Origin of the sequence: Streptomyces sp. NRRL WC-3605 (genome assembly GCF_001509795.1) — a bacterium.
Classification (GTDB): Bacteria; Actinomycetota; Actinomycetes; order Streptomycetales; family Streptomycetaceae; genus Streptomyces; species Streptomyces viridochromogenes.
The window spans coordinates 1-88814 of record NZ_LLZN01000059.1 but is presented as its reverse complement, the minus strand read 5'-3'; the positions used below and the strand labels follow the sequence as shown (position 1 = coordinate 88814).

The window sequence follows — 88814 nt, the reverse complement described above, 5'->3', positions numbered from 1 at the left end:
ATAGCCAATTTGCCTGACACCCCTCGGATACTGTTAAGGCAAGTGCAGAACTACCCCACTTACCTCACGTGCCTGAAGAAACTCAGACACCCAAGATAAACCGGGCCGCGAACAGCATGCGCGAGCGTGCGTCGGCGAGGTCCTTCTTGCCCGCCATGAGGATCTTGGCGTTCGGGAACAGCTTCTTGCCGTCCCGGGAGATCTGCTCCAACAGGTGGTTCGGCACGACGATCATCGGCTTGTTGACCAGGCCGAGCTGTTTGAGCTTGACCGCCGTCATGAACATCGTGGCCGTCTTGCCGGCGCCGACCGGGTACGGGCACAGCGAGCCCTCGTCCGCGCTCAGCACGCGCTGGACGAAGTCCCACTGGTGCTCGTACGGCTTGAACTCCGGGTCCATGCCGTCGACCGTCAGGTGGGAGCCGTCGTGCTTGGGCAGGATCGTGCTGTTGAAGATGCGGTTGTAGTCGGCGGCCAGGCGGTCCGCCCGGTCCGGGTCCTCCCACACCCAGCTCGCGAAGCGGCGCATCAGCGCCGTCATCTTCGACTCCGCGAGCATCGTCTCCTTGTCGTTGCGCACCCTGCGCGAGCCGCCGTCGGGCGTGTGGAAGGTGTCGTAGACCTTCGGTGCCTGCCCGTTCAGCGCGAGGTCGAGCAGCTCGAAGGCGTTGACGCGCGATGTGCCCCACTCGCTGGTCGCGGCCTCCGGGATCGTCATCGGCATGTCGACGTTCCACGTCGCCGTCTTGGCCACGTGGATGATGTCGACCCGGACGCCCAGCATCTCCTCGGCGAAGGCGGTGACGTCCTCCACCGGAATCCACGGAGCGCCCAGCTTGGCCTTGATGTCCTCCGGCGGCAGCGGTTCGGGCTGCACCTCGCGCAGGGCGTCGACGTGCCGCTGGAGATCGTCGCGGCCCTGGGACAGCAGGAACTCGGCGCGCTCCAGCTTGTCCACGACCGGCCCGGACAGGTACGCACCGCGGGTGAGCAGTTCGCCGCTGTCGGGGTCGGGGAAGACCAGGTCCCCGAGCGCACCGGGCACCTGGTCCTCTTCGATCCCCAGGAGCTGCGCGATCGTGGGGACGTCGACCTTGTTCTTGAAGTTCAGGCAGAGCGACAGCGCCTCTTCCGGCGTCTCCGCCGACATCGGCCGCTCGATACGGCGGTTGACCCGGCGCAGCAGCAGCGGCGCCTTGTCCGCCTTCTGTGTCTCGTCGTCAAAGTCCTCCAGGGCGAGGACGGACACGAAGTCCGGGTCGCGTCGGAACCCGCCCAGACGCGGGTAGCGGCGGCTGACCGCCTTCTCGCCCGTCTCCTCGTCGACCGCGCCCTCGGCGAGGGTGAAACGGTTGATCGGGCCGTGCGCCCTGACGTAGGCGTCGTACAGCCGGTTCACCTCGGCGCGCAGCGGATCGAGCTGCACGTCGGGGGTGTCGTGGTCGGTCTCCGCCTCGATCAGTTTCAGCGTGGCGTCGCGCAGCGCGATGAGCTTGGGCAGTTCCTTGCCCGCGCGCGCGACCGCAACCAGCTCCCCGTCGATCACCTCATGCGGCTTGCCGTCCACGAGGTGGAAGGAACCTTCCTTCCGGCCGTCCTCACGGACAGGGAAGGGCAGCGTGTCCTCGGTGAACGGCTGCGCGCCGACCGCGACCCGCCAGTCGCGGCCCTCGGAACGGGCCGCCGCGGTGATGCCGTCGAAGGCCCGGCCCAGGGCAACCGCGAGGTCCTGCCCCTCGGGCGCCTTCACGGCCAGGGTGTGCCCGTACCTCGCCGCCCGCCCCTCCTCGAACGTGCCGAGCACGTTCTCCGGGTGCTCCAGGAAGTAGTTGTTGACGCTCTGGCCAGGGACCTCCGGAACCTCGCTGACCTTCATCCAGCTGTCGTCCAGCGGGCCGTCGGTGTCGCGCCGGCGGACGATGAGGATGTCGGCGAGGACGCCGGTCCCCCCTTCGGCGAGAGCACCGTTGGGCAGCCGGACGGCGCCCAGCAGGTCGGCGTGCTTGGCGATGGCGCGGCGGGCCGTGTCGTCCGCGGAGTCCATCGTGTAGCGGGAGGTCAGCAGGATGGCGACGCCGCCAGGGCGCAGGGCCTGCACCGAGCGCCAGATGAAGTAGTTGTGGATCGAGTCGGTGACCGCTTTCGGCGCGGTCTTGTCGTGGACCTGGAAGTTGCCGTAGGGCACGTTGCCCAGGACGGCGTCCACCGAGTTCGTCTGCAGACCGGCGTCCTGGAGCCGGGCGTTGATGATTTTCGCGTTCGGATGCAGCAGGGCGGCGATGCCCGCAGTGGTCGGGTCGCGCTCGACTCCGTACCACTCGACCGGCATCCGGTCGGGCGTGTGGTTGATGAAGGTGCCGGCGCCGCAGCCGGGTTCGAGGACGCGGCCGCCGCGAAAGCCCAGATCCTGCAGGGCAGTCCAGCAGGCCTCTGCGATCCGGTCGGGGGTGTAGTAGGCGGTCGATGTGCCCTGTTCGGCCTGCCGGTACTCGCGAGGCGACAGCAGGCGTTGCAGTTCCTCGCCGATCTCCGCCCAGGTTCCTTCCCGGTCTCCCGCGAGGGCCGGGGCGAGCGGCCCCCAGCCGGGCCAGTGCCGCAGGGCGGAGAGGTCTTCCTCGGTGGGAGTGGTCTGGTCCTCGCGCAGCCGGAGCAGGGTCTCGATCGCCGTCAGGCTCGCGCGGGCCCGACCGATCGGCCCGAGGCGGCCCTCCGGGGCGGGCTCGGGGGCAGGGGTGGCCGGGGCTTCGACGGGGTTGGGCATGTCGTTCTCCAAGCTGCGGGGCCCGGCGCAGCCTCAGCGTCGACGGCCCGCCGGGCGGTCGGGAGGGCAGCGAGTGCGTCAGGCCGACGCGACGAAGGCCGCCAGGCGCGCCTCGAACGCCTCGTCGTCGCTCTCGGGCAGCCGTTGCGGCCCGCCCTCCTTGCTCGGAGTCAGACCCGGGTTCGCCAGCACCATGTCGGCCCAGCGGGCGACTCGGGCGGGCGCGGGCACCAGGTCCTCGCCCATGAACCAGTCGCTGGCCCCCGCCTGGGCCGGCAGGTAGAGCACCCAGCCGTATGCCTCGTCCCAGACCAGTTCGAGGTCGTCGTCCTCGTCGGCGTACGGACCGCTGTCCGGCGGCGCCAGGGTGATGACGGCTTTGCGCACGGCCGGAGGGCGTGCGGAGACGGCATGCCCCGTCACGGTCAGGCCGATGCCTGCGACTTCCGTGACGACGGCCTGGACGTAGGGCTGGTGATCGGTGCGACTGGTCATAACGTCCTCCCCGTTGACCCAAGAACTCGGGCGGCGCGACCCGAGTCCTGCACGGCCGCACCTGCACGACGGGGGCTCAACCCGCGCGAGGGATCAGCGGCGCGCGTGATCCATGCCCGATGACCATACGGCGCAGAAGTGCTCCCCTGGCTCCTGCAGTCGCAATTCCGCACCCCTTCCGACCAGGCATTTCGCCACACGCAATGAGAGTGAGCTTCGGCTGTAGCACGGCTTCAATGCCGAACTCTGTGAGTCTGCAAGTACGTCAGTTCCGGAGTCGCTGACTCTGGGACTCACGCACTCCGGTACTTCGCGCTGGTGCTCAACCCGAGGGGTGCAGCCGGCGGCGGGTGCGTGAAACGGCGACGTCGGCAGTTCACCGTCGGGTGTCTCAGGGAGAATGCCAGACTGCCGAAGTCACAGACTCCGGATTTGCCGGAGTTGCAGAGTCCCGGATCGAGGAAGGAGAGACTCATGCCGCAGCGCAGAAGCAAGCGTGTCGCAGCCGGCAACAACAAGGGCGGCGTCGGCAAGAGCGGCTGGGTGGCGAACGTCGCGGCCGCGCTCGCCGAAGAGGGGTGCAGGGTCCTGGTGGTCGACGTCGACCCGCAGGCGAACGTCTCGCGCAGGATGGGGCGCCCCTACCGCAAGGAGAAGCCGCTCGTCACCACCGCCGAGGTCATCAAGTCGGGTGAGGTCGGCGCGGCCGCCGACGCGATCGTGCCGTGCGGATGGGACGGGATCTACGCCCAGCGCATCGACATCATCCCCTCGCGGTTCGACCTGGAGAACCGCATCTCCGAGGCCGCCGTGATCGGATCGCGTGGACGTCTGGCCCGGGCCCTGCAGGGCGTCGATGACGACTACGACTTCACGTTGTTCGACTGTCAGCCCTCCCTGGGGCATCTCACCCAGCTCGCCCTGGCCGCCGCCCGCTGGGGCGTCGCCCTGGTGGAACCGGAGTACGACGGCGTCGACGGGGCCGTGCGCTTCCGCGACTTCATCGCGAGCGAGATCAACCGCACCGAGATGGGCAATCCGGATCTGGCTTTCGCGGCCGCCATCCCGTCCATGGTCGACGGCCGTCTCGCCGGTCACGCTCACCACCTCAAGACGCTCCCGGGCATCTTCGGTGAAGACCGGGTCTGGGAACCGATCCCGAGGCGGTCCATCGTGAAGGACGCCGCCGACGAGGCTCTGCCGCTCGCGGACCTCGGCAGCCGGTCCAACGAGATGCGGGACGTCTACAAGCTCGCCGCCCAGCGCATGATCAAGGAGTTCGCGTGACACCGCCGAGGTCGCGGTCCGTTGTCCCCGCCACATCCGAGATAAGCGACAGCGACCGCAAGCCGCTCGTTCCCGAGGTCGAGTCCCTCCTCGGCCGAGAAGGGCTGAGCCTAGAGTCGCAGACTTCCGAAGTTCCGGAGCCTGTGACTCCCGTAGTCCCGGAGTCTCAGAGTTCCGGAGATCCGAAGTGGACGACGCTGGAACGCAAGGAGGCCCGCCTGCGCTCCGACCAGCTCACCGAGCTTGCTGAGCTGCGCCGGCACGTAAGCTCCCGCCGCCGTGACAAGTCGGAGATCATCACCGACAACACGCTGATCCGGGTCGCGGTCGACCTGCTGCTGCAGGGGCATTCCCACCGGCTCCACGGAGACACCGAAGAGGCTCTGCTGCAGTCCGTCCTGCCCCGGCGTCGAGCCGCAGCGGCCCAGGACGGCACCGGCCTGGAGGGGTCTGGAGTGAACGGGGAAGCCCGGTAGTCACGTAGTCCGGCAGTTCCGGAGTCTGTAATTTCAGCCAAACGGGCGCAGTTCACGCCGAACTGCGCCCGTTGGTTGTGTCGGCACAACGCATCCGCACTAGGCTGCCGCTGTTCGTTGTGTCGAAACAACGGAAGGACTCGGGTGGACAACGTCGACATGATGGCCGAGCAGATCGCCGATCTCGTCCGGCAGGCCAACGCCAGCGGGACGGCACCGGCCGACCGTGTGCAGCTGCTCGCCACGGCGGTCGGCCTCGCGGTCGATCCCCTGCTCCAGCTCGAACTGATGATGCTCGTCGCCGACGCCGCCGGCCGCGCCGCGCACGAAACGGCGGGCCGAGCCCTGCGCGGCGAGGGCCGCCCGGAGGGCAAGGCCGCAACCTGGGCGGAGATCGGTGCGGCCGCCCGCCTGGCCAAGGACACCGTCTTCCGGCAGTACCACGGCGGCACCGCGCTCTCGTGGTCCCCGGCGAACCGCGGTGTGCGGCAGGCCGTACGACGGCCCGCCATCGGCGGAAGGGCTCGCTGATGGGCGCCGATCAAAGCCTCACCGGCCCGGACCTGCTGCGCGCGGCCGCCGCAGAGGTGTGTTCGCGCGAAGAGGGCATCTCCGAGTCCCGCGCCCGCCAGGTGCGGTGGGTGGCGGGCGAGTACGGCCGCGCTCTCGCCCACGCCGAGCACCCGCTCGACGCCGGCGCCGAAGCCGGACCGCTGTTCCAGCGCCAAGCCATCGAGGCCTACCTCGCGCTGGCGGGCCGCGGTGACCTGCGAGTGCGACGGTCCGCCTCACCCGCCAGCGGCGACCACTCGCGGCAGGCTCGCATCGAGGTCCTGGCGCTCCTGGCGAAGGCTGCAGGGGTGTGCGCCGACCTGCCACCGCAGCCCGATCCGGTCCGCAAGCAGCCCGTTCCCAAGCGGGCCCGTTCCCTGCTGCGGGCCTCCCTGGAGGAAGCCGCCGACCAGGCCGCCTCGCCGGGGCAGATCCGGATGCTCGCCATCGGCGCGATGGTCGCCGACAGCGGAGCCCGCTCCGGCGAGGCGTGCGCGTGGCGGCTCGACGACCTGGCGCCGTCACTCGAAGAGGTCCGGACGCTGCGCAGGCCCCAGGGCTGGAGCGAGGCGGAGGCCTACGTCGAACTGGCCGTTCTGTCAGGGCTGTCCCGGGCGGCCCTGCGTCGCTGGCTCACCGAGCGGCACGCACTCATGGAGCGCGTGCAGGGCACCACCACGGCACTGTGGGTCTCCCTGCACCCCAACCACCGCGGCGAGCACGCCGTCCCGTCCGGGACTCCTCTGGAGCCGCGCGGCCTCTACCGGGCATGGACCCGGGCTGTCACGCAGACCAACGTGCAGATGGCCGGCGAACCCTCATGGGTTCCCCTGCCCACCCGCATGGAACAGCTGCGCCGTGGCGTCAGCCCGAAGACCTCACCGGCGCCCCGCCAGCCCGACGCCGAACAGGCGGCCGTCCTCCTGGAAGAGGTCACCGAGTGCGGCCGCGTCCTTGCCTCTGTGCGGCGTTCCGGCGAGCCGGACACCACCGAGGAACTCGAAGCGCGAGTGGCCTGCCGCAAAGCTCTGCGGGCGGCGTGGGCTGAGGGCATCGAGCACGCGATGCAGTTGTCCGCGCTGGTCGAGGTCGGTCTTACCGACACCGCCGACCTGACCGCTGCCGGGTGGGAGCCAGCCCTGCTCGATGCGATCGAGAGGGCCGCCGGGTGGGGGCGCCCCTCCAAGGCCCAAGCCGGATGACCTCGGAGGCCACACTCTCCAATCCCGTAGTACGGGAGTTCCGCACTCCGGTACTACGGTAGTCCGGAACTCCGGTACTCCGGTACTACGGAAGAGACGCCACTGCTGCGGCCATGGCCTGCAGCCGTGGAGAAGCCCCCGGCGGCGCTCGGTGCAGGAGCAACCGCCGGGGGCTTCGTCGTCGCCCGGGCCCACGGGGGAAGGCGCCGGGAGAAGGCTCAGGGAGACGCGCGGCCGTCGACGCCTCGCCAGCCGGAGCGGCCGCGGACTGGAGCCGGTCCAAACGCTCGTACAGCGCGCGGACCGCGGACTGGTGCAGGCCCGGGCGCTCGGTGACGACAGGGCGAGTCCGTGAGTACCGGACAGCCGGAGTACGCGGCAGTTCCGAAGTGACGGACTCCGGCACCCCGTTTCTGGCGCGCCTGCCGACAGCCAGGTCAGAAGGGGACTTCGACGGAGAAGGCCTGCGGGCGCCCGCGCCGAGCGGTGACCTCAGCTGCCCTCTTCTTCACGTCGTCGGGGCTTGTCCCGTAGATCTCAGACAGCGCGCGGTCCAGGAACTCGACCCCCTCCAGGACGTCGGGAACCCGGAGAACGTCCTCGTGGCTGCCCACGTTCCCGATCCACTTCACGGCCAGGAGCAGGTCCGCAGCATCCGCGTGCTGCGACAGCGCCTTCTTGAAGATCGCGATACGCCTGTCGAGGTCGAGTCGGACTACCTTGCCCTTGCTGTTGAGCTGCCGGCGGATGACGCCCCTGTCGTCCATCAGGGCTTCGACCGCCGCCCGGATCCTGTTCGCGGCAGCGCTGGGGTCGAGCCAGAGAATCTTGGCTGCGGCGTCCACCCGCACCCCGACCTCCGGTGGGCAGAGCTCGCGGTTTTCGAGCAGCGGCAGCGCCGGGAGGAACAGGGTGGGCGTCCAGTAGATCTCGTACTGCTCGCCGTGCCGACTTGAGTAGTCCACGCTCATCTCCCCGATGACGCGCACGCGATCACAAGTCTCCTTCCGGCACGTGAGAACGCCGTGGAAGCCACCTTGAATCCATTCCGGCTCCCACGCCTCGTGGTTCACCAGGGCCCGGCTGGTGGCCGACTCCTCAGACACAAAGGAGTCGGGGTCCGGGAGCAGGACGCCTCGCGTGCACGTGGGGCACGGGATGGCGGGCCAGTCCTCCAGGTGGTCCCCTGAGAGACCTTTAGAGATGGCCCGAAGATCCCGGTTCAAGATGCTTGTCATGACGTCACATAGTGCCAGCGGCAACAGCCCCTACGAGACGGGGATTTCGACCCTGCGGGTCTGTTGCTCCCAGTCAACCGGGGGCGTTGCCGAGCCTAGGCAGGCGGCTTCACCGGATCGAGGCCGTGAGTGCCGGAGTCCCGATATGCCGAAGTCCCGGAGTCACAGACTCCGGGACTTCCGTTTTCGGTACCCGGCGTCAGTCGAAGTCGTCGACCGGGTGCGGGGTGACGTGCTTGCAGTAGTGGCTGGCCGCGGCGCCGCCGGCGAACCGCCTGAACGACGCCCAACGGGGGAGGGCAGGGTCCGCGTTCCTGCGGAACCGCTCGTCACGCCCGCCACAGAACACCGCCGAGAACACCTCTGCATGGCGCCAGGAGCTCCGTTCCCGGGGTGGAGGCCCGGGAGTGCCGATCAAGCCCTGAGAGCCGTACAGGGGCGCACAGGGACGCACCGCCGTCTCTTTGTGGTCGCCGCCCGTAGGGCGTCCCTTCTATGGGTTGGCCTGAGCGTGCGCACTCAGCCCGGCCACCCACGGCGCGGGCCCGTCATCACCCAAGCCACGAGGGGCCGTCACCCGGGCCCCGGCCTCAGCCCCCACCTGTGACGGGTCCGCGCCACCCTCCTCTTACCCCTAACAGGCCCTTGCGCCCTGGACCGGCGCCAGCCGGTCGCTTCGCCCGCCATCACCCCGCGGCTCTCGTCGGAGTTGCGGTCACGACCTGCGCTTTCAGCGTGAGGGGGTCGCCTCCGGCCACGGCGGTGAGGGTGCCACGATCCCCTGTACCAGGGGAGAGAGGGACAGTGAGGGACGGGCGCAAGGGCCTGTTAGGGAGACGAGAGGGGAAGGTTGCCCGCCCACGCCTGCCTGGTGACGGGCGAGCTGGTGGCCACCGGCCGGCCGATGGATCTCGATGGGGAGGGGGGAACTGTCTGGCGCCGCGGCGCCATCGGTCGCGGCGGAGCCGCCTCGGACGCGCTCGCGCGCTACTACCGGTTACTTAGCCCTCCGGGCGTCACCAGCGGCGCACGCGCCGCAAGGCGCTTTTGTGTTCTCTCTCGTCTTCTAACAACCCCAGTCTTCTAAAGGGACACCGGCCTTCCCCGGGGCCCGGGAAACCCTGTTGTCGGGTCCCACCTGCGGAAACGAACCATTTACGCAGGTCAGACCCGACAACCGAAAAACCGGGTGTCGGGTCTGACCTGGGAAAACGCTTCGATAGAGAGGTTCGAAGGGCGGTTCAGGGGCCGGGATGTGACACCGCGCTGAGATCCGCTGGACGCGGGTCTACGACCGGTACGGCCACCTCGCCCGCAGCGTCGACATCGGCGAACTCGCACACCCGCTGCAGGCCCTGGGCCACGAGTATGGCGTCGGGTAAGACCCGCACGAGCCGTCGAGCAGGCCCTGGCCGCCGTCCGGTCGTGCACGCGTATGGATCGCGCACGGCCAGGGCCGCCGGATTCCGGCACTCCGGCAGTCCGGTACTCGCAGAGTCACGGACTCGGACATGCTGAGGGGCCGCACCCCGGCGGTGGGGTGCGGCCTTCCCTGACCTGCGTCAGGCGGTCTGCGAGTAGGCCAGCAGTTCGGGGTTCTCCCGGGCGATCTGCTCCTGCAGACGGCGCCGCTCCTCGGCGTCCGCCAGCCGCTTCTTTTCCGCCGCCTTCCGACGCTCGCGCTCCTTAGAGGCCTCCTGCTCGCGTTCGGCGTGCTCGCGGTAGGCATCCTCCAGCAGCTCGTTCCACCGCTCGCGCGCCAGCTGCTCGCGCTCAGCCTCCGCCCGCCGCAGGTTCTCCTGCAGCCGGGCCGTCGCCTTGTGCGCCTCTTGCTCCTCCTTGCGGCACGGGCCGCACAGGCCGTCCTCGGGAGCCTCCACGCCGGTCTTGCCCGGCGTGTGGCAGGTGTGGCACTTCCACCGGCGCGGGGCCGGGACTCCGCCGCCCTGGTCCTCGCCGGGCTCGCCGCGCTGCGCGGGCACCGGGCGCTTCCGGTCCTCCTTGCGCTGCTCGCACCCCCGGCACGCCGCCCCGGAGTCGAGGATCACGCCGTCCTCGCACATCGGCTCCGGGCAGTCCGTCGACGGGCGAACCAGTGCGACCGCGACGCCGATCGCCGAGCCGATGCCCTTGCCGCCCGGCATGGCCGCTTCCTCGTAGCCGTGCTTCCACCACCGGCGCTTCACCCGCTCGGCCAGCACGTCCGCCGTACGCGAATCCAGAGCGTCCAGGATCGCGTCCCGCAGCACCGGCGGCCGGTACGACGGAAGCAAGGCACGCAGCTGCTCGGGGAACGCCGTCTCCACGAGCTTCACCGCGGCCGCCTCAGACTGTGTCAGCCGCCTGCCAGGCTCCTTCTTCTTCGTCGGCTTCTTCGGCGCCACCGACTTCCGGGGCGGTTGAGCCGGAGCCGCCGCGCCGGCGGCTCCGCTCCCCCGATCCTCTCCCCTACGGACATTCCGGCCCCGACCGCTTTCGGCAGCCTGGCCCGGCACCTCGAAGTCGAGCTTGCGGCGCTCCCGCTTCTTCTTCCGCTTGGCCTCCACCTTCGCGAGGTGCTTCGCTGCCCGCTCCCGGGCCGACTTCGTCGGCGGCTCCACCTTCACGATCCGCACGTTCGGCTCGCGCGCGATGCTGTCCAGCAGTTCTTGGACTTCGTCGTCCGTGGCGGGCGTGGGATACACGACGACCTCGGTCGACCACTGGTTGTCCCCGGCCCACTGGATCTTCACCTTGATGACGTACCGGGCGACCTGGAGCAGGCCCCAGGCGCCGGCCAGGCCGTCCCGGCCGTAGCCGTACTTCTCGGCGATCTCGTGCAGGGTGATCTCGAAGCCGTCCTGGTGGCGCAGGACTACGGTCAGCAGGCCCAAGGCCTCCAGGTCGAGGCTGTCCGAGTCGTCTACGGTCTCATTGGGGACGGCGGCGAACCGTGGCGGCCGTCCTGAACGCTTCCTCAACGCGCACCCCCTTTCGGGGCGGCGAAGGCCGGCACGGTGTCCGTGCCGGGCGGTCGAGCGATGGTGCTCATCGTGCTGGGGTCTCCCCTGGTATCGGGGAGCCGTACGACGGTGGGTTCATCACCAGATAGGTGACGCGGCGCACGTGTGGCTGTTTGGTGCGGCCGGGTCTGGCTATTCTGATATCGGTACCCGGGCCCGTGTGGTCTGGTGCCCGGCGTTACCGCCGACGTACGACTCGGTAGCTCTGCAAGGTGGCGAGTCGACTCAAGACGGCCGTTCCCTCGTGGCAAAGGGGCGGCCGTCGCGGCGTTTGTGGGGCCTTCTACGGGGGCTGCTGGCGTGTCACGGTCCTCATCTTCCTCTCCCTGCCTTGCTGTCCAACGGGTGGACACACCTTTTGTTGCTGGCCTGTGCCGTCTCCGGCGGGTGAACGTCGGCCGTGGCCGACGACGACGATCTACTTCTTCGGCTTGACCGCAGTGACCGGCCATCGGGCGGACCGGGCCCGCTGCAGCTCGCTGAACAGCTCTACGCGATCCCCGGGGATCACACGGACGGTGACCTCGATGGGGCGCTCAGTCCTGGCGGAGACACCAACGATCGTGGTCTCCAAGATGGGCATAGCCGTTGAGATGGTGAGTAGCTGAGCCTCTTCCCGATCGGGCATGCGGACCCGGACGGTCTCTGACCATGAGATGGGACCGTGCCCTGCCTCTTCCAGCCGGTCCAAGTAGCCCCCTGGCCCCGTCGAAGGTTCGGCGACTTGGGGGGCGTCGGCTACAGCGTCGGGGCTGAGCCAGGTATCGACCAGTTGGAAGGGCGGCTCGCCGGCAGGTGAAGTCACTCGCCGACGGCGAAGCGTCTTCGTCCCAGCCGAGAGGCCGAAGTGCTCGGCCACCTGATCGGGGGCCGGGACGAACGCACGGAATGGGCGTCCGTGAACCTCCCAAGGCTCGTCAGGGCGGGAGACCGCTGGAAACACGTAGCCGCGGGCTGGGTCCCTGGCAACGGTTGTCCCCCGAGTTACGCGTCGTCTACCCGGGGCTTGAAGCACCACGAAGCCGGTGCGCTTGACGCTCCGCACCAGCCCCTCTGACTCCAGAGCCTTGTAGGCGGCGCGCATCGTCTCGTAGGAGACCCCTGCTGTTTCGGCAGCAGGCTTGAGCTGGGGCAGTGCTGCACCCGGCGCGTACGTGCCGTCCTCGATCTGGCGCCGAACTTCGTCGGCGAGCTGTCGCCACTTCGGCGTCTTAGGGCCCGTCATTGGAGTGCTTGTCTCCCCGTCGTAGATGTCCTGGGCGATCACCCTAAGACAGATCTAGGTTTAACGTCGATTCGAGGCCTTGTCTAGCGTGTCGGTGAAGCAGTTGAAATCTAGGTTCTTGACATCCCTCACTGGGTAGTGTGTCATCAGATCAGCCGGAAGAAACCTAGATTTCAACTCAACCGGCGAAAGCCTGAAAGCCCTCTTCCAAGGGCACAGCCATGTCAAAAACGGGCCCTCCGGCCGCGCCTGGAAGCCAAGCCGGAGAGCCCGCGCAAGGGCCGACCGAGTAGAGAGGCACGACCCTATGAAGACCATCGTCGCAGGCCGCATCGTCGGCAGCGAGGGCGAGTACATCGAGGCCGCGATGGGTTTCGGCAGTGACTTCGCCGCCCTCCGCGCCGCGTCCCCCGAGCTGCGGGCCGCCTACGTGGAGTTCCTGGTGGACACCAGCGACCCGGACAACGACATCGACCGCGAGAACATCGAGCACCTGCGCCGAGTGCTGGGCGTCCGCCCGCCGGCGAACGTGGTGCTGATGCCGCGACGCGGCACCGCCGCCCTGAGCGCTGCGAAGGGTGGTCGGGCCGCATGAACTTCACGACCTCCAACCCCCGCCTGGCCGTCCTGTTATCCCTGCTGCCCGTGATGCTGGGCCGGGTGCGGCTGTTCGCCGCGCTGGCCGGCGGCGCCTGGCTGGTCGGGATCGAGTTGGGCGTCATGGCCCGCGTCGGCATGGTGCTGATCGCCCTCGTGGTCATTGCCCTGGACGCCGTCCTCACCCCGCCGGGCGCTCTCGCCTCCCCCGCCTTCCACACGGTGGCGGGCGGCTTCCGGAACAAGGAGGCGGCGTGATGCAGACCGCGACCACCCCGCAGCGCGGCCGCCAGGCCACCACCGTCCCGCAGTCCTCGGACATGACGGACTGGACCGGCGCTGACTTCGACTCCTGGGAGGTCCTGACCTCCCTCCACGTCTCCGACCCGATCGCCCGCGTCACCCGCGCCCGCCAGGGGCACGGCCAGGAAAGGACTCGCTGATGGAGACGACGACCTACGAGGGCCGCCGTCAGATGGACAAGGTCAAGGCCCGCGCGGCGGCCACCCACGCCGAGGCGGAGGGGCGCAAGACCAACGCCCTGACGCAGATCCAGATCGCCGAGGAGCGCGAGAAGGCCGCCGACCGCAAGCGGCTGCGTAAGCAGGCGGCGAAGACGAAGCGGCTGGAGGAGAAGGCCAAGCGCCGAGAGAAGCGGGCCGCTGCCCGCAAGGCCCGCAACGAGCGGCTCGCCGCCGCGATCGGCCAGCCGCTGCCGTGGGTGATGACCGTGGTGGTCACCAGCATCACGTTCGCCTTCCCCGGGCAGTTCTCGGCGGTGGTCGGCCTCGGTGTGATCTGGGTGCTGGCGCTGATGGTGCCCGTCTTCATCGAGGGCGCGACGTGGGCGATGGCGTGGCTGCGCAAGTGGGCGGTCGCCAACAACAAGCCCGCGGGCCTCTACACGGTGATGACCTGGCTGTTCGCCTCGGTCGCGGCCGCGCTGAACGCCTGGCACCACGCGGACGAGCCACAGCTCGCCATCGTGTTCGCCGCCTCCAGCCTCTTCGGCGTGGCGGTCTGGGAGATCTACATGCACTCCCAGAGCCACGCGGCCAGCGGTCGTAACGCGGAGGAGATCCGTCTCGCGCTGCTGCGGAGGATCACCCACCCGCGTGTCACCTGGCGGGCCATGTGGCTGCGCACCGCGACGATCCCGCCCCTGTCGAAGGGGGAGGCGTGGGACCGTGCGTGGCGCCAGGAACACGGCGCCGAGCCGGGCGTGAAGAGGAGCATCCTCAAGCGGTTCGGGAAGCGCGCGGACAAGGTCGCCGGGTTGGTCGAGCAGCACGACGAGCTGAGGCCCACGGCGTCGCTCGCGATGTTCGACGCGCCCGTCGAGCCGGTGCGCGAGGTGCCCGCCGGCAAGGGCTGGATGATCAACCCGGAGGCCATCGGGAAGATCCTCACGGACCCCGCGAACGCTCTGCGCGCGGACCACGCGAAGACCTCTGCCACGAAGATCGAAAAGGGTGCCGGGGTCCCCGCTGGAGAGGCCGCACAAGGCCCGCGCGCGGCCCGCACGCACGCCGCGAAGGAGCAGGTCAAACCCAACAACCCCCCCTCCGTGCGAGGCCGCCAGAAGGCCGTTGACGAGGGCGGTTCGAAGCAGTCCCGCGCGGCCCGCGCGCTGGCTTCGGAGACCGCTCGCGCGGCCACCCCGGAGCAGGCCGAGGCCGAGAAGAACGCGGCCCGCGAGTGGGTCCTCGCGCGGCTGCGTGCGGGCCAGGAGACGGGCTGGCGGGACGTGCAGCGGTACTTCGAGAAGGAGGTGCCGGAGAAGAACATGCGGATGGTGCGCGGGGAGACCTGGTGCCGCGCGCGGATCAAGGAAGCCGACCGCGAGCACAACGGCGACCCGGTCCTGCACCTCGCCGCGACCAGCTGACACACGCCGCGCAAACCAGAGTCTGTAAGTCCGTAACTCCCAGGCTCACAGACTCCCGGACCAACTGAACAGAGCGAGACGGGGCCGGTCCCTCACCGACCAAGACGATGGCCGTCCCCGTCTCGCCACCACCCCAGAAGAGGAGGCGAGACCAGCATGAACGAGACCGACGAGCGCACGGCGAAGAACGGCAACGGCGAGCCGGTCGCGAAGGTGATCCGACTGCCCTTCGCCGACAGCACGCCCGAGGTCTCCGACACCCCGGCGCCACAGACCCCCGCGCCGGCGCCCCGCGTCGACATGACCAAGCCCGAGGCGCCCGCGCCGGTCGAGGGCAAGGTGTTCACCGCCAGGGAGTGGGAGCTGGGGGAGGACCCGGAGGGCGACGCACCGTGGATCAGCCCCGCGCTTCGCACCCCGGAGGGGCGCACGGCCCGCCGCGTGTACGTCCAGCGCCAGGCCCGGCGCCGGATCCGCCGGTGGGTGGCGCGGCAGCGGACGCCGCGCGGCGTGGTGCCCACCACGGTCCGCGGCGGCATGCGCATCCACCGCTGGGTGCGCGGGGTCGAGGGGCAGAACGCCGCCGCCGCCAAGGCCCGTGCCGAGATGCTCGCGAGGGAAGCGGAGCGCGCGGCCCGCCGGGCCCAGTTCGCGCTGCTCCAGCGGGACGCGAAGAAGAAGGCCGCCGACGTCGCGCAGCAGAACTCCTCAATGGCCCTGGTCCAGGCCACGACGGCAGCCTCCACGGCCCGCAGCAAGTTCTTCCAGCGCGCGGCCGCCGCCTACCTGCCGATGGCCGGGATCGACGCCGCCGGGTTCGTTTTCATGGACGGCCTGATCGGCCTGGGCGCGGGCGTGCTGGTCAACCTCGCGGTCCTGGCCCGTGCCGGCCGTCAGCCGGACATGTCGCCGGAGGAGCTGGAGGAGCTGGAGCGCACCGAGGCCGGTCTGCCGGACCGGTTCGAGATGGGCATGACGCCGCGTGCGTTCGAGGCGATGCTCCACGAGGCGCTGACCAAGGACGTCGGCATCGCCGTCCACTCCTTGCAGGTCCGCCTGCACAGCTGGGGCTTCGAGATCGTGATCGTGCTCAAGAACCAGACCCCGGAGAAGCTGTCGGCGAACCTGGACCTGCTGGAAGCCTGCCTGCCGGGCGTGCGCACGAACTCGGCGCTCCTGCAGCAGTCCAAGCAGGCCCGCAACGAATGCGTGCTGCGCATCCCGGGCGCCAACCCGTGGAAGGCTGTCCCGGAACTCCCCTACCGGGCGCCGAAGTCGGTCACCACGCACGAGCTGCACAAGGCGCAGTTCGGCGCCGACATGTCCGGCCGCATCCTGGCCCTTCCGGGCAAGCGGACCAGCGCGGCCTACATCGGCAAGTCCCGCTCCGGAAAGTCGACCATGCTGCGGGCCCGCCTGGACGCGCTCACCGCGACCAGCGACCGCATCATCGTGGGCATCGACCTCGGGTCGTACGGTTCCGGCTTCGGTCCGTACCGCAAGTGCATGTCCGCGGTCGCCCGCACGCCGAAGGAAGCCCGGGTCGTTCTCGAATGGGCCCTCGCAGTCGGAATGGGTCGGCCGAAGCTGTTCGACCGGCTCGGAATGGGCCTGAACTGGGAGGCCAGCCCGAAGCGACCCGGAATCACCATCGTCATCGATGAATTCCCCGCGCTGGTCATGGCGGCCAAAAGCGAGACCTTCCCCGAGACCGAGGAGGGCGAGGAGAAGCCGCTCCGCCTGGATGAGCTGGTCAAGCAGATCATTCTCACCTCGGCGAAGTCCGATGTGTGCCTGGAAATCGCCTCCCAGGGCGTCACCCGTGACCGGGTGGGCGCGAACATGTGGCTGGCCGAGCTCCCGGTCCAGGTGATGTGCGCCTGCGACAAGGACGACATCGTGCAGATCGCCGGCGGCGGCGCGATGGCCCAGGGCTGGCGGCCGGACCGGCTGCTGCCCGCCATGGGCGACGCCGTCAACGACGCGTCCGTGGCGTACGTACTGGCGGGCGGCGACTACAGCGAGCCAATCCCGTACCGGGCCTGCATCCTCAACGAAGAGGAGGCCGACCGCCGGGCCGTTGAACGGGCTGAGGCGGGGTTGTGCGAGCTGGACGCCGAGTCGGCGGCGTTCGCTCCCGGCGTCGTGCTGCCGAACCCCGGCGGCGGCGAGCCGTGGGAGCACGAGGACGGGGAGGAGACACCGCTCCCGGTCCTGCTGCGCACGATCCGCACGATCTACCGGGACCTCGGCAACCCGAGCGGCCTGACGGAGGACGAGCTGTTCGACCAGCTCCACTGCTTCGACCCGACGTCGTGGGACCTGGACCGCTTCGGCCCCGAAGGCGGCGAGCCGATGACCAAGGGCGCCGTCCTGGCCCTGGTGCTCGACAAGGTCCTGGCCCCGCGCGGCCAGAAGTGGGCCAAGGAGTCCTACCGCCCCAAGGGCGCCTCCAAGACCGTCAAGGGCTACCGCCTGCGCGACCTCAAGACGCTCATCGGCGAGACCGACGGGAGCTGACCCGCTTCCGGAACACCCGGAAACATGCAGGTCAGCGAGGGGGAACCGGCCCGGAACAGGGCCGGAACCCCCGCCCCGGGCCGGAACATGTTCCCCCCTCCCGGCCCCTGTTCCAGGCCTGTTCCACAGCTCTGACCTGCACGTTCCTCTCAGTTCCGCCGCTGTTACGCCCGAAAGATCACGATTGTTCCCCCGGAGGAGATCCGATGCCGATCAGCCCGTGGCGAGCCCTCAGCCCCGACGACGGTGATCACTACCTGTTAGTCGAGCGCCGCTTCCGCTATGTCATCGAGGACCCCGAGCACACGTGGCGCCGGGCGTGGATTCCGACCGTGATCGCCTGCCCGGTGTGCGAAGCCGACACCGGCCTGCGGCTGGCCTACAAGAGCGGCGTGGACGCCGTGGTGGAGGCCGCCTGCCCGGTCGGGCACACCTGGGTCGAGGGCCGTGTGGACGTGCTGCAGTGGATGGCCTACTGCCGCTTTCGCGCCGGGCGGCACGAGGCCGACTGGCTGTGGCTGATCGAGGCCGGGTTCGGCGAGGAGCCGCCCCCGCCGATCGACCTCGTCGAAGAGGTCGGCAAGGCCGCAGTCGACGTCGCAAAGTACGGCCGGCGCAAGGCGAGGGCGAAGATCCGCCGCAAGGTCCGCTCGACCAAGAAGAGGGTCGGCAAGCGGGTGCGCAACGAGGCCATGCGCCCGGTCGCCGCCCTGCTGCGGACGGCCTGGATCATGCAGGCCGGAGGCGTCGAACCGATTACGGCCTCCCGCCGCCCGGCGAAGCCGAAAGCCCCGAAGACCCCGCCGGTATCCGCCTACCGCAAGGCCTACGGCGTCCAGGCCCCCAAGAAGGGCCCGAAGTGCCTGGTGTGCCAGGACACCGGCCGGATGACCGCCCCCGGAATCTCCGTCCCCTGCGTCGAGTGCGACGGACCGGCCGCCGCCGCCCTGGCGGCCGCCGAGCGCCGCGCCGAGCGCGCCCGCCAGGGCAAGCACGAACGCCCCACCGAGCGCGCCCGCCAAGGCGACGACGAACGCCGCACCACCAGCAAATGACCCGCCCCGGCGCTCGCGCTGATTCCCGAACTCTGTAACTCCGGCAGTTCCGAAGTGCGGGAGTTGGCGTGAACGCCCGGTCCTCCAGGCCGGATTCCCCGACGACGAAGGAGCCACCGTGAACGTCCCCTCCAAGCTCACCGCCCTGGCCGCCCGCCTCATCGGGAAGAACTGGGCGCACGAGAGCGCCGAGGAACTCGCTGCGGCACTCGACAAGCAGATCGACCAGCTGCGCGAGGCGAACATGCCCGAGCACCTGGCCGGCGCGGCGAGCCTGACCAGCGCCCCCGCCTTCCAGCCCGGCCTGGTCGACCTGCGCGGCGACATCTACGACGCGGCCGTCTACCTGGACGCCCTGACCACCAGTGCCACGGCCACGGGCAACGTCGACCTGGTCGACGCACTGCGGGAGGCGGGCGAGGCCGCGCACGAACTCGTCGCCCGTCTCGCGGCCGCCGCCCACGCCACGATCCCCGCCCCCGCCGTCCCGGTCACCTCCCGGGTCGCCTGACCAGCGGCAACAAAATTGGGCCTATAAAATGTAGGCCTACGCTAGACAGGCCTACAAAAAGTAGGCACTCTAGGGGTGTGGCACTCACCGGAGCCGCACACCGACGGGAAAGGAAACCCCGCTCATGACCGCGATGCACCTCAACTCCGCCGACGGCAACGGCCGCGGCCTGTCGACCCTGCGCCGTACCACCCACGTCCTGCGCCTGATCGGCGATCACGTCCCGACCGCCGCCGCCGGTGTCGTCGTCGCCGGTGTCCTCGCCTGGACGGTCAACGACGTCACCGAGTTCGCCCCGGTCCTGACCATCACCGCCAACATGGCGATGCTGCTGATCCTGGCTACGTGGGGCGCCGCCCTGCTGGTCAAGGGCTTCGCGTACTACATCGCTGACCGCATCGACCCCGACAGCCGCGACGGCGACGACCTGTGGAACGCCACCACGGCTCTCCGGGACGCCGTCGAGGACATCACCAATGGCGCGAACTACGACGACATCCGCCTCAACCTCCAGGCCAGCCAGGTCCTGCCCGCGCTGCACGGGCTGACCGTGAAGCTGCGCAACGCCTACGCCCTGGACGGCGAGAGGGAGGAGGCGGCCGCGCTCAGCGACACCGTCGCCCTGGTCCGTGCCGCCGCCGAGTCGATGGGGCACCGCGACCTCAGCGAGTGACTTCGCCCCGGGGCGGCCGCCATCCCGGCCAAGGTCAGCCGGCCGCCCCGGGCTCCGAACCCGCTCCAGACCGGAGCAGGAGGAGAACCCATCCTCCCCCATCCCGAAGGAGCAGACGCAATGCCCAAGTCCGACGCCGAGAAGGCCGCCGAAGCCCACCGCGTGCAGCAGGTCCAGCAGCGCCTGGCGGCCGCGAAGACCACCCGCGACCAGCGCAAGGCCGACGCCGAGTTCGACTTCTGGGCGGACGTCGCCGCCGCGATCGACAGCGGCGAGGTCAAGCAGGCCGAGGCCTGCGAGGCCATCGGCTACGGGCGCGAATACGTCCGCCGCCAGCTGATCGAGCACCGAGCCCAGGTCGAGGACCGGGCCGCGGCCGCCAACTCCGACACCGCCGACTGACCCACCCGCGAGGAGCCCCGATGCCCGAGCAGACCCCGGCCCCCGGCCAGATGCCCGCCCCGAAGACCCCTGCCGACTTCCTGAGCGAGCACCGCGCCTACGTGGGCACCACCGCCGCCGCCGGCACGCTGCTGGCCCTGGCCAGGATCTGGAACGCCCAGGGCGCTGAGCACTCGCCCGGCGCCGCCGGACTCATGCTCGCCTTCGGTGCCGCCTCCGGCTACTTCGCCACCAAGAACGACGAGGAGACGGCCAGCGCCGTCTTCTCGTCCATGGCGCTGACCTTCGGCGCCCTGTCCGTCGGCGTCTACTCCGACCCGATCGCCCCGGCCCTGATCATCTGGATCGTCGCCGTCATCGCGTCCTGCGTCCTGATCGCCCGTTCCCGCCGCGACGACCGCCGAGTGGCCACCGCGCACGCCAACGAGATGGCCGCGCTCCAGATGGACCGCAGTGCCGACATCACCATCGCCAAGATCGACGCGAACGCGAGGATCGAGGCCGCCCGCGAACAGTCCGCGGCCGCCGCCGCCATCGAGGAGGCCCGCGCGCACCGTGCCGCCCTCGCCGACGGCCCGCTGGACCCGATTTCCATGCTCCGCGCCTCCGGCCAGCTCCCGCCTCTGCACGTCGTCAAGGACGACGACGAGCGCCGCACCGCCTGACCTGCCCTTCCGTCCCCCGCGGCCCGTCCGTGGGGGTGCGGTGGGGCCGGACAGCCCGGCCCGCCCGAGAGGAGCCCGCGTGCGCTACCTGGCCGTTGCCGTGTTGATCGCCGTACCGGCCGCCGTGTCCCTGCGACTCGGCGCCCTCATGGCCTTCATCCTCGCCGCCCTGTACCTGCTGCACCAGCTCAGCGACAACCACACCGACGCCAACGAACGGGACTGACCATGCCGAAGCGCCGTATCCGCAAGCCGAACCCGAACGACGTCGACGAGCTGCAGCTGACCGTCGACCCGTTCACCGGTCTGCCCGCCCTGAACGTCGTGCCCCGCACGACGCCAGTCCCCGAGAAGAAGCCGCGCCGCGGCCGGAAGGCGAAGTAACCCATGGCCCACGGACCCAAATTCTGTGGCTTATCCAGCCGACTGCCCTTCCTGGAGCGCCTGTTGGAGCGCCGCCGCCAGGACCGCCGGTGGAAGACCGCCACCACCCTCGCCGACCTCGGTGACCTCATGGCTCTGTGGTTGGAGGGCGAACTCCCCTCCTGGCCCGGGTACGCGCCGGGCTGCAGCCCCGACGAGGAGACCCGCGCACTCATCCCGACCCTCGCGGCCGCCAACCGCGCCGGGTACGTCACCGTCACCTCCCAGCCCGGCGTGGACCCCGAGGTCGGGTTCGACGGACTGATCTGGCAGCAGAAGGCAGCTGTTGAGGGCTTCGTCCGCGACCCCGGCCTGGTGCGCGACCTGGTCGACGCCGCCTACGAGGCGGGCCTCGACGTCGAGGTCGCCGACACGGTCGACACCGGCGAGCGGGGCATCACCGTCACCCTGCGCGGCGACGAGCCGCACACCGGCTTCGGCGGCTACCTCAACGGCGCCCAGTTGCGCGGCATGTGGCCCGGCATCGGCTCCGGCGCCCTGGACGACGTCTTCCGCTCCGTACGGATCACCCTCGCCGCTCCTGAGTACGGCGCCGCCGCCGGGGTTCGGGTGTGGCAGGTCCTGGAGTCCGTCATCAGCCGGGTGCCCGCCGTCGGCAGCGCGGCCCGGACCAGCGAGGAGGGCTGACGCCGTGGCCACCACTGTCCTGCGCTGACGGCTGCCCGCGCCGCCCGGCCGGGTGCGGGGCGGCAAGGGGAGCCGGGACAGCCCCGGATCTTTCCGAAGGAACGCAGAAAAGGAGGTGAACCTCATGGCGCATTGGGCGGTTGCGATCCCGATCCGCGTCCCGGGCGAGCAGCCCCGGACCGGCGTCCAGTGGTTCACGTATCCGGCATCGACCTTCCCCTGCCACGGCGACGTGGTCGAGAAGGTCCGCGAGGACGTCGACACCGAGACCGCGATCCGGCACCGCGCCGGCGCGGTCGCCGACGTCGGCGCCATAAGGGTCGTCTGGCACGACGACGTCCTGTGAATCCGCCCCGGGGCGGGCGGCACCACGGCCAAGCAATGCGCCCGCCCCGGGCCACCCGAACCCCTACAGAGGAAAGGGCAGTGCCCATCATGGCTCAGAAGACGAACCGAAAGCCGACTCCGGTCGTGCCGATCCCGCTGGCCGACCCGTCGGTGCCGTACCCGGAGATCAGCGGAGACGAGCCGTGCCTCCAGGACCCGGACTTCTGGTTCCCCGAGCAGGGTGTGACCGCCGGTCCCGCCAAGGCTTTCTGCAGCGCCTGCTCCGTTATGGCCGACTGCCTGGCGTGGGCCCTGGCCAATCCGCACCTGGCCGCTGAGGGCGTCTGGGGTGGCAAGACCCGCACCGAGCGCAACGCCCTGCGCCGCAACGCGATGAGGCGGGCGGCATGACGGACCTGGACGTCACCCAGTTCCTCGCGATCCTCGCCCTGGCCGGCGGGTGGGCCCTGCACGCCAGCCGCCTCTACCGGCGCCTGGACCGCTCCGGTCGCGACCCGCTCACCGGACTGTGGGCCCGCGACGGCTGGACGCGCCGCGCGCAGAAGATCATCGCTCGCCGCCCGCACGCAGCGGTCCTCCTCGCGGATCTGGACGGCTTTAAGCCGGTCAACGATGTGCACGGTCATCCGGCCGGTGACGCCGTCCTGGCGGCCACGGGCGTGCGGCTGACCGCTTGGTGCGGCGCCCACGGTGTGGCCGGACGGCTCGGGGGAGACGAGTTCGTCGCGGTGATCGAGGATGACGCCTGCCTAGACGACCGCCTCGCCGACCTCGCCGAGCTGCTGCGCCAGCCCGTCGAGCACCAGGGCGTGACGCTGAGCGTCGGCGCCTCCATCGGCGCCGCCCGGCTCGCCGACCTCCCCGAGCCGACCCTCTCGGCCGCGCTCGGGGCAGCCGACCAGGCCATGTACCGGGTCAAGGGCCGCACCCGCCGCGGCCGCCGCCTGCTGCTGGCCCCGGCGTTCGCCGCCCTGCGCTCCCTCCCGCAGCGCATGCGCCTCGCGGCCTGACCACCGCCAGGCTCCGGCCGCCGCAGGTCTGCGTTGCTCGAGGAACGACGCTCCGCGCCGTGCCTCGTGCAGCCCCTCGCCCCATGCACGGGTGAAGCCGGACGCGGCCGGTGGCCCGCCCTCAGCTTCCATCCCGCCCAATCCATCCCCGCAGCAAGGGAGAACACACAGGTGAACGCCTACGACGCGGTAGTCCGGTCCATGCACCGGGACGGCTACAGCCCCGACCGGATCTCCGCCGAGCTGAACGTCCCCAAGGACGAGATCGCCGAGATCATTGACAGCACGGAGCAGAACGACGACGAGCAGACCACCCCGGCGCCGGAGCCGGTCACCGAGGCCATGCCCGAGGTTGCAGCGCTGCTCGCGTGGGCCGCCGCCCACGACGACACCAAGGTCCGCGCCGACGGCGAACAGGCGGCCGCCGTCCTTACCACGCTGCGCGAGCGGCGCACCGTCGATGCCGAGCTGGAGAAGATTTCCAGCGAGGAGAACCAACTGGAGGAACGCCTCGCCGCACTGCGCGCCCGCAAGAAGACGCTCCGGCCCCAGACCGCCGGCGCCAAGCGCAGGCGGCAGGAACGGGACTACGAGCCCAGCACCGTCCGGGCGTGGGCCCGCACGCATGGCCACGAGGTGCCGGACCGGGGGCAGATCCCGAAGAAGGTGCTGGACGCCTGGCGCCAGAGCCAGCGCGTCCCGGCCGCCGTCAACTGACCCACCCGGCACACCAGGGCACGACTCCCCGGGGCGCGGCCGCCATCCCGGCCAGGAATCCGCCGGCCGCCCCCGGGGCCCTCCGAACCCGACACTCAGGAGAGATCCCCAAGATGAACCCGATCCCCGAACCGTCTGTCGTTGTGATGATCGGCGCGAGCGGCTCCGGCAAGTCCACCCTCACGCGCACGTGGCCCGCCGACTACCGGCTCGAACTCGACTCCTACCGCTGGGCCGTCTCCGGTGACGCGGGCGACCAGGAGGCCACCGCCGACGCCGTGGCCCTGCTGGACGCCGTCCTGCAGCGGCGCCTGGCCCGCGGACTGACCTGCGTCGTTGACGCCACGAACACCCGCTTCGACGTCAGGAAGCAACTGATCGAGGTGGCCCACACCCACCAACTGCCCGCCTCCGCGATCGTGATGACCACGACCCTGGAACAGTGCCTTGCCCGCAACGCCCGCCGCCCGGACAACCGGCGGGTGCCCGATGCCGTGGTGCGCCACCAGTTCCAGCAGATCGCCGCCGCCCGCCCGGGCCTGCGCGCCGAGGGCTTCGACCACGTGGTCACCGACGACCAACTGATGCGTCTGCGGCCCCTGCTCCAGCGCTCCGTCGACCGCATCCACCCTGACCAGCAGGCCGACGGCGACCACACCGAGCACGCCCGCCGGATACTGGCCCGCCGATTCTTCGGCGAGGACCTGGCGGACGCCTTCCACTGGACGAATCTGCGCCCCAACCACGACCCCGTCGGCGCCCTCGCCGTCGGCCGTGACGAGATCACCCTCGTCTACCGCACCTCGGCACCCGACCCGATGGACTGGGGGTTCGAGGCGCAGGTGCCCTGCCTGGGCGGCTGCGCCGGCCCGGCCTGGGTGCCGGTGCGCAGTCCGATGGACCTGCTCGCCGTCTACGACGACGACTTCCCCGAGGACGTCGTCCGGTGCGACCGCTGCATCACCGCCGGCGTCGCCGCCCGGGAGGCGGTGTGAGCACGATGGTCCCCGACCCCGGTAACGGCTTCGACGGCCCGGACCTGCGCCGCGAGATGCGCGCGGTCATGGAGATGGGCGTCTAGCCCGACCGAGGCAGCGCCGGGGCCGCGGGCATCGGCCCCGGCGCCCGCCAGGGAGGAAGCACATTGCACTGGAAGGGCCCGGGGTCGTCGCGACCGTCGGGCCCTTCCTCGGTGCTGTGGCGCCCGGTGGCGCCAGCGGCCGCTCACTGGCGGTTCCGGCCGGTCCTCCTGCGCACCCGGCGGCGTTCCAGGAACCGGATGAGGGCCAGCCAGAGGTCACGCTTGTGCTCGGAATCTTGGGGGACGACGGCCTGGACGAAGAGGATCGTGCCGGGCGTCACGATCGCGAGCACCACGGCGACGGCGACCACCCACCAGGGGGCGCCCACGAAGGTGAGCGCGCTGATCGCGGCGCCTCCGCCGAGCACGGTGGCGCCCGTCACCCGCGTCGCGCCCGGCCGGGGCGTCGGCGGTACGGGGGGCGGCCCCGGCTGCTGCATCGGGGTGCTCATCAGGCCGCCTTCTTCCTGGCTTTGGCCATCGCGCGGGCGCGGGCCCACTCGGCTTCGACGCCCGGCGGGACGTACAGCTCGCCGCTGCGCCTGCGCGTCCTGACCTGGCTGCGCAGGCGGTAGCGGGCGTTCTCGACGTCACCGACCTTGATGCCGAGCACGTCGGCTATCTCGCCCTGACTAAGGCCGTCCACGGTCAGGTTCCACACCGCCCGGTCGCGCGGCTTGAGCCTGTTGATCATGTCGGTGAGGGCGTCGCACAGGTCGCCGACGTCCTCGGGGACCGGCTCGGGGCCCGTCTGCCCGAGCGCGTGAGCGAGGACGCCATCACCCATCCGCACGGCGTGCAGGAGGAAGCGGTCCGTGCGCTCGGCCCGCCAGATGTAGAAGACCCTGGGGAAGACGAGTCCGCACCGGCCGTAGAAGTACGACGTCAGGTTGGAGGCCTTGCCGTCCTTGCCGCGGTTGTGAGCGGGGTCGTACCCGCCCATCTTGAGCCGCTGGGGGAAGGTCTCCATGGCGACGTTGAGCGTCAGGATGGCCAGATGCTCGCGGTCGGGGGCGCTGCGGTACAGCGTGGCGCGGTCCTCGTCCGTCATCGCCAGCGGAGTCCTCGACTTCGCGGTCAGGCGCATGAGCTTGTCCGTCCGGCGCATCGCCGCGCACAGGCGGCCGAAGGAGTAGGCGTACAGCTCCTCGGCCATTTGGTGCCAGACCGGGCCCCGGAAGCCCGCGGCGACCGCGTCGGCGACGCGGTCCACGTCGTTCTGGACGTCCTCGGGCAGGTCCTGCCCGTCGTCCTCGGTGTCGTTGGTGTAGCCCCGGGCGTGGGTGTCCGGGCCCCCCGTGTCGTTGAAGCGCATGTTCTTCCTTGTCTCCGCGTCCGCATGACCCGAGGGTCGAAGCTGGTTCTAACGTGTCTGTCGCCTCGTATATGCAGAGCGGGACCGAGATTCCTTAAAAGTGACGCCGAAAGTCATCGCCGGACGCCCATATCCCTTTTCGGCGGGGGCCAATTACGGGGCGGCAATGTCAACGAAACCGTGTCCGGCGGGTGTCCGGACAGCACTCCGGCACAGTTGCGGCGCTGTCCGGACGGTTCCCGGACAGAGCCGGACAGGGACACCGGACGCCTCTACGCTGGGCGGGCGCAGACGCACCACCGGAGGTTGCTGTGACCGCAGTTGAGGCCTTCGCCCACCAGCTCCGCCAGTTGCACGCCGCGGCGGGCGCCCCCTCGACCCGTCAGATGGCGGCACGGACCGGGTACGGCAAGAGCACGATCAGCGAGGCCTTCGCCGGACGGCGACTGCCCACCTGGCCGCTCGTCGACAAGCTCGCCGCTGCGCTCGGCGCGGACACCGACGACCTTCGTGAGCGATGGGTCGCGGCGCGCGGCCGGCCAGCCGCAGTGCAGCCGGTACCCGACTGGCTCACCTCCGTGCGCCCCGGTGCCGACATCCCCGAGATCACCACCGGCATGAGCCTGGAGGACGCGGTCGCGGTCGCGCCGACGGATCCGAAGCGGGCCATCGCATCGAGCTGGGAGGTCCTGCGCGTGTGCGCCCTACAACTCGCGCACTGCTACTACGGCGACATCCCGGGAAACTGGTCATCGAACGTCGTGCAGACCTACCAGCGCGCCGAGAAGGACGGCCTGCTCCCCGCCGGCGTCACCGCCGTTGCCGACGCGGTCCACTACCACCACGTCCAGTCCCAGTTCCCCGACAAGGAACTGCCGAGCACGGCCGAAATCTTCCAGGTCATCGCCCTCGCCTACCGGCTGGCCTGGCAGGCACGCGACGTTGTCGAGATCTACGAGGACACCGCTAAGTCCCGGCCGTAGCCTCCAACCACCCAGGCGCCGCGCTGGCGCTTTGCCTGATGGTCAGACAGCGCTTAGCCGCGACCCCCGGACTCGCGGTCCTCGGGGCCGTGGCGTTCGTCATCGCGATCGTGCTGCTGCTGATGGGCGAGTTCGGCGCGGCCAAGGACGTGCTCACCTTCGCCGGCGTCGCCTGGGGTGGCGCGGCCGCGATGCGGACGCGCCGCAAGTAGCGGCACACCCTTCGAGTTGATTTGGTGGCCTTCGCCGGTTTTCGGCGGGGGCCTTCTCCATGCCTAAGGCTCCGAGTCCTCCGCTCGTACGCCACTTCGGCGTACGGTGCTGATCACCTTGCCCGCGAGAACGAGGAGAGTGTCCCGCCGTGACCACGCACGCGGTGACCGGCGCTGAGCGACGACCGCCGATACCCGCCAGCAGCACCGCCGCCGACGGCGACGCCCTGGTCCCCATCCGAGGAGGCCTGCTGGCCTCCGCCGCCGTCGTCGCGGTCAACGCCCTCGCTCTTGCGGTCATCGGCTTCACCGGTAGCTACCGCTCCGTTCGCGACCTGGCGCTCGGCTGGGGGTGGGGCTGGTTCTCGTACGTCTTCCCTGTCGGCATCGATGTCGGGATCATCGGGCTGATCGCCGCGGATCTGTTCCTGTGCGCGATCCGCACCCCGGCCCCGATCCTGCGGTGGTTCGCCTGGGTGCTGACCGTGGCCACCGTCGTGTTCAACGCCTCCAGCGGGTGGCCGCCGGACGGCTCCGCCGGATGGATGGACTACGTCGAGGCCGCCGCCCACGCCACGATGCCCGGACTGGTCGTGGTCATCACCGAGGCCCTGCGCCGGGCCATCGCCCGCCGTGCCCGCATCGCCGACGGCCGCCAGTTCGAGCCGCTCGGCATCGCCCGCTGGGTCCTCGCACCCCTGCCGACGTTCGGCGTGTGGCGGCGCATGAGGCTGTGGGATGTCTACACCCGCGCCGAAGCGCTCGACCTGGAGCGCGACCGGCTCACCTTGCGCGACGAGCTGCGCGAGAAGTACGGCAGGAAGTGGAAGCAGAAGGCCCGCCCCGTCGAGCTGCGCGCCATGCGCGACGCCGGCCGAGGTCTCCCGATCCCCGCCCAGCTGATCGCGAACGCCGAGCTGTTCCCCGCGAACGCCGATCGCGCGAACACCGATCGCGCGAACGCCGCGAACACCGACCGCGCGAACGCGACCCCGCTCGACGGCGCCGCGAACACCGTGAACGCCGCGAACGGCGTCGAGGTGCCGAGCGTGAACGCCGGGCCGGTGGGACCGGCCGCCGCGAACAGTCACCTCACCGGCATGGAGACCGTGCGAACGCCCGGAGGACCGGCAAGCGAACACCCGGCGTTCGCGGTCACCGACGCGACCCCTCCAATTGGCGCTGACCTGCGCGAATCGCACCGCGAACGCGCATCGGTCCCTGCGGCCGCCCCCGCGCGATCGGTCGTCAGGAGCACCGTGCCCGCCCCGTACAGCCCGGCCGGACCCGTCGCGAACGGCGACCGCGAACTGGTGGGCGCGAACGCCGCGTCGCTCGCCGCGAATGCTTTCGCGTACGCGGGCAGCTCCACCGTGAACGGTGCGAACGGCTACCGCGAAGGAGCCGTCGGCTTCGCGGTCGGGGAGGGACGCGAACACCCGGGCGAGCGCTACACCGAGGACCGGGCCGGACGCCGGCGTCTGGCCGAGGACTTCCTCCGGGCCAAGGAGACCGAGCAGCCGCCGCCCTCCCAGGCGAAGTTCGCCGAGCGGATCGGTGTCGCGCCGGCCACGGTGTCCAAGGCGATGAAGGAATGGCGCGAGGACCACATCACCTGACCGCGCCCTGTTGTGTCGACCCAACAACAGCCCCCTTCGCGCCCGCATCGCGTTGTTCCGGCACAACAGGGCGGGGGTGCGGCGTTCTTGCCGTACTCCCGCCGTCTGCCGTGATGCAGGGGGCTCCGCCCCCCACACCCCCCGGCCCTCCACAGAGGGGGCGGGGGCCGGGAGTGATCTTGAGGTGAGCGGGTGGGCTCGGGGGTGGGTGGCCGGGGTGCTCCCTCCGCGGCCGGGCACCCGAGGGGACCACAGCCCGCACCGGGCCGCCAGGCCAAGCCGCCTGCGGCGGTCGCGCAAGCGCGAGCCCGGCACCCCGGAACGGCCCGCGGTCGGCTGACGCCTGCCCGGCCGCGGAGGGAGCACCCCGACCGGCGGGCCGTGTGGCGTCTGGACGCCGGATCGAGCTGCAAAAGGGCCGTCTGAGCTGGGCTTTTAGCTTGACCCACACCCCAAAACCTGATTGAATTAGCAGTGTCGGAACGGGGCGGGAATCCCGGCCCGGCGCCGGGCTCGCGGAGCCCACACCGAGCAACCTCAGCGAAAGGCGTACAGATGACCGACGTTAGGGCCGGGTGGCCCGCGGAATGGAAGGCCTCGAAGCACTTGGGGCAGTGGCGCCCGATGGGCGCGGAGTGGATCACCGCAGCCGAGGGCGACTGGACGACCGAGCCCCAGGACGTGGCGGGCTGCCTGTGGTTCCAGCTGGAGAGGGCTGGCTTCCAGGACGGCGAGATTCCCGCGCGCGTGGCCGAGCTCGCCCGTGGTGTGGTCCTGATCGGCGGCAACGGCACCGCGTTCCGTGTGATCACCAACCCGGCCCACCGGGCCTGACATCTGATCCCGCCGGGTGGGCGGGGGCGGGAATCCCCGCCCACCCGGCGGCTCGCCGAGCAACCTCAACAACGAAGGGCCCACTTTTCATGACCATCAACCAGGTGCCCGCCCACTGGGTGAAGCGTCCGGACGTGTACCTCGTCATCGCCGACGACCGCGATCCGTTCACCACCTGGGCCGAGCACATGCGCGAGGACCGGATCCCCGAGCGGCGCGTGGTGCACGTCGAGCGCCAGGCCGACCACCCGGTCGAGCGCGAGCTGCAGTGGGACGAGCTGATGGGCTCCGTCCTGGACGCCGGGTCGGAGTCGCTGAGCCTGCTGGCCCTCCGGGCCGTCAGCCACGCGCACGCCGCCGGCATCGCCCGTCTCGACTACGCCCTGTTCAACGCCGCCGCCCGGATGGTCGAGGTCATCGACAGGCACCTGGAAGGCGGCGGCCACGGGTGGGTCGCCATCCGCATCGCGGACGGCGGCAGTGACGGCGAGCTGTACGACGGCGACGAGGCCGCCCGGGCCGCCCAGCAAGACCCCGACGGCTGCACCTACTTCCCGATCTCCACGCCGTGGACGCCCCGCATGTGCCGGGACCACCTGGAGTTCATGACCCACAAGCGGCACGGCTGCCTGGTCTACGGCAGCCCCACCTGCCGCTGACCCACAGACGCCGGTGACGCGGGCGGGGGCGGGAATCCCCGCCCGCGCCACCGGCCCCCACACCGAACAACCTCAGCGAAAGGCAGCACAGATGACCACCACCACCGCCCTGGCCTACCGGCTCGGCACCCCGGACTGGGAGCGCCGCTACCCGGTCCTGATCGGCGAGACCACCGTGATCGGCGCCGTGTTCCGCTGGCACCGCGACTGGCTCACCCTCACCAGCGAGGGCGAGCGCAACCTCGGCCGCCCCGAGCAGGGCCGTCGCGGCGTCCCTCAGGCCGCCGCCCGCGCGGCCGCCGAGCAGGTGGCCGCCCAGTACGCCGCCGGTCGCATCACCGCCCTGGCGCTGGAGGACGTGACCGCCGCCGTGCCGGTGCTCGACGGCCCGGTGCCCCTGCTGCACCCGCGGATGCCGCACACCCCCCGGAACGTCGAGGCGGCGACCAAGGTGATGGCCGCCCTGGCCCTGCACCGCTGGACGCCGTACACGGGCTTCCCCGGCAGCGACAACCCGTGGTGGCAGAAGTGCGAGCTGTGCGGCTGGCAGGGTCCGCGCTACTGGTCCCACCAGCGTGGCCGCAACGGCGAACTGCCCAGCACCCACCGGCACCCGGCCTCCGCGGAATTCGGAGCGCCCGCCGGGTGCGTCGGAGACGAGAAGGTCCGTGAGCTGATCACCGCCTACCAGCAGTAGCCCACACCCGCCCGGGCGGGCGGAGACGGGAATACCCGCCCGCCCGGGCCCCACCGACAACCTCAACAGGAGAACTCTGTGAGTACCGCACGCTTTGACCGCCTCATCACGCAGAGCACCAACGGCGCGCTTCGCCTGGCCGACGGCCACACGATCAGCGTCATCGCCGCCGGGGCGGACGCCGTCGACGTCTACCTCTGGCCCGGCCTGCCCGCCCCCGACGCCAGCGGCTGGGAGGACGAGGACCCCGCCGAAGTGTTCCTGACCGGCGGCAACATGGACGGCCGCTACTGCTGCAACGTGCCCGTGCAGGCCGTTCGCGACCTGATCGAGCAGCACGTCGGCGAGGCGGCGGCCGCCGACGACGAGGTGATCACAGCCCCCCTCGCCCAGCTCCGCGCGACGGGAGTGCGCTGCCTGAACCGGCAGGACAGCGCGGGGCGCTACGTCCGCGTGCCGCTCGCCGACGGCACCGAGATCACCGTCTCCGGTACGGCCGCCGACCGCGACGGCACGCGCGGCGCCGAGGTCAGCATCCACCACCTTGTGCGGGACCACGCCAGCTGGCAGGCGTCACGGATCGACCGCAACGGCCGCTCCGTCCACGTGTACGACTCCTACGGCCAGCGCCGCCCCTACGAGGAGGACACCTCCGGTCTCGTGGCAGCCGTCCTCACCCAGGTCCAGCAGTGCGGCGGCAGCGCGCCGGAGAGGGGCGTGGGGGAGACCGCCGAGCAGCTCGCCCGGGCGGCCCTCGCCGAACAGGGCATCACCGCACACCGGGACGACGACGCAGGGAACACGTGGCTCGTCATCGGCGGCGACCAGACCAGCCCGGACTTCCCCGACATGCTGGCCGAGCCCTACGCCGTGCTCTACCTCGGCAGCTACGGCAACGACGAAGAGATCACCGTCGACCGCGCCCCCGCGCCCGGCGACGAGTGGACCGTGCTCGCGGGTGACGGCACCGGCGCCGAGCGCGAGCTGACGACGCGTCCGGCCGACCAGCTCGCCGACTGCGTCCAGGCCGTCACGGCGTGGCTCGCCACGCTGCAGGGGACGCCGTCCGGGACCGAGTGACCGGCGCAAGTCCGGCGGGGGAGCGGGGCGGGAATCCCGCTCCCCCGCCGGGGCCCGGCACGACCACACCGAACACCTCAACCAGGAGACGACTGTGACGAACAAGCCCTTCACCCCGCCGTGCGCCACCGGGTGCGCCGCCGCACAGCTGGAACTGTTCGCCCCGCCGGCCGTGCCAGCGAAGTCGCCGGCGGAGCCCGCCGAATTCGACTTCGACGCCCACGACGTCGTGGTCATCGGCGACAGCGGGGGCAAGGACAGCGGGTCCACGGTGCACGAGGTCTGCACCCAGGCCGACAAGGCGGGCCAGCTCCACAAGGTCCGCATCCTGCACTGCGACCTCGGGACCACCGAGCGCGGCCACCTGGTCGAGTGGCCCGGCGCTCTCGAAGTCGCCCGCGCACACGCCAAGCAGTACGGCGTCCCCTTCGCCGTCCGCCGCAGCAAGCTGTGGGAGTCGCTGTGGCAGCGGATCCGCGCCCACGGCAACTGGCCCGGCCACTTCGCGCGCTACTGCACGAGCGACACCAAGACCGCGGTCGGCCGCGACTACGTGGATGAGGTCGGCGCCGAGCTAAGGCTCGGGCGCCCGGTCCGGGCCGGGTACGCGATGGGCATGCGCGCCGAGGAGTCCCCGGCCCGCGCCAGGAAGCCGGTCCTGGAGCGCCACCGCATGAGCGGCAAGGGCACGCTGCGCGTGGTGACGACGTGGCTCCCAGTCCACCACCTCAGCACCGATCAGGTCTGGAAGGCCCACCGGGACAACGGCATCAAGCATCACGAGGCCTACGACCAAGGCATGCGGCGCCTGAGCTGCCGGGCCTGCCCGCTCGCGCACACCGACGACCTCGTGCGCAGTGCGCAGCTCAACCCCGAGCTGTTCGAGGAGTACGCCCAGGCCGAGACGGACATGGGCCACCAGTTCAAGAAGTCGATCAGCCTGCGCGAGATCATCGAGCGCGCCCGGAGCTGACCGGCCCCGGACATCAAGCGGCCCGGCGGGGCGCAAAAGCGTGGGAATCCCGCCGGGCCGGCGGTCCGGCCACCGAGGGCCCTCAACAAGCCCAAAACCGAACCGGGCACCATCGTATCCACGACCGACACCACCAGGAGTGCACGCAGTGAGGACCATCGACGGCCGCCAGTACGCCAGCCGAGCCGACCTGATCGAGCGCAGCGGCTACAGCGATGCCACCCTGCGCAACCTGTGGGCGGACCGTGAGGCCAACGGTCATCCGGCCGCGCGCAGGGAAGGCCGCACCCTGTACTGGGAGCTGCGGGAGTGGGAGGCGTGGTTTGCCGCCTACCAGCGCTCCCAGAGCGGCGTGGACCGCAGCGGGAACCCCGACGAGGAACTCCCCCCGGCGGACCAGGCCCGGGTGCTCGGCATCGACGTGAGCGCGATCAGCCACTACCGCGAGAACCCGCCGCCGGGGTGGCCCGCTCCGGTGCGGGTCGAGGAGCTGCCGAGCGGGCGCGTGCGCGAGTACCGCACCCGGCGCCAGTTGTGGGCGTACGCCGACTCCAATCCCATGAGCCGGAGCCGGGCAGGGGTCGCCGGCCGCAAGCCGGCGAAGGGTCCCGATCCCCGGATCACGCTCGCGGCCGAGGTTCTGGCCGCGGAGCCGGACCGGAAGGCGGGCGAGGTCGCCGCCGCCCTCGCAGAGCGCCACGGCGGAGGCCTGAGCACCTGGAAGCGGATCGTCACCGCTGCCCGCAAGCAGACCTGAAGCGGACCGCGACGCGACGGCCAGCGCCACGCCCGACGGGGTAGGCGCTGGCCGTCGCATGTCACAGGGGAGACCGAGAAACCGCCCTCTGAGCTGCGAATTCAGCTTGACCCGCACCCTAGAACTTGATTGAATTAGCAGTGTCGGACGGGGCGGGAATCCCGGACCGGCACCACCGGGAAACCTCAACGATCAAGGACAGAGGACATGGACGAGAGCGAGCCGGGGGAGCCGACCCCGCAGACCTGCCTCCGGGTGGCCCGCGAGGCCGCCGACCTCGCCGCCGCCGCTGACGACCACGCGCTGACCGCCATGTGCCGCAGCAGCTCCCGCAGCGAAGCGCGCCTCGAAGAGGTCATGCACGCGGTGCACCGGGAGGCCGTCGAGGCCGAAGGGTGCGCCGCCCGGGCCGAGCGGTGGGCGGCCGACCCGCAGATGCCGGGCAGTGCGCTGCGCCACTGCGCCCGTGGCGCCGTCGACCACGCCGTGCGCGCCCAGGAGGCGGCCGGGATCGAGGTTACGGCCGCCGCGCTGCGGACTGAGCTGGAGCGCCAGCTCACCGCCCAGGAGCGCGCCGAGCTGGAGAGCGAGCTACGCCGCGCGGAGGCCGAGCGGGAGGCCGTCGAGCGGGCCGCCACCGGCATGGACAGCGACAACCGCCACCTCGCCCGCATGAACGCCTTCCTCGCCGAGAGCGCCGTGCCCGCACTCGGCTGGAGCGCCGGGCACGTGCGGGTGATGGAGGCCGCGGAGACCGGCCGCCTGTACTGGCGCGACGGGCAGGCCCGGCAGGCCGCCGAGCGCGGCGTGTGGAGCGGCGGCCGCAGGGTCCACCGGGAGCGGACACAGGCCCTGCACGCCGCCGGGTTCCTCACCGCGGCCGCCGCCCCCGACAGCGTCCAGGTGCTCACGCCGACCCCGATGGGCAAGGTCGCTCTGGAGCTCGCGCGGCTGCACCCGGCGGGCCTGTACGACAGCGACACCGCGGCGTACGAGGCCCGCTACGCCCGCGTCGCGAAGCGGCACAAGCGCATGGACGACAAGAAGGCCGCCGCCCACCGTCTGCCCGCCCTGGAGTACGGCGCCGTGGGCCGGTACCGGCGGCCGGTGACGCTCGCCGAGCAGGAGGTGCGCGCCGAGCGCGAGGCCACCGAGCAGTGGGAGGACGAGGGCGGCTACTGCCCCGGCGTCCCGGCTCCGGCTCCCGCCGTCGAGGGCGCCGTCCGGTGCCCCTGCTGCGGACTGCGCAAGGCCACCGTGGCCGGTGTCCTGGCCCCCCACAAGCCCACCCGCACCGCTGCCGAGGCCTGCCCCGGCAGCGGACTCCGGCCCGCCGCCGAGGCGTCCCGGGCCGTCCCGCCGGACACCGCCGTGCGCGCCGAGCAGCCCCTGCTGCGACGCCTGTTCGCCCCGCGTGCCGCCCGCGAACAGCGTCCCGCGCGCGACGTGCGTACGGTCATCCGGCGCCCCCAGCGGGTCCTCACCGTCGAGGAGCGCAAGCGGGTCCGGGACACGGCCGCGCTCAACTTCCAGGCCGCCCTGATCATGGGCATCATCGACCCGGTCCCCAACGCCTCGCCCATGCCGGAGGAGGCGGGCGCCTGGGTGCGCGAGCACGTTTGGCCGGAGCACATCCAGCAGATCGAGCGCAAGTACCCGCACGGCTTCGCCCGGTGGAGCATGTGTGAGCGGGGCACCTGCTGGAACTGCCTCAACGGACGGTGCGACATCTGTGTCCACCGGCAGAGGGGCGGCCCGGACGTCGACAGGAACCAGGACTGGGTGACCAACCATCAAGGGATCGCCGTCGCCCGGCTCATCCTGCGGCCGGACGGTGAACCGTGCGTGTGGTGGTGCCGGTGCGCGTGCCTCAAGGATGGCCCGGCTCCGGCCCGCCCGGCCGCGAAGGTGAAGCCCGCTCCAGGCGCCCCGCCGGCGACGTCCGCGCCCGCCCGGGAATCGGCTGCGACATCGTTCCGGGCACCGGAGGCGGGCACCCTGCAGGCCGCCCTGTGGTGACGCGGGGGGCGCCGCCCCCCACACCCCCCGGCCCTCTCTCGGAGGGGGCGGGGGGACGCGGGCCGACCTTGCGGTGAGTGGATGGTGCAGGGGGGGGTGGGCGGTCGGGGGACTCCCTCCCCGGACGGGCACCCGGAGGGGACCACAGCCCGCGCCGGACCGCCAGGCCAAGCCGCCTGCGGCGGTCGCCTCCGGCGAGCCCGGCACCCCGACGCGGCCCGCGGTCGGCTGACGCCTGCCCGACCGAGGAGGGAGCCCCCCGACCGAGGCGGTCGTATGGCGTCCGGACGCCAGGGTGAAACCTCCTGTGACCTGCGCAAACGTCTTGACGCGTCTTCTAAAAGTTGATTGAATTAGCAGTGTCGGAGCGGGGCGGGAATCCCGGACCGGCACCACCGAGAAGCCTCAACGATCAAGGACAGAGGACATGGACGAGGTGCACGACACCGCCGCAGCCACGGACGAGGACGGGCGTCCGTACGCGAACGGCTTCCAGCCGGCGGTGTACGACTGGGACGGCTGGACGTGCGAGGACAACTGCACCGTGTGCGAGACCGGCGCGGACTGCGCCGACTGCCGCGCGTGCACCGACTTCGCGTTCCCCTACCCGCCGCACTGGGCGCGTACCTGGCAGGAGGGCGAGCCCGAGCGCGGCGTCGAGGCCTTCGGCGGACCGGGCGGCATGGCCACCGGCCGCGAGCTGGTCGACGACGGCGGCGACTGGGTGCTCATCGAGCAGAACCGGGACGCAGCGGCCACGGCCCGGGCGGCCGGTTACTGGGTGGTGGAGGCGGACATCAGGACGCTGGACCCCCGCCACCCCGCCCTGCGCGGCACCCGCCGCTTCCACGGCTCGCCCCCCTGCCAGACCCTCTCCGACGGCGGCAAGCGCTCCGCCTGGAACAGCCAGGAGATCTCCGAACTCCAGAGCATCATGTGGCAGGCCTCCGAAGCGTTCGGCTTCCTGGAGGTGGACGACCTGTGCAGCCTCTACGGCGGCCCCCACCACTACTTCACCGGCGTCATCGACGGCATGGAGGACCACCCCGACGCGCACGGCTGGGGCGAGCTGTGCGGCGGCGGCCACCTGCCCCCCAACATGACCCCGGCTGAGTTCCGCGAGTGGGCCGCGTCGGCGGTCTCCGACGAGCGCACCGCGCTCATGGCGGAGATGCTCATCTGGCCCATGTGCCTCGTGCAGATCGGCGCTCCCCTGATCTCCATCACCATGGAGCAGTCGGCGAACCTGCTGAAGCAGACCCCCGCCCTGGCGGAAGCCATCCAGTCCGAGATCACCAGCGTCGAGGGCTTCGGCTGGGCATGGTGCTCATGGCAGATCGCGGACGCCGCAGACTTCGGCGCCGCCACCCACCGCGAACGGGCCTGGATGGTCGCCACCCGTTACAAGCAGCCCCGCTACGCCGACCACGTCGACGGCCAGGCGGCGGCCCGCGAGATGTTCGCCCACGTGCTCAAGAAGACCGGCAAGCTGCCCGACTGGATGCCCGAGCTGGACCGCCGGATCGAGCCCTACCAGGGCCGCCCCGCGCTCCCGGTCGTGACCGTCGCACAGGCCCTGAACCTTCCGGCCACCTGGTGGGCCGACACCCGCGGCAAGCGCAAGGTCAACCCCGCGACCGGCAAGCCGATCGGCGGCGGCAGCTTCCCCCTCAACCGAGTTGGCATGTGCGTCACCGCCCCTTGGTACGGAATCAAGTTCCGCCCCGCCGACGTCCCGCAGGGTGAGGGGACCACCACGGTGTCCCTGCCGGATCTCGGCGTCCTGGTCGGCTTCCGCCAGGACTACCCGTGGACCTACATCCCCGCCCGGGCGGGAGCGAAGGGGACCCGGAACATCGCCCAGATGATCGCCGACGCCGTGTCGCCGTTCATGGGCGCCGCCATCTCCGCCGCGGTCCAGGGCGAGGACTGGTACAAGCCGGTCTCCGGCTACCAGGCGGCGCTGTACCAGCTGAACCAGCGGGCGGAGTCGGACGCCCGCCCCAAGGCCGGAGACCAGCTCACACTGTTCGGGAAGCAGACCCTCCTGCGCACCCTGTTCGCCCCGCGGACAGCGAGCCCGCCCGCCGACTGGAAGCCCGCCGTCTGACAGGCAGGCGAGAACAGGCGTCAACGACGAAGGGCCCCGCGATGCGGGGCCCTTCGCGTGCGTACTGGACGGTGGAACGGTCAGGCCGTTGCGGTACTGACCGCCGTCGCTTCGTCAGCGGCCGCCCCGTCCTGAGCCGGGATCGTCCCAGCCGGCGAGGCCCCCTCGGAGGCTGCTGCGGACGTCCGTTCTTCGGCCTTCCGCGCCGCCGCCCGCGACCGCCGCGAGCGGGCCCGCGGACGCTTCGCCGGTTCCTCCGCGCCCATCTTCGCCAGCTCGTCGGGTGTCCACCCACCGACCTCGGCGGCGACGTACGCCCGGCCGTACGGCTCCTCCAGGGCGGCGAGCTGGTCCAGGAGTTCACTGCGCTGAGCCAGGATGCCGACCAGGGGCTCGATCGACTCCTCACGCTGCGCCTGGAGGGCCTTCATTTTCTGCAGGATCTCGTCTGCGCTTGGCATGCGCCGATCCTATGGCTGACCAGCAGTCAGCGACCGGTGCTCGCGGTGAAACACCGTACTGGCGTCCGTTGTTGAGCGGCACCCACATGCGACCTGACAGCTTCTAAGGGGTCAGTAACGGCCGGAAGCGAGTTAGTGCAAACTGGGCCCAGTTTGCATGATCACCGTCCTTTGGCCCACTACTGTGGTCGGCCGGTGATCTTTGGTCCGAGCACGGACCGAGGGGGAGGGGGGGGGCTCGCGTGGCAGAGCCGCCGGCATCGAGCGGGCGACGCCGCAGCGCGCGCTACCGCGAACGCGAGACCGACAGTCGTCGCAACACGCGCATCAAGGTCTCCTACACCGACACCGAGCTGACGATCATTCGTGAGGCCGCCGCCCGCGACAACCAGGCCCTGGCCGCATGGGTGGGCGACGCCGCAATGAAGGTAGCCACGGAGAAGGTCGTGCCCGTCTCCGTCGACGCCCGCGACCTCATCGCCGAGCTGATCCAGTCCCGCAATCAGGCCTCGCGGATCGGCAACAACGTCAACCAGATCGCGAAGGCACTGAACGCGGATGGCACGGTGACCAGTGCCCAGCTCGCCGCCACACTGGACGCCATACTCAAGACGATCCAACGCATGGACGAGGCGACGCGGCAGGTGATGCGTGAACGGCGGCCGCGGGCATGATGCCGAAGAAGGCCAGGGACGGCACGGACACCTGCGGGCTGCTGGCCTACCTGTACGGCCCCGGGAAGCGTGACGAGCACACCAACCCGCACATGGTCGCTTCCTGGGACGACCCCTTCGTCGAGGACCCGGCGCGCTCGCCGCACATGACGATCGCCGACCTGGCGCTCATCCTGGACGCTCCGGTGCACGCCCTGCTCGGTAAGCGACCGGCCAAGCACGTCTACCACGTAGCGGTGCGCAACGCCCCCGAGGACCGGCTCCTGACGGACCAGGAATGGGCGAAGGTCGCACGCGAGATGATGCACGCCGCCGGCATCGCTGAGCACGGTGACGATCAGGGCTGCCGGTGGGTGGCGATCCGTCATGCCGACGACCACATTCACATCGTCGCGACGCAGGCGAGGCAGGACGGCCGTCAGCCGCGACTGCGGCAGGACATCCCGAAGATGCACGCCGCCGCCCGGAAGTTCGAGGCCGAGTTCGGGCTGCGTCGGCTGACCCATGGCGACAAGACCGCGCGGACGTGGCCGAAGACCGGGGAGCAGGAGAAAGCCGTTCGGCGCGGGCTGTCGGAGCCGGCGCGGGTGACGCTGCAGCGGACGGTCCGGGAGGCCGCGGCCGCCGCCGCGAACGAGGACGACTTCTTCGCCCGGCTGACCGCCGCCGGAGTCCGGGTGAACAAGCGTGTCGCGCCAGACGGGAACATCACCGGGTACTCCGTCGCCCTGCCCGGTGACCGTGATGGCGGGCAGCGCGCGGTGTGGTTTCCCGGCGCCCGGCTCGCCTCCGATCTGTCCCTGCCGCGCGTACGGGAGCGCTGGACGAGACCCGTCTCGGTGCCGACTGTCGCGCCGGCGGAGATGTGGCAGGAGGCGGAGCGGCGTGTACGTGCGGCCGCCGACCAGCTCGGCGCGGGCGGTCTGCGCCAGGGGGCCGGGGACGTCGCCGCACTCGGTGACCTCATCGTCATCGCTGCGGTGATCTCGCCGCGCATGGTGCGCGATCGACTGCGTGACGCGGCCTACGAGTTCGAGCGGGCCTCGCGCGTGCCGGGCGACCGTGCGCTGGAAGGCCAGGCGCGCAGCCTCTACCGGGAGTCGGCATACATGCTGTCCCGGTCGGCGGCCGCCGCCGGAAGGAGCGACGCGGTGGCCGCACTCGGCTTCCTGCTCGCTCTGGCCACTGCGATCGAGGCCTCTCACCGCTGGCACCAGGCACAGGAGCACCGCGCCCAGGCGGAGGCCTCCGGGCGAGCCGGGCGGCTGCTGCGTGAGGCGGTCGAGGTGACCGCTGGTGCGAGCGCGGCGCGTGACTACCAGCCCCGTCCGAAGCGCACGACCACCCGGCCCGGGGGCGTCCGCCGGACCCCTGCCGTCTCGGGAGAGCGCCCCATGGCGGGCGTGCTGCAGGAGGCTGTCCCCGAGCATGCGCGTGCGGTGCTCGCAGACCCGGCATGGCCCGCGCTGCGCACCCGGTTGGCCGCTGTCGAGAACGCGGGGGATGACCCGGTCGAGGTCCTCACCAGGGTGGCCGCACAACGGCAGTTGACCTCTGCGGAATCCGTCGCCGAGGTGCTTACATGGCGGCTGGACGGGTGGAGCCGCCAGCGCGGTGCGCCGACGCCGGTCACCGGAAGAAGCCCATCGCCGACGTCGACCGGTGACGCCGGCCGGAGCAGTGGGCCGCCCTTGCTGGGGGCATCCGGGCCGACCCGTAGGCCGCCGGGTGACGAGCAGCGCAAGGGCCCGCCTCGGGCCCGGTAACGAGGGGAGCGGACATGACGATGCCGATGCCGGAGGAACGCCCCGGGGAGGCCTTCATGGAGGCCGTCGCCGAGGCGGTGCAGACCTCCGTGATGGCGTTCCGTCTGGTCATGGCGATCGCGGATGCGGTACGCCGTCAGCAGCAGGAGCGGGCCGGGAAGGCGGACGAGTTCCCGGACGCCGAGAAGGCGGCAGGGGAGGCTTCGGAGGAGGTCAAGAAGTTCCTGCCGGACGACGTCGCTGCGGCTCTGTTGGCGGGCGCTGACTGGCCGCAGCTCGCCCAGCAGCTCATGGCGCTCAAGCGGGCCGGGGTCGACCTGGAGGCGTTGCTGCCCCGGGTCGGCGAGATCGCCGTGACGGTGCGGGACCAGGTAGCGGCGAACGCCGAGAAGGTGAAGCACGAGGGCACCGAGGAGTGGGCGAAGGCGCTGCGCGAGACGCTGCCGGCGGGACCGGTGCGCGAGGCCATCCTGTCCTCCCCGGCATGGCCGGAGATGGCACGGACGATGGCGACGCTGAACGAGCGCGGAGTCGACGTGAGGGCGATCCTCGCGTACGCGCACGAGGAGGGCGTCGGCGTCGACCAGGCGGTCGCCAGGGTGCTTGCCATAGCGGAGGTGCCCACCACGAGCAGGGACGCGACGCTGTCGTACGGGCCGCTGACGGTGGGGCTGGACGTCCCCAGGGACCTTGACCTCGGAGACCGTGAGCGGGCCCTTCGCCAGCTCTCCATTGCCTCGTCGGAGAACCAGCGTTTCGCGCGCATGGTCCGCGAGGCTCTGCCTGGCGCGGAGCGGGAGGCGGACCTCCTGTTGTCGGCGCGTCAGTGGCCGCTGCTGGCCGCGAGGATGGCGGCCATGGAGACAGCGGGGCAGCCGGTCGGCGTGCACCTGGCCCAGCTGTCGACGGACACCTCGTGGCGGGAGGGGCCGCAGCCGCAGATGGGGCGGCGCCTGGTCCAAGCGGCCAACGACGCGCTGCGCAAGCCGGTCGGTTCGCCGACGCGCCCGGGGGCGAAGGTGAGCACCGCGGCGGCCCGAGCGACTTCGCCGAGTGTGGGCCCTACTAAGGCGGTCGGGAAGGGTCCGGCACCGGCCGTGCCCGGCGCGGCTGCGCACCGCGAAGCAGGGCCTGCATCAAGGAGCGGCAAGACCCGATAGCTGCCGCGCAATGGGGGCGGATTGGGACTTCGTCCAGGCACGCACGGTGCGGCGTACGCGGCTTGCGGGGCTAACCCCCGCAACCGGCAGTGTCAGCGCACCGTTCCGAGCAGAGGAGATGCGATGCCGACCCCGACCGACCCCATGACCCGCTTCATTCTGGCACTGCTATGCGCCGTGGTCGCGGTGCTCGTCGGTGTGACGTACCCGGCGGCGATCCCGGCGCTGACGCTCGGCGCGGCTGTCCTCGTGGTCGCGGTCGGCTTGCTGAAGCTGTGACGGGGGTTGCTAATTGGGCTTCACGAGCGAGACCGGGAGCGCGGGTCCGCTGAAGAGCACGTTGCTGAGGCCCACATGCCATGTCGGTGCTCGAACCCGGGTTGCGACCCGGACGTAGGCTGCAACCCAGGTTCGATGCTCATTGCTCGGAGTCGCGCGCGGCGGGGTCAATGTCGGCGGCGCGCAGGACTTCGTAGACCGTCGTCCGGGAGAGTCCGGTCGCACGCCTGATGTCCTGGACGTTCTCCATGCCGTCGTTCCACAGCTCGACCGCAATGCGCTTGAGGGCGTTCACGGCACCGAGGCGCTGAGTGCGCCAGTCCTCGGCCGAGGCGAGGAGCTGCTCGCGGCCGGAGATGCTGTTGCCCTCCCACCCGGTGGCTTGGGACCAGACCTTCTCCGCGACGTCAGCCCCGAGCTGGGCTTCGAGTCGGGCGTACAGGCAGGGGACGACATCCTGGTCCTCCTCCTCGTCAATGAGTCGGCCCAGGGTCCAGGGGTCGGTGGGCAACCGCGGGTCCAGATGCTTGTTGCGCGGGTTGGCGGTGACGACGAAGGCGTCGACGTGGTTCTTCGTGCGTCGGCTCTCGAACCGCCCGATCCGCTCGGCGTAGCGCTCAGCGTTCGTCTTGGCGATGAACGGACCGATGAAAGCCGGGGGGTAGTCCTGCGGGGTAACCATCACCGCATAGGTCTTCAACATGTCCACCACTGTACATGTCCAGCGGTGGACACATCCGGTCAAGGGCGGGTGGCTCCGTAGTAGTCCCGCTGGGGCATGGCGGAGGTGAGAGGGGCGAGGGAGACGTTCCGTCCTGTGCGCGGTGCGTGCAGGACGTTGCCGTCACCCGCGTAGATCGCGACGTGATAGATGGCGCCGGACCCGCCGTGACTCCAGAACAGCAGGTCTCCGGGCTTGAGGTCGCTGCGGGAGACCGCGCGGTCGGAGGTGGCTCCGTACTGGGCGGCCGCCGTGCGCGGCAGTTTCACGTGGGGCCAGTACGCGTACATGACCAGGCTGCTGCAGTCGAACCCGACGGTGGAGGAGGCGGAGCAGCGGCCGTCCAGGTAGCCGTTGACGCCGTCGCAGAACCCGGTCGAAGGGCCGCTGGCGTTGCCGCCGCCCCAGGCGTACGGGGTCCCCATCTGGGTGGCTGCCTTGCGCAGGGCGTCGGGGCCGGTTCCGGAGCCTTCGACGGTGAGCCGTGCCGGGCCCTCGAACCGCTTCATGGTCGACAGAATGATCTGCACGTAGTTGTAGGTCTCGCCGCCCGCGAACGACTTCGGCGGCACCCCGCGGAACTGCTGGACCCGGCCCCACCCGGCGTTGTAGCCGGCCAGGGCGAGCGCCCGCACGTCGCCCCCGTAGCCCGAGGCTCTGGCCTGCTTGAGCAGGGAGCACATCATGCGGCCCTGGGCCATGACGGCGTCGCCGATGTCCCAGGGCGAGGCCTCGCCGTTGCCGTCGGCGTCCCGCCCCCAGGTGGCCCACGTTCCCGGCATGAATTGCGCGGGGCCCTGCGCGCCGGCGTGGGAGGTGGCGGCCTGCGGGGAGGTCTGGAACTTGCTCTCCTGGTACAGCTGCGCGGCCAGCAGTGCCGGGGTCATCCCGGGTTCCTTGCATTCATCGTCGGCCTTGAGGATCCAGGTGCGGAACTCGGCGGGCACTCCCCGCAGTCCGCCACCTCCGTCGGATACCTCGGTGGCTTCGGCGTCCGCGTCCACGAGGACGAGCGCCACCAGGCCGATGACCGCCATCACGAACGCGATGACGCCTGCGGCAGCAGCCCGTATGAGCACCTTCACGCGTTGTCCCCCCGCTGAATCTCTGCCTTCTTGACGGTCCGCTGGTGCTTCGTTTTCGGTCGATGTGGGGCTCGAATTCGCCGTTCATCCCCTAGTCGCGGCGGGCCGTGATTCGTTGAAGTGGATACCACTTCTTCGGCTCGTCTCGGCGTATGTGAATTCCGCTCGGGCGCGCTCATTTCGCGTGGCGAAATACGGGGTGTGCGCCCTGCTTCCAGCCCTGTGACCAGCAGGAAACGCCAGATAGGTTTGCGGTGGGTCACGCTAGCCTTATCGGCCCTGCAGGGCCAAGACAGTGCCGAATAAACGTAGTCATACAGGGGGGAGTTGTGTCGTGATTGCCCATTCAGTGACGCCAACACCTGAGCATGCGGCGCCCGTCATGCTGCGGCACGCACTGATCCCCGTGCATGGGTACGGAATTGTGGTGGCCACGGTGGCCCGGATGCTCGATCCCGACGGCAGGGGCGCCGCCCGCGTGATGGCCGTCGGCGAGACCATCCCGTACGGGGTCCAGCCGGTACTGGTGGCCGACACCACCGTCTACAGCGCCACGAGCCTCGAGGAAATGCTCCGGCACTGGGGCCCTCGGCCCAGGCCGTGGCTCGTGCTGGTCGCGGATGCCCCGGCTCGCCCGGTGGCCCAGGCCCGGTACCTGGTGCGCGCCCTGGAGGGGCGGCTGGCCGGGACGGCGAGGGTGCCGTACCTGCCGGTGCTGCGCGCGGTCGCGGGGCCGGAGGAGGCCCTGCAGCACAAGGACGTCCAGGCCGCAGCGGCAAAGCTGCGGCGCGCGTTGGAAAGGAAATGACCTGATGACCATGGCCTCTGAGGTGGCCACGCTCGCCGGCATCATCCCGGGCGCGGAACCCACCCCCATCCCGGGACTGAACGGAACGGTGTCGCAGATCTTCGGCTACGGCCTGTGGCTGGTGGTCCTGGCCGGCGCCGGGGGAGCAGGGTTCGGCGTCTACAAGCTGGCCGTCTCCGACAAGCAGCGCGGAAGCGGAGGGTCGGAGCCGTTCAAGTGGATGGGCGGCGGAGTGGCGGCCATCCTGCTGGGCGGTTCGCTGATCACGATCCTCAACGGCATTGCGGGCGGCTGACATGGCATCACGCACCAGCAACAGCAAGGGCATCTGGGCCGTGAGCATCGCGGCCGCGGTCGTGCTCGGGCTGACCGCCTACGTCACGCTCAGCGGGGACGACGAGGAGCCGGGCACGAACGGCAAGGGCGGCGCGAGTCCGAGCGTGTCCAGCCCGGCGAGCCCGTCGGCGAGCTACCGGGCTCCGGAGGACTGGACCGAGCCGCAGCGATGGGCGGCGCTCCCGCGGGGGGAGCGGACCGACAACCGGGGCAGCGAGACCAGGTTCCCGCACACGACGCAGGGCGCCGTGGCCATGGCGGCGGCCGCCAACACCACCGCCATCGAGGCCGGTCGGTCGAACGTCGATGAGCAGCTGCGCATCTACCACTCCTACGTGGCGAAGGCCGACCAGTCCCCGGACACCGCCGAGCAGATCGAGCTGCAGGCCATCCAGACGGACAAGGCGCTGCACAAGAGCATGAGCGTGGCCGTAGGCCAGCCCCTGCCGGCGGGCGCGTACGTGCGCAGCAACGTGGTCGGCTTCAAGGTCATCAAGGAGTCGGCGGACGAGGTCTCGGTCTTCCTGCTGAGCCGGGTCGTGCGCAAGAACGGCGAGACGGCCGAGGAAGCCAGCTCCTACACCCGCGTCGTCAACGGCGTGAGGTGGGAGGGCGGCGACTGGAAGCTGAGCGGGACGGTCACCCAGGATGCCCTGGCGGCCGCGCGGAAGGACGGCCAGCCCAAGATGGCCGCTCCGGGTGACGAGGCCTTCAACCGGGCGGGGTGGACGGCGATCCGGGAGGCCTCGTGAGGCGCCGACTGGCCGTCCTCGTCCTGGCGCTGACCATGGTGTTCGGGGTGTCGGCGGTGGCCGCTGCCCCGCCTGCGCGGGCCGACGGGATCATCAGCGACGTCACCGACGGCGCCTGCCAGATCTCCACCGGCCCGATCCTCGGCGCCATCATCAGCGGCGGCGGGGCCAGCCCGGGCGCCGCCGCCAACGGCATGAGCAGCATCTGCGACAAGATCGGCGAGGCAACCGAGAAGAAGATCAAGGGGGCATGGAAGGAAGTCTGGGAGTCCCTCCTGGGCGACATCATCAACGCCGGCGCCGATGCGGTGAAGTGGGTCCTCAAGAAGGTTCTGACCGTCGCCCTCCTCGGCCCGTCGGTCGACCTGGAGGGCACCGGCCTGTGGGGCGGCAAAGCCACGCTGGCGGGCATGCTCGTCTGGCTCGGCCTGGTGATCGCAGCCTTCGGAATGATGTGGCAGCTCGGGAAGATGGCCGTCACCGGGCAGTCCAAACACGCGGGGCGGGCGATGCTCGGCTGGGTGGAGAACACCCTGCTGTCCGCGATCGGCGTGGGCATGTTCGCGCTGCTGCTCACCGCCGGGGACGCCCTGACGGCCGGGCTGGTCGACGCCACTTTCGCAGACGACGGCAAGGCCTACGAGAGGATCGTCGGCGTGATGGTGCCCGCCGCCGTCTCCAACCCCATCACCATGCTGTGCGTCGTCGCTGTGCTGCTGCTGATCGGCTTCATCCAGCTGGTGCTCGTGTTCCTGCGGCAGTCCGCCATCCCCATCATCTGCCTGCTGCTGCCGGTGGCCGGCGGAGGCCGGGCGGGCGGCGACACCACCCGCCAGTGGGCGCCCAAGCTGATCACCAGCGGACTCGTGATCGTCGCCTACAAGCCCATCCTGGCCGTCATCATCTGCACCGGCTTCGCCGAGTTCGGACACGCCAAGACCTTGGCGGAATGGCTGCGCGGCTGCGCCACCCTGGTCCTGGCGGTCCTCGCCCCCGGTCCGCTCACGAAGATCTTCGCGCCGCTCGGTGCGGCCGTCGGCAACGGGCTGGCCTCCGGTGGCGCGGGCGGAGCGCTGTCCGCAGCCGCGGGCTACTTCGGCGGCAGGAACAACAACGACGGGCCCAGCGGCGGGGGCGCGGAGCCCGCCAGCGCCGTGGAGCACGCCCGCTACGTCGAGCAGACGATGGGCAGCCGCGCCGGTCAGGGCAACAGCGAAGGCGAGGATGGCCACTCGGGCGGTGACGCCCAGGCGCAGGCAGCCCGCAACCAGGCGGCCGCCCAGCCAAACGGCCAGGCCGCACCCGACGGCACGGCCGCGCCCTCCACCGCAGCGGTCGGCGCTCAGGGTTCCGCCGCGGCGGGCGCGGCAGGACCCGCAGCGTCGGCCGCTGCGGTGGCCGGGCCCGTCGGCATCGGGATCCAGGTCCTGGACGGCGTCAACGACACCGTGCAGGGCGCGAGTCGGCAGATCGGGAACGGGGGGAGTGCGCAGTGACCACGCACGAGGTGCCGCAGGCCCTGCTGGTGGAAGGGTTCCGTGCCCGCCGCAGCTTCGGCTTCGGCGGGCTGTCCAAGTCGGCGACGATCATCTCGACCGTGGTCCTGGTCGCGGAGGGCATCATCGGCGTCCAGGCGCCGGTCACCCTGGTGGTCACCCTGCCGGTGACGGGCGCGCTGATCGCCCTGGCCGCCGCCCGGCGGCACGGCATGTCCGCTCTGTCCTACTACTGGGCCAAGGTGGCCTGGCGGCGGGCGGCCAGGGTCGAGGCCACCTCCTACCGGCGGGTGCTGCTGCCGCACCCCTACGCGCTGGACCTGCCGGGAGTGGGCGCCTCCTCCACCCTGATCCGCGCTCACGACCCGACGACCGGCAAGCACGTGGGGGTGGTCCACGACCGGGCGAGCGGCCACATGACCGTCACGACGCTCCTGGCCCCCGGCGGCAGCCTGATGGCCCCCACCGGCGCCGTGCAGAGTTCCCTGCGCACCTGGTCGTCCGTGCTGGACGCGATGAGCACCGACGAGCAGATCAAGGGCGCCTCGGTGACGATCCAGATCACCCCGGGAGCGGGGGAGGCCCTCGGCGACGACGTGAAGGTCCGCAAGGACCCCAACGCCCCACAATTCGCCAAGCAGATCATCGACGAGCTGGTGCGCACGACCCCGCACGCCACGGCCAGCGTGGCGCCGTGGATGTCCGTCACGGTCGATCCCACCGCGTCCGCGAACCCGCCGGCCGACCTCGCCGAACAGGTCGCGGAAACCCTCAAGGTGGTCGACGGCCTGGACCTGTCCGGCACCGGGACCGACATCATGCGCCGGGCCACCGACGTCGACCTGCGCCGCCTGGTGCGCAGCGCGTACGACCCGGCCACCTTCAACGCCCGGGACAAGGACTTCGAGGAACTCAGCTGGTCCGAGTGCGGCCCGCAGGCCGCCGACGACGAATGGGAGACCTACGCGCACGACGGCGGAGTGTCGCTGAGCTGGGTGCTGCGCGAGATGCCGCGACGTCCCATCGCCTACAGCGTGCTGCTGCCGCTGCTGGCCCCGGGCCGCTTCCAGCGGCGCATCACCCTCGCCTACCGGGTCCTGGACCCCTACGAGGGCGAAGCGGTCCTGGAGAGGGAGATCAGCAACGCCCACCAGCGGGCGGCCGCCACCGCCGAGGTCAAGGGCCGCGCCAAGTGGAGCCAGCGGGCCGACGCCGAGCGCGCCGAGCGGGCCGCCGCACAGGTCGCCGGCGGCTCCCAGGTGGTCGACTGGACCCTCATGGTGACGACCACGGCCCGATCCGCCGCCGACCTGCCCGCCGCCCGCCAGGAGCTGGAGCGCGCCGTGAAGGCGACCAGGGGCATCCGCATGAGGCCCGCCTACGGCGCACAGGGCGCCGTCTTCGCCGCCACGCTGCCGCTGGGCTACAACCCGCTCGTGAGGGACTGATGGCACGCAAGCCCAAGACCGTGGTGACCACGCCCAAGCGGGTCACCAGGACGACCGAGCAGGCCCCGACCCGCGCAGAGCGCCAGGCCGCAAGGAAGCTGCGGAGCCGGTTCGCTCCCCGGCTCGGGTGGGGCGGCAGGTTCGGCGGCCGGGCCACCGTCGAGGACGCGGGCACCGTCTACACCGGCCCCACCTCGCAGGCGGGCGGCATCTACCCCTTCCTGCTGGGCTCCGGTCTGCCGCCGCGCGGCGTGCCGGTCGGACGGGACGTCCTCACCGGCGAGTTGGTGTGTCTGGACCCCTCCGGCTGGACGGGCCAGCTCACCACCAATCCCGGCGTGTGGGTCATGTCGCAGCCGGGTGCGGGCAAGTCCGCCCTGGTCAAGAGGATCTGTCTGGTGTACTCGGCCTTCGGGCACATGGTCTGTGTCCCCGGCGACGTCAAGGGCGAGTACAGCGAGCTGATCCGCGAGCTCGGCGGCAGCGTCGTACGGATCGGCGACGGCATCGGCCGCATCAACCCCCTGGACAGCGGCCCGCTCAAGGGCCACGCGCAGGCCTTGCCCGCCGACCGGCGCCAGGCTCTGCTCGACGTCCTCAACGGCCGCAGACTCGAGACCCTGGTCGCCCTGCTGTCGACCAAGCACGGGCTCGGGCGCACCCCGAACGAGATCGAACGCAGCGCGCTGGACACGGCCGTGCAGGTCGCCTCCGCCGGTCAGGCCACCGGCAGCGACCCCATCGTCAAGGACGTGGTCGACGTACTGCGGGCCGCCCCGGAGGAACTGCGGACCAAGCTGGCCGCCGAGGGCGACCGCTACCGGGACCTGACCCGCAGCGCCATCGCCGGGCTCGACAACCTGATCGGCGGCCCGCTGCGCGGCCTCTTCGACGGGCCGACGACCACACCCCTGGACATTGCCGCCCCCGCGGTCTCCGTGGACATCTCCGCACTGCGGGCCCGCGGCAACGACGTCGTGTCCGCCGGGATGATCGCGACCTGGGCCTACACGTACTCCAGCATCGACTCCGCCCGCAGCATCGGCTTGATGGACCGTCGCCTCGTGCTGCCGATGGACGAGATGTGGCGGGCCCTGCGCTCCGGGCCGGGCCTGGTCGACGCGATGGACGCGATCAGCCGCCTCAACCGCACGACGGACGACGTCACGATCTACGTCACGCATTCCCTGCTCGACGTCGAGGCCCTGCCCACCGAGATGGACCGGGCGAAGGCCCGAGGGCTCATGGACCGCTGCGACACGTGGGTGATCGGCGCGTCCACCGACGAGGAGCTGCGCCGCGTCACCGGCAAACGCAGCCTGACGGAGCAGGAACGCATGATGATCGGCTCGTGGTCGTCGGCCACAAGCACGGGCCTGGACATCGACCCGAGCTACGACGACCAGGACGACGGCCAAGGTCCGCCGGCGGAGGACGAACGGGCCCGCCATCCCGGCCGCGGCAAGTATCTGATCAAGATCGGGACCAGGCCGGGCATCGCGGCCGCGCTCGAACTCACCGCGACCGAGCAGCGGCTGTACCGCACGGACACCAACCGGCGCCGCACACCGAGGGCGGGAGGCGACAGCCGATGATGACGGACGACGACCGGGCATGGGCCGGCGCCGCGATCCTGGCGGGCGGCGTCGTGACGCTGTCCGCCGCGACCTGGGCGGGAGCGGCTGGCGGCGCACTGGCCACCGGCGAGGACGTGGCCCCGGCCTCCCCGCTGACCGTCTACCGGATGGTCAGCGACTGGGCGACGGTGTGGCCGCAGTCGCAGACCGCGTCTCTCGTCGGCGCCACCGTCGCCGACCTGGCGGTCGTGGTGTTCCTCGTGTGGGGGCTGCGCTGGGCCTTCAAGTGGTTCAGGAACCCTTCCAGCCTGGCCACCCTGCACCAGGTGCGTGAGCTGACACCGAAGCACGCCGCCCGCACCGCGACCCGGCTGCGCGCCTCGTTGAAGGGGGCGAAGGCCTCGCAGCTCCCGGCACGCGACCGGGGCGTCCTCCTTGGCGACCACCTGCCGTCCGGCATCGAGCTGCGCGGATCGGACGAGGACACCTACATCGCCATCATGGCGCCGCGCGCGGGCAAGTCGACGTCGCTGGCCATCCCGGTCGCGGAGGAGGCGCCTGGCGCCCTGCTGATGACGTCGAACAAGGCGGACGTCTACGCCGCGACGCGCGGCAGCCGGGCCAGGGCCGGGCAGACCTTCCTGTTCGACACTCAGGGCGTCGCGCAGGCCGAACGGGACATGTGGGTCGACCTGGTGGCGCAGGCCGAGACCCTGGAAGGCGCCGAGCGTCTGGCCTCGCACTTCGTCACCCAGATCACCTCGGAGCAGGCCGACCCGTTCTGGTCCCAGGCCGCCGGAGACCTCCTCACCGGCCTGTTCCGAGCGGCCTGGTGGGAGGGCACCACCGTCCGCGAGGTCATGGCATGGCTGGCCGACCCGAAGGAGAAGGCGCCGCTGCGTGTGCTCTACCAGCACGAGCCGGTGCTCGCCGAGCAGGTCGATTCCTCCATCAACATCGCCGAGGAGACACAGTCCGGGATCTACCAGAACGCGCGTACGGCCATGTCCGCGCTGCGCGACGAGAAGGTCCTCGCGTGGGTCACCCCGGACAAGCACCGCGCCCGCTTCGACCCCGAGGCCTTCGCCACCAGCACCGACACCCTGTATCTGCTGAGCAAGAAGGGCGGACCGTCCTCGGCGCTCGTGGCCGCGGTCGCCGACGCCGTCTTCACCGCCGCCACCGAGGCGGGCGAGCGCCACGGCGGCCGCCTGCCCGAGCCGATGCGCGCGGTCCTGGACGAGGCCGCCAACATCTGCCGGATCGCCGACCTGCCTGACCTGTACTCCCACCTCGGATCGCGCGGCATCACGCCGTTCACGATCCTGCAGAGCTACCGCCAGGGCGTACGGGCCTGGGGCGAGGTCGGCATGGACGCCATGTGGAGCGCGGCCACGCGCAAGGTGATCGGCGTCGGGATGGACGACGCCAAGTTCGCCCAGGACATCAGCTCCCTGACCGGCGCGCACTACATCGAGCGCGGCTCGTACTCCAAGAGCAAGGACGGCTCCAGCCGCAGCTGGAGCGAGCAGCGCGAGCAGGTCCTGGACCCCGCCGAGATCCGCGCCATGCGCAAGGGCACGGCCCTGCTGATGTCCACCGGCATGCCGGTCGCACAGATCAGCCTGCGCCCCTGGTACGCGGAGGAGGCCATGGCGCACATCGGCCCGCAGATGCGTGAGGAGGAGGCCGCCATCACCAAGCGCGCCGTGGCCGCGTACGAGCAGCGGAAGGCCGCCCGCAATGGCCGATGAACCCGACGACGTCCCGCAGATGGACGTGCCGGTCGGCATGTTCGAGGACATCGAGGACCTCAAGGTCAAGGTCGCCCGGCTCACCGCCCTGGTCCAGGAGTTCGCCGACGGAACCGAGGACGGGCCGGGCGGGCCTGCCACCGACGAGGAGACGGCCGGCGGGGACGTCCCTACCGAGGACGACGAGGAAGCAGAGTGGAAGTACCCGCCCTTCATCTTGTTGCTCGACTCGCCGCAGTACGACGACGAACTCCGCGCTCTCATCGAGTGGGTGGAGGGTGTGCTGGTGCCCGGCTACCTTGCCGAGCCGTCGGCTGACGCCCGATGGTGCCATCTGTGGTGGGAACACCCCGTGGCAGTCGCCCGCCTGCACGCCGCATGGCTCGCCTGGCAAGAACTGACGGACCCAGCCACCTGCGGATACACCGGCCCCTCAGTCTGGCACCGCGACCACATGGACCCCGCCCTGCGAGAGCTACGAGGGTCCACCGGCCCGTTCGCGGGCTGCACCAAGGGTGAGCACTCGATCAACCACCGCATGCCCGGCCTAGTGCCCAGTGCATGGACCCACGCCGAGGGCTAAGAGACTCGAAGTACTACGTGATGAGGGTTGGTGTGCGGGTCGATGAGGGCGCTGGCACACGCAGCCGGGCGACGAGATCGCCGCCGCATGACCCTCGACATCGGCGAGCCGAGAGAGTCCTTGATGACCCATTTCATGTATTTCAGGGTGTGAGATGGGTCACGGTGCTTCGCCCTCTGGGAGAGATCTGTAGATCCTGCGCTGCATGGCTCTGACCTGCCGTTATACGGGTGGATGGCATGTCAGTGCCGTGGTGTATTGCGAGTGGGCGCATCAGGCACTGTCAGTGCCGCTTGTTACGGCGTCTGGATCTCTTCACTGTCAGGACTGCCCCTTAGAGTCTGAGGCAAGTCATGAAGCCCTTCCGATGACGAGGGGAGACCCCTGCGAAGTCATGCCCTGAGAAAGCGACTTCGCGACCGGGGTCCCCCTTCGCCTGACGTCGGGCTACCGATCCGTCGTAAGGAGCCGTAAGCCGTGACGCACATTGACCGTACCCCAGCCGGTACGGACGACTCTGGCCGCGCCTACGCGTGGGCCGCAGTCCTCACCACCTTGGCGACACTCGCCACTGTCCTTGCTCTCGCCTTCACCGGCAACGAAGAAGCGGCCATCGCGGTCGCGGCCGCCGGCATCCTGAGCGGCGTCGTCGTCAAGGTCACCGTCCAGATCCACCGGAAGTAACCCCCCCGGGGGATCCGACGTGACCGAGGCTGCGCCGGGTGTCCTCCGCGACGCCTGGCGCAGCTCAAGATCGACACTCTCCTCGTGATTCGTGACTTCCACCCGAGGGCCACAGTAGGACCAAGGTCTGACAAGGCCCCCCGGCCGCGAAGGCGGCCGTCGGATCGAGGCGAGGCGGGTGGCGGCCGCGGGGTCAGGGCGCCGGTACGTAGCTCACCGTCTGGGCGGGGCAGGATGCCGCTGCCTCATCGAGGGCTTCGAGTTCGCGTTCATCCGCCGCGAGCCGCCAGCGCAGCTTCGTCCCCACCCACTCCGCCAGATAGCGGCAGTGCACCTCGGCGGCCGGCGGCAGCCAATCAGCTGGGTCCTGGTCTGCCTTGCTGCGGTTGGAGCGCGCGGTCACAGCGACCAGGGAGGCCTCGGCGCCCTGGTCGTTGGCATAGGCTTCGCGGCGCTGCGCGTTCCAGGCCGAGGCGCCGCTGTCCCAGGCCTCGGCGAGCGGCACCATGTGATCGATGTCGAGACCGGGCGCCGACGTCACGATGGCGCCGTCGTAGTAGGAAAACCAGGCGCCTCCCGTCAGGCGGCAGCCGGGGCCGACGGCGGGGGCGTCGACGGCCTCGTGGATGAGGACCTCGGCTCGGGTGTTGCAGCCGTCCGCGAGGTCACCACTGTTCCAGTGGCGGAACTCATCGCGGCTGTAGCCGTCACGGGACTCAGCAGCCACGGGCAGAGTGGCCACCGCGTCAGCAAGGGGAAGCGTCTCGTCTGCCTGAGCCGGTGCGGCAAGTGCGACGCAGGAAGAGAGAGCGAGGACGGCAGCGGAGAGACCGCGCAGCGCGTGGTTGATCATGCTCCGTTGATAGCCCACGCCGCATGGACGTGATCAGGAGATTCCGCTCGACTCCGCCCATGTGAGTGCAAAGGTCATATCGGCGGGAGCCAGTCGGCCTGGCGGATAGAACCCCTGTGCTATTTGCTGGCTATCCTGGTCCTGAGGTGGCGTGTATCAGCCACCCGGACAGGAACACCATGACGACTCCCGTACCGCCGGTCACAGAGCCGGACCACTCCGTTCTCACCTGTCTTGGCAGCGAGGTGGGTCTCTGCGCTGTCTGTCAGCGCAAGACGCACCGCTACGGCAAGGGAGGCTCGCCGCTGTGCACCTGGTGTCTGGCCTCGGCGAGGGAGAAGTGGGGTCCCAGGGTGACCTACGTCAGCACACGGCCCTAGATCGGCTTGCTGATGGAGCACCATGGAGCACCTTCCTGTCGGAGTTGTCCGTGAAGAACCGTCCCTCGCCGGCAGAGGCTCAGATGGTCGCGGAGGCCTTGCTGGCCGACGAGGCGGACGACGTGGGCCGGGCACTGGAGCTGGTACTGGACTTCCTCGGCCCGACCGAGGGGAGCCGGGACGCCGGAAACCTGCTCCTGATCTCGGTGTTCGCGGACATCCTGGAGCGGGAGTGCCCGGCTGAGTGGCGCACGGTGCGGGGTGTTCCGGACGTACCTCGGCTTGCCGAGGTAGAGGACGATCCGCGCCGGATCGCCGAGTACGTCGACCACATGCGCCGGGTCGGCCACGTGGTGGGTACAGCGGACGCCAAAGCCTCCATCGCCATGGCGGCGGAGGCCGCTCTCACCGCGCAGCACTACCTGGCCCGACGGCAGCACGGCATGGACGACCCGGCAGGGCTCGTCACGCAGGTGCGGCAGGCGACAGGGATGCGTCCCGAACGGCTGTGGGGCGCCCTCAAAACTGCCTGCACCAAGGTCCGGTCCTTGTCCGCCGAGACCGGCACGCCTGGGTGAGCCACGCGCCGAGAGCTGATTGCGCTGGGTGCAATATCCGCCGGGCACGGCGCGACTTCCCGCAGATCCCCACTCCCGGGGCGCCAGACGACGCGACAATGACCGCGTCGCGATACGCCGTGGTCAGCCCAGTGCTGGCACGGGCGTGACACGGCGACGCATCCAACGGGAGGGCACATCATGACGGACCCCGGACCGGCTCTGCAGGGCATGGGCGCGGCGACCTGGTCGACGGAAGACGGAACGGCCTTCGAGGTGGCGCTGGAGGGCATCAACCACGTGGTCGGTGCCTACTCGCGGCTGATCGCCGAGGCGAGGGCGGCCGACGACGCCGAACGGGCCCAGACGCTCGTTGCCGAGCGGGCGCAGTGGTCCGCCCGCCGCAAGAGCCTCACGCCCGCCGACCGCCCGGCCGTGGACGCCGTCACCGCCGAGAGCGCCCGCCTCCTGCAGCAGCTGCGGGCCGTGCGGTGACCGACGTCGACCGCACCCGCTACGTCCTGCCGGAGGGCGAGAACGAGCAGATCTTCCGCGAGGAGATCGTGCCCGCCGAGCTCACCGGCACACGGCAGGACCAGCCGATCGCCGTCATCGTGTCCGGCCAGACCGGCGCGGGGAAGACCTCCATCACCACACTGGCTACGCAGGCCCTCGCCGGGCGGGGCGAGCCGGTGAACATCAACCTGGACACCTACAAGCCCTACCACCCGAAGTACGACGAGCTGATGCGCGCGGACGACACCACCGCCGGCGCCTACACCAGCATCGACGGACACCGGTGGATGGAGGCCGCCGAGGCGTACGCGATCGAGCAGCGCTTCGACATCGTGCTGGAGTCGGCGATGCGCGACCCGCGCGACTTCGAGGAGCCCGCCGCACGGCTCAGGGCCGCGGGGTACCGCGTCGAGGTTCCCGTCGTCGCGGTGCACGAGTCGATGAGCCGCCTGGGAGCGCTGGACCGCTACCTCCAGCAGGTCCAGGCCTTCGGGCAGGGGCGGATGATCGACCGTGGCATTCACGACGCCTGCTACCGCGGCGTCGTACGAGCCGCTGTCGGCATCGACGCCGACCGCCTCGCCACGGCCGTCTTCGTCGTCCGCAGAGACGCCCATGTCGTCTACAGCAACCAGCTCGACAGCACCGGACAGTGGAAGCGCACCCCTGGCACCCCGCAGGCCGTCACCGGCGAACGCGACCGCGCCTGGACGGAACAGGAATCCTTGGCCTTCGCCGCGACCGTGGCCCGCACCCGCCGGCGGATCGAGCAGCTTCCCGGGCCCGGCCGCGTCGAGCCGCTGCAGGAGCTGGGCGCCATCGCCGACCTGGCCCGCCCTCTCCTCCACCCGGCGGCGGACACCGCCGTACACCGAGCCCTCGGACCGCTGTGGGCCGCCGACGCCTCGAAGCTGCCCGTCAGCACCGCCGCAGCACGCGGCCGCTCCACCACGCACACCGTCCCGCCGGCCGTGCGCTCCCCCCAGCAGCACAGGCCCACAGGCCCGACGGGCGGTCCCCAAGCTCCAGGGCAGCCGCATCGGCGACACAGCCGGTAGCCGGGAGACCTCACGGGTTGCCTCGCGGTGAGCCAGGGCCGCTCGTAGGCTGGCTGGGCTCGGGGCTGTCGCGGAGGTACCTCATGCCCCGAACCATCTGGAGCGGCGCGATCACGTTTGGCCTGGTCACCGTGCCCTGCAACGTCCAGTCGGCCACCGAGGACCATTCCATCCGCTTCCACCAGTACCACCTGGAAGACATGGGCCGGGTGCGGGTGCGCAAGGTGTGCGAGCTGGAGGACCGCGAGGTCTCCCAGTCGGAGATCGGCAAGGGCTACGAGTACGCCCGCGACCAGGTCGTCACCATCACCGACGCGGACCTGGCGAACCTGCCGCTGCCGACGGCCAAGGCCATCGAGATCGCGGGCTTCGTGCCGCTGGAGTCGATCGATCCAATCCGTATCGGCGAGGGCTATTACCTCGCCCCGTCCGGCCAGGTCGCCGCCAAGCCGTACAAGCTCCTCGTCCAGGCTCTTGGCCGCTCCTCGAAGGTGGCGGTCGCCCGCTATGCCTGGTCGGGACGCGAGCGCCTGGGCTTGATCAGGGTTCGCGAGGATGCTCTCGTGCTGCACGCCATGCGCTGGCCGGACGAGATCCGCGACCCCGCCGAGCTGCTGCCACCGCCGACGGAGGTGTCCGAAGAGGAGATCGACGGTGCGCTCGCGCTGATGGAGTCGATGTCCCGCGACGACCTTGAGGGGCCCGAGTTCGAGGACGCATACACAGACGCCATAGCAAAGATCATCGAGGCCAAGCGGGAGCATGAACCTCTGCCGCAGGCACCGGAGCAGGAGCAGCCGGGCCAGCTCGTCGACCTGATGGCCGCTCTCCAGGACTCTGTGGCCAAGGCCCGCACCGCTCGCGGGGAGGATGCCGAGGTGCACGAGCTGCCGAAGACAAAGAAGGCGGCGAAGAAGCAGCCGGGCAGGAAGACCGCGAAGAAGGCTCCCGCCCGTAAGCCGCGCTCGGCTTAGCCCAGGAGCCCAAGGTCGTTGTCCGGCCGGCGGGCGGGTCGCCGAGCATGCGCGGTGCCGTCAGCCCGCCGTTCCCGGGGTGAAACGCGGGGGGTCAGAGGGCGACAGGTCCGGGCGCATCCGGTGCCAGCGCGCCGGGTGGCGCCAACGTCCGGCTCCGTCGCGTGCAACGTCGACGCCGACCTCCACCACCAGCTCAGGCGCTACGAGGGTGACATGCAGGCTCTCGCGCGACCCCCACCCTGCGCTGAACGTCCAGCCCGTCCACGGATGGTCTTCGGTAGGGCTGAGGAACTTGGACACCGCCTGGCCTGCGGTCTGCGGGAGCGTCGTACTCCGCCCGACGTAGCCAAGGCGCCCGTCAGTGTCGTACCGCCCCAGCAGAAGCGTGCGCGGAGCAGCCGGTGAGCCGGTGAACGCACCCACGATGGCGTCCTCGGTATGCCGGACCTTGTACTTCCTCCAGGCCCTCACGGACGGTTGGTAGGAGTCCTCCAGTCTTTTGAAGATCACGCCCTCGACACCCACGGCGGTCCAGCCCGTCAGCCACTCCTGGACGGTGGCCGGGTCCGTGGTCGACGGGCACAGCGCCCACGGCGCGGTGAGCCGATGCTCGGCGAAGAGGTCCTCCAAAGCGGCCCTGCGGCGCCGGTACGGCCATGCGGTGGTGTCGGCGCCCTCCAGCCGCAGCACGTCGAAGGCGACGTAATGGGCGGGCCACTGCTCACCCAGCCGAGCCGCGCCGGCGCCTCGTCGTTGGAGGCGGCCCTGGAGCCGTTCGAAGGCCAGCCGACCGGACTCCCATACGACCACCTCCCCATCCAGAGCCGTCGCGTCAGGGAGCTGGACCGCGCCGGAGCACAGATCAGGGAAGCTGGGGGTGAGGTCCGTGCCCCTGCGGGAGCGCAGCACCAGGCGCCCGGCGTCCCACGACAGAAGCGCTCGCCAGCCGTCCCACTTGACCTCGCCCGCCCACCCCTCGGGTAGAGCCGAGTCCGCTACAGGGGCCGCGAGCATCGGCTCTGGCAGCATCCACATGGCTCATGCCTTCCACGCGGGTGCTGGGCCGCCATCAGTCGAGCAGGCCGAGTTCTGTATCCGGACGGCAGTGGACGCACGGCGTCACATGCTGTCGCAGAGCATCGAGGGCTTGCTCCCGGCTCACCGGCCGGCACCGGCCGCTCTTGGCCGCTGCCCAGCAGTCTCCCGTGTGGACGGCGTCGAGGTTCGTACGGTTCAGGCCGTACTGGACCAGCCAGGCCGGGGGAGGCGGCCGCCGCTCCTCCCCTTGGCGGCGTTCGGCCTCTCGCCGCTCCTCATCGGCAATCCACCCGTCGATCTGGTTCAGCGCCGCGGTCGCCTGCTGGACCACGACGCGGCGCGCGAAGCGAAGCAAGTCGAGACGGGACGGATTGTCGTTCACGTGTTCGATTCTAGGCGGGTGAGGGCTCGCTCCACCCGCCGGGCGGCACCAGACTGGAAGCTCAAGGGCCCTGGTCAGCGCACGATCTATCGATGACGGTGCTGCTGGCCGATGCGGACCGGAGGCGGTGCCAGTGCTGTCGCGGCACCACTGTCCGACAGCAGTTGGGTGAGCCGTTCGGCTGTGGCTCTGGTCGCGGCGACGGGCAGGGCGAGGTCCTTGGCCATCATGGCGGAGGGCTTGAGGACGGAGACGGCGCCGTAGACGGCGTCGCCCCATAGGACGGGTGCGGCCACCGCGTCCCAGCCCGGGATTTCCTGGCGTCCCACTGCGTATCCGGCTCTGCGGGTCCGAGGCAGGCTGGCGGCGAAGGTGTGCGGATCGTGCAGGGCGCCCGGGCCCGCTCCGGCGGGTGGTGGCTGCCGGATGATGCGCTTGGCCAGCGGGGGCGGCAGGTGCGCCGCGATGACGCGGCCGGCGGCGCCGACTCGCAGGGAGGTGCTGATCTCCATCAGCTGGGTGGCGGTCAGACCCAGTGCGTCGAAGCCCCAGCGCCCTGGTGCTGTGTCGATGCAGACCTGGCGGGGACCGCCGTAGGGGGAGAGGACTGTCAGCATCGCGAAGCCGTCCACGATGCGGCTGAGCCGCTGCAGGAGCGGGCGCGAGGTCTCGGGGCCGGGCGTGCTGGCCATGGCCTGCATTCCGAGTTTCGCGGCGCCGGGGCCGAGCCGGTAGCGGCCGGGCGGTACGCGCACGAACGTCGCGGTGTCCAGACCGGACTGGAGGATCCGGTAGACCACGGTGACGTTGAGCCCCGTGGCCTCGGCGATCTCACTGGGGCCATAGGCGGGCCCTCCCGGCAAGTCGATGAAGGCCTGCTCCACGAGCAGGACCCGCTTGGCGTGCAGGGTGCCGCCCGTTCGAGCCTGTCCGTCGCGGGTGCCCTCACTGGCTGCGCCGGGGCCCGGCCGCGCATGCTCCTGCAGCGCGAGGTGAGCTGTTGCCTGTGCGCCGCTCATCGGGCGTCCGTGTGCTTCCACTCGGAGTTGATCATGTGTGCGCTCTCCTTGGGGGTTCGAGTGCCATGGGCGGAAGGACGGGAGGCCGGTGGCCGAGCGGCAGGTGTTCGAGGACCTGGGGTGCCGCTGCCAGGGGAGGGGCAGCGGCACCCCAGGCGGACCGGGCCCGCAGAGGTGGCAATGCGGTCGAGCCTGACCAGGGCTGCGCCGGTCCCGGCGGTTAGACGGTGGGGCCCAGGTGGGCCGGGATGCTCAGGTAGCCGTTCGAGACGTTGCTGGGAAAGGGCTGGAGGTCGGCGGGGTCGACTGCGAGGCGCAGGTGGGGGAAGCGCGTGAAGAGGGCCTTCAAGGCGATGCGGGTCTCGATGCGGGCAAGCTCCGCTCCGACGCACAGGTGTGCTCCGTGACCGAAGGACAGGTGGTCCTTGCGGGCGCGGGTGATGTCGAAGGCCTCGGCGCTGTCGCCGTGGGTGTGGGGGTCGCGGCCGGCGGCGGCGAAGTTGATGGCGATCGGCTCGCCCTGCTTGAAGGTGATGCCGCTGACGGCGTCGTGGAGGTCGCGGGTGGGGAAGCGCATGATCAGCGTTGCCACGGGGGGCTCGTGGCGCAGGATCTCCTCCACCACCTGGTCCCAGGGGACGGCCCCGGAAGTGGCCAGGGCGAGCTGGTCGCGGTGGGTGGTCAGGTTGACGATGCCGTGGCCCAGCGCGTTGACCGTGGTCTCGTGGCCCGCGCTGATGATGAGCACGAAGCTGTCGGCCAGCTCCTGGTCGCTGATCTCCCCGGCGTCGCGGGCGGCGATCAGCACCGTGGAGAGGTCCTCGCCGGGGTGGGCGGTCTTGTAGGCGATTAGTTCGTGGATGAGGCCGTAGATCCGGGACGGGTCGGCTGCGGAGTCGTCGGTGACGAAGATGGCCCCGGCGGCGTCCCGGAAGGCGTCGGTGAGGTGGTCGGGGGTGCCGAAGATGGCGTTGACGACCATGAGGGGCAGCCGCCAGGTCAGGTGCTCGCGCAGGTCCACGACGTCCTCGGAGCCGGCGGCCGCGAGGTTGTCGAGCAGGCTGTCGGTGATGGCCTCGATCTGGGGGATGAGGGCGCGCACGCGGCGCGGGGTGAACGCGGCGGCCAGCGGGCGGCGCAGTCGGCGGTGCTCCTTGCCGTAGGCGGTGAAGGCGTTGCGGACGTCCACGAACATCCGCAGGACCCAGTCCTGGGGGATGTCTCCGCGGATGTAGTCGGGCCAGTGCTGCGAGGCGTCCTTGGAAACGTCCGGGTGGGCCAGCAGCCAGCGGATGAGGCGGGGGTCGGTGACGGTCCAGGCGTCGACCCCGCCGGGCAGGGTGGTGCGGGCGGCCGGGCCGAGCGCGCGCAACGCGGCGGCCTCCTGGTGTGTCCCGGCTCCGGTGGCGTCCAGGTGGTAGGGGCAGCCGGCGGCGGCCGCGGTGGCGTCGAGCGTCATGTCAGTCCTTCCGAAGTGGTGCAGCGGCGCTGACCGGGCGGGGCAGCGTGAGCGAGGGGTGGGTCAGCTGATGCAGGCGGTGGTGTGCCCGGGGCCGCCGACCTGGCTGGAGATCCGTTCGCGGACCGAGGCGAGCCGCTGCTGGCAGTCCTGGGCGCTCTCGCCGACGACCACCCAGTGCGCGAGCCGGTCGGCGATCGTCGCCCGGGGCGGGCCGCTGACGATCTGGCCGAGGTAGCGGGTCCACACCAGCCGCTCCAGCCACGGCTCCTCGCGCAGGTCTGCAGGCGCCGTCTGCTGGGAGACGCGGCCGCTGACCGTGGGGTAGAGGAAGGCGACGGCGGCCGCCCGCTCGTGGGTGAGGGCCAGGTCCGGGTCGGTTCCGGTGGCGAGGTCGGCGGCCACGGCCATCAGGTCGACGCCGGTGGCCAGCTCCACCAGGCGGGGGATCAGGTCGCCGCCGGGCCGACTGTTGACCTCGATGAGGAACGGGCCGTGCGCCGTCAGCCGCAGCTCGACGTGCAGCACACCGTGGGTGAGGCCCAAGGCCCGCACGGCGCGGGTGACGGCGTCGGAGACGGCCGGGTCATCGAGCAGCGGATCGCGGGCGTCGACGCTGTGGCCCGTCTCCAGGAACTGCGGCTCCGCGCCCAGGCTCTTGCAGGTGATGGCGACGATGTGGACGTATCCGTCGACCACGACTGTCTCCGCGCTGATCTCCGGGCCGTCCAGGTACTCCTCCACGAGGACCCCGTCGACGGCGTAGGCGTCCAGTCCCAGCACGCTCTCCCAGGTCGCCCGCTGGTAGGCGTCGCGGACCTCGGCGTCGGTATCGGCGCGGCGGACCCCGGCGCTGCCGCCCATCCCGCGCGGCTTGACGACCACGGGGTAGCCCAGCAGCCGGGCGTGATGGACGGCTTCCTCCTCGACGGCGACGGCGACGCTGCGGGGGGAGGGGACGCCGTGCTCGTGGAAGCGCCGACGGGTGAGGGCCTTGTCCCGGCAGGCCGCGACCGAGGCCGGGCTGTGGCCTGGCAGGCCCAGCTGGTCGGCGAGCTGAGCGGCGAGTTCGACGTGGTGCTCCAGGTAGGTGCACACCCCGCCAAGCGGCCTGTGCTCCGCGAACTGCTTGACGGCGGCCGCCACGGCGGCCGCGTCGCTGAGGTCGACGCGCAGGACGTCCTGGACGTACGGCGAGGCCCAGCCGGGCAGCGAGTCGTCGGCGAGGACCAGAGGCCGGGTCGCGGCGAGGCCGCGCAGCGAGTGCTCTCGGTAGTGCAGGGAGCCTGTGCCCAGGACCAGGAGTGGGCTGATGGTGGTCACGGTCGTGTCCTTCGTGGTGGAGGCGGCCCGGCGGCGGGCCGCAGCAGGGAAGTTCAGGAGGCGGGCAGCGGCATCGGCTGCGGTGCGCCGCTGTGCAGGAGGGCGGCCAGCGGCAGGCACACGAGGGCGCCGCAGACGCCGCACAGAAGGGTCATGAGGGCCACCAGGTCGGGGCCGCCCTGGGCCAGGGACCAGCCCGCCAGTGCGGGAGCGGCGATGACGGCGATGGCGAGGGTGGAGCCCCACACCCCGGCGTACAGGCCCCGTGCGTGCGGCGGGGCGATCCGGTCGAGGATCGCCGTGGCGGCCACGAACACCGTGATCTCGCCCGGAACGGCGGCCGCCGCGGCGGCCATGTACTGCGGCAGAGAGGTGGCCAGGCCCGCCGAGCCCATGCCGGCGCCGAGCGTCAGCGCGCTCAGGGCCAGCAGTCCCACCATGGACGAGTGCCGAGTGCGCCGGGCCAGCCAGCCGTTGAGCGGGATGGACAGCAGCAGCACCGCGGCCGCACTGGCGACCTGGGTCCAGCCGTAGGCGGCCGCCGACATCCCGGCGTGGTCCATCAGCAGCGGCAGGATGCTGAACAGCCCGGCCACCGGGGTCAGCGCGAGGATGGACGCCAGCCACAGCAGCCACAGGCGGCTGTCGCGCACGGCCCGCAGACCGGATGCCGTGCCGCGCGTCCGGGGCGCTGACCGGTCGGGGGCGACGACCAGCAGGACGACGGCAGCGAAGGCCGCGCAGACGGCGCCGTTGATCCAGAACAGGAGGGGCAGCCCGGTGGTCTGTGCGCACAGGCCGCCGACAGCGCCGGTGATCGCCGCGCCGACATTGATCCCGAAGTGCCGCCAGCCGGTGATCCGCGCCCGGGCTGCCTCGTCGGTGATGCCATCGGCGACGATCGCCGAGATGACCGGCCGGGGCGCGTCGTAGACCACGCCGGCGACCACGGCCGCCGCGGCGACGGTGAGGGGTGCCGTCACCTGCGCGAGCAGCGGCAGGACGACGGCGGCCAGCAGCATGGCGCCGACGAGGGTGGTGCGACGGCCCAGGGTGTCGGCGAGGCGGCCGCACAGGACCTGACCGATGAGCCAGCCGACGCCGAAGGCGGTCAGGGCCCAGCTGATGCCGGTCGTGGAAAAGCCGAGGTCGGCCAGGCGGTAGGACAGGAAGGGGTAGACGAAGCCCGCAGCGCGGACCGCACTGGCACCTAGGACCAGGACCCACACGGTCGGGCGGCCGCCGCGGCGGGCCGGGCTAGCGGAGACGGTCGGGTACGGGGGTGCTGCGGGCAGGGGAGTGGGGGGCACGGGCTCTCCAGGGACGGAGCCACGGCAGGCCGTGGCCGAGAAACGCGTGGAGTGCCGACGTCGAAGAACGCGTGACCGGCTACCAGGTACGCCGACCGTGCGGCCGGCGGATGCTTGGGGGGTCGGTCGAGACTCACCACTCGACAGGTCGAGAGTGTGGGACGGGTGAGTTCGCCGCGTGGCGTCGGCTGGGGCCGCAGGCCTCGGTACAGGAGCACTCCGCCGCAGGGGCTGGAGCAGGGGCCGAGGAAGCGGCGACGGCGTTACGCGTGAAGGCTCCGCGCGGCGCACGACGTGCTCAGGTGCGCGGAGGGGGCGTCAGGCCGTGCCCAGGCGGGTGGAGCAGCGGATGCTGGTGCAGCGTGCACGAGGAACTCCCTGATGGGACAGGGGGGCCCGGCATGAAGGACGGCCAACATCGGGCGGCTCGCGGATGAGGCTGCGCGGCGGCCGAGTATGACTATCCTGAGGCAGGCGTGGTAGGACACGCCTGCTTATGCGCCCCCGGTGGTTGGTTGGTTCCGATCTTGGGTGGTGCGTTCTGATTTCTGCCGAAATCGGATTGGGCGGCCGCTCTCCGGGCCAACGGAGAGCGGCCGCTGCCGTTCTGGCCCTCGGTCAGGACGAGGGACCGCACCGGCAGTTGTGGCTGTAGTCGCGACCGAGGCGGACCTCCGTCGCTCGATCAGGTGCTCACGCCACGAGGAGCCCCCTTCGCCAGGAGAAGCACAGTCGTGCCGAAAGGGCTGTGCGACCGCTTCTCAGCGCCGACATGGTCGGTGTCCCCACGGCGCTGACCGCGATCATCTGACCCCCTCCGCATATGCGCGACTCCATTGCGCGACGAGAAACGCGCGGAGCGCCCCCGCCGAACCGCTTGCAGGCCCCGCCTAGCCCCGGTCGAAGGGTCGACGCCGCCCGCATACAGCCCACCTGGGCTGCTCGGAGATGACCGTACTCGATCGCCCCCGAACCGCCGGCGCGACCCCACTGGGCGGGAAGATCACCGCTGGTGAGAGGGCTTTCTATCAATCCCTCGCGCCTCGATGAACGCCCGGAACGACCGGGGCCACGCACTCCGAAGAGTCCGTGATGCCCTGTTCGAACTCGGTTCCCGAGCCCATAAGAGCCCACCTGGGCTGTTCTTTCGGCGCCAAGTCTGGAACTCTGCTGGCGAGGACGTCAAGCGATCAGCAACCACAGGGTCACCACGAGCCACATCGACGCGGCGCCAGGAGGAAGCATGTGCACACACACGAGTCCGCCTGACGCCATCTGCTGCGAGGCCCGGCGGCGCCCGATAGGAGCGCTGTTCAACGCGTACGCAGTCTGTCCGGCTGACTGCGATGCCCTCGTGTTCCTGGAGCTGCGGACCCGGTCCGAGCTGCAGAAGCCCCTTCCGTGCCCCAACGGGTGCGGCCTCCTGGAGACAGTCCCCACACGCAAAATCCTCATCTGATCACCACGAATGCCCAGCATTCCCGTAATCAGGAAAAATTCAGTGAGGTATTCTTTGACGCGCAGAGACCGGGCGAGTGATTTCCCTCGTTCTGATACCAGACAGCCTGAAATGCGAGAAATAGTGAGCAGTATGCGCCCTCCGCAGCAGCAGCGCGCCCGGCTACTGAGGCAGCGAATTATTGACACTGCCAGTGAACTGTTCGTCCAGTACGGATACGAGGGAACCTCGGTCCGGGACATCATCGCTCACGCGTCGACAACAAAGGGTGCGCTGTACTTCCAGTTCAAGGAAGGCAAGGCGAGTATCGCCCAAGCCATCATGGACGACACGCTGACCATGGACGGCCTGCAAGAGCAGCGGCTGAAGTTCCAAGAGATCATTGATATCGGGATGATCCTTGCGTACCGGCTGACAAACGAAGTCGCTCTGCAAGCGGCCCTGCGCCTGTCCTTCGCTCCGGCCGCGCATGTCGACAACCCGGAATACACCACCCCGTGGCCCGACTGGGTCAAATTCAACGCAGGCCAACTGCTCGCGGCCCAGGAAGCAGGCGAGCTGAAGAACTTCGTGGACATTGAGGCGACGGCTCACGAAATCGCCGGAAGCTGGGCCGGGAACGTCATGATGCCCGCCCTCCTGGACCGGCGGAGCATGCACAACGTCGAGGACCGCATCGCGCACATGTACCGGGACCTGGTGCAGGCGATCGGAGCCGACGGAATCGCAGCCCAGCTCGACGTCTCGCGGCATCGAGGGGAAATCCTGTACTCGCGGTTCAAGGCGGAGGCGGAGCCGTCAGCCGGCGCCTGACGCAAAGCATCCTGCGCGCCCCCTCGGAGAGCCGGACTCCGAGGGGGCTTCTCTGTATCCGGCCCCCTCCGTCACCTTCACGGCATAACAGTGGTTCCGCGAAGTACGAGGCCTTTGACGCCACCCCTGGCGGTCCAGCGCCATGTCCTCACGCTGACGGCGTGCACGAATCCGGGATAGCGGCGGCCCTTTCATCGCGCCCACAATGCGACGCAGATCAAAACGTGACGCCTGCAACAGGCGCCGAAGGCCACATGGCGCATGCGCGAACAGGCGATAGGGCATGCTCGGCGCGCAACTCAACACCGAGCCCGCCACAAGGAGTCCCCTGTTGCCGTCCACCTGCACCGCGACGATCCCCAACCGCCGTGCGCTCATCACCCTTTTCTCACGGCTGCGAACCAGTGACGGACAGAGCGACCCAGCGCCCTTCTACGCCAGACTCAGGGAGTCCGGCGAAATCCTCCCAGCCCCATGGGGCGGGCATTTGGTCAACTCGTATCGACTCTGCCAGCAGGTCCTCAAGAGCAGACAGTGGCTGGTCCCAAGCCGTGAATGGCGAACCCGCGACAACGATGCCAGCCGCTGGAACTCACCATCGTTCCTGCTAATGAATGAAACCCTGCCGATGCAGAACCCGCCCGAGCACACCCGGCTGCGCAGATTCCTCGGGAACATGTTCAACGGCGGCGTACTGGACTCGCTGCGGCCGGTCATCCAGAGAGCCGTACAGCGACAGCTCGACCACTACATGAACCGGCTCAGGGAAGGCCCGGCGGATTTCGTCACGCACGTCAGCGAGGAGATCCCCGTCGTCACCATAGGTGAGTGGATGGAGATACCCAGAGCCGACTACGGCCTCCTGAGGGCCCTGACCCACGACCAGGTCTACACACAGGAGCTGTTCCCCACCGCGAGCGAGATCGAGGTCTCGGACGCAGCGACCGCCCGCCTCCGTTTCTACTTCGCCGACCTGGTGCAAGAACGCCGGAGGAAACCGGGTACAGACCCCGTTTCTCTTTGGATCCAGCGATGGGACGCGATCGAGCCCGAGCGAGACACCGCCGACAGCACTATCCACTCCATCGCGATCTTCATGATCCTCGCGGCCCTGGAAACCACCTCGCACCTCCTGGCCAATGTGGTCCGGCTCCTGCTGGAACACCCGGACCAACTGGCCCAGCTCCAGGAGAACGACGAACTGATCCCCGACGCGATCGAAGAAGTCCTCAGATACGACGCACCCATTCACATGATCAGCCGGGTGGCGGCCGAACCCACCGAGCTGGCCGGCGCCGCCATCAACGCCGGGGAGATCGTCCACCTCATGGTCGGCAGCGCCCACCACGACCCGACCCACTACCGCGAGCCCCACCTGTTCGACGTACGCCGACGGCTAGGCGGCCCCGCAGGACACCTCAGCTTCGGCGCCGGAATCCACTACTGCCTGGGCAGCACCCTGGCCAGACTCGAAGCCGAAGTCCTGCTCAAGGCCCTCCTGCCCCTGCCGCTCTCGCGCCTGCAGATCGCAGCCCCGCCCCAGTGGGCCCCGCGCGTGGCCTTCCGCAGGATGACAACCCTGCCGCTGGCCCTCAACTGACCGCCGCGGGACGGACCAGCGAAAGAGCACGGGTGTGCCGCTCAGACGCTGCTCTGCAGCTCCACAGCACCTTGCCTCGGCCCGGGTGAGAGGTGCCCGGTGGTGGCCGGTGACCCCTTCAAATCCGCCAGCCAGCCGGGCACAGGGAGGAGCATGCGGCCGCGGTCGGTGGAGCCCGAACCGTTTCCGTCAGCAGAGCGTCCGTAGGGGCATCCGAGACGTGGAGTCGCCGCCCCATGAGCACATCCTCACCGCCACCGTGGCGGCACTGCGCACACAGCGCAAACCCTCTTATCGACCCGGTGGGTTGTCACGGTAGAAGCGTCCCCGGCCACACCGCGTGCCTCGCCCACCTAGCTGACAGCGACCGCAATGCCTACCTGGCGGGTCTGACCCCTGGATCCATGGTCGATCACCGGGGCACCCCCTTCACTCAGAGCCTGCTTGACGCCCTCCTCGACGCCGTCCGGGACCCGGCCACGGGGCAGGCATCCCTCGGCCCCGCCAGGTTCGAGTTGGCGACCTTCGAGGGTGGAGCCTGGTTCGATTCGGCGACCTTCCTGGATGTCGTCGGGTTCGAGTCGGCGACCTTCCAGGGTGAGGCCTGGTTCGAGTCGGCGACGTTCCAGGGCAGGGCCATCTTCGATCAGGCGAACTTCGAGGGCGACGCCGCGTTCGAGTCAGCGATCTTCGAGCATGCCGTTTGGTTCGGGTCAGCGACCTTCCAGTTCAACGCCTTGTTCGATTCGGCGACCTTCCAGGGTGACGCTGGCTTTGAGTCGGTCATCTTCCAGGGCGGCGCCACGTTCGAGTCGGCGACCTTCCAGGTTGATGCCACGTTCCGGTCGGCGACCTTCCATGGCCCCGCTTGGTTCCGGTCGGCGATCTTCCAGGGCCGCGCCTGGTTCGAGTCGGCCACCTTCCGAAAGGAAGCTGAGTTCAAGGCAGCGTCCTTCCGACGCGCCAGGTTCGGGGAAGCGTCCTTCCAGGGCCCCGCCTGGTTCAAGTCGGCCACCTTCGAACGCGGCGCCGATTTTGCATCCGCCACCTTTCAGGGCGACGCCGATTTCGAGGCGGCAACCTTCCAGAACGACGCCCAGTTCGAGGCAGCGACTTTCGAGCGGCGGGTCAGCCTCGGGCCGCTTGTGTGCGCTGCGGAGGTGTGGTTGTCCGGGGCTGTGTTCAACGGGCCGGCGACCCTCAGGATCGCCGCGCGCCGCTTGGTGTGCCGACGGACCCACTGGTTGTCCACTGCCGAGGTGCGGCTGCGCTACGCCACCGTGGACTTCACCCATGCGGTCTTCGAGTACCCCCTCACCATCGCAGCGGAGGCTGCCCCCTTCGTCCGCTCCAACCATCGTGAGTTGACGGAACAGGTCTTCGCCGGCACACCTGACGCCGCGGTGCGGATTGCCTCGCTGCGCGGAGTGGACGGAACCCATCTGGTCCTTGCCGACGTCGATCTGTCGGGGTGCCTGTTCACCGGGACGGTGCACCTGGACCAGGTAAGGCTTGAAGGTGCCTGCTCGTTCGACACGGTCCCGCCCGGTACGCACTGGCGCCACGGGCGTCCGACACGATTCACCCCACGCCGCACCCTCGCCGAGGAACACCACTGGCGCGCGGCCCAGCCGGCGGCGGTCAGGGGGTGGAACGTGGCAGTGCTCGACGCCGGGCGGCCAGGGCCGACACAACTGGCGCCGGTGTACCGGGCCCTGCGCAAAGCGTTCGAGGACAGTAAGAACGAGCCGGGCGCCGCGGACTTCTACTACGGCGAGATGGAGATGCGCCGCCACGACCGCGCCACCACCTCCCGTGCCGAACGAGGGCTGCTGCACGCCTACTGGATGCTGTCCGGCTACGGCCTGCGCGCCCTGCGGGCCCTGGGCTGGCTCGCCGCCGCCATGCTGATCACCCTCGTACTGCTGATGGGCTTCGGGCTGCCGAAGGACGACCCGAAGCAGGAAGCGACCGGCACCGTGCCGCCCGGCGGAGGCAAGGTCACCTTCCAGATCGAGAAGGACGCCCCGCAGAACCCCAAGGGCAACCGGTTCACCGGAAAACGCTTCGAGAAGGCCCTGAACGGCACGCTCAACTCGGTGGTGTTCCGCTCCAGCGGCCAGGACCTGACCACCGCCGGCACCTACATTGAGATGACCTCCCGCCTCGTGGAGCCCGCCCTCCTGGCTCTCGCCGTACTCGCCGTCCGCGGACGCATCAAACGCTGAGGCAGACCCGCCCCAGACAGCGCATCAGGATGCCCGTGCCCCGCCGGCGAGCCTGCCTCTACGCGGCCCCAGCCGCCGTGCTGGTCCGGCGCCCGGCCGTCGGTCATCTCTGAGTAGATGGAGCAGGCTGGGCGTGCCCGCGCCCTCTTCGCGACGAGGACGAGTTGTCCCTGCGGGAGATCTGCGCCGTGCTGGAGGAGGACATCCGCCCGAAGTGCGGGGAGCGATGGCACGCGGAGACCGTTCGCCGGATGCTCGCCAACCGGACCGACAAGCCGTCGACACTGCGGAAGCGGTAGCTGGTGGGCACGGAGGAGCAGTTCTCCGTGCCCGGACTGGACGTCGACGTCGAGTTCGGAGACACGCTGGGGCGGCTTCGAACACGCAGGTAGGGCAGCCAGGTCAGGTGATTTGGGTCACGTCAACGTTTCAGTGATGAGGGCCCTGAACAAGCCGCTGACCTGCAGTTTCTGAAACTCACTCAGGTTAGGCAAGAGGTCAAGCAGGACCATACCTGAACGCGCAAGTTACGCTCCCCCGGCGCCTGAGTCGTCCGTTTTGTGCAAAGCGGTGCAGGGCCCGAGCACCCATCAACTGTCAACCCCACTTAGTACCGTTGTCCCTCACCGAAAGCCCTTCGGCACGACGAAGGGAGACCTCTAAGTGGCCAGCCGTCCAAAGCCAGGGCCCCGAGGAGGTCTCCCTCTCGTGACGTCGAAGTGGTCCGTCCTGCTGTGAGGAGAACTGACCGAGTGACGCCCGTCGACCGTACAACAGCCGCGACCGAGGAGCCCAGCTCCGCCTTGCTCAGGTGGGTGACCGTCCTCACCGGGCTCATCTCCATCGTGGCAGTGGTCATTCTGTCGCTGACCCACAACGCCGAGGCTGCCGCCGCCGTCGGCAGTATCGGCACCGCGGTCACCGCCATCGGCGGTGTGCAGCTCAGCATGCGCAACCGGGAGTAGGAGTCTGCGGAGTGCGGCGGATTGCCACTGGTGAACCCCATCCCGAACGTCCATGGGTTGAACGCGCTGACCACGGGACGTTCGGGAACCGCCGTCCCCGCCGGCCGCTACGGGCGAAAGTACCTCGCATCATCATGTGCGGCCGGTAACGGTCCAGTTTCCCGACGGCCCGGCGGGTTCCGGCCGCTGAGCGACCGGATGCCGGTGACGAGTAGGTCCGGGCGCCAGCACATCCCGGTCAGCGCCGCCGGAGCATAAGCGCGCACATGGTGACCAGACTGCTGAGGAAGGTGCCGCCGACACTGAGCGGGACGGCCAGGCGCGGGTGGGTATAGGCGAGATACATCGTCGCGGCGACGACCAGGCCTGCCACAGTCGCCAGCAGCACGATCAGCAGTGGATCGTGCTGCTGGCGTCGCTGTTGGGGCTGCGGGGAGTTGGTGGGCGGATTCAAGGTGGTCATGCGGGGTGGTCTCCCTCCGGTGATCGGGCACATGGACAGTCCGTGTGCGAAGTGAGCGGAGCGCTGCATCCCCTTGGTTCGTCGTGGGGCGAAGCGACCGTCCGCTTCCTCTGACCATGGCGGCTCGGCCTTCCGGAAGTCCGGGCCCGGAGGCCGGATCTCGGTGTACGTTCCAGAACGTGACAGACCCCGAGGACGCGGTCGCCGGGACCGCGGAAGACCTCGTCGCCGACGCCCGCAGTCTGGGGGCGCCCGCAAGCACACGCATGGTCAAGGACTGGGTCGAGCACGGCCTGCTCGCCCGGCCGCAGTTCCGCAAGACCACTCAGCGGGGAAGTGACCCCGGACTGTTCGCTCGAGAGCAGCGCGTCCTCTTCCGGAAGATCCTCGAAGCGAAGCGCCGCTCACCGCTTCCTCGCGTTCCCCATCACACGGTCGTACCGCTGATCATCAGCATGTGGCTCAACGACGACCGTGTGATCACCGATGACCAGGCCCGGCGGGCCCTGCGCACCTACGCGCGCAGCGCGGGCGCACGCTCACATGCCAGCCGGACCGCCACAGCCAGGGCCGTCATCGACCAGTTCGCCCACCCCGAGGCGAGCAAACAAACGCGACGCAGTGTGGAGCGACTCCTCCTGGACGGCGAGAAGAGCCGTCGTCCGCGCTGGGACACTCTGGTACCGGCGATGAAGGACCTGGCCGCTCCATGGCGGCACGATGCCGACGGCCTGGCACGTTTGGACGCGCGAACCATCGGGCTCCCCGAGTCACCTGTGACCTTCGACTACGCCGTCGGCCTTTGGATGGTCAAGGGCGAGGTCACGCAGCAGCTGGAGAGAGAAAGCATCCCGCCCAAGGCCCTGCTGTTGGCCCGCGAGGAATTCCGCCGAGGCTGGGCGGAGTACCAGAACGATCGAGCGGCCCTGGCAGCACGTGGAGGCGAGAGTGCCGCCCTGTTCACCGAGCCGACCGGCTGGGAAGCCAAGGTGCGGGAACATGTCGATTCCTTCGCCACGACCCTCGGCCGCGTCGCAGGCCTGGCCGAACCCATCTTCGACGAGGTGCGGGCAGGCCTGCGTCGTCGTTGAGGTCGTCGATGTCGGTGACCGCCGCCCGCCGGCACCTGACCACCGAAACCGCCCCGGAGCGCCGCGATGCTGGCCTGCCTGGTCGCCCGCCGCCGTCACCGACATCGAAAGGACCTCCCGCCTCGCGGAACCCGCCCTCATGGCCTCGCCATACTCGTCGTTCGCTGGCGGATCAAGCGCTGACCGAGGCAGCCGCACGCTCCAGGCGGCGCATCAGCGTGCCATGCCCGCCAGCGGGCCCCCACCTCTACGCGGCCCCAGCCGCCAGCCCCAACACGACGAACAGCCGGGCACCCGCGACCGGGTTCCGGCTGATTCGACATTCCGCCTCCCGCACGAAGGGAGTGGTTTTCTCAGTAGTGCATGTCCACGGTGGGCAGGTGGACCAGGTCCTCACGCACCCAGCCCCTCTTTCCCTTCGCGTTACCCGACGTCATCTTGATGCGCACCCAGGTCTGCCCTGAGTTGAACTTCAGGTCGGTCTTGGAGCACTTGTTGCCCTTGTAGGCCACTCCCAGAGCGGTGCTGTTCGTCGTCGCCTTGGAGCGCAGGTTGACCGCCGACGCGGTGATGTAGCAGCGGTTGTCGGATGCCTGTGCCGTGCCACCTGCGGCAACGATGCCAGTGCCCGCAAGGGCTGTCGTCAGGAGAGCGACCACGGTTCGACGGATCTGCATGTCTACCCCCGGGAAATATCGACACCGCATGCGGATGCCTTTCCAATAGGACCCAATGCAGTGAACGGAGTCGTATGCGGGGGCGTCAAAGTTCTGCCGCAGCGCGCAATGTAGACAAGGAGCCGAATTTCGCAGCGCGCAATATGAGTAGCGGTAGCCCGCCTGTAGGACGTCAAAAGAGCCCCGACCGCTACCACGCGATCGGGACCCTTTGTCTGTGCTTGTTCGGGGCCGGTGCTGGTTCTAGTCGGGCGCCTGGGCTGCTTCTGCGTGGAGCTGCGCGGCAAGAGCGCGAGCCTCTTCGGCTTGTTGGGCGGCTTCGGGGCGGCCCTGTTCAACGGCGATGCGGTCGAGCAGAGCGGCCTTGCGCTCGATCACGCGTGCGCGGGCCTTCGGGTCCGGTGGGGTGCGCGAGTCGCCGTAGAGGTGATTGAGCGCGTCGAGGACCTGGACCATTTCCTCCGCCGTACTCAGGGCGGGCAGATGACCGGTGACCGGGTGCTCAGTCTCCCGCTGTGCCGGGATGTGCTCGTGCACCCACGCGTCGAGCCGTGCTCCGGCAGTGGTGGGCGCGTATGCGGCCTCGTGGAGGCGTAGGCCGCGTACAGGCGCGCCAGAAGGGGCGGGGTAGTGCGGTTCTTGTAGGGCGAGCTGCCACTCTGCGACGGCGTCCCTGTACTTCTCGTGTGCGGACTGCCTCTTCATGTTGAGCTGCTCGCCGATGGCCTCCCAGCTTGTGTGCTTCTGACGCTCATAGATCACCGCGCGGACCAACGCCTCCTGGGCCTGGTGCACCAAGTCGAGTGCGTCGCCGACGACTTCGCCGGGTTGGGCCCACATGTCGTTCGTCGTGGGGACGCCGGCGGCGGCGCGGTCGGCGAGCTCGCGTAGTTCGTCAGAGAGGGCGAGGCGGGCCAGGGCGGTACGGCTGTAGGCGTAACGCTCGTTGGCGGGTTCATGCTCGACACCGGTCATGCCTGTCAGGCTAGTCCTGACGGCTGGCATCCGTCAGGCGCTCCCTGACGGAAGTCGGCGGGCGTGGTCAGTACTCCACCTCTCACAAACGATCCTTTGCGCGAGGAAGATCAATCGCGGACCGCCAAACCCCTGCCGCACCCGGATTCGCTCGCACAACCCGTTCTCACTCAAAAGCGACACGGTCCCCCTTCTGAGACTTGCATTGTGCGAAAATCCGGCCCCATGACCGATCCTCAGCAGCCCGCCGCGGCCCACCAGTCGGACGCCGACGACGTCGAGCAGTACGCCTGTCCGAAGTGTGGCGCTCAGCCCGGCTCGCCGTGCCGCTCACGTGGGGGTGCGGTCGCCTCCGCTTACCACACCCGCCGCTTCACCATGGTTCCTCGGCTGAAGAAGACGCTGCGGGTCCCAACCCCCGCCGACCGCGGTCCGGGCCGTCCGTGGCGACCTGGCACCCCGCCGCCGGCGCCGATCAACCCAGAGCTGCCGAGCGCGGACATCCGCATCGGCTACGCGCGGTGCTCGACTCTGGGGCAGGAACTCGACTCCCAGCTCGACGCCCTCGCCAAGCACGGCATCCCGAGAGACAAGATCTTCAGCGAGAAGATCAGCACCCGCGTACGCGTCCGCCCGAAGTTCGAGGAGGCGTTGAGGACGGCGCGTGAGGTCAAGGCGCATGCCCCGCACTGCCGCGTCATCTTCACCGTGTACGAGATGAAGCGGCTCGGCCGCGACGCCGCGGAACTCACGGCGCTCGCCGACCACCTCACCGCCCATGGCCTGGTCCTGGAGATGCTCGCCGGGCCCTTGCCAGGCATCTATGACCCGAGTGGGCCGGGGAAGCTACTGTTCGCGTTCTTCGCCGCGATGGCAGAGACCGAGCGGGAGAACATCCGCGAGTCCACCCTGGAGGGGCTCGACACCGCAGCCCGCAAAGGTAAGCACGGGGGCCGCCCGCCGGTCATCACCGACGACATGCTCCACACCGTGCTGCGTCGCCGCGCGAACGGCGAGTCCGTCGAGCAGATCCAACCCGACCTGATCATCCCCACCGGCAAGCGCAAGGGACAGAACCCCTCGGTGGCCAGCATCTACCGGGCGCTCGCCGAGCACGCCAAGCGCGAGGCGTATCCCGAAGCCGTGGAGCAGGCCCGCGCCGACTTCGCCGCACTGAAGGCCGGTGGCGCGCTTCCCGAGCCCCGCACCGAGGGGCTGGCGGCGGGGTCTACGACGGCACATTCAGCGTAGGCGTGTACAGGAGGGATGGGGCGGCTCGGATCTCCCCCGGCTATCACGTGAGGAGGTCGTCCTCGCCGGACGGCAGGACGTTGTGGCCCTCGGACCAGTGATTCACGAACCCGCAGTTGCCGCAGGAGTAGCGCCCATTGATCCCGTGAATCTCTGTGCCGCAGCGCCGACAGTCCGTCGTGGTGATCTCCTGCGTGTCCAGGAATGCAGCTGCGGCTGCTGCGGTCTCCGGACTCGGGCTGAGGTTTCTGCGCTTGCTGGTCACGGCCGCGACCCTACCGAGATGCGGGGCGTCGCATGGGAGATGGGCCCGCACTGCGGGCACGACCAGGAACCGTCGGGTCCTTGCTGAGCGCTGCCACCACAGTTCGGACACTGCATGGTTGTTCACCTCCGAGGGAGACGGCATGTCCAGGATGCGCGCGTCGGCCGGGCAGCGATAGAGGAGGGGTGCAGGTCCGGCCGGGATGAAGCTGAGCGGCGTAAGGGAGCCTCTGTGCCGGATTGCACCACTGTCGGTGCTTGCCGCCGCGGCGCATACGGGCCGCATAGTCCCCAGCGAAGGTGGAATCGTCAGGGGCATGAGAGTAACGACGCATTAGCGCGACCGTTTGTCCAGACATGAACGCAGCGAAGCGCACTGACCCAGGGGCCGATGGCGCCAACGGGGGGACGAGGGACGGGCTGATAGCCGAGTTCCTGGCCGATCATGGGTTCCTACCGGGCCGCCGTCCGTCCTGCGCCCCCACACGGTTTGCTGTGGGCGACGAGCGGTATGCCACCCGCCCTCTGGACGGGTCGGCCGGATACCATCTGTGGTCCCCCAGCCGCGGCCTCAGTACTGTCGGCTGCCGCCACTGGCGCGACGACTTCGTCGTCCCATGGCTAATCGGAGAACTGGGCCCCCTCGTTCACGCCACCCAGGTTCGGCCCGAACACCGCTGCGGCCACTGGGTCGCACCCCGGTACATGCCCCGTCCGTACCACGGCCCCTTGCCCGAACAGTGGCCCAAGGTACGCATCCCCCGCTGGTATGCGTGGTGGCGTCTGCACGACATGCAGGACGGCAACTGTGCCACCTGTGACGCCCCCGCCTACGCCATCGACCATGACCACACCACCGGCCTCGTCCGCGGCCTGCTGTGCGTGTCCTGCAACAAGCGGGAAGGCGCCTGCGCCGCGCGCGTCAAAGCTGGCACCCACCCCGGCCGTCCCTGCTTCCAGGACTACTGGGCAAGCCCGCCAGCCGCGCCGATGGGGTGGCGATACGGCACGGCGACCCTGGGCCACGCTTGATGCCCGTCTAGGCCAGGGTGCGGGAGTTCAGATGCTGGCACCTAGCGCTGATTCGGCTTGAGGCCCTGCGGCCGCTCACTCCCGCTGCGCCGCAGGTGTCCAGCCTGCTCCCCGATGCTGGGCTTCTTCGTCTCGGCTCCGCACCGCGTGCTCGACCGGCCCCGCGCGGCCGCCGTGGAGACCCGCGGCCCCCGCCCGTCCGTCGCACCGGGCAACGGACGGGCGAGAGCCTCACCCATCTTGTTCATCGACGGGATGTTCACCGTTGTGGTGCGCCTGTCGTTCGGTGATGCCATCAGCGAGCCGCTGACGCTGCTGGCGGAGGCGGAGGCGGAGGCGGAGGCGGAGGCGGAGGCGTAGGCGGTCGAGGAGTGTGCGATGTTCTGCAGAGCGTCGGCGGCCGGCGCGTGCGACCCGTTCCCCTCGCTCCGTCGCCGAAGGTGGTCCGCCGCTGCCAGTGCCAACGCGGCGACCTTGTCGCACGCGGCGATCGAGACCTTCCGGAAGAACTCACCAACCCGGTGGTCTCCCATCAGCTTGTCGAAGTGCTCCCTGGCCCTCTCCTTCATGAGATGGAACAGATGACCAAATGCGCCGCGTACCGTCTGGATCTTCTGCCACTCCGGGAGGTCCTGGAGCGATGCGGCGTGCGCGTCTGCCTGCTGCAGGGCGGCGTTGACGTCGCCCGCGTGCCGATGGACGGAAGGGGACGCCGCCGCTGCCGTCGACTCGTCGGGGACGGCAGCGTCCTGGTGCGTGGCGGTGGGTCCGGCAGGCGTGACCGCCTCGGCGAGGGCGAGTTGCAGTGTCGCCAGGTCGGCTTCGAGTGAGGCGACCAGGTCCTGGGCGGTGCCGTTCTCCGGCGGGACGTGTTCCTTCCAGCTCTCCAGAACCGGCTGGAACTCGGCGCGGACGTCCAGCGGCATGACGGAGGACTCCGTCGCTCCGGTGTCCGCAGGCGGGGCGTTCGTGCCAGTCCACAGCGGCAGCTCCCCGGACTGCGCTGCTGCGGCTTCCGACTGAGCTGTCTGCAGTGTGTCTTCCGACGACTGGCGGATGCCGTCGGCGGCAGCTTCGTGGGCCAGACCGTCCTCCCCGGACGGTGCTGCACCGTCCGCGCTTTCCGGGTGCGGAGTGTCCGCTGGTTCCATCGGTACTGCCGAAGGCTCCCCCGCGCTGGTCTGTGAGTCCGGAACTTCGGTACTCCGGAACTCTGCGAGGGCTTCCTCGGGCGGTGCAGCGCCGTCCGAGCCTTCCGGGGCGTTCGCGGGCTTCGTCGGCGCTGCCGGAGGCTCCTCCCGCGTCTCGTTGCTGGTCTGTGAGTCCGGAACTTCGGGAGTCTGGGAATCCGTAGGTGCCTTCCCCGGCGGCCCGGTCTCCACTGGCGCAGCGGGCGCGGGCTGCACATCAGGCTCGGTGGGTGCAGCCTTTTCACCGAGAGCGGCCTGCTCCGCTTTGGCCGCGGCGAGCGTGGCCTGCACCTGGTCCTGTAGACGCCGGGAGTCGTACAGAAGATGGGCCAGCGGGAAGGCCAGCTGGCGGCGCTCCATGTCACTCGGGTCGGCTGGCAGGGCACTGCCCCAGTTGTTGACCGCCCTCTGGACGCCGTCGAGGTACTGCGTCATCTGCTGCGACCCGTGGGAGTCGGAGACTGCCGCCGCCAGGCCGTCGAGATTGCTGACCAGCTCCCGGAAGTATTCGTTCTGCTCGGAGGCGGGGTAGTAGGCCCGGGCGGCAGCACTGGAAATCGCTTCGCGATGCTGCAGGGCAGCGGCCCGCAGCTCGGCCCGCAGCACGTCCACCCGCTGCCGGGTGTTGTCACCGACGGCCACGCTGGCCGGAGGACCATACGGGGCGCCGGTGAACGCGGAGTACATGATGGCCGCGTTGGAGGCGGCGCCCTGTGGCGTGCCGGTCACGAGAGTGGCGTCGGCCGGCAGGTGCTCGTCGCTCAGCTCCGCGTACCATCCGCCTCCGGAACTCGGGTGGATAGTGGCGATGACGAGGTCGCCTCGCACCACGTCGCCGGAGTCGACGCGCTGGCCGTCCAGCCCAGACAGGCGGAGCTGGTAGCCCGGGTCCCCGGCGAGCGCTTCGGTCATGACGTAGCGCTGAGGTGCAGGTGGGTCCTCGGCAATCGGCTCGCCCGGCGATGGTGCGTCGGCAGTCTCCGGGATCGGCGGGGTGGTCATGGTCTGCTCCTCCGAAGCGTCTCGCGCCGTTTCGTCACTGGGGGCGTCCTCGCTTGCTGGGATCGGCGGCGTTGCCGCCGGGCCGGGTTCCGGCATCTGCTGTTCGCCGTCCGTCGGTTCGGGACGGTCCTGCTCGAGGAACGCCGCTTCGCGCCGCGCCTCGTGCATCCCCTCAACCGGGACCGAGGCTGGGGGCTCTGGTGCGTCCTGGGGGACCGGCATGCCATCCGGTGCCGGACCGCTGTCCGCGGCGGTGTCCCCCGCGGTGTCGACAGGCGGGCCATCAGCCTCGACTGGCGGATCCGATGCCGGGCGGTCGCCCGTGACGCTCCCTGGCTCGGTGTCCTTCGGGGTCGGCGTGCCTACAGGCGGCTCCCCGGGACCTTCGCCGGTGGGGGCGCTGGCGGGTGGCGGTTCGGTCGCTGCCGTGGTGGCGGTGGTCTGCTCTGCCGATTCCGCCGTGAGGGCGGTCAGCTCCGCTTCGAAAGCGGCGACTGTCGCATACGAGCGGGAGGCCAGGAGGGCGGCGGCCTCCCGTACCTGCCTCAGAGGGCCGCGCAGGTCCTCGTCGACCACGGGCTCCAAGACGCCGCTCCAGACCGCCACCGTGTGGACCTCAAGCACCAGGTCGTCGGGCGAGACCACAGGCCCTTCCCGCAGCATCCGCTCTGCATCCCGGTACGCCGCCGCCAGTTCGGCGACGGGGTTCGTCGGGATTCGCTGGCCGTCGGGCCGCTGCTGCCGGTCTGTCTCGTAGAAGCGCTGGACGGTGGGTAGGGCGTCCCACTGCGCGAACGCCGTGCTCAACCGGTCGATGTCGGTCTGCGCCTCCTCGTCGGTTTCGTACGGCCCGGCGACGTCGAGAGTCGCCAGGTCGACGTCCGGGAGCACCACGTCCAGCTCCGGCAGTTCAGCAGCGACCGGTGCCTCAGCCGCTGCCGGCGTCTTCGGGTCGTGGGCCTGGCGGTGCGCCAGAGCCAGTGCCTCACCGGCGGAGGCGCGGCCGGCGTACTCGGCGACATCGGCGCGCTCGGTCCAGCTGCACACACACCACGCCTCGACCCACGACCTCCCCGGGCCGCCGAGGGTGACGGCCGTCGCGTGCGGCACCCCGTCAGCGACCGCCGTGGCGTGGAGGCGGAGGCGTTCGAGCATTGGCGCCCACGCCGACATGTAGCCGTCGACGGCGGTGCAGGATGCGATCAAGGTTCCCGCCTGGTCCTCGATCAGGAGCGGCGCCAGGCCACCGGAGGCGGTGCGGCCTTCCCATTCCCAGCGGACTGTGTAAAGGGCGCCGGTCTCGGCGGTGATCGTCCACGAGCCGTCAGGGTGGTACTGGATCGCCTCCGACTCCCCGACTTCCGGCAGTAGCCACAGTCCGGCGTCATAGTGCATGCGGCGGGCGACGGTGAACCCGGTGGCCAAGTCCCCGCCCGTCTTGGTCGCATGCTCAGCGACGGCCGCCAGGGCCACGTCTTTGCCCCGGCCGGAACCGATGCTGATCACGTCCCACCGGCCCGACGCCTCTACACCGTGCCAGGTCGCCCGCCACATGATCCCCCGCGCGCCCTTGCCCTGGTTGTCGTGGGAGATCTTGTACTCGCCGACGGTCAGCCCGGGGCCGGTGACGGTGAACTCATACCGGGAGGGCTCGCCGTTGCGTTCCTGCGGCCTGACGGTCAGCGCATTGACGTTGACGACCTCGGGCGCTGCTTCCTCGGCAGGCTCCGGCGCCGCGTCGCCACCCTCCACCCCCCAGCCGGCGAGTTCGAGGACGGCGACGGCCACATGGTCGGCGTCGTTCGCGGCTTCCGTGTGGGGCGCGCCGCGCCGCGCGACCAGCGCGGCGCGATCCCGGCGTGCTGTGGCCACTTCGGCCGCTGCCTGCTTCTGTTCCTGCGTGTCTCCGCCCGCAGCCTTCGCCTGTGCTCGCGCTTCTCGCATGGCGCGGTCGTCACCGGCTTCGCACGCCTCGGCGAGGATCTGACTCGTCAGAGCCTGGGCGGGCCAGGGCGCGGTCTCTCCGGCATCGAGCGAGGCCGACAGCATCTGTCCGGCCAGCTCAGCGATTCGGTCGGGCCACTGCTTCCAGTGCAGGTCGCCCACCTTCGGATCACCCTTGGCCAGGTCCTCCACGAGGCTCTGCACGTCGCGGTGGCCGATGTGCCTGTCCTCGTCGTTCAGGAGCCGGTGAGACAGGCAGCGTGCGCACACGGTGTAGCAACCAAGCTCGCTGCCCTGGTCAGTGACGACGGCGACCGTGTACCGAGCGCCCGAGCGCTTCGCGCTGCACTTGCCGACGTACGGCGTCGACGCATCGCAGTACGCGTCCGGAGTGTCGGCCATGTCGTCCGAGAGCTGGGCCACGACGCGTAGCCGTGCGTTCGCAATGGCGCTCTGGGCTGAGTTCCAGATCTTCCACTCGGCGGCGTACTGACGGTTGTCCGGGCCCTTCCGGGACCAGTCCTCACCAGTGCGGCCCTGCGCGCCGTCCGGGTCGGTCAGGTGCTCCCAGCCCCACCGGCACGACGCGATAAGGCCGACGCGGCCGAACCGGCGTACCAGGTACACACCCTCTTCGAGCTGGATGCGATCCGTGGTCGTCTCGAACTGGGCGGCCTGCGCCGTCAGGTGCCCGTACCGGGCCCACAGGGAAGCGAACCGGGTACGGGTCGCCGAGTCCTCACGGATGCGCGCCAGCACGGCGGCAAGGGGCCGGTCGTCCACGTTCGCGGCCCACCAGCCGGAGCCGTCAGCGTCGTGACCGGCCTCCCACTGGTCCTCATCCGGAAGGGCATACGCCACAGGGCGTAGCCGGAACGTGTGCCCGCCCGTCGTTGTCAGAATCCAGCCCGCCGCCTGGCGCTGGTCGGTGAACGACACTGGGGCGATCGTCTCGCCCTTGATGAGTGCCGCCTGGAGCTGTGCCCCCCTTTCATCCTCGGTTGTCATCGACTCGGCAGGTGCTTCGTCCGCAGGAACGGCCCCCCTGCCCTTGGCCGTCTCCGGCTTGGTCGGGCCCTCTGCTGGGTCCTGTTCCGGGTCGCCGAACAACCCGAGCTGTTCGGTTTCTGCGTCGAGTGCGGACGGGCTTCCACCTCGCGGGGCGCGAGCTCGGTCGGGCGCGGGTGTTGGCATGGGCTGCTCGACGTCCGCTGGCGTATGAGGGTCTGTGACATCCCGCGCGCTGTCGATGTCACCGTCGCCCTCGTTGAGCTGGCCCTCGGGATCCCCGTCGGCATCTGCGGCAACAGCCGGCGCCGACTCCGTAGAAGGCTGGGGAACGGCGGCGTCGGCCCCGTGGGCGGCCAGTTCGGCCAGGTACTTGCGCTGATAGCCCAGTCCCCCGAGCCCGGCCAGCGGGGTGGAAGCGTTCGGCCACACCTGCAGCGCCGCGTCGCTGTACGTCTCCCCGGCCAGGATGACGACCTCTTGCGCTCCGTCGACCCCCAGGTCGAGGGCCTGCTCGCGCAGCTTCTCCACCGTGACGGAGCCCGGCTCACCCATACGCAAGTCGTACGGCTCGATCTCGTGATCCAGAGTGACCAAGCCGAACTTGGCAGACAAGATCAGGACGGTGCCCCCGTCGGCGGTGAGGGCGTCAGCGGCCTCCCGGCAGCTGCGGTGATACGGGCCGACATACAGCTCACCGGCGGGAGCCTTGTGATCCAGCTTCGAGGACCCGCAGGGAATGATCACCAGAGGTCCAGCGGCTGCAGATGTGGCCTGCTGTGCGTAGGCGAGGTGTTCGGCCAGGCTCCATGTAGTCCACTCCGGGTGCCTCGGCAGCGTCTGCCCGGCGTCCAAGGCGGCACTGATGCGGCGAAGGTCCTCCGACGTGGGGTCGATGCGCATGTGCTCCAGCGGGGTGCGCACGTCCTGGTGCCACTTGTAGGGCCGCCAGCGCACGTTGCTGGTACCCACGCTGACGATCACGCCGCCGTGGGGGTGACGAGTGCGAGAACCCGGGCGGAACCCAGGCAGGTACTCCACATGCATGCCGGGCTCGACCACACCGCGACCGATGGCGATTCCCGAGACGCCGTTCTCCAGTTCACCCTCTGTCGACTCGCCGGGCCCGGGCCGCCCGGAGGGCCCAGGCTCGTCGTTCGTAGGCGGATGCGCGGGGGACTCAGCGGCTGTGACCGTGCTGTCGTCACCGCTGTTGGATGGATCGCGCTGTTCCTCCGGTTCGGTGGTGGTGAGGTCAGGGAACGGCGCGGGAGCCGGTTGTGTGTCCGTGGTGCGGAATTGGGCATAGAGCGGGCCCGCCAGTTCGGCGTACAGGCCGTTGCGGTCGTCTACGGCGTTGTCGCCCTCACGGAAGTAGGCGCGGACCCAGTCGGGCCATTCGTTTGGCGAGACGTCCGCCCACTGCCCGGTCAGCCACTCTCTGGACCAGGAGGCCACGGCGACGACGAAGTTGTTGATGTCGTTCGCGCGGGCCGCCTGTGCGACCCGCGGGTCTGCGAGCGCCGCAGCCGTGAAGGTCTCCAGCGCGGGCTCGCGCAGGCCCGGGTCGGCCAGGGTGCCGGGAGGCGCGTCGCCCGCATGGCCTCGGGTGCCCTGATCCTGCTGCGCGGCGGCGCTTGCCTCCTCCGCCGGGGCGAGGGCGGCCTCGGCGGCCGCGTCCCGGTCCGCAGTCAGGGCCGCGATGGTGGCCTGCGAGCGGGCGGCGAGGCCGTGGGCCGCCGCGTACACGTCCTGGAGGGGATCGAGGAGATCCCGTTCCACGGCGGGCTCCAGCGCCATGCACCAGGCGGCCACTCCGTGGACCCGGCGGACGATCTCGTCCGGCCCGCCGGGGACGGGTTCTTGCAGCGCCAGCCGGGCCCGGTGGTAAGTGGCGTGCAGTTCGGCGATGGGGTTGTCCGGGGTGCCGAAGCCGTCTGGCCGGGCGTCGTTGTCCTGCTGGAGGTAGGCCCGGACGGTGGGGTGCTGGCTCCACCGGTCGTAGGCGGCCTCCAGGCGCCGTACGTCCTGCAGGTCGTCTTGGTCGGTGAAGGGGGCGGCGTTGTAGAGCTGCGGCACCTCGTTCAGGTTCGGCGCGGTCACCTCCAGCTCCGGCAGCCGCGCGGGCCGCTGGGGAGGCTGCTGGCGCTCCTCCCGGGTGCTGTGCACGGTGACGGTGCGGCCGGCGGCCGCGAGGACACGCACGACGTCGTCCACGCGCTGCCGGCGGGTCGGCTCCTTCCAGGTGCGAGGCACGTACCAGCCGCCGACCTTGCGGGATTCCTTGAAGCCGCCGCCGGTCCACATCGCCGCTCGGGCGGTGTCGTCCTCCGGGCTCACGCCGAAGACGAGGGTGTCGGAGCCGTTGTGCAGGATCCAGACCGGGTCACGGCCCTGGTCATCGAGCGTCGGCCAGTGCACCCGGTCGCCGTAGACGACCGCGTGATGGTTGGCCATGCGCTTGGCCACGGTGGCGCTGTCCTCGGTGCCCCGGACGGTGTCGCCCTGGACGTCGCCCAGGTAGCGGTACTTGCTGTAGCTCCACTTCGCCGTGCCGACCTCTTCGCCCGCATCGGTGTACAGGCGGACGGTGCGGCCTTCCTCGGTGTAGTGGTAGCCCTCGGCGCCCGGAACCGGTACGGCGTCCTCGGGGAGCTGCTCGGACTCCTCCGGCACGTTCTCCTCGTCGGCGGCCGCGGGCTCCGTGGCGGTGCCGGGTGCCGCGGCGGCCGGCGGGGCGTACCGGTCGCGTGCTTCGGCGAGCTGTTCGTCGGTCGGTGGCACGGTCTCGCGCAGCGCTTCGGCCAATGCGTTCATCGCGGTGCGGATGGCCTGGTTGTTCTCGTCGCGCCGGAAGTGGATCTCGTGGTCCAGGCGCCCGTACCGCCACCACGGCTTGTACGGATCACGGTTGTCGGTGTTGTGCGCCACCGCGGCGTCGATCCAGGCCGGGAGTTCCTCCCACAGGATCGTGGTGGTGACGTCGCCCTGTTCGATGGTCAGCCCGTTCGCGCGGGCCGATAGGCGGACGTCGCCGTCGCCCCTCAAGGCGGGCGGCAGCTCGCTGCTGGTGGAGGCGTAGAAGGCGGTCGTCGGCGTCTGCTGCTGCTCGGCGATCCACTCCCGTACGTGCTCGGTGGGCATGGCGCCGGGCTCCGTGCTGACCGGCTGGCCGTCGACCGAGACGGCGCTGACGAGCCCGCGCACCTGGTCGTCGCTGAGGACGGCCATGATGGCCCACCCGGCGGACTGGTGGGTGCGGGCGGGCTGCGGGCCGCTGATATGGCCGACCATGACGCGGTCGCCGAGGGCGTTGACCAGGCCCTGCAGGAGCGGCTGCCGGTCTGCGTCACCGGTCGGCGCCTCCGCCGAGGCCGCCGAGGCAGGTTCGACCGCGTCCTCGGCGGGTGCCTGTGGCGCCTCTGGTGCGGCTGGCGCGGGTTCCTCGGGCCCGACCTGCGACGGCGCGGAAGGCGCGGCGGACTCCTCGGGCGCCGGTGCCGGTTCCGGATCGGAGGCCCGGGGTGGGGTGTCCTGCGCAGCGGGCGGTGCCTGGTCGACTTCGGCGGCAGCCCGGGCCTGCTGCCAGGCGATCCCTGCGGCCTCGGCGAGGATGGCCCGGCGGGTGTCAGCCCCCTCGGGGTCGAGCCAGGCGCGCAGCCACGCCGGACGGTTCTCTGGGAGGTTGGCGTGCTCCAGGACCCAGTCCTGCGCCCATTCGGCGAAGCCCTCGCGGAACGGCTCGCCCTCGTTGGCGTCGATCTGCGCCCATGCCTGCACGTCGGCGTCGGCGGCCGCGGCCGAGGTGAACGCGCGGACAGCCTCGTCCCATTGCCGTGGATCGGTCAGGTCAGGTGTCTGCAGGTCCACGTCCGTGCGGTTGACCACGCGGGCCCCGCCGATGATCTGACCTTCGCTGACGACAACGGCTGTTCCGCCGAGCATCCCGGCCATGACCGTGGCGTCGTGCATCGCCATCTCCGCCTCGGTCATCTCGCGGCCGCCGTCGGCGCCGGCGGCGCCAGGATCGAACTGCGGGCCCGCCCCGCTCTCGCGGTCGGAGGCGACGGCGGCACCCGAGATCTGTTCTTCCAACGCGGCCTTGCGTTCGCGGACAGCTTCCAGATCGGCGTGTTTCTCGAAGGGGCGCCCGATGTGGGACCGGGTGTCCTCCAGCGCCGCACGCCACTTGGCGACCTTGTGCTCGATCTCGGCTGGGGCGGTCGCCGCTTCGTCGGCGGCCTCCCCCAGCGCCTTGACGATGCGCCAGGACTGGCCCTTACCGAACCAGCTCAGGTTCAGACGAACGTCAACCTGTTGTCCGCCCGCGACCAGGTGCGCCCACCCCTCGTAGGTCATCCCGCCGAACTGCTGACGACGGTGCCAGGTGAAGCCGACTTGCAGGCCTCGCCAGCGGTAGCCCGCGTCCAGGTCGAGGGTGGGCTTGGAGCCCTGTGCGGTCTGCGCGAGGACGCCGGCGACTTCGTCGGGGTCGATGAGGCGGCCGTCGGCGGTGCGCCATGTGTCGTCGTCCCCGGCGGCGGTGATCGCGTCGGCCATGGCGCGCATGGAGGGCAGGGTGCGCTCCGCGTCACGGATCTGGTCGCCAAGGACTTCGACCTTGCGCTTCATGCGGGCCTGCGCCTGCCGGTGGCCGTCGGCCTCGTTGAGGAGCATGGTCAGCTCGCCGTTGACGTCGGCCAGCTCCAACAGCATCGGGTTGCCCGTGGCGATGGCCTTGGCCTGCCCGAAGCCCGCCCCGACGGGGTCGATCTCCTGGATGACACGGCCGACCTTGCGGCCGGACATGATCTGCACGATGGGCCGCTGCTTGCGTTCCAGTTGCTGGAACATGTAGCTGTCGAAGCTGTTCAGCGCGATGTAGCGGTAGAACTCGACTGGCATGTCGAGGTCGATGAGCAGGTTGCCGGGGCGGTCGAGTCGGCCCTCGCGCTGCTCCCACTCGGCGGGCTTGTGCGGCGGGTCGACGTGGTGGAGCGCGACGCCGAGGGTCTGGACGTTGACGCCCGTCCCGCCCTTCTCCGAGGACATGAACAGGACGCTGACCTTGCCCGCGCGGGCATCGGAGAATAGTTGTTCCTTCGCGAGGTCGCTGTTGTAGTCGTGGATGAAGCGGATGCGCTCGCGGGGGATGCCTGGGAGGCCTTCCTCCGGCAGGCCGTCGATCAGCCCCCGGCGGATCTTGCCGTAGACCTGACTGCCACGGTCCTTGCTCGGGGTGCCCAGGTCACAGAAGAGGAGCTGGAGGCCGCCGGAGACGTCGTCCGGGTAGCCGGGGAACTTCAGGTTCTTGGTTCGCTCATGAATCTCCAGGACGTTCCTGACGACAGCCCCGACCTTGCCCGGGCCGTCCGGTTCCATCCCGACCAGCTCAAGGTCCAGGGCAGCCTTCCGGCCGTCCGTGATGACGTTGAGCATGTTGTCCTCGAACGGCTTGACCTTGCCGGACTGGATCTGGTCGATGCGGTCGGAGATCGAGCTGACGTACTGGACCAGATTCGGAGTGGCCTCGACCTCTATGAAGCGGTCGACACGCTTGGGCCGCTTGATCTTGAACTCTTCGCGGGGCCGCAGCTCCGCGACCTCCGCGAACAGGGCCAGGGCCTCGTCGGCGTTGGTGTATTCCACCGGGCGCCGCTTGAGGCGGAAGCTGACGCCGTCGACCCCGACCTCCGGCCGGGACTCGAATTGGATGAAGTTCGCCGCCCAGGCGTCCGGGCTGCCCAGCCCGAGCTTCTCCAGCCGCTTGGGCATCGTGTAGTGCTGGAAGACGTACATCTCGCGCACCGAGTTGGAGATGAACGTGCCGCTGTAGAGGGCGGTGACGTTGTCCCGGCCGGTGCGCTCGCGGGTGACGATGAGCTTGAGGTCGAGGTCGGTGGCCCGCTTGGACGGCTTGCCGAGCGACATGCCCTCGGTCGTGGCCGGCAGGGCGAGGTTCTTGAACAGGTGGGCTTCATCGACCTGGAGGAAGTCCACGCCCAGGTTCTCGTACGTGACGCCGGCGTCGGTGGCCTTCGAGCGCAGGTCCGACGCGCGGGCGTCGAACCGGTCGACCATCTTGGCGATCTCTTTGATGCGCCGCTGGTTGGCGTCGTCGCCGTCGATCGCGCCCAGGGCGACGCGGTACTCGTTGGCCAGCTCCTCCAGGTAGGTGGCCTCGGTGACGGGGTGGACCCCGAGGCGGCCGAAGGAGTTGTGCGTCATCACGATCGCGTCCCAGTCACCGGTGGCGCTCGTGGTTATCTAGGGTTGTCAAGCGAACCTGCTCGTAGCTGGCCGGCAAGCCTGTAAGGCACATGAGGCATGTTCGAGCGCGAAAGGCGTACCGTCTGCCTATG

At 70.3% G+C, this 88814-nt stretch carries 80 protein-coding genes; 58 read left to right on the top strand and 22 right to left on the bottom strand.

What is annotated here, in order from left to right; all coding sequences use genetic code 11:
- Nucleotides 1–82 precede the first annotated feature (82 nt).
- Nucleotides 83–2761, bottom strand: coding sequence for a hypothetical protein (locus ADL34_RS19120; RefSeq protein WP_062739799.1), 2679 nt, complete (start codon nt 2759–2761; stop codon nt 83–85).
- A gap of 78 nt (nt 2762–2839) precedes the next feature.
- Nucleotides 2840–3256 carry a DUF6292 family protein gene (locus tag ADL34_RS19115; protein ID WP_062669149.1) on the bottom strand — a complete coding sequence of 139 codons (417 nt, stop codon included), beginning with the start codon at nt 3254–3256 and terminating at the stop codon, nt 2840–2842.
- Nucleotides 3257–3730: 474 nt separating this feature from the next.
- Between ADL34_RS19115 and ADL34_RS19110 the strand changes: the two genes are divergently transcribed.
- The 4 genes from ADL34_RS19110 (at nt 3731) to ADL34_RS34415 (ending at nt 6773) form a co-directional block, all read left to right on the top strand.
- On the top strand, nt 3731–4543 hold the full coding sequence (locus ADL34_RS19110) for a ParA family protein (RefSeq protein ID WP_063892324.1): 813 nt from the start codon (nt 3731–3733) through the stop codon (nt 4541–4543).
- Nucleotides 4544–4686: 143 nt separating this feature from the next.
- Nucleotides 4687–5019: a hypothetical protein gene (locus tag ADL34_RS19105; RefSeq protein ID WP_199835594.1), complete on the top strand. Its 333-nt coding sequence runs from the start codon at nt 4687–4689 to the stop codon at nt 5017–5019.
- A gap of 144 nt (nt 5020–5163) precedes the next feature.
- Nucleotides 5164–5550: a hypothetical protein gene (locus ADL34_RS19100; protein ID WP_063892322.1), complete on the top strand. Its 387-nt coding sequence runs from the start codon at nt 5164–5166 to the stop codon at nt 5548–5550.
- Complete coding sequence (locus tag ADL34_RS34415; protein WP_063892320.1) at nt 5550–6773, top strand: hypothetical protein; 1224 nt, start codon at nt 5550–5552, stop codon at nt 6771–6773. The genes ADL34_RS19100 and ADL34_RS34415 overlap by 1 nt, the downstream gene beginning before the upstream one ends.
- Before the next feature lie 437 nt (nt 6774–7210).
- On the opposite strand, the gene ADL34_RS19095 is transcribed toward ADL34_RS34415, so the two are convergent.
- The 3 genes from ADL34_RS19095 to ADL34_RS19085 all read right to left on the bottom strand — a co-directional run bounded on the left by ADL34_RS19095 (nt 7211) and on the right by ADL34_RS19085 (nt 12280).
- The gene (locus ADL34_RS19095; RefSeq protein WP_062669150.1) at nt 7211–8011 is read right to left on the bottom strand and encodes a DUF4145 domain-containing protein; all 801 of its coding nucleotides are present in this window, start codon (nt 8009–8011) and stop codon (nt 7211–7213) included.
- A gap of 1562 nt (nt 8012–9573) precedes the next feature.
- The gene (locus tag ADL34_RS19090) at nt 9574–10971 is read right to left on the bottom strand and encodes a hypothetical protein (protein ID WP_159038951.1); all 1398 of its coding nucleotides are present in this window, start codon (nt 10969–10971) and stop codon (nt 9574–9576) included.
- Between the two features lie 460 nt (nt 10972–11431).
- Complete coding sequence (locus ADL34_RS19085; protein ID WP_234375053.1) at nt 11432–12280, bottom strand: GntR family transcriptional regulator; 849 nt, start codon at nt 12278–12280, stop codon at nt 11432–11434.
- A 265-nt stretch (nt 12281–12545) separates the two neighbouring features.
- On the opposite strand from ADL34_RS19085, the gene ADL34_RS19080 reads away from it, so the two are divergent.
- The 18 genes from ADL34_RS19080 (at nt 12546) to ADL34_RS19005 (ending at nt 24690) form a co-directional block, all read left to right on the top strand.
- Complete coding sequence (locus tag ADL34_RS19080; RefSeq protein WP_062669152.1) at nt 12546–12833, top strand: hypothetical protein; 288 nt, start codon at nt 12546–12548, stop codon at nt 12831–12833.
- Nucleotides 12830–13093: a hypothetical protein gene (locus tag ADL34_RS19075; protein WP_062669153.1), complete on the top strand. Its 264-nt coding sequence runs from the start codon at nt 12830–12832 to the stop codon at nt 13091–13093. The genes ADL34_RS19080 and ADL34_RS19075 overlap by 4 nt, the downstream gene beginning before the upstream one ends.
- The gene (locus tag ADL34_RS19070) at nt 13093–13278 is read left to right on the top strand and encodes a hypothetical protein (RefSeq protein ID WP_159038950.1); all 186 of its coding nucleotides are present in this window, start codon (nt 13093–13095) and stop codon (nt 13276–13278) included. Before ADL34_RS19075 ends, ADL34_RS19070 begins: the two co-directional genes overlap by 1 nt.
- The gene (locus ADL34_RS19065) at nt 13278–14723 is read left to right on the top strand and encodes a DUF2637 domain-containing protein (protein ID WP_062669155.1); all 1446 of its coding nucleotides are present in this window, start codon (nt 13278–13280) and stop codon (nt 14721–14723) included. Before ADL34_RS19070 ends, ADL34_RS19065 begins: the two co-directional genes overlap by 1 nt.
- A 156-nt stretch (nt 14724–14879) precedes the next feature.
- A complete protein-coding gene (locus ADL34_RS19060; RefSeq protein WP_062669156.1) occupies nt 14880–17243 on the top strand; it encodes a hypothetical protein in 2364 nt (787 codons plus the stop codon).
- A 206-nt stretch (nt 17244–17449) separates the two neighbouring features.
- Nucleotides 17450–18298 carry a hypothetical protein gene (locus ADL34_RS19055; protein ID WP_062669157.1) on the top strand — a complete coding sequence of 283 codons (849 nt, stop codon included), beginning with the start codon at nt 17450–17452 and terminating at the stop codon, nt 18296–18298.
- A gap of 118 nt (nt 18299–18416) precedes the next feature.
- Nucleotides 18417–18809 (top strand): hypothetical protein, encoded by a 393-nt coding sequence (locus ADL34_RS19050; RefSeq protein WP_062669158.1) that lies wholly within the window; start codon nt 18417–18419, stop codon nt 18807–18809.
- 124 nt (nt 18810–18933) lie between these two features.
- On the top strand, nt 18934–19482 hold the full coding sequence (locus ADL34_RS19045) for a hypothetical protein (protein ID WP_062669159.1): 549 nt from the start codon (nt 18934–18936) through the stop codon (nt 19480–19482).
- A gap of 120 nt (nt 19483–19602) precedes the next feature.
- Nucleotides 19603–19884 carry a hypothetical protein gene (locus ADL34_RS19040; protein ID WP_062669160.1) on the top strand — a complete coding sequence of 94 codons (282 nt, stop codon included), beginning with the start codon at nt 19603–19605 and terminating at the stop codon, nt 19882–19884.
- A 20-nt stretch (nt 19885–19904) separates the two neighbouring features.
- Nucleotides 19905–20549 carry a hypothetical protein gene (locus ADL34_RS35720; protein ID WP_062669161.1) on the top strand — a complete coding sequence of 215 codons (645 nt, stop codon included), beginning with the start codon at nt 19905–19907 and terminating at the stop codon, nt 20547–20549.
- A gap of 79 nt (nt 20550–20628) precedes the next feature.
- A complete protein-coding gene (locus ADL34_RS36150; RefSeq protein WP_159038949.1) occupies nt 20629–20775 on the top strand; it encodes a hypothetical protein in 147 nt (48 codons plus the stop codon).
- A gap of 2 nt (nt 20776–20777) precedes the next feature.
- Entirely contained in the window at nt 20778–20933 is a 156-nt protein-coding gene (locus tag ADL34_RS36145) for a hypothetical protein (RefSeq protein WP_159038948.1), read from the top strand.
- Between the two features lie 3 nt (nt 20934–20936).
- Nucleotides 20937–21620, top strand: coding sequence for a DUF6919 domain-containing protein (locus tag ADL34_RS19030; RefSeq protein ID WP_159038947.1), 684 nt, complete (start codon nt 20937–20939; stop codon nt 21618–21620).
- 124 nt (nt 21621–21744) lie between these two features.
- Nucleotides 21745–21966 (top strand): hypothetical protein, encoded by a 222-nt coding sequence (locus ADL34_RS19025; protein WP_062669163.1) that lies wholly within the window; start codon nt 21745–21747, stop codon nt 21964–21966.
- An 89-nt stretch (nt 21967–22055) separates the two neighbouring features.
- Entirely contained in the window at nt 22056–22358 is a 303-nt protein-coding gene (locus ADL34_RS19020) for a WhiB family transcriptional regulator (RefSeq protein ID WP_079034256.1), read from the top strand.
- Entirely contained in the window at nt 22355–22978 is a 624-nt protein-coding gene (locus ADL34_RS19015) for a GGDEF domain-containing protein (RefSeq protein WP_063892319.1), read from the top strand. The genes ADL34_RS19020 and ADL34_RS19015 overlap by 4 nt, the downstream gene beginning before the upstream one ends.
- A 171-nt stretch (nt 22979–23149) precedes the next feature.
- A complete protein-coding gene (locus ADL34_RS19010) occupies nt 23150–23695 on the top strand; it encodes an Lsr2 dimerization domain-containing protein (protein WP_062669164.1) in 546 nt (181 codons plus the stop codon).
- Nucleotides 23696–23808: 113 nt separating this feature from the next.
- A complete protein-coding gene (locus ADL34_RS19005) occupies nt 23809–24690 on the top strand; it encodes an ATP-binding protein (RefSeq protein ID WP_062739798.1) in 882 nt (293 codons plus the stop codon).
- A 229-nt stretch (nt 24691–24919) separates the two neighbouring features.
- Here the strand turns inward: ADL34_RS19005 and ADL34_RS19000 are convergent, their stop codons facing one another.
- On the bottom strand, nt 24920–25228 hold the full coding sequence (locus ADL34_RS19000; protein WP_062669108.1) for a hypothetical protein: 309 nt from the start codon (nt 25226–25228) through the stop codon (nt 24920–24922).
- Nucleotides 25228–26091, bottom strand: a complete 864-nt coding sequence (locus ADL34_RS18995; protein ID WP_062669109.1) for an RNA polymerase sigma factor — start codon at nt 26089–26091, stop codon at nt 25228–25230. Before ADL34_RS18995 ends, ADL34_RS19000 begins: the two co-directional genes overlap by 1 nt.
- Nucleotides 26092–26402: 311 nt before the next feature.
- Here ADL34_RS18995 and ADL34_RS18990 point away from each other — a divergent pair, with 311 nt between their 5' ends.
- The 11 genes from ADL34_RS18990 to ADL34_RS36135 all read left to right on the top strand — a co-directional run bounded on the left by ADL34_RS18990 (nt 26403) and on the right by ADL34_RS36135 (nt 38034).
- The gene (locus ADL34_RS18990) at nt 26403–27074 is read left to right on the top strand and encodes a helix-turn-helix domain-containing protein (RefSeq protein ID WP_062669110.1); all 672 of its coding nucleotides are present in this window, start codon (nt 26403–26405) and stop codon (nt 27072–27074) included.
- Nucleotides 27075–27112: 38 nt separating this feature from the next.
- The gene (locus ADL34_RS36140; RefSeq protein ID WP_159038946.1) at nt 27113–27286 is read left to right on the top strand and encodes a hypothetical protein; all 174 of its coding nucleotides are present in this window, start codon (nt 27113–27115) and stop codon (nt 27284–27286) included.
- Between the two features lie 149 nt (nt 27287–27435).
- Nucleotides 27436–28905, top strand: a complete 1470-nt coding sequence (locus ADL34_RS18985; RefSeq protein ID WP_062669111.1) for a DUF2637 domain-containing protein — start codon at nt 27436–27438, stop codon at nt 28903–28905.
- A 555-nt stretch (nt 28906–29460) separates the two neighbouring features.
- Nucleotides 29461–29739 (top strand): hypothetical protein, encoded by a 279-nt coding sequence (locus tag ADL34_RS18980; RefSeq protein ID WP_159038945.1) that lies wholly within the window; start codon nt 29461–29463, stop codon nt 29737–29739.
- 89 nt (nt 29740–29828) lie between these two features.
- Nucleotides 29829–30398, top strand: coding sequence for a hypothetical protein (locus ADL34_RS18975; RefSeq protein ID WP_062669113.1), 570 nt, complete (start codon nt 29829–29831; stop codon nt 30396–30398).
- Nucleotides 30399–30489: 91 nt separating this feature from the next.
- A complete protein-coding gene (locus ADL34_RS18970) occupies nt 30490–31095 on the top strand; it encodes a hypothetical protein (RefSeq protein WP_062669114.1) in 606 nt (201 codons plus the stop codon).
- 78 nt (nt 31096–31173) lie between these two features.
- Nucleotides 31174–32175 (top strand): hypothetical protein, encoded by a 1002-nt coding sequence (locus tag ADL34_RS18965; RefSeq protein ID WP_062669115.1) that lies wholly within the window; start codon nt 31174–31176, stop codon nt 32173–32175.
- A 94-nt stretch (nt 32176–32269) separates the two neighbouring features.
- Nucleotides 32270–33148 carry a phosphoadenosine phosphosulfate reductase family protein gene (locus tag ADL34_RS18960; protein ID WP_062669116.1) on the top strand — a complete coding sequence of 293 codons (879 nt, stop codon included), beginning with the start codon at nt 32270–32272 and terminating at the stop codon, nt 33146–33148.
- Between the two features lie 148 nt (nt 33149–33296).
- On the top strand, nt 33297–33905 hold the full coding sequence (locus ADL34_RS18955) for a hypothetical protein (RefSeq protein ID WP_062669117.1): 609 nt from the start codon (nt 33297–33299) through the stop codon (nt 33903–33905).
- A gap of 207 nt (nt 33906–34112) precedes the next feature.
- Nucleotides 34113–35924 (top strand): DUF6248 family natural product biosynthesis protein, encoded by a 1812-nt coding sequence (locus ADL34_RS18950; RefSeq protein WP_062669118.1) that lies wholly within the window; start codon nt 34113–34115, stop codon nt 35922–35924.
- 427 nt (nt 35925–36351) lie between these two features.
- Nucleotides 36352–38034, top strand: a complete 1683-nt coding sequence (locus ADL34_RS36135; RefSeq protein ID WP_062669119.1) for a DNA cytosine methyltransferase — start codon at nt 36352–36354, stop codon at nt 38032–38034.
- 80 nt (nt 38035–38114) lie between these two features.
- Here the strand turns inward: ADL34_RS36135 and ADL34_RS18940 are convergent, their stop codons facing one another.
- Nucleotides 38115–38495: a hypothetical protein gene (locus ADL34_RS18940; RefSeq protein ID WP_062669120.1), complete on the bottom strand. Its 381-nt coding sequence runs from the start codon at nt 38493–38495 to the stop codon at nt 38115–38117.
- A 242-nt stretch (nt 38496–38737) separates the two neighbouring features.
- Between ADL34_RS18940 and mobC the strand changes: the two genes are divergently transcribed.
- The 4 genes from mobC (at nt 38738) to ADL34_RS36130 (ending at nt 42374) form a co-directional block, all read left to right on the top strand.
- On the top strand, nt 38738–39169 hold the full coding sequence (mobC, locus tag ADL34_RS18935; RefSeq protein WP_062669121.1) for a plasmid mobilization relaxosome protein MobC: 432 nt from the start codon (nt 38738–38740) through the stop codon (nt 39167–39169).
- A 146-nt stretch (nt 39170–39315) separates the two neighbouring features.
- Nucleotides 39316–40935, top strand: a complete 1620-nt coding sequence (locus ADL34_RS18930) for a relaxase/mobilization nuclease domain-containing protein (RefSeq protein ID WP_159038944.1) — start codon at nt 39316–39318, stop codon at nt 40933–40935.
- Between the two features lie 14 nt (nt 40936–40949).
- Nucleotides 40950–42095, top strand: a complete 1146-nt coding sequence (locus ADL34_RS18925) for a hypothetical protein (RefSeq protein WP_062669123.1) — start codon at nt 40950–40952, stop codon at nt 42093–42095.
- Between the two features lie 123 nt (nt 42096–42218).
- Nucleotides 42219–42374, top strand: coding sequence for a hypothetical protein (locus ADL34_RS36130; RefSeq protein ID WP_159038943.1), 156 nt, complete (start codon nt 42219–42221; stop codon nt 42372–42374).
- Nucleotides 42375–42513: 139 nt separating this feature from the next.
- Here ADL34_RS36130 and ADL34_RS18920 read toward each other — a convergent pair whose 3' ends face one another.
- Nucleotides 42514–43077, bottom strand: a complete 564-nt coding sequence (locus ADL34_RS18920; RefSeq protein ID WP_159038942.1) for a hypothetical protein — start codon at nt 43075–43077, stop codon at nt 42514–42516.
- A gap of 38 nt (nt 43078–43115) precedes the next feature.
- Nucleotides 43116–44180, bottom strand: coding sequence for a bifunctional lytic transglycosylase/C40 family peptidase (locus tag ADL34_RS18915; RefSeq protein ID WP_063892316.1), 1065 nt, complete (start codon nt 44178–44180; stop codon nt 43116–43118).
- Nucleotides 44181–44586: 406 nt separating this feature from the next.
- Between ADL34_RS18915 and ADL34_RS18910 the strand changes: the two genes are divergently transcribed.
- The 9 genes from ADL34_RS18910 (at nt 44587) to ADL34_RS18870 (ending at nt 53618) form a co-directional block, all read left to right on the top strand.
- Complete coding sequence (locus tag ADL34_RS18910) at nt 44587–44988, top strand: hypothetical protein (protein ID WP_159038941.1); 402 nt, start codon at nt 44587–44589, stop codon at nt 44986–44988.
- Between the two features lie 4 nt (nt 44989–44992).
- On the top strand, nt 44993–45283 hold the full coding sequence (locus ADL34_RS18905; RefSeq protein WP_107115664.1) for a hypothetical protein: 291 nt from the start codon (nt 44993–44995) through the stop codon (nt 45281–45283).
- 1 nt (nt 45284) lies between these two features.
- Nucleotides 45285–46076, top strand: coding sequence for a hypothetical protein (locus ADL34_RS18900; protein WP_062669126.1), 792 nt, complete (start codon nt 45285–45287; stop codon nt 46074–46076).
- The gene (locus ADL34_RS18895; protein WP_159038940.1) at nt 46073–47572 is read left to right on the top strand and encodes a hypothetical protein; all 1500 of its coding nucleotides are present in this window, start codon (nt 46073–46075) and stop codon (nt 47570–47572) included. Before ADL34_RS18900 ends, ADL34_RS18895 begins: the two co-directional genes overlap by 4 nt.
- A complete protein-coding gene (locus tag ADL34_RS18890; RefSeq protein WP_234375052.1) occupies nt 47569–49020 on the top strand; it encodes an SCO6880 family protein in 1452 nt (483 codons plus the stop codon). Before ADL34_RS18895 ends, ADL34_RS18890 begins: the two co-directional genes overlap by 4 nt.
- Nucleotides 49020–50615, top strand: coding sequence for an ATP-binding protein (locus ADL34_RS18885; RefSeq protein WP_062669128.1), 1596 nt, complete (start codon nt 49020–49022; stop codon nt 50613–50615). The genes ADL34_RS18890 and ADL34_RS18885 overlap by 1 nt, the downstream gene beginning before the upstream one ends.
- A complete protein-coding gene (locus tag ADL34_RS18880; protein ID WP_062669129.1) occupies nt 50612–52351 on the top strand; it encodes a type IV secretory system conjugative DNA transfer family protein in 1740 nt (579 codons plus the stop codon). The genes ADL34_RS18885 and ADL34_RS18880 overlap by 4 nt, the downstream gene beginning before the upstream one ends.
- The gene (locus ADL34_RS34930; RefSeq protein ID WP_079034244.1) at nt 52341–52934 is read left to right on the top strand and encodes a DUF4913 domain-containing protein; all 594 of its coding nucleotides are present in this window, start codon (nt 52341–52343) and stop codon (nt 52932–52934) included. Before ADL34_RS18880 ends, ADL34_RS34930 begins: the two co-directional genes overlap by 11 nt.
- A 477-nt stretch (nt 52935–53411) precedes the next feature.
- The gene (locus ADL34_RS18870; RefSeq protein ID WP_062669130.1) at nt 53412–53618 is read left to right on the top strand and encodes a hypothetical protein; all 207 of its coding nucleotides are present in this window, start codon (nt 53412–53414) and stop codon (nt 53616–53618) included.
- Nucleotides 53619–53811: 193 nt separating this feature from the next.
- Here the strand turns inward: ADL34_RS18870 and ADL34_RS18865 are convergent, their stop codons facing one another.
- Nucleotides 53812–54471, bottom strand: coding sequence for an HNH endonuclease family protein (locus ADL34_RS18865; RefSeq protein WP_062669131.1), 660 nt, complete (start codon nt 54469–54471; stop codon nt 53812–53814).
- 430 nt (nt 54472–54901) lie between these two features.
- Here ADL34_RS18865 and ADL34_RS18860 point away from each other — a divergent pair, with 430 nt between their 5' ends.
- From ADL34_RS18860 to ADL34_RS18845, 4 genes are all read left to right on the top strand, one after another.
- Nucleotides 54902–55429, top strand: coding sequence for a hypothetical protein (locus ADL34_RS18860; protein WP_159038939.1), 528 nt, complete (start codon nt 54902–54904; stop codon nt 55427–55429).
- A 180-nt stretch (nt 55430–55609) separates the two neighbouring features.
- Nucleotides 55610–55903 carry a hypothetical protein gene (locus ADL34_RS36125; RefSeq protein WP_062669133.1) on the top strand — a complete coding sequence of 98 codons (294 nt, stop codon included), beginning with the start codon at nt 55610–55612 and terminating at the stop codon, nt 55901–55903.
- The gene (locus tag ADL34_RS18850) at nt 55900–56982 is read left to right on the top strand and encodes a zeta toxin family protein (protein ID WP_062669134.1); all 1083 of its coding nucleotides are present in this window, start codon (nt 55900–55902) and stop codon (nt 56980–56982) included. The genes ADL34_RS36125 and ADL34_RS18850 overlap by 4 nt, the downstream gene beginning before the upstream one ends.
- Before the next feature lie 83 nt (nt 56983–57065).
- Nucleotides 57066–57956, top strand: a complete 891-nt coding sequence (locus ADL34_RS18845; RefSeq protein WP_062669135.1) for a Ku protein — start codon at nt 57066–57068, stop codon at nt 57954–57956.
- Between the two features lie 60 nt (nt 57957–58016).
- Here ADL34_RS18845 and ADL34_RS18840 read toward each other — a convergent pair whose 3' ends face one another.
- From ADL34_RS18840 to ADL34_RS18815, 6 genes are all read right to left on the bottom strand, one after another.
- Nucleotides 58017–58994 (bottom strand): ATP-dependent DNA ligase, encoded by a 978-nt coding sequence (locus ADL34_RS18840; RefSeq protein WP_062669136.1) that lies wholly within the window; start codon nt 58992–58994, stop codon nt 58017–58019.
- Between the two features lie 34 nt (nt 58995–59028).
- Nucleotides 59029–59379 (bottom strand): DUF6233 domain-containing protein, encoded by a 351-nt coding sequence (locus ADL34_RS18835; RefSeq protein WP_062669137.1) that lies wholly within the window; start codon nt 59377–59379, stop codon nt 59029–59031.
- An 86-nt stretch (nt 59380–59465) separates the two neighbouring features.
- Nucleotides 59466–60398, bottom strand: coding sequence for an IclR family transcriptional regulator (locus tag ADL34_RS18830; protein WP_062669138.1), 933 nt, complete (start codon nt 60396–60398; stop codon nt 59466–59468).
- Between the two features lie 220 nt (nt 60399–60618).
- Entirely contained in the window at nt 60619–61857 is a 1239-nt protein-coding gene (locus ADL34_RS18825; protein ID WP_062669139.1) for a cytochrome P450 family protein, read from the bottom strand.
- Between the two features lie 63 nt (nt 61858–61920).
- Entirely contained in the window at nt 61921–63180 is a 1260-nt protein-coding gene (locus tag ADL34_RS18820; protein WP_062669140.1) for an ATP-grasp domain-containing protein, read from the bottom strand.
- A gap of 53 nt (nt 63181–63233) precedes the next feature.
- Nucleotides 63234–64490, bottom strand: a complete 1257-nt coding sequence (locus ADL34_RS18815; protein ID WP_062669141.1) for an MFS transporter — start codon at nt 64488–64490, stop codon at nt 63234–63236.
- A 1591-nt stretch (nt 64491–66081) separates the two neighbouring features.
- On the opposite strand from ADL34_RS18815, the gene ADL34_RS18810 reads away from it, so the two are divergent.
- The 5 genes from ADL34_RS18810 (at nt 66082) to ADL34_RS36120 (ending at nt 71555) form a co-directional block, all read left to right on the top strand.
- Nucleotides 66082–66762: a TetR/AcrR family transcriptional regulator gene (locus tag ADL34_RS18810; protein WP_062669142.1), complete on the top strand. Its 681-nt coding sequence runs from the start codon at nt 66082–66084 to the stop codon at nt 66760–66762.
- Between the two features lie 610 nt (nt 66763–67372).
- The gene (locus ADL34_RS18805) at nt 67373–68362 is read left to right on the top strand and encodes a cytochrome P450 (protein WP_324610569.1); all 990 of its coding nucleotides are present in this window, start codon (nt 67373–67375) and stop codon (nt 68360–68362) included.
- A 404-nt stretch (nt 68363–68766) separates the two neighbouring features.
- Complete coding sequence (locus tag ADL34_RS18800; RefSeq protein WP_234375051.1) at nt 68767–70590, top strand: pentapeptide repeat-containing protein; 1824 nt, start codon at nt 68767–68769, stop codon at nt 70588–70590.
- A 164-nt stretch (nt 70591–70754) separates the two neighbouring features.
- Nucleotides 70755–70889, top strand: coding sequence for a hypothetical protein (locus ADL34_RS37045; protein WP_267891490.1), 135 nt, complete (start codon nt 70755–70757; stop codon nt 70887–70889).
- A gap of 453 nt (nt 70890–71342) precedes the next feature.
- Entirely contained in the window at nt 71343–71555 is a 213-nt protein-coding gene (locus tag ADL34_RS36120; protein ID WP_159038938.1) for a hypothetical protein, read from the top strand.
- A gap of 238 nt (nt 71556–71793) precedes the next feature.
- Here ADL34_RS36120 and ADL34_RS18795 read toward each other — a convergent pair whose 3' ends face one another.
- On the bottom strand, nt 71794–72018 hold the full coding sequence (locus ADL34_RS18795) for a hypothetical protein (RefSeq protein WP_062669144.1): 225 nt from the start codon (nt 72016–72018) through the stop codon (nt 71794–71796).
- A gap of 179 nt (nt 72019–72197) precedes the next feature.
- Between ADL34_RS18795 and ADL34_RS18790 the strand changes: the two genes are divergently transcribed.
- Nucleotides 72198–73109, top strand: coding sequence for a hypothetical protein (locus ADL34_RS18790; RefSeq protein ID WP_062669145.1), 912 nt, complete (start codon nt 72198–72200; stop codon nt 73107–73109).
- A 353-nt stretch (nt 73110–73462) separates the two neighbouring features.
- Here the strand turns inward: ADL34_RS18790 and ADL34_RS34920 are convergent, their stop codons facing one another.
- Together ADL34_RS34920 and ADL34_RS18785 are read right to left on the bottom strand one after the other, a co-directional pair.
- Nucleotides 73463–73786, bottom strand: a complete 324-nt coding sequence (locus tag ADL34_RS34920) for an SH3 domain-containing protein (protein WP_234375050.1) — start codon at nt 73784–73786, stop codon at nt 73463–73465.
- A 243-nt stretch (nt 73787–74029) separates the two neighbouring features.
- Nucleotides 74030–74761 carry a hypothetical protein gene (locus ADL34_RS18785; RefSeq protein ID WP_062669146.1) on the bottom strand — a complete coding sequence of 244 codons (732 nt, stop codon included), beginning with the start codon at nt 74759–74761 and terminating at the stop codon, nt 74030–74032.
- Nucleotides 74762–74986: 225 nt separating this feature from the next.
- On the opposite strand from ADL34_RS18785, the gene ADL34_RS18780 reads away from it, so the two are divergent.
- Nucleotides 74987–76012: a recombinase family protein gene (locus tag ADL34_RS18780; protein ID WP_062669147.1), complete on the top strand. Its 1026-nt coding sequence runs from the start codon at nt 74987–74989 to the stop codon at nt 76010–76012.
- A gap of 43 nt (nt 76013–76055) precedes the next feature.
- Here the strand turns inward: ADL34_RS18780 and ADL34_RS34915 are convergent, their stop codons facing one another.
- The gene (locus ADL34_RS34915) at nt 76056–76277 is read right to left on the bottom strand and encodes a hypothetical protein (RefSeq protein WP_159038937.1); all 222 of its coding nucleotides are present in this window, start codon (nt 76275–76277) and stop codon (nt 76056–76058) included.
- Nucleotides 76278–77005: 728 nt separating this feature from the next.
- Between ADL34_RS34915 and ADL34_RS36735 the strand changes: the two genes are divergently transcribed.
- The gene (locus tag ADL34_RS36735) at nt 77006–77308 is read left to right on the top strand and encodes an endonuclease domain-containing protein (protein ID WP_234375049.1); all 303 of its coding nucleotides are present in this window, start codon (nt 77006–77008) and stop codon (nt 77306–77308) included.
- Between the two features lie 41 nt (nt 77309–77349).
- On the opposite strand, the gene ADL34_RS18775 is transcribed toward ADL34_RS36735, so the two are convergent.
- Entirely contained in the window at nt 77350–88680 is an 11331-nt protein-coding gene (locus tag ADL34_RS18775; RefSeq protein ID WP_062739796.1) for a DUF6884 domain-containing protein, read from the bottom strand.
- Between the last annotated feature and the right edge of the window lie 134 nt (nt 88681–88814).

Coding starts and splice junctions, on each gene's coding strand:
- ADL34_RS19065 (WP_062669155.1), top strand. CDS start 13,278: ATGGAGACGACGACCTACGAGGGCCGCCGTCAGATGGACAAGGTCAAG.
- ADL34_RS18905 (WP_107115664.1), top strand. CDS start 44,993: ATGACCATGGCCTCTGAGGTGGCCACGCTCGCCGGCATCATCCCGGGC.
- ADL34_RS19080 (WP_062669152.1), top strand. CDS start 12,546: ATGAAGACCATCGTCGCAGGCCGCATCGTCGGCAGCGAGGGCGAGTAC.
- ADL34_RS18920 (WP_159038942.1), bottom strand. CDS start 43,077: ATGTTGAAGACCTATGCGGTGATGGTTACCCCGCAGGACTACCCCCCG.
- ADL34_RS18880 (WP_062669129.1), top strand. CDS start 50,612: ATGATGACGGACGACGACCGGGCATGGGCCGGCGCCGCGATCCTGGCG.
- ADL34_RS19115 (WP_062669149.1), bottom strand. CDS start 3,256: ATGACCAGTCGCACCGATCACCAGCCCTACGTCCAGGCCGTCGTCACG.
- ADL34_RS19025 (WP_062669163.1), top strand. CDS start 21,745: ATGGCGCATTGGGCGGTTGCGATCCCGATCCGCGTCCCGGGCGAGCAG.
- ADL34_RS19000 (WP_062669108.1), bottom strand. CDS start 25,228: ATGAGCACCCCGATGCAGCAGCCGGGGCCGCCCCCCGTACCGCCGACG.
- ADL34_RS36145 (WP_159038948.1), top strand. CDS start 20,778: ATGCCGAAGCGCCGTATCCGCAAGCCGAACCCGAACGACGTCGACGAG.
- ADL34_RS18980 (WP_159038945.1), top strand. CDS start 29,461: ATGACCGACGTTAGGGCCGGGTGGCCCGCGGAATGGAAGGCCTCGAAG.
- ADL34_RS18900 (WP_062669126.1), top strand. CDS start 45,285: ATGGCATCACGCACCAGCAACAGCAAGGGCATCTGGGCCGTGAGCATC.
- ADL34_RS18800 (WP_234375051.1), top strand. CDS start 68,767: ATGGTCGATCACCGGGGCACCCCCTTCACTCAGAGCCTGCTTGACGCC.
- ADL34_RS19020 (WP_079034256.1), top strand. CDS start 22,056: ATGGCTCAGAAGACGAACCGAAAGCCGACTCCGGTCGTGCCGATCCCG.
- ADL34_RS18925 (WP_062669123.1), top strand. CDS start 40,950: ATGACGATGCCGATGCCGGAGGAACGCCCCGGGGAGGCCTTCATGGAG.
- ADL34_RS18795 (WP_062669144.1), bottom strand. CDS start 72,018: ATGACCACCTTGAATCCGCCCACCAACTCCCCGCAGCCCCAACAGCGA.
- ADL34_RS18780 (WP_062669147.1), top strand. CDS start 74,987: ATGACCGATCCTCAGCAGCCCGCCGCGGCCCACCAGTCGGACGCCGAC.
- ADL34_RS35720 (WP_062669161.1), top strand. CDS start 19,905: ATGCCCGAGCAGACCCCGGCCCCCGGCCAGATGCCCGCCCCGAAGACC.
- ADL34_RS19040 (WP_062669160.1), top strand. CDS start 19,603: ATGCCCAAGTCCGACGCCGAGAAGGCCGCCGAAGCCCACCGCGTGCAG.
- ADL34_RS19060 (WP_062669156.1), top strand. CDS start 14,880: ATGAACGAGACCGACGAGCGCACGGCGAAGAACGGCAACGGCGAGCCG.
- ADL34_RS19110 (WP_063892324.1), top strand. CDS start 3,731: ATGCCGCAGCGCAGAAGCAAGCGTGTCGCAGCCGGCAACAACAAGGGC.
- ADL34_RS19015 (WP_063892319.1), top strand. CDS start 22,355: ATGACGGACCTGGACGTCACCCAGTTCCTCGCGATCCTCGCCCTGGCC.
- ADL34_RS18785 (WP_062669146.1), bottom strand. CDS start 74,761: ATGACCGGTGTCGAGCATGAACCCGCCAACGAGCGTTACGCCTACAGC.
- ADL34_RS18885 (WP_062669128.1), top strand. CDS start 49,020: ATGGCACGCAAGCCCAAGACCGTGGTGACCACGCCCAAGCGGGTCACC.
- ADL34_RS18970 (WP_062669114.1), top strand. CDS start 30,490: ATGACCACCACCACCGCCCTGGCCTACCGGCTCGGCACCCCGGACTGG.
- ADL34_RS18940 (WP_062669120.1), bottom strand. CDS start 38,495: ATGCCAAGCGCAGACGAGATCCTGCAGAAAATGAAGGCCCTCCAGGCG.
- ADL34_RS18775 (WP_062739796.1), bottom strand. CDS start 88,680: ATGACGCACAACTCCTTCGGCCGCCTCGGGGTCCACCCCGTCACCGAG.
- ADL34_RS18950 (WP_062669118.1), top strand. CDS start 34,113: ATGGACGAGAGCGAGCCGGGGGAGCCGACCCCGCAGACCTGCCTCCGG.
- ADL34_RS19055 (WP_062669157.1), top strand. CDS start 17,450: ATGCCGATCAGCCCGTGGCGAGCCCTCAGCCCCGACGACGGTGATCAC.
- ADL34_RS19070 (WP_159038950.1), top strand. CDS start 13,093: ATGCAGACCGCGACCACCCCGCAGCGCGGCCGCCAGGCCACCACCGTC.
- ADL34_RS18810 (WP_062669142.1), top strand. CDS start 66,082: ATGCGCCCTCCGCAGCAGCAGCGCGCCCGGCTACTGAGGCAGCGAATT.
- ADL34_RS18975 (WP_062669113.1), top strand. CDS start 29,829: ATGACCATCAACCAGGTGCCCGCCCACTGGGTGAAGCGTCCGGACGTG.
- ADL34_RS19005 (WP_062739798.1), top strand. CDS start 23,809: ATGAACCCGATCCCCGAACCGTCTGTCGTTGTGATGATCGGCGCGAGC.
- ADL34_RS34415 (WP_063892320.1), top strand. CDS start 5,550: ATGGGCGCCGATCAAAGCCTCACCGGCCCGGACCTGCTGCGCGCGGCC.
- ADL34_RS19075 (WP_062669153.1), top strand. CDS start 12,830: ATGAACTTCACGACCTCCAACCCCCGCCTGGCCGTCCTGTTATCCCTG.
- ADL34_RS18840 (WP_062669136.1), bottom strand. CDS start 58,994: ATGTGGATGCTGCCAGAGCCGATGCTCGCGGCCCCTGTAGCGGACTCG.
- ADL34_RS18830 (WP_062669138.1), bottom strand. CDS start 60,398: ATGAGCGGCGCACAGGCAACAGCTCACCTCGCGCTGCAGGAGCATGCG.
- ADL34_RS36135 (WP_062669119.1), top strand. CDS start 36,352: ATGGACGAGGTGCACGACACCGCCGCAGCCACGGACGAGGACGGGCGT.
- ADL34_RS19120 (WP_062739799.1), bottom strand. CDS start 2,761: ATGCCCAACCCCGTCGAAGCCCCGGCCACCCCTGCCCCCGAGCCCGCC.
- ADL34_RS34930 (WP_079034244.1), top strand. CDS start 52,341: ATGGCCGATGAACCCGACGACGTCCCGCAGATGGACGTGCCGGTCGGC.
- ADL34_RS19045 (WP_062669159.1), top strand. CDS start 18,934: ATGACCGCGATGCACCTCAACTCCGCCGACGGCAACGGCCGCGGCCTG.
- ADL34_RS36140 (WP_159038946.1), top strand. CDS start 27,113: ATGGTCAGACAGCGCTTAGCCGCGACCCCCGGACTCGCGGTCCTCGGG.
- ADL34_RS19030 (WP_159038947.1), top strand. CDS start 20,937: ATGGCCCACGGACCCAAATTCTGTGGCTTATCCAGCCGACTGCCCTTC.
- ADL34_RS18865 (WP_062669131.1), bottom strand. CDS start 54,471: ATGATCAACCACGCGCTGCGCGGTCTCTCCGCTGCCGTCCTCGCTCTC.
- ADL34_RS18825 (WP_062669139.1), bottom strand. CDS start 61,857: ATGACGCTCGACGCCACCGCGGCCGCCGCCGGCTGCCCCTACCACCTG.
- ADL34_RS36130 (WP_159038943.1), top strand. CDS start 42,219: ATGCCGACCCCGACCGACCCCATGACCCGCTTCATTCTGGCACTGCTA.
- ADL34_RS36125 (WP_062669133.1), top strand. CDS start 55,610: ATGACGGACCCCGGACCGGCTCTGCAGGGCATGGGCGCGGCGACCTGG.
- ADL34_RS18805 (WP_324610569.1), top strand. CDS start 67,373: ATGAATGAAACCCTGCCGATGCAGAACCCGCCCGAGCACACCCGGCTG.
- ADL34_RS18995 (WP_062669109.1), bottom strand. CDS start 26,091: ATGCGCTTCAACGACACGGGGGGCCCGGACACCCACGCCCGGGGCTAC.
- ADL34_RS18845 (WP_062669135.1), top strand. CDS start 57,066: ATGCCCCGAACCATCTGGAGCGGCGCGATCACGTTTGGCCTGGTCACC.
- ADL34_RS34920 (WP_234375050.1), bottom strand. CDS start 73,786: ATGCAGATCCGTCGAACCGTGGTCGCTCTCCTGACGACAGCCCTTGCG.
- ADL34_RS19095 (WP_062669150.1), bottom strand. CDS start 8,011: ATGACAAGCATCTTGAACCGGGATCTTCGGGCCATCTCTAAAGGTCTC.
- ADL34_RS18930 (WP_159038944.1), top strand. CDS start 39,316: ATGACGATCGCCGACCTGGCGCTCATCCTGGACGCTCCGGTGCACGCC.